Annotated in this window: 93 protein-coding genes and 3 pseudogenes (2 of these 96 only partly in view); 38 read left to right on the forward strand and 58 right to left on the reverse strand. The window is 59.7% G+C overall.

The window, feature by feature from the left end; translation table 11 throughout:
* The 3 genes from ACKZ62_RS12605 to ACKZ62_RS12615 all read right to left on the reverse strand — a co-directional run.
* Nucleotides 1–805, reverse strand: the 5' portion of a protein-coding gene (locus ACKZ62_RS12605; protein ID WP_017739127.1) for an AAA family ATPase. The gene continues 155 nt to the left of window position 1, outside the view; the window shows 805 of its 960 coding nt (coding positions 1–805); it begins with the start codon at nt 803–805; the stop codon falls past the left edge of the window.
* A gap of 186 nt (nt 806–991) precedes the next feature.
* Nucleotides 992–3,565: a S8 family peptidase gene (locus ACKZ62_RS12610; RefSeq protein WP_447096758.1), complete on the reverse strand. Its 2,574-nt coding sequence runs from the start codon at nt 3,563–3,565 to the stop codon at nt 992–994.
* 137 nt (nt 3,566–3,702) lie between these two features.
* A complete protein-coding gene (locus ACKZ62_RS12615; protein WP_032887204.1) occupies nt 3,703–4,056 on the reverse strand; it encodes a hypothetical protein in 354 nt (117 codons plus the stop codon).
* Nucleotides 4,057–4,557: 501 nt separating this feature from the next.
* On the opposite strand from ACKZ62_RS12615, the gene ACKZ62_RS12620 reads away from it, so the two are divergent.
* Entirely contained in the window at nt 4,558–9,426 is a 4,869-nt protein-coding gene (locus ACKZ62_RS12620; protein WP_032887202.1) for an NAD-glutamate dehydrogenase, read from the forward strand.
* Between the two features lie 196 nt (nt 9,427–9,622).
* Here the strand turns inward: ACKZ62_RS12620 and ACKZ62_RS12625 are convergent, their stop codons facing one another.
* The 3 genes from ACKZ62_RS12625 to ACKZ62_RS12635 form a co-directional block, all read right to left on the reverse strand.
* Nucleotides 9,623–10,309, reverse strand: coding sequence for a GntR family transcriptional regulator (locus tag ACKZ62_RS12625; protein ID WP_447096759.1), 687 nt, complete (start codon nt 10,307–10,309; stop codon nt 9,623–9,625).
* Nucleotides 10,310–10,325: 16 nt separating this feature from the next.
* Nucleotides 10,326–11,027, reverse strand: coding sequence for a FadR/GntR family transcriptional regulator (locus ACKZ62_RS12630; protein WP_095184588.1), 702 nt, complete (start codon nt 11,025–11,027; stop codon nt 10,326–10,328).
* 148 nt (nt 11,028–11,175) lie between these two features.
* Nucleotides 11,176–12,501 (reverse strand): C4-dicarboxylate transporter DctA, encoded by a 1,326-nt coding sequence (locus tag ACKZ62_RS12635; RefSeq protein ID WP_177326439.1) that lies wholly within the window; start codon nt 12,499–12,501, stop codon nt 11,176–11,178.
* A gap of 217 nt (nt 12,502–12,718) precedes the next feature.
* Between ACKZ62_RS12635 and ACKZ62_RS12640 the strand changes: the two genes are divergently transcribed.
* Nucleotides 12,719–13,348: a DNA-3-methyladenine glycosylase I gene (locus tag ACKZ62_RS12640; protein ID WP_447096760.1), complete on the forward strand. Its 630-nt coding sequence runs from the start codon at nt 12,719–12,721 to the stop codon at nt 13,346–13,348.
* Between the two features lie 151 nt (nt 13,349–13,499).
* Here ACKZ62_RS12640 and ACKZ62_RS12645 read toward each other — a convergent pair whose 3' ends face one another.
* The 6 genes from ACKZ62_RS12645 to ACKZ62_RS12670 all read right to left on the reverse strand — a co-directional run bounded on the left by ACKZ62_RS12645 (nt 13,500) and on the right by ACKZ62_RS12670 (nt 18,765).
* Nucleotides 13,500–13,901: a cupin domain-containing protein gene (locus ACKZ62_RS12645; RefSeq protein ID WP_447096761.1), complete on the reverse strand. Its 402-nt coding sequence runs from the start codon at nt 13,899–13,901 to the stop codon at nt 13,500–13,502.
* 84 nt (nt 13,902–13,985) lie between these two features.
* Nucleotides 13,986–15,419, reverse strand: coding sequence for a MocR-like pyridoxine biosynthesis transcription factor PdxR (gene pdxR / locus ACKZ62_RS12650; protein ID WP_095184591.1), 1,434 nt, complete (start codon nt 15,417–15,419; stop codon nt 13,986–13,988).
* Between the two features lie 70 nt (nt 15,420–15,489).
* Nucleotides 15,490–16,257 (reverse strand): SDR family oxidoreductase, encoded by a 768-nt coding sequence (locus tag ACKZ62_RS12655; protein ID WP_032887191.1) that lies wholly within the window; start codon nt 16,255–16,257, stop codon nt 15,490–15,492.
* A gap of 23 nt (nt 16,258–16,280) precedes the next feature.
* The gene (locus ACKZ62_RS12660; protein WP_095184592.1) at nt 16,281–17,348 is read right to left on the reverse strand and encodes a phosphotransferase family protein; all 1,068 of its coding nucleotides are present in this window, start codon (nt 17,346–17,348) and stop codon (nt 16,281–16,283) included.
* Nucleotides 17,349–17,477: 129 nt separating this feature from the next.
* Nucleotides 17,478–18,431: a 2-hydroxyacid dehydrogenase gene (locus ACKZ62_RS12665; protein ID WP_095184593.1), complete on the reverse strand. Its 954-nt coding sequence runs from the start codon at nt 18,429–18,431 to the stop codon at nt 17,478–17,480.
* Between the two features lie 139 nt (nt 18,432–18,570).
* Nucleotides 18,571–18,765 carry a hypothetical protein gene (locus tag ACKZ62_RS12670; RefSeq protein ID WP_032887188.1) on the reverse strand — a complete coding sequence of 65 codons (195 nt, stop codon included), beginning with the start codon at nt 18,763–18,765 and terminating at the stop codon, nt 18,571–18,573.
* A 237-nt stretch (nt 18,766–19,002) separates the two neighbouring features.
* Here ACKZ62_RS12670 and ACKZ62_RS12675 point away from each other — a divergent pair, with 237 nt between their 5' ends.
* The gene (locus ACKZ62_RS12675; RefSeq protein ID WP_032887187.1) at nt 19,003–20,280 is read left to right on the forward strand and encodes a serine/threonine transporter; all 1,278 of its coding nucleotides are present in this window, start codon (nt 19,003–19,005) and stop codon (nt 20,278–20,280) included.
* Between the two features lie 144 nt (nt 20,281–20,424).
* Nucleotides 20,425–22,074, forward strand: a complete 1,650-nt coding sequence (locus ACKZ62_RS12680; protein ID WP_447096762.1) for a SulP family inorganic anion transporter — start codon at nt 20,425–20,427, stop codon at nt 22,072–22,074.
* 643 nt (nt 22,075–22,717) lie between these two features.
* Here ACKZ62_RS12680 and acnB read toward each other — a convergent pair.
* Nucleotides 22,718–25,327: a bifunctional aconitate hydratase 2/2-methylisocitrate dehydratase gene (gene acnB, locus ACKZ62_RS12685; RefSeq protein ID WP_447096956.1), complete on the reverse strand. Its 2,610-nt coding sequence runs from the start codon at nt 25,325–25,327 to the stop codon at nt 22,718–22,720.
* Between the two features lie 396 nt (nt 25,328–25,723).
* On the opposite strand from acnB, the gene ACKZ62_RS12690 reads away from it, so the two are divergent.
* On the forward strand, nt 25,724–26,194 hold the full coding sequence (locus ACKZ62_RS12690) for a DUF1289 domain-containing protein (RefSeq protein WP_032887184.1): 471 nt from the start codon (nt 25,724–25,726) through the stop codon (nt 26,192–26,194).
* 72 nt (nt 26,195–26,266) lie between these two features.
* On the opposite strand, the gene ACKZ62_RS12695 is transcribed toward ACKZ62_RS12690, so the two are convergent.
* The gene (locus tag ACKZ62_RS12695) at nt 26,267–27,130 is read right to left on the reverse strand and encodes a universal stress protein UspL (RefSeq protein ID WP_032887183.1); all 864 of its coding nucleotides are present in this window, start codon (nt 27,128–27,130) and stop codon (nt 26,267–26,269) included.
* A 150-nt stretch (nt 27,131–27,280) separates the two neighbouring features.
* Between ACKZ62_RS12695 and miaE the strand changes: the two genes are divergently transcribed.
* Nucleotides 27,281–27,883, forward strand: a complete 603-nt coding sequence (miaE, locus tag ACKZ62_RS12700; protein WP_032887182.1) for a MiaE family protein — start codon at nt 27,281–27,283, stop codon at nt 27,881–27,883.
* Here the strand turns inward: miaE and ACKZ62_RS12705 are convergent.
* Nucleotides 27,839–29,038, reverse strand: coding sequence for an MFS transporter (locus ACKZ62_RS12705; RefSeq protein ID WP_447096763.1), 1,200 nt, complete (start codon nt 29,036–29,038; stop codon nt 27,839–27,841). The two genes, miaE and ACKZ62_RS12705, sit on opposite strands and share 45 nt — an antisense overlap.
* Nucleotides 29,039–29,195: 157 nt before the next feature.
* Between ACKZ62_RS12705 and ACKZ62_RS12710 the strand changes: the two genes are divergently transcribed.
* Nucleotides 29,196–29,903, forward strand: coding sequence for a winged helix-turn-helix domain-containing protein (locus ACKZ62_RS12710; RefSeq protein ID WP_095184596.1), 708 nt, complete (start codon nt 29,196–29,198; stop codon nt 29,901–29,903).
* Nucleotides 29,904–31,181 carry an ATP-binding protein gene (locus ACKZ62_RS12715; RefSeq protein ID WP_032887179.1) on the forward strand — a complete coding sequence of 426 codons (1,278 nt, stop codon included), beginning with the start codon at nt 29,904–29,906 and terminating at the stop codon, nt 31,179–31,181.
* A gap of 89 nt (nt 31,182–31,270) precedes the next feature.
* Here the strand turns inward: ACKZ62_RS12715 and ampC are convergent, their stop codons facing one another.
* Nucleotides 31,271–32,425, reverse strand: a complete 1,155-nt coding sequence (ampC, locus tag ACKZ62_RS12720) for a class C beta-lactamase (protein WP_447096764.1) — start codon at nt 32,423–32,425, stop codon at nt 31,271–31,273.
* Between the two features lie 204 nt (nt 32,426–32,629).
* Here ampC and ACKZ62_RS12725 point away from each other — a divergent pair, with 204 nt between their 5' ends.
* Nucleotides 32,630–33,814: a DUF2252 family protein gene (locus ACKZ62_RS12725; protein ID WP_447096765.1), complete on the forward strand. Its 1,185-nt coding sequence runs from the start codon at nt 32,630–32,632 to the stop codon at nt 33,812–33,814.
* Nucleotides 33,815–34,271: 457 nt separating this feature from the next.
* Here the strand turns inward: ACKZ62_RS12725 and yghX are convergent, their stop codons facing one another.
* Nucleotides 34,272–35,159, reverse strand: a complete 888-nt coding sequence (gene yghX, locus ACKZ62_RS12730) for a YghX family hydrolase (RefSeq protein WP_032887176.1) — start codon at nt 35,157–35,159, stop codon at nt 34,272–34,274.
* A 44-nt stretch (nt 35,160–35,203) separates the two neighbouring features.
* On the reverse strand, nt 35,204–35,692 hold the full coding sequence (locus ACKZ62_RS12735; protein ID WP_095184598.1) for a PaaI family thioesterase: 489 nt from the start codon (nt 35,690–35,692) through the stop codon (nt 35,204–35,206).
* A gap of 86 nt (nt 35,693–35,778) precedes the next feature.
* Here ACKZ62_RS12735 and ACKZ62_RS12740 point away from each other — a divergent pair, with 86 nt between their 5' ends.
* Complete coding sequence (locus ACKZ62_RS12740; RefSeq protein WP_099602312.1) at nt 35,779–36,336, forward strand: YceI family protein; 558 nt, start codon at nt 35,779–35,781, stop codon at nt 36,334–36,336.
* Here the strand turns inward: ACKZ62_RS12740 and ACKZ62_RS12745 are convergent.
* Nucleotides 36,333–37,223 (reverse strand): DMT family transporter, encoded by an 891-nt coding sequence (locus ACKZ62_RS12745; protein WP_447096766.1) that lies wholly within the window; start codon nt 37,221–37,223, stop codon nt 36,333–36,335. The genes ACKZ62_RS12740 and ACKZ62_RS12745 overlap by 4 nt on opposite strands.
* Nucleotides 37,224–37,313: 90 nt before the next feature.
* On the opposite strand from ACKZ62_RS12745, the gene ACKZ62_RS12750 reads away from it, so the two are divergent.
* Nucleotides 37,314–38,639, forward strand: a complete 1,326-nt coding sequence (locus ACKZ62_RS12750; protein ID WP_447096767.1) for an aminotransferase-like domain-containing protein — start codon at nt 37,314–37,316, stop codon at nt 38,637–38,639.
* A 14-nt stretch (nt 38,640–38,653) separates the two neighbouring features.
* Here ACKZ62_RS12750 and ACKZ62_RS12755 read toward each other — a convergent pair whose 3' ends face one another.
* The gene (locus ACKZ62_RS12755) at nt 38,654–39,079 is read right to left on the reverse strand and encodes a nuclear transport factor 2 family protein (protein ID WP_032887170.1); all 426 of its coding nucleotides are present in this window, start codon (nt 39,077–39,079) and stop codon (nt 38,654–38,656) included.
* A gap of 246 nt (nt 39,080–39,325) precedes the next feature.
* On the opposite strand from ACKZ62_RS12755, the gene ACKZ62_RS12760 reads away from it, so the two are divergent.
* Both ACKZ62_RS12760 and ACKZ62_RS12765 read left to right on the forward strand, forming a co-directional pair.
* Nucleotides 39,326–39,544, forward strand: coding sequence for a DUF6434 domain-containing protein (locus ACKZ62_RS12760; RefSeq protein WP_122765389.1), 219 nt, complete (start codon nt 39,326–39,328; stop codon nt 39,542–39,544).
* Entirely contained in the window at nt 39,541–39,678 is a 138-nt protein-coding gene (locus tag ACKZ62_RS12765) for a hypothetical protein (protein WP_181643302.1), read from the forward strand. Before ACKZ62_RS12760 ends, ACKZ62_RS12765 begins: the two co-directional genes overlap by 4 nt.
* Nucleotides 39,679–39,798: 120 nt before the next feature.
* On the opposite strand, the gene ACKZ62_RS12770 is transcribed toward ACKZ62_RS12765, so the two are convergent.
* Nucleotides 39,799–41,505, reverse strand: coding sequence for an amidase (locus ACKZ62_RS12770; protein WP_447096768.1), 1,707 nt, complete (start codon nt 41,503–41,505; stop codon nt 39,799–39,801).
* A gap of 57 nt (nt 41,506–41,562) precedes the next feature.
* Nucleotides 41,563–42,351, reverse strand: coding sequence for a helix-turn-helix domain-containing protein (locus tag ACKZ62_RS12775; protein ID WP_447096769.1), 789 nt, complete (start codon nt 42,349–42,351; stop codon nt 41,563–41,565).
* 83 nt (nt 42,352–42,434) lie between these two features.
* Here ACKZ62_RS12775 and ACKZ62_RS12780 point away from each other — a divergent pair, with 83 nt between their 5' ends.
* Nucleotides 42,435–42,740, forward strand: a complete 306-nt coding sequence (locus tag ACKZ62_RS12780) for a DUF2834 domain-containing protein (RefSeq protein ID WP_095184604.1) — start codon at nt 42,435–42,437, stop codon at nt 42,738–42,740.
* Nucleotides 42,733–43,155: an MAPEG family protein gene (locus ACKZ62_RS12785; RefSeq protein WP_447096770.1), complete on the forward strand. Its 423-nt coding sequence runs from the start codon at nt 42,733–42,735 to the stop codon at nt 43,153–43,155. Before ACKZ62_RS12780 ends, ACKZ62_RS12785 begins: the two co-directional genes overlap by 8 nt.
* Before the next feature lie 446 nt (nt 43,156–43,601).
* Here ACKZ62_RS12785 and ACKZ62_RS12790 read toward each other — a convergent pair whose 3' ends face one another.
* Together ACKZ62_RS12790 and ACKZ62_RS12795 are read right to left on the reverse strand one after the other, a co-directional pair.
* Nucleotides 43,602–44,768 carry a GGDEF domain-containing protein gene (locus tag ACKZ62_RS12790; protein WP_181639611.1) on the reverse strand — a complete coding sequence of 389 codons (1,167 nt, stop codon included), beginning with the start codon at nt 44,766–44,768 and terminating at the stop codon, nt 43,602–43,604.
* Between the two features lie 108 nt (nt 44,769–44,876).
* Nucleotides 44,877–46,088 (reverse strand): MFS transporter, encoded by a 1,212-nt coding sequence (locus ACKZ62_RS12795; RefSeq protein ID WP_095184607.1) that lies wholly within the window; start codon nt 46,086–46,088, stop codon nt 44,877–44,879.
* 144 nt (nt 46,089–46,232) lie between these two features.
* Between ACKZ62_RS12795 and ACKZ62_RS12800 the strand changes: the two genes are divergently transcribed.
* Entirely contained in the window at nt 46,233–47,024 is a 792-nt protein-coding gene (locus tag ACKZ62_RS12800; RefSeq protein WP_447096771.1) for an AraC family transcriptional regulator, read from the forward strand.
* On the opposite strand, the gene ACKZ62_RS12805 is transcribed toward ACKZ62_RS12800, so the two are convergent.
* The 3 genes from ACKZ62_RS12805 to ACKZ62_RS12815 all read right to left on the reverse strand — a co-directional run bounded on the left by ACKZ62_RS12805 (nt 46,999) and on the right by ACKZ62_RS12815 (nt 51,838).
* A complete protein-coding gene (locus ACKZ62_RS12805) occupies nt 46,999–49,557 on the reverse strand; it encodes a bifunctional diguanylate cyclase/phosphodiesterase (RefSeq protein WP_447096772.1) in 2,559 nt (852 codons plus the stop codon). The two genes, ACKZ62_RS12800 and ACKZ62_RS12805, sit on opposite strands and share 26 nt — an antisense overlap.
* Nucleotides 49,558–49,631: 74 nt before the next feature.
* Entirely contained in the window at nt 49,632–50,816 is a 1,185-nt protein-coding gene (locus ACKZ62_RS12810; RefSeq protein WP_447096773.1) for an MFS transporter, read from the reverse strand.
* Nucleotides 50,816–51,838, reverse strand: coding sequence for an alpha/beta hydrolase (locus tag ACKZ62_RS12815; protein WP_447096774.1), 1,023 nt, complete (start codon nt 51,836–51,838; stop codon nt 50,816–50,818). The genes ACKZ62_RS12810 and ACKZ62_RS12815 overlap by 1 nt, the downstream gene beginning before the upstream one ends.
* 165 nt (nt 51,839–52,003) lie before the next feature.
* Between ACKZ62_RS12815 and ACKZ62_RS12820 the strand changes: the two genes are divergently transcribed.
* Nucleotides 52,004–52,918: an AraC family transcriptional regulator gene (locus tag ACKZ62_RS12820; protein WP_122754316.1), complete on the forward strand. Its 915-nt coding sequence runs from the start codon at nt 52,004–52,006 to the stop codon at nt 52,916–52,918.
* Here the strand turns inward: ACKZ62_RS12820 and ACKZ62_RS12825 are convergent.
* Both ACKZ62_RS12825 and proP read right to left on the reverse strand, forming a co-directional pair.
* Nucleotides 52,893–53,399, reverse strand: coding sequence for a GAF domain-containing protein (locus tag ACKZ62_RS12825; protein WP_122754317.1), 507 nt, complete (start codon nt 53,397–53,399; stop codon nt 52,893–52,895). The genes ACKZ62_RS12820 and ACKZ62_RS12825 overlap by 26 nt on opposite strands.
* Before the next feature lie 51 nt (nt 53,400–53,450).
* Nucleotides 53,451–54,953 carry a glycine betaine/L-proline transporter ProP gene (proP, locus tag ACKZ62_RS12830; RefSeq protein ID WP_032885317.1) on the reverse strand — a complete coding sequence of 501 codons (1,503 nt, stop codon included), beginning with the start codon at nt 54,951–54,953 and terminating at the stop codon, nt 53,451–53,453.
* A 367-nt stretch (nt 54,954–55,320) separates the two neighbouring features.
* Between proP and ACKZ62_RS12835 the strand changes: the two genes are divergently transcribed.
* Both ACKZ62_RS12835 and ACKZ62_RS12840 read left to right on the forward strand, forming a co-directional pair.
* On the forward strand, nt 55,321–55,845 hold the full coding sequence (locus tag ACKZ62_RS12835; protein ID WP_447096775.1) for a GNAT family N-acetyltransferase: 525 nt from the start codon (nt 55,321–55,323) through the stop codon (nt 55,843–55,845).
* Between the two features lie 143 nt (nt 55,846–55,988).
* Nucleotides 55,989–57,392, forward strand: coding sequence for an MFS transporter (locus tag ACKZ62_RS12840; protein ID WP_032885315.1), 1,404 nt, complete (start codon nt 55,989–55,991; stop codon nt 57,390–57,392).
* Nucleotides 57,393–57,422: 30 nt separating this feature from the next.
* On the opposite strand, the gene ACKZ62_RS12845 is transcribed toward ACKZ62_RS12840, so the two are convergent.
* Entirely contained in the window at nt 57,423–58,400 is a 978-nt protein-coding gene (locus ACKZ62_RS12845) for a DMT family transporter (RefSeq protein ID WP_447096776.1), read from the reverse strand.
* Between the two features lie 92 nt (nt 58,401–58,492).
* Between ACKZ62_RS12845 and ACKZ62_RS12850 the strand changes: the two genes are divergently transcribed.
* On the forward strand, nt 58,493–59,401 hold the full coding sequence (locus ACKZ62_RS12850; RefSeq protein WP_447096777.1) for a LysR substrate-binding domain-containing protein: 909 nt from the start codon (nt 58,493–58,495) through the stop codon (nt 59,399–59,401).
* A gap of 33 nt (nt 59,402–59,434) precedes the next feature.
* Here the strand turns inward: ACKZ62_RS12850 and ACKZ62_RS12855 are convergent, their stop codons facing one another.
* Nucleotides 59,435–60,727, reverse strand: coding sequence for a PQQ-dependent sugar dehydrogenase (locus tag ACKZ62_RS12855; RefSeq protein ID WP_179178901.1), 1,293 nt, complete (start codon nt 60,725–60,727; stop codon nt 59,435–59,437).
* The gene (locus ACKZ62_RS12860; RefSeq protein ID WP_032885312.1) at nt 60,724–61,137 is read right to left on the reverse strand and encodes a DUF2231 domain-containing protein; all 414 of its coding nucleotides are present in this window, start codon (nt 61,135–61,137) and stop codon (nt 60,724–60,726) included. The genes ACKZ62_RS12855 and ACKZ62_RS12860 overlap by 4 nt, the downstream gene beginning before the upstream one ends.
* Nucleotides 61,138–61,309: 172 nt before the next feature.
* Here ACKZ62_RS12860 and ACKZ62_RS12865 point away from each other — a divergent pair, with 172 nt between their 5' ends.
* Nucleotides 61,310–62,335: a UV damage endonuclease UvsE gene (locus tag ACKZ62_RS12865; protein WP_032885311.1), complete on the forward strand. Its 1,026-nt coding sequence runs from the start codon at nt 61,310–61,312 to the stop codon at nt 62,333–62,335.
* Complete coding sequence (locus tag ACKZ62_RS12870; RefSeq protein ID WP_095184616.1) at nt 62,335–63,108, forward strand: nucleotidyltransferase domain-containing protein; 774 nt, start codon at nt 62,335–62,337, stop codon at nt 63,106–63,108. The genes ACKZ62_RS12865 and ACKZ62_RS12870 overlap by 1 nt, the downstream gene beginning before the upstream one ends.
* Nucleotides 63,109–63,827: 719 nt before the next feature.
* On the opposite strand, the gene ACKZ62_RS12875 is transcribed toward ACKZ62_RS12870, so the two are convergent.
* From ACKZ62_RS12875 to ACKZ62_RS12885, 3 genes and pseudogenes are all read right to left on the reverse strand, one after another.
* Entirely contained in the window at nt 63,828–64,595 is a 768-nt protein-coding gene (locus ACKZ62_RS12875; RefSeq protein WP_371260683.1) for a methyl-accepting chemotaxis protein, read from the reverse strand.
* Between the two features lie 135 nt (nt 64,596–64,730).
* Nucleotides 64,731–65,780, reverse strand: a pseudogene (locus ACKZ62_RS12880) (cache domain-containing protein); the annotation flags it as partial.
* A gap of 137 nt (nt 65,781–65,917) precedes the next feature.
* Complete coding sequence (locus ACKZ62_RS12885) at nt 65,918–69,907, reverse strand: bifunctional nitrate reductase/sulfite reductase flavoprotein subunit alpha (RefSeq protein WP_447096778.1); 3,990 nt, start codon at nt 69,905–69,907, stop codon at nt 65,918–65,920.
* A 613-nt stretch (nt 69,908–70,520) separates the two neighbouring features.
* Between ACKZ62_RS12885 and nirB the strand changes: the two genes are divergently transcribed.
* Nucleotides 70,521–73,064: a nitrite reductase large subunit NirB gene (nirB, locus tag ACKZ62_RS12890; protein WP_447096779.1), complete on the forward strand. Its 2,544-nt coding sequence runs from the start codon at nt 70,521–70,523 to the stop codon at nt 73,062–73,064.
* Complete coding sequence (gene nirD, locus ACKZ62_RS12895) at nt 73,064–73,426, forward strand: nitrite reductase small subunit NirD (protein WP_122765235.1); 363 nt, start codon at nt 73,064–73,066, stop codon at nt 73,424–73,426. The genes nirB and nirD overlap by 1 nt, the downstream gene beginning before the upstream one ends.
* 131 nt (nt 73,427–73,557) lie before the next feature.
* On the opposite strand, the gene ACKZ62_RS12900 is transcribed toward nirD, so the two are convergent.
* The 5 genes from ACKZ62_RS12900 to ACKZ62_RS12920 are packed head-to-tail and all read right to left on the reverse strand — an operon-like array spanning nt 73,558 to nt 78,747.
* Nucleotides 73,558–74,889, reverse strand: coding sequence for an ABC transporter substrate-binding protein (locus ACKZ62_RS12900; protein ID WP_122681101.1), 1,332 nt, complete (start codon nt 74,887–74,889; stop codon nt 73,558–73,560).
* A 39-nt stretch (nt 74,890–74,928) separates the two neighbouring features.
* A complete protein-coding gene (locus tag ACKZ62_RS12905) occupies nt 74,929–75,996 on the reverse strand; it encodes a branched-chain amino acid ABC transporter permease (RefSeq protein WP_095184622.1) in 1,068 nt (355 codons plus the stop codon).
* A gap of 23 nt (nt 75,997–76,019) precedes the next feature.
* Nucleotides 76,020–76,901 carry a branched-chain amino acid ABC transporter permease gene (locus ACKZ62_RS12910; protein ID WP_032885303.1) on the reverse strand — a complete coding sequence of 294 codons (882 nt, stop codon included), beginning with the start codon at nt 76,899–76,901 and terminating at the stop codon, nt 76,020–76,022.
* Between the two features lie 2 nt (nt 76,902–76,903).
* Nucleotides 76,904–77,680 carry an ABC transporter ATP-binding protein gene (locus tag ACKZ62_RS12915; protein ID WP_447096780.1) on the reverse strand — a complete coding sequence of 259 codons (777 nt, stop codon included), beginning with the start codon at nt 77,678–77,680 and terminating at the stop codon, nt 76,904–76,906.
* 11 nt (nt 77,681–77,691) lie between these two features.
* Complete coding sequence (locus tag ACKZ62_RS12920) at nt 77,692–78,747, reverse strand: AMP-binding protein (RefSeq protein ID WP_032885301.1); 1,056 nt, start codon at nt 78,745–78,747, stop codon at nt 77,692–77,694.
* Nucleotides 78,748–79,010: 263 nt separating this feature from the next.
* Between ACKZ62_RS12920 and ACKZ62_RS12925 the strand changes: the two genes are divergently transcribed.
* The 3 genes from ACKZ62_RS12925 (at nt 79,011) to ACKZ62_RS12935 (ending at nt 81,736) form a co-directional block, all read left to right on the forward strand.
* On the forward strand, nt 79,011–79,448 hold the full coding sequence (locus ACKZ62_RS12925; RefSeq protein WP_032885300.1) for an HIT family protein: 438 nt from the start codon (nt 79,011–79,013) through the stop codon (nt 79,446–79,448).
* Nucleotides 79,449–79,518: 70 nt separating this feature from the next.
* A complete protein-coding gene (locus ACKZ62_RS12930) occupies nt 79,519–80,247 on the forward strand; it encodes a hypothetical protein (RefSeq protein ID WP_122753487.1) in 729 nt (242 codons plus the stop codon).
* A gap of 85 nt (nt 80,248–80,332) precedes the next feature.
* The gene (locus ACKZ62_RS12935; protein ID WP_447096781.1) at nt 80,333–81,736 is read left to right on the forward strand and encodes an XAC2610-related protein; all 1,404 of its coding nucleotides are present in this window, start codon (nt 80,333–80,335) and stop codon (nt 81,734–81,736) included.
* A 146-nt stretch (nt 81,737–81,882) separates the two neighbouring features.
* Here the strand turns inward: ACKZ62_RS12935 and ACKZ62_RS12940 are convergent.
* Together ACKZ62_RS12940 and ACKZ62_RS12945 are read right to left on the reverse strand one after the other, a co-directional pair.
* A pseudogene (locus ACKZ62_RS12940) lies at nt 81,883–82,827 on the reverse strand (methyl-accepting chemotaxis protein); the annotation flags it as partial.
* Between the two features lie 351 nt (nt 82,828–83,178).
* Nucleotides 83,179–83,448 (reverse strand): annotated as a pseudogene (locus ACKZ62_RS12945) (PAS domain-containing protein); the annotation flags it as partial.
* Between the two features lie 163 nt (nt 83,449–83,611).
* Between ACKZ62_RS12945 and ACKZ62_RS12950 the strand changes: the two are divergent.
* Nucleotides 83,612–85,810, forward strand: coding sequence for an OsmC domain/YcaO domain-containing protein (locus ACKZ62_RS12950; RefSeq protein WP_032885296.1), 2,199 nt, complete (start codon nt 83,612–83,614; stop codon nt 85,808–85,810).
* A 125-nt stretch (nt 85,811–85,935) separates the two neighbouring features.
* Here ACKZ62_RS12950 and ACKZ62_RS12955 read toward each other — a convergent pair whose 3' ends face one another.
* From ACKZ62_RS12955 to ACKZ62_RS12980, 6 genes are all read right to left on the reverse strand, one after another.
* A complete protein-coding gene (locus ACKZ62_RS12955; protein ID WP_447096782.1) occupies nt 85,936–87,102 on the reverse strand; it encodes a cystathionine gamma-synthase in 1,167 nt (388 codons plus the stop codon).
* A complete protein-coding gene (locus ACKZ62_RS12960) occupies nt 87,099–88,475 on the reverse strand; it encodes a pyridoxal-phosphate dependent enzyme (protein ID WP_447096783.1) in 1,377 nt (458 codons plus the stop codon). The genes ACKZ62_RS12955 and ACKZ62_RS12960 overlap by 4 nt, the downstream gene beginning before the upstream one ends.
* Before the next feature lie 173 nt (nt 88,476–88,648).
* Nucleotides 88,649–89,128 carry a VOC family protein gene (locus tag ACKZ62_RS12965; protein ID WP_447096784.1) on the reverse strand — a complete coding sequence of 160 codons (480 nt, stop codon included), beginning with the start codon at nt 89,126–89,128 and terminating at the stop codon, nt 88,649–88,651.
* Nucleotides 89,129–89,267: 139 nt separating this feature from the next.
* On the reverse strand, nt 89,268–89,786 hold the full coding sequence (locus ACKZ62_RS12970; RefSeq protein ID WP_447096785.1) for an SUKH-4 family immunity protein: 519 nt from the start codon (nt 89,784–89,786) through the stop codon (nt 89,268–89,270).
* 142 nt (nt 89,787–89,928) lie between these two features.
* Nucleotides 89,929–90,561, reverse strand: a complete 633-nt coding sequence (locus tag ACKZ62_RS12975; RefSeq protein ID WP_447096786.1) for a hypothetical protein — start codon at nt 90,559–90,561, stop codon at nt 89,929–89,931.
* Between the two features lie 80 nt (nt 90,562–90,641).
* The gene (locus ACKZ62_RS12980; protein WP_122753481.1) at nt 90,642–91,658 is read right to left on the reverse strand and encodes a hypothetical protein; all 1,017 of its coding nucleotides are present in this window, start codon (nt 91,656–91,658) and stop codon (nt 90,642–90,644) included.
* Between the two features lie 332 nt (nt 91,659–91,990).
* Between ACKZ62_RS12980 and ACKZ62_RS12985 the strand changes: the two genes are divergently transcribed.
* Entirely contained in the window at nt 91,991–92,155 is a 165-nt protein-coding gene (locus tag ACKZ62_RS12985) for a hypothetical protein (RefSeq protein ID WP_447096787.1), read from the forward strand.
* Here ACKZ62_RS12985 and ACKZ62_RS12990 read toward each other — a convergent pair.
* The gene (locus ACKZ62_RS12990; protein WP_032885286.1) at nt 92,149–92,502 is read right to left on the reverse strand and encodes a VOC family protein; all 354 of its coding nucleotides are present in this window, start codon (nt 92,500–92,502) and stop codon (nt 92,149–92,151) included. The genes ACKZ62_RS12985 and ACKZ62_RS12990 overlap by 7 nt on opposite strands.
* Before the next feature lie 103 nt (nt 92,503–92,605).
* Here ACKZ62_RS12990 and ACKZ62_RS12995 point away from each other — a divergent pair, with 103 nt between their 5' ends.
* Entirely contained in the window at nt 92,606–93,349 is a 744-nt protein-coding gene (locus ACKZ62_RS12995) for a class I SAM-dependent DNA methyltransferase (protein ID WP_447096788.1), read from the forward strand.
* A 121-nt stretch (nt 93,350–93,470) separates the two neighbouring features.
* Here ACKZ62_RS12995 and ACKZ62_RS13000 read toward each other — a convergent pair whose 3' ends face one another.
* The 3 genes from ACKZ62_RS13000 to ACKZ62_RS13010 form a co-directional block, all read right to left on the reverse strand.
* The gene (locus ACKZ62_RS13000; RefSeq protein WP_032885283.1) at nt 93,471–94,808 is read right to left on the reverse strand and encodes an MFS transporter; all 1,338 of its coding nucleotides are present in this window, start codon (nt 94,806–94,808) and stop codon (nt 93,471–93,473) included.
* 123 nt (nt 94,809–94,931) lie between these two features.
* A complete protein-coding gene (locus ACKZ62_RS13005; RefSeq protein ID WP_339481524.1) occupies nt 94,932–95,867 on the reverse strand; it encodes an EamA family transporter in 936 nt (311 codons plus the stop codon).
* 322 nt (nt 95,868–96,189) lie between these two features.
* On the reverse strand, nt 96,190–96,702 hold the full coding sequence (locus ACKZ62_RS13010) for a hypothetical protein (protein ID WP_032885281.1): 513 nt from the start codon (nt 96,700–96,702) through the stop codon (nt 96,190–96,192).
* A 397-nt stretch (nt 96,703–97,099) separates the two neighbouring features.
* On the opposite strand from ACKZ62_RS13010, the gene ACKZ62_RS13015 reads away from it, so the two are divergent.
* The 4 genes from ACKZ62_RS13015 (at nt 97,100) to ACKZ62_RS13030 (ending at nt 99,961) form a co-directional block, all read left to right on the forward strand.
* Nucleotides 97,100–97,582: a GNAT family N-acetyltransferase gene (locus tag ACKZ62_RS13015; RefSeq protein ID WP_447096789.1), complete on the forward strand. Its 483-nt coding sequence runs from the start codon at nt 97,100–97,102 to the stop codon at nt 97,580–97,582.
* 243 nt (nt 97,583–97,825) lie between these two features.
* A complete protein-coding gene (locus tag ACKZ62_RS13020) occupies nt 97,826–98,581 on the forward strand; it encodes a bestrophin-like domain (RefSeq protein WP_447096790.1) in 756 nt (251 codons plus the stop codon).
* A gap of 318 nt (nt 98,582–98,899) precedes the next feature.
* Nucleotides 98,900–99,355, forward strand: coding sequence for a VOC family protein (locus ACKZ62_RS13025; RefSeq protein ID WP_032885278.1), 456 nt, complete (start codon nt 98,900–98,902; stop codon nt 99,353–99,355).
* A gap of 174 nt (nt 99,356–99,529) precedes the next feature.
* The gene (locus ACKZ62_RS13030; RefSeq protein WP_095184644.1) at nt 99,530–99,961 is read left to right on the forward strand and encodes a bleomycin resistance protein; all 432 of its coding nucleotides are present in this window, start codon (nt 99,530–99,532) and stop codon (nt 99,959–99,961) included.
* 173 nt (nt 99,962–100,134) lie between these two features.
* On the opposite strand, the gene ACKZ62_RS13035 is transcribed toward ACKZ62_RS13030, so the two are convergent.
* Nucleotides 100,135–100,695, reverse strand: a complete 561-nt coding sequence (locus tag ACKZ62_RS13035; RefSeq protein WP_032885276.1) for a thioesterase family protein — start codon at nt 100,693–100,695, stop codon at nt 100,135–100,137.
* A 1,277-nt stretch (nt 100,696–101,972) separates the two neighbouring features.
* Between ACKZ62_RS13035 and ACKZ62_RS13040 the strand changes: the two genes are divergently transcribed.
* Together ACKZ62_RS13040 and ACKZ62_RS13045 are read left to right on the forward strand one after the other, a co-directional pair.
* Nucleotides 101,973–102,788, forward strand: a complete 816-nt coding sequence (locus ACKZ62_RS13040; protein WP_447096791.1) for a hypothetical protein — start codon at nt 101,973–101,975, stop codon at nt 102,786–102,788.
* 625 nt (nt 102,789–103,413) lie between these two features.
* Nucleotides 103,414–105,066: a methyl-accepting chemotaxis protein gene (locus ACKZ62_RS13045; protein ID WP_164440557.1), complete on the forward strand. Its 1,653-nt coding sequence runs from the start codon at nt 103,414–103,416 to the stop codon at nt 105,064–105,066.
* 262 nt (nt 105,067–105,328) lie between these two features.
* On the opposite strand, the gene ACKZ62_RS13050 is transcribed toward ACKZ62_RS13045, so the two are convergent.
* The 3 genes from ACKZ62_RS13050 to ACKZ62_RS13060 all read right to left on the reverse strand — a co-directional run bounded on the left by ACKZ62_RS13050 (nt 105,329) and on the right by ACKZ62_RS13060 (nt 109,861).
* Nucleotides 105,329–106,822, reverse strand: coding sequence for a methyl-accepting chemotaxis protein (locus ACKZ62_RS13050; RefSeq protein WP_447096792.1), 1,494 nt, complete (start codon nt 106,820–106,822; stop codon nt 105,329–105,331).
* Between the two features lie 194 nt (nt 106,823–107,016).
* Complete coding sequence (locus tag ACKZ62_RS13055) at nt 107,017–109,182, reverse strand: TonB-dependent siderophore receptor (protein ID WP_447096793.1); 2,166 nt, start codon at nt 109,180–109,182, stop codon at nt 107,017–107,019.
* 187 nt (nt 109,183–109,369) lie between these two features.
* Nucleotides 109,370–109,861, reverse strand: a complete 492-nt coding sequence (locus ACKZ62_RS13060; RefSeq protein ID WP_032885271.1) for an Lrp/AsnC family transcriptional regulator — start codon at nt 109,859–109,861, stop codon at nt 109,370–109,372.
* A 121-nt stretch (nt 109,862–109,982) separates the two neighbouring features.
* Here ACKZ62_RS13060 and ACKZ62_RS13065 point away from each other — a divergent pair, with 121 nt between their 5' ends.
* Nucleotides 109,983–111,017: a histone deacetylase family protein gene (locus tag ACKZ62_RS13065; protein ID WP_099602617.1), complete on the forward strand. Its 1,035-nt coding sequence runs from the start codon at nt 109,983–109,985 to the stop codon at nt 111,015–111,017.
* Between the two features lie 68 nt (nt 111,018–111,085).
* Entirely contained in the window at nt 111,086–112,489 is a 1,404-nt protein-coding gene (locus tag ACKZ62_RS13070; RefSeq protein WP_122753469.1) for an amino acid permease, read from the forward strand.
* On the opposite strand, the gene ACKZ62_RS13075 is transcribed toward ACKZ62_RS13070, so the two are convergent.
* Both ACKZ62_RS13075 and ACKZ62_RS13080 read right to left on the reverse strand, forming a co-directional pair.
* Nucleotides 112,446–115,010: an autotransporter family protein gene (locus tag ACKZ62_RS13075; RefSeq protein WP_447096794.1), complete on the reverse strand. Its 2,565-nt coding sequence runs from the start codon at nt 115,008–115,010 to the stop codon at nt 112,446–112,448. The genes ACKZ62_RS13070 and ACKZ62_RS13075 overlap by 44 nt on opposite strands.
* Nucleotides 115,011–115,257: 247 nt before the next feature.
* Nucleotides 115,258–115,343 carry the 3' portion of a PIG-L deacetylase family protein gene (locus ACKZ62_RS13080; RefSeq protein ID WP_032885266.1) on the reverse strand. It continues 676 nt past the right edge of the window, so only the last 86 of its 762 coding nucleotides appear in the window; its start codon lies off the right edge, out of view — the gene reads right to left on this strand; it ends in the stop codon at nt 115,258–115,260.

A 115,343-nucleotide genomic window follows, 5' to 3' on the forward strand; every position in this document is an offset into this window, starting at 1 on the left:
GCCAAGCGTGGGCGCGGGCGCAGCGGTCGAGGGCGATGGAACCGCGGGGGCTGGCGCCGTAGGCGATCCACTCGGCCATCTCTGGGTCGAACTTGGCCGGGGTGCGTGTGGCCATGACCAATTGCACAAGGTATTCCTCCACCGCATCGGCCATGTACAGGCCGAGGATTTCTTTGCGCGCGGCAAAAATCGCCTGCTGGCTGACGCGGCGTTCGGGCTTGGTTTCACCATTGAGGGCTTCGCCACGGGCTTGTTGCAGGATGCGCCGCTCCACGGCGGCGTCCGGGAAGCCGATCTTGACGTGCATCAGGAAACGATCGAGCTGGGCTTCGGGCAGCGGGTAGGTGCCTTCCTGCTCGATGGGGTTTTGCGTGGCCATCACCAAAAACAGCGGCGACAGTTCGTAGGTGCTGCGTCCTACGCTGACTTGGCGCTCAGCCATGGCTTCGAGCAACGCCGATTGCACTTTGGCCGGCGCCCGGTTGATTTCGTCGGCCAGCACCAGATTGTGGAAGATAGGCCCTTGTTGGAACACGAAGCTGCCGGTTTCCGGGCGATAGATCTCGGTGCCGGTGATGTCGGCGGGCAGCAGGTCTGGGGTGAACTGGATACGATGGAACTGCGCTTCGATGCCTTCGGCCAGCTCTTTGATGGCCTTGGTCTTGGCCAAGCCTGGCGCGCCTTCGACCAGCATATGGCCGTCGGCGAGCAGGGCGATCAGCAGGCGATCAATGAGTTTTTCCTGGCCGAGAATCTGCGTAGAAAGAAAGGTTCGCAGCGCGAGCAGCGCTTCACGATGTTCCATCGATGACGGTTCCTGGAGAGATGAGCCTCTACGTCATGCAGCAAACGTCGGGCTGGGGCGACTACTTTAATGCATGGCGGGGGGTGGCGACTAACGGCGCGCGGGGTATTTTCAGGAAAACTTGTAGGAATTTTGTTTAGGAAGCAGGAATGGGGTGAGCGGGCTTGTCCGCTCACCCCGGATGCTTCAAGGGCATGGCACCCCGATTTTCCATTCTTTGCCCCATTGTGCGGAGTAAAGGTCTGGCGGCTTGTTCTGGCTATAGAAGTTATGTTCGTAGACCTTGTCTTTGTACAAGACTTTCTCCCAGGCGGTCTGGTAGGTCTTGGTCGGCGACCACGCCGGGGTGTTTCTGCAGTCATCGGAGTCCGATGCTGCTTTGACGGTGATCGGCCGGTCCAGCCTTAGCGTACCTCCGCGCCCGTCACTGACCGCCACGCTGATGGTCGCGCGGGTGTCGCTGCTGACCGGGCGGGCGGTCACGCTGAGGGTGCGGGTATTGAGGGCGGTGGCGGTGAGGACGGTTGGGAGCGTCCAAGCGTACGTCATGGGGTCGCCATCCGGGTCGGTGGTGTTGGCGGTGAAATTCACGGTTTTGCCCGATTCGACCGTCTCATCGCCCTGCAGGCTGCCCACCGGCGGCCGGTTGACGGGGGCGCTGGCGTTCACTTTGACAGTGTGGCTGGCACTGGCGCTGGCGCCGCGTGCGTCGGTGACGGTCAATGTGATGCTGCGCGTACCGTCCGTGTTTGGCGCGACGAGCGTAGCGGTCGGCTGCGTCGACGTTGACGGGGTGAAGCCCGATGCGGTCCATGCATAGCGCAGGTCCTGGCCGGTGGACGAAACGCCCGACACTTGCAGCTGCTTGCCGGCTTCAACCGTGGATGGCGCGGTGATCCTGGCGACAACGGGTGATTCGCCACCGCAGGTGCCCAGGCGACGCCACGGTTTGGCGGCGCCGGTTTCAACAAAATTCAGGTCCGGGCGTGCGCCCTGGGACCAGTGCGCGACCTGATAGTTGTAACCGCTGTAGGAGACTTTTTCGCTGACATTGGAGTACGCCTTGGTGGCGGCCCACGCGGCGACGCAGTCACCGACCGGTGGCGTTTCGGTGGCTTTGATCGTGAGGTTTTCGACCAGCGTGATGCTGCGTGTGCCATCGGACACCACCACTGATATCGACGTGCGCGTGTCGACGGGCATCACGGGTGCCGCCAGTGCAATGGTCGGCCCCTCACCGGTCGCGGGCGTGAAACCCGTGGCAGTCCAGCGATACGTCAGCGGTTTGTTGGTGGGTGATTCGGCGTAGACCTGCCCGGTGAATGCTGCGCCCGACTTTACCTCTTCGGGCAGGGCCAGGCGGCCGGTGGGCGGCTGGCCTGCGCCGTCGGCGAGCAGTTTCTTGATTGCTAAATCCAGGTCGGGCTGCACGCCGATCTCGGTGCGATTGCCGTTGGCCTGCGGGTAGCCGGTTTCGACGAGAATTCTGCGCAGTTCCTTGGGCGGGATGTTGCCCAGCCCGTTGGCTCGCGCCACGCCTTGTAACGACGCCATCACCCCGGCAATGATCGGGTTGGCTGACGAGGTGCCGCTGTACGTGTGGCTATAGCCGGTGGTGGGGTTGGAAGCACTCCACGTGGTCGTGGTCACGGAACCGCCCCAGCTGAACACGTCCACCCGGCTGCCGTATTGAGAGAAATACGACCTCAATCCGGTCTTCGGCTCGACGGCGCCGGCATAGACACTGCCGGAGTCGAATATGTTGCGATCGAACCAGCCGTTGAAGTAGGGGTGATCAAGATTGATGTTGCCGTTCGCCGCCGCCAATACCACGTGCAAACCTTTTTCCTCTGTCATGAAGGTGATGATGTCACGGACGGCCTTGCTGTACTCAAGGGGCATGAAGCAATCGGCGGCGCAGCCTACGCCGGGCAATGTCGCATATTTGAAGTGCACGCCTAACTGTACGACGTCGCCTGGACGGGAGCCCTCGGCCAGTTGCAGCAGTCGTGAGTCGCCATATTGGGTGTAGCCCAACTGCGTCTCGGGGACGATGCCGGTGGTTCCGAATCCATTTTCCCTGGAGGCGATGGTGCCGACGCTGGCCGTGTCATGGGCGCCAACGACGGCACCCTGGCTGATTTCCAGAAAAGGCTTAGGCAAGTCCAGATGGTTGTAGGACCAATGACTGATTTCCGAAGAAACTACTCGCATGTTTTCGCCCTTGCCGCCAGGAATTTTCCAGGCTTGCGTAGCATTTACACCGCCTATTCTGTAGGGCGCTAGCGCAGTCCTGTCATACAGATAGCCTTGGCGAGCAGTGTGGTCCGGGATGTCACTACGCAGGCTTTCCATCGCCGGCGTGCCGTTATCGTTTTCCATTCCATCGACCTGCGGCTCGAAGTCGACGTCTTCAATCGCCGGGTCCTGCTTGAGCTTCGCAGCCAGTGCCTGGGCCTGGTCAGGTGTCAGGTGCTGGGTGTCGATAATGTAATAGCGGTCCAGTCGATGCCGCTGCAAGGCCTGAAATGCCTCCAGCGTACGCGTCTTGGAAGGCGGCACCAGCGCCTTGATGTTGGGTACATGGGTCTGGAAGGTACTGGACGGGTCGTAGGTGTCCTGGAAATGCCTCGACGTCGAGCCATCGTCCTTGAGCAGCAGGACCAGATGTGAATAACCAGCGTTGGCAGGCGCTGCCGACAACGCCGAGGAAGCCGCGCCCAAAAGGACGATGGCGAGAAGCTTGCTGATGGATTTCATCGGAGCACCTGTGCAGTCACCGTGATTTCAATCAGCTAAGGCGCAAAACCGAAGGCGGGATACTGTTAGAAATAACAGTCACGACAAACGGTCAATGCCCTCGATCTTGACTGCGCAGGGGGTTGAAGGCCCCGGTTTCAGGCGCGAACGTAGGTGCCAGTGCCCTTGAGGATGTTCTGCAGGGTTGCTTCCACTTCTGCCATATCTGCCACTGCTGTGGCGTGGCTGATCTCCAATTTATCCTTGCCACCGAGGGCGTCGGCATCGCCGGCGGCCAGTTCCACGGTCAGGGTCGTGTCGCTCAGGGTGATTTTCAGGCCATCGAGGGTTGAAGGCCCGTAGTCCCAGGTGAGTTCCACTTCGTCTTCATCGGGGTAGCGGGTCAACATGAACATTTCGCCGTTCTTGCCGTGGCAGCAGAGCATGGCCATGTTGTCTTCTTCGTCGTCGCACGGTGTGGCCATCAGGGCGTCGGTTTTGATTTGCAGCATGGGGAATCCTGTCTGGGGGAGGGCATCGCGTGGGCAATTGTGCCATTGCCGCGAATTTTGTGCTTCTTCCTGTGTCAGACTCAGGGCATGACCTGGCATGGAGAATCAGTCATTTTCGACACTCACCCCCGAACAAATAGGCGGTTTTTTCACCCGAAATCACGGGTTGCCCAAGTTGCAACCGCGAGCCTGCTTACCGATGACCGAATATGTCGCAGCTTCGCAAGCAGCGCGCTTCCCTCAGTCGTTAAGCTGCGCAACGGATGCAGCTCTCGTTCCACAGCCTGCCAGGCGTCTGACCTGCCCGTCGTACCGTCACCCGGCAGGGTGCGCATCTTATGGAAGTTGTATGTGACCTCATTGTCTTGTCCAGCTTCACCCTCCTGTCATCCTGATTCGTCTATGGTGCTTTAGTTACCGGCGAACAGAGCTGACGGTCTCCCCGCAAGGGGATAACACGCGACGCTTCCATCAATAACAAGCCCAAGCGGAGTACCACAGATGGCGTTCTTCACCGCAGCCAGCAAGGCCGACTTCCAGCATCAACTGCAAGCGGCACTGGCGCAGCACATCAGCGAACAGGCACTGCCACAAGTGGCGCTGTTCGCTGAACAATTCTTCGGCATCATTTCCCTGGACGAACTGACCCAGCGTCGCCTTTCCGACCTGGCCGGTTGCACCCTGTCTGCCTGGCGCCTGCTTGAGCGCTTTGATCACACCCAGCCACAAGTGCGGGTCTACAACCCCGATTACGAACGTCATGGCTGGCAGTCGACCCATACCGCGGTCGAAGTGCTGCACCATGACCTGCCGTTTCTGGTGGACTCGGTGCGTACCGAGCTGAACCGTCGCGGCTACAGCATTCACACCCTGCAAACCACCGTGCTGAGTGTGCGTCGTGGCAGCAAAGGCGAGTTGCTGGAAATCCTGCCGAAAGGCACGCAGGGCGACGACATCCAGCAAGAATCGCTGATGTACCTGGAAATCGACCGCTGCGCCAACGCCGCCGAACTGAACGTGCTGAGCAAAGAGCTTGAGCAGGTTCTGGGTGAAGTGCGCGTGGCCGTGGCCGATTTTGAACCGATGAAAGCCAAGGTCCAGGACCTGCTGGCCGGTATCGACGCCAGCCAGTTCGGCATCGATGGCGAAGAAAAAGCCGAGATCAAGAACTTCCTGGAGTGGCTAGTGGGCAACCACTTCACCTTCCTGGGCTATGAAGAATTCGTGGTACGTGACGAGGCGGACGGTGGTCATATTCAATATGACGCCAGTTCCTTCCTCGGTCTGACCAAGCTGCTGCGTGCTGGCCTCACCGCCGATGACCTGCGCATCGAAGACTACGCTGTGTCTTACCTGCGTGAACCGACCGTGCTGTCGTTCGCCAAGGCTGCGCACCCAAGCCGTGTTCACCGCCCGGCCTACCCGGACTACGTGTCGATCCGCGAGATCGATGCCGACGGCAAGGTCATCAAGGAACATCGCTTCATGGGCTTGTACACCTCGTCGGTGTATGGCGAAAGCGTGCGAGTCATTCCGTACATTCGTCGCAAAGTGGCCGAAATCGAACGCCGTTCGGGCTTCCAGGCCAAGGCGCACTTGGGCAAGGAGCTTGCCCAGGTCGTTGAAGTACTGCCCCGTGACGACCTGTTCCAGACCCCGGTCGACGAGCTGTTCAGCACTGTGATGTCGATTGTGCAGATTCAGGAACGCAACAAGATCCGCGTGTTCCTGCGCAAAGACCCGTACGGTCGTTTCTGCTACTGCCTGGCCTATGTGCCGCGCGACATCTATTCCACCGAAGTGCGCCAGAAGATCCAGCAAGTGCTGATGGATCGCCTGAAAGCCTCGGACTGCGAGTTCTGGACCTTCTTCTCCGAGTCCGTACTGGCCCGTGTCCAGTTGATTCTGCGGGTAGACCCCAAGAACCGCCTCGACATCGACCCGCTGCAACTGGAAAAAGAAGTGGTGCAGGCCTGCCGCAGCTGGCAGGACGACTACTCCAGCCTGGTGGTGGAAAGCTTCGGCGAAGCCCAGGGCACCAATGTGCTGGCGGACTTCCCGAAAGGCTTCCCGGCCGGCTACCGCGAGCGTTTTGCCGCGCATTCAGCCGTCGTCGACATGCAGCACCTCAACAGCCTGACCGAAGCCAACCCGCTGGTGATGAGCTTCTATCAGCCACTGGGCCAGGTCTCCGGCCAACGCGAGCTGCATTGCAAGCTCTACCACGCCGACACCCCGCTGGCGCTGTCCGACGTACTGCCGATCCTGGAAAACCTCGGCCTGCGCGTGTTGGGTGAATTCCCTTACCGACTGCGCCACGCCAATGGCCGTGAGTTCTGGATCCATGATTTTGCGTTCATCGCCGCCGAAGGCGTGAACCTGGATATCCAGCAGCTCAACGACACCCTGCAAGATGCGTTCGTGCACATCGTCCACGGCGATGCCGAGAACGATGCGTTCAACCGTCTGGTGCTGACCGCCGGCCTGCCATGGCGCGACGTCGCGCTGCTGCGTGCCTACGCCCGTTACCTGAAGCAGATCCGCCTGGGCTTCGACTTGGGTTATATCGCCAGCACCCTGAACAACCACACCGACATCGCCCGCGAGTTGACCCGGTTGTTCAAAACCCGCTTCTACCTGGCGCGCAAGCTCACCGCCGATGACCTTGAAGACAAGCAGCAACGCTTGGAGCAAGCGATCCTCACGGCCCTGGACGACGTTCAGGTGCTCAACGAAGACCGCATCCTGCGTCGCTACCTGGACCTGATCAAGGCCACCCTGCGTACCAACTTCTACCAGACCGACGCCAACGGCCAGAACAAGTCGTACTTCAGCTTCAAGTTCGACCCGCGCGCCATTCCCGAGCTGCCTAAGCCGGTGCCGAAGTTTGAAATCTTCGTGTACTCGCCACGGGTCGAAGGCGTGCACCTGCGCTTTGGTAACGTCGCTCGCGGCGGCCTGCGCTGGTCTGACCGTGAAGAAGACTTCCGCACAGAAGTGCTCGGCCTGGTAAAAGCCCAGCAAGTGAAGAACTCGGTGATCGTACCGGTGGGCGCCAAGGGCGGCTTCCTGCCGCGTCGCCTGCCACTGGGCGGCACGCGGGATGAAATCGCGGCCGAGGGTATTGCCTGCTACCGCATCTTCATTTCGGGCCTGTTGGACATTACCGACAACCTCAAGGACGGCGCCCTGGTGCCGCCGGCCAACGTCGTGCGTCATGACGACGATGACCCGTACCTCGTCGTCGCAGCGGACAAGGGCACCGCGACCTTCTCCGACATCGCCAACGGCATCGCCATCGACTACGGCTTCTGGCTGGGTGATGCGTTCGCATCCGGTGGTTCCGCCGGTTACGACCACAAGAAAATGGGCATCACCGCCAAGGGCGCGTGGGTCGGTGTGCAGCGTCATTTCCGTGAGCGCGGCATCAACGTGCAGGAAGACAGCATCACCGTGGTGGGCGTCGGCGATATGGCCGGTGACGTGTTCGGTAACGGCCTGTTGATGTCCGACAAGCTGCAACTGGTCGCAGCCTTCAACCACCTGCACATCTTCATCGATCCAAACCCGAACCCGGCGACCAGCTTCGTCGAGCGTCAGCGTATGTTCGAGCTGCCGCGTTCGGCCTGGACCGACTACGACACCAGCATCATGTCCGAAGGCGGCGGTATCTTCTCGCGCAGCGCGAAGAGCATTGCCATCTCGCCGCAGATGAAAGAACGCTTCGACATCTCGGCCGACAAGCTGACCCCGACCGAACTACTGAACGCCTTGCTCAAGGCGCCGGTGGACCTGTTGTGGAACGGCGGTATCGGTACGTACGTCAAGGCCAGCACCGAAAGCCACGCCGATGTCGGCGACAAGGCCAACGACGCGCTGCGCGTCAACGGCAACGAACTGCGCTGCAAGGTGGTGGGCGAGGGCGGTAACCTCGGCATGACCCAGCTGGGTCGTGTGGAATTCGGCCTCAATGGAGGCGGTTCCAACACCGACTTCATCGACAACGCCGGTGGTGTGGACTGCTCCGACCACGAAGTGAACATCAAAATCCTGCTCAACGAAGTGGTGCAGGCCGGTGACATGACCGACAAGCAACGCAACCAGTTGCTGGCGAGCATGACCGACGAAGTCGGCAACCTGGTGTTGGGCAACAACTATAAGCAAACCCAGGCCCTGTCCCTGGCTGCCCGCAAGGCTTACGAGCGAGCAGCCGAGTACAAACGCTTGATGAGCGACCTGGAAGGCCGTGGCAAGCTGGACCGCGCCATCGAGTACCTGCCGACCGAGGAGCAGCTCGCCGAGCGCGCCGCCAACGGCAAGGGCTTGACCCGTCCGGAACTGTCGGTGCTGATCTCGTACAGCAAGATCGACCTCAAGGAAGCATTGCTCAAGTCCCTGGTGCCAGATGACGAGTACCTGACCCGTGACATGGAGACCGCGTTCCCACCGAGCCTGGTCGCCAAGTTCGGCGAGGCCATGCGTCGTCACCGCCTGAAGCGTGAGATCGTCAGCACCCAGATCGCCAACGACCTGGTTAACCACATGGGCATCACCTTCGTTCAACGACTCAAAGAGTCGACCGGCATGAGCCCGGCGAACGTGGCCGGCGCTTATGTGATCGTGCGCGACATCTTCCACCTCCCGCACTGGTTCCGCCAGATCGAAGCCCTGGACCACCAGGTCTCCGCTGACGTGCAATTGCAGTTGATGGATGAGCTGATGCGCCTGGGCCGTCGCGCTACGCGCTGGTTCCTACGCAGCCGTCGCAACGAGCAGGACGCTGGGCGTGACACCGCGCACTTCGGTCCGCATCTGGCCGCACTGGGCCTCAAGCTCGACGAACTGCTGGAAGGACCGACCCGCGAAGGCTGGCAGAAACGCTATCAGGCTTACACCGAAGCGGGCGTGCCGGAGTTGTTGGCGCGTATGGTTGCAGGCACTACTCACCTGTACACCCTGCTGCCAATCATCGAAGCCGCTGACGTAACCGGGCATGACGCCGCCGAAGTGGCCAAGGCCTACTTCGCCGTAGGCAGCGCTCTGGACTTGCCATGGTACCTGCAGCAGATCAGCGATCTGCCAGTGGCCAACAACTGGCAGGCTGCGGCTCGCGAAGCGTTCCGCGACGACGTGGACTGGCAGCAACGGGCGATTACCATTTCTGTCCTGCAAATGGCCGACGCGCCACAAGACATGGAAGCCCGCGTGGCCCTGTGGCTTGAGCAGCACAAGGACATGGCGGATCGTTGGGTGGCCATGATGGTGGAGATTCGTGCTGCGGTCGGTACGGACTACGCCATGTATGCGGTCGCCAACCGTGAGTTGCTGGACTTGGCCTTGAGTGGGCCGTCGGTGCTGCAACCGGCTTGATTTAGCGCCTGAAACAAAAGCCCCTGCATTGTGAGATGCAGGGGCTTTTTGTTGGAATGCCCTTTATCAAACACCCCAAAAACTGTGGGAGGGGGCTTGCCCCCGATAGCAGAGTGTCAGCCAGCCTCTTCATGACTGGCCCACCGCTATCGGGGGCAAGCCCCCTCCCACATTTTTATCTCGTTTTATCTGGAGATTAATGGTGTTTCAGCAACTTGGCTTCCAGGTGATCCAGGTGTTGGGTCATCAGGGTCACTGCGGTGCTTGAGTCGCGTTGCTCCACCGCATCCACAATCGCCACGTGCTCCTGCCACGCGCAATACGTGCAGGCTTTTGCTTCGAATTGGGCAATGATCAACGACGTCAACGGCACCAGGCTGTTGAGGAACTGCGCCAACGGACCATTCCCCGCCATCACCGCCAGTTGCAGGTGAAACTCCCCCGACAAGCGAATCGCCGGCCCACGCTGGTCGCGTTCAATGCACTCGCGTTCGCGAGCAATCAACTCGCGCAGTTGGCGTATCTGCGTCGCCGTGGCCTGGGCACACGCCAGTTGCACCACGGTGATTTCGGTCATGCGCCGTGCTTCGAGGATCTGCCGCGTCTGCTGTGCGTCCGGTGCCGCTACTTGAGCGCGCTGGTTGGGACGCAGGATGATCACTTGCTGATGAGACAGCTTGGCCAATACGCGGCGAATCACACTGCGGCTCACGCCAAAGGTTTCACCCAGGCTTTCTTCTGTAAAGCGGCTGGCCGGGGCGATGCGTTGTTCGAGGATCGCGTCGAACAGCCGTGGGTAGATGTCATCCATCGTTGGCTTTTTACCGGCTACCAGGCGCAGGGCGGGGAGGAAGGGCTCGCGGTGCAGGGCGTGGGCGGTCATGGTCGTCTCCAAAAAGTCAGCTGCCCAGATGGTCGTCCGGGATGTTCAAGCGAATGCCCATGCGCAGGCCTTCCTGGAGGATGTGCTTGCGCATTTCTGCGCTGGCCAGGGCGCTGTTCTTGTTGCGGATGGCGCGCACCACCGCGTCGTTTTCCTGCAGGCGCTCGGCCAAGTGTTCAGGAGAGTTGCGCAGAACCTGGGCGCTTTGCTTGAGGGCGTTGCTGGTCTGTTGCACCACGTTCTGGAAAATCGGGTTGGACGTTAGCGCAAAGAGTTCTTCGTGAAAGCCGATGTAGGCGTTCATGCCTGCTTCGGCGTCACCAGCGTCGAGCGCCTCGCGCATGTCCATTAGGGTCAAGCGCAATTGGCCGACTTCCTTGCTGCTGATGGACTGGGCCACAAGGCCGACGATGAAGGGTTCGAGGGTGTAGCGCAGTTGCAGGAGGTCTTCGAGACTGGCGTCGGCCACGGCGTCGCTGGATTGGGGTTCACTGACGCTGGTTTCGAGCACGACCACGCCTTTGCCGGGCATGGAGCGCACCAGGCCGAGGGTTTCCAGCACGATCACCGCTTCGCGCAGGCTGGGGCGGCTGATGCCCATCTGTTCGGCCAGTTCGCGCTGGCCGGGCAACATTTCGCCCCGGCGCCACTGACCTCGCGCCAGGGCGGCGCGGAGTTTTTCTACGACTGAATTGACGACCGTTGAGGTGCTGATCACGTCGATACTTCCTTAATGTTGCTAATACAGTCATGTGGGAGGGGGCTTGCCCTCGATGGCGGTGGATCAGTTACAGATCTATCAACTGACCGTCCTCATCGGGGGCAAGCCCCCTCCCACATTAGCCAGTGTTGCCCATGAGACAGCGTTAGAATTCCTGGTGGGCCGGCAGCACCGGTTTCTTGGCCTGGAAGGCATACCCTTGCTGGCCGTCCAATACCTTGTTGGCGCGCTGGATATCGATGTCTTTTTCCCAGCGTGCGATGGCCACGGTGGCGACGCAGTTGCCGATCAGGTTAGTCAGTGCGCGGCCGATGCCCATGAACCAATCCACCGCCAATACCAGCACCAGGCCCACTACCGGAATCGCCGGGATTGCTGTCAGCGTTGCCGCCAGAATCACCAGCGCAGAGCCGGGAATCCCGTGGGCGCCTTTGGAGGTGATCAACGACACGAGCAGGATGGTCAGCAAGTCAGTCATCGACAGCGGCGTGCCGGTGGCGTTGGCGATAAACACGATGGCCAGGGTCAGGTAGATCGAGAAACCGTCGAGGTTGAACGAATACCCCGTTGGAATCACCAGGCCCACGGTGGAGCTACCAATGCCCAGGTGTTCGAGTTTGCGCATGACCTGCGGCAGCACGGCATCGGAGGAGGCGGTCCCCATCACGATCAGCAGTTCTTCGCGCAGGTACTTAAGCAGCGGCAGCATGCGCAGGCCTGACAGGCGCATTACCAGGCCCAGGATCAGTCCGACGAAGGCAAAGCAGGTCAGGTAGAACAGGCCAACCAGGCTGCCCAGGTGTTGCAGGGAGTCCAGGCCGTAAGTGCTGGTGGTGAAGGCAATCGCGCCGAACACACCGATTGGCGCCAGGCGCACGATCATGCCCATGATGCGGAAGATCACGTGGCTAAGCTCATTGATCAGCCGTGTGATGCCTGAGGCCGCTTCGCCCACCAGGTTCAGCGCGCTGCCAAACAGCACCGAGAACAGCAGCACTTGCAGCACGTTGTTGTCGGCAAAGGCGCCGATCACCGAGTTGGGGATCAGGTCCATCAGGAACTGGCTGGTGCCCTTGATGTGCTGGCCCTTGTCGGCCAGTTCATTGAGGCCGGCGGAGGAGAGCTGCTCCAGGTGGATATTGGCACCTTGTCCGATACCGGTGCTGAAGGCCATGACCAGGCCGATTACCAGGGCGATGGTGGTGAGGATTTCAAAGTAGATCACCGACTTGAGGCCGATTCGTCCGACTTTCTTCAAGTCGCCGGCGCCGGAAATGCCACTGACCACGACGCAGAACACGATCAGGCCAATCAGCATTTTGATCAGCTTGATAAAGCCGTCACCCAGGGGTTTGAGTTGCGAGGAGAATTCGGGAAGGGCCAGGCCGCAGATGATGCCAAGCATCAGGCCAATTACGACTTGCAGGAAAATCGAACGCGAGCACCATCTGAGCATGGGAGGGATCTCTATTCGGTGCCCTGGTGGTTCCAGGGCTTAATTGTTGTGGTCATACCGGTAAGTCCAGTGCGGGGCCAGTCTACGCCGGGTTTTTTCGAAATCACAAGTCATTATTGGTTGATTGACAAGTTCCGGTCTGACCAGTTGGTCGCTGAGGGCGATGCTTGAGCGGTTGGCGGGCTGGAAAAATTTTCGTCTATCATCCGCCGCTCGGCTTATGAGGTGATGGATGGACACTCCAGGATTGATCACTGACGCAGCGGGCCACACCCATTGCAGCTGGCGCACCTCGGCGCCGGAATATCCGCGTTACCACGACCAGGAATGGGGTGTGCCGGTGGCGGACGATGTCCAGCTGTACGAGAAAATTTGCCTGGAAGGCTTTCAGGCGGGGATGGCGTGGATCACCATATTGCGCAAGCGCGAGCAGTTTCGTGCGGCGTTCGAGGGCTTTGATTTTCGTCGGGTGGCGCAGTACGGCGAGGCTGATATAGAGCGGCTGATGCAGGATCCGGGGATTGTGCGTAACCGGGCCAAGATCGTGTCCACCATCAACAACGCGCGCAGGGCCTGTGAGCTGGTGGATGAAACCGGATCGCTGGCGCGGTGGTTGTGGGCGTTCGAGCCGGGTGATGAAGAGCGCCCGGCGGTGGTGGACCTGGCTTACTGGACGGGCAACCCCACCTCACCGGCCTCGGTGCGACTGTCCAAGGCCCTTAAAAAACGTGGCTGGACCTTTGTAGGTCCGACCACGATGTATGCGCTGATGCAGGCGATGGGGATGGTCAATGATCACCTTGAGGGCTGTGCGTGCCGGTCAAGGATCGAAGAACTGCGCTGCCTATTCAAACGCCCCTAGTCCCTGACTCAACGCGGTCAAAACTGTGGGAGGGGGCTTGCTCCCGATAGCGCTAGTTCAGCCAAATGGGTGTCGTGACCCACTGCTATCGGGAGCAAGCCCCCTCACACATTTAGCGACCGCCCATACTTCTGATGGTTGTCTTAGCTGATCATTTTGGAAGAGGGGTCAGCACATCGGCCTTGTCATCCAACACCATCACCACCAGCAACTTCGCCGGCTGGGTCTGGCTGGCATTGCTGGATTCAAAGTGCCGCGAACCCGCGGGCTCGTAGAACGATTCGCCGACCTTGTAGGTTATCGCTTTCTCATCATTGACCCGCGAAGTGATCGCGCCCTCCAGCACATAGGCCACCGCCGTCCCCGTATGGCTATGGGGAACGGTGGCCTGGCCGGGGGCGTAATCAACGGTGAGCATGATGGTTTTCTTGCCGGGCACGTTGGTCAGGGCGTGCTCCTGCAGCACCTTGATCGACTCCTGGTTGTACACCGGTTCGTGGGCAAAGGCGCTGAGTGAAGCGAGCATCAGGGTGGTGGCGAGCAGGCGTTTCATGTTCGGGTTTCCGAGTAGTTCGAGACCTGTCCACCCTACGCCGCAGAACCTGGCCGACCAATGACCAATCCGCCGGAAAAGCCCCTAGCCAATCTGTTTGAGAATGTCGCGCACCTTGTCCAGCGCCGGGTCTATATCCAGGGTTTCGATGGCGCCGAATCCAATAATCAGCCCAGGGCGCACCGGTGCGTCGTGGAAGAACACATCAAGCGGGTATAAACCCACTTCGGCCTCACGTGCCAATGTCATCAGCAACGGAATGCTCAACGGCACCTTGCACAGCGCCGCCATATGAAACCCCGCCACGGTGGGCACGGCTTCGAACCACGGCGACAAATCCCCGGCCAGTCGTTGCAGGATGCGCTCACGACGCCCGGCATATACGGAGTGGCAGCGGCGGATGTGTTTGAGCAGGTAGCCTTCGCTGATGAACTTGGCCAGCGCCCATTGCGGCAAGGTGGAGCTGTGCTGGTCGGTCAATTGCTTGGCCTTGAGTACCGCGCCGTGGATCGCCGGCGGCAGCACCAGATAGCCCAGGCGCAGTTCGGGCAGCAGGGTTTTGGAGAACGTGCCGACGTAAGTGACTACGCCGCGGGTGTCCATGCTTTGCAGGGAATCGGTGGGGCGGCCTTCGTAGCGGAATTCACTGTCGTAGTCGTCCTCGATGATGATCGCCCCCAAGTCGAAGGCGCGGACCAGCAAGGCTTCACGGCGCGCCAGGCTCATGGGCATGCCGAGGGGGAACTGGTGAGAGGGGGTCACATAGATCAAGCGGGTGCCGTCGGGGATCTGATCCACCTGAATGCCTTGGTCATCCACTGGCACACTGGCGACGCGGGCGCCCATCGCCTGAAACAACTGGCGTGCGGGGCTGTAGCCAGGGTCTTCCATGGCGACGATGCTGCCTGGTTCCAGCACCACGCGGGCCAGCAGGTCCAGCCCCTGTTGCGCGCCATTGGTGACCACGATGTCGTCATCGCGGCATTTGACGCCTCGGGAAAAGGCGATATGCCCGGCGATGGCACTGCGCAGTGCCGGCAAGCCTTCGGGTTGGCTGTAGAAGCCGCTGTTCTGGGCAATGCGGCGCAGGGCGTCCTGGGTGCAGCGTCGCCATTCGTCTTGTGGGAACTGATTGCGGCTGGTGGCGCCGCCGAGAAATTCGTAGCGCAGGAGGTTGTCGCGTGTGGGGTGGCGCATCGGCGAGGGCAGCGCCTGCCATTTAGCCAGGTTGTTGGCGCAGGCCAGGTCGGTGGCAGTTTGCAGGCGATCCGCAGGGGGCGCCCAAGCGTTAACGAAGGTGCCACGACCGATCTTTCCCACCAGCAAGCCTTCATAGGTCAACGTGGCGTAGGTATCGGACACGGTCTTGCGCGATACGCCCAACTGCTCGGCCAGCAGGCGACTGGGCGGCAGTTGCGCGCCTGCCGCGAGACGCCCGGCCGCAATGGCTTCGCGCAATTGCTGATAAAGCTGAGCCGCCAGGTCCTTGCGGCCTTTGATGACGATGTGCAGTTCCATGTTTCACTCTGAGACAAATCGATCTACGCCAAGGTTACGCGTAAATCGATCTGTAGAAACCCGGGCGAAGTCAGGAGAGGAAACCACCGTCTACATTCAGCGACACACCGGTGGTGTAGCTGGACGCGTCACTCGCCAGAAACAGCACCGCGCCGGCCATCTCGCTTGGGTCGGCCACACGCTTGAGCGGGATCTGCGCCAGGGCCATTTTCAGGATCGCATCGTTTTTCACCAGCGCCGAGGCGAACTTGGTGTCCGTCAGGCCCGGCAGCAGGGCGTTGCAACGGATGCCGAACTCAGCGCATTCCTTGGCGAACACTTTGGTCATGTTGATCACCGCGGCCTTGGTCACCGAGTAGATGCCTTGGAAGACACCCGGCGAGATGCCGTTGATTGAGGCCACGTTGATGATGCTGCCGCCGCCGTTTTCGCGCATCAGCTTGCCGGCTTCCACCGACATGAAGAAGTAGCCGCGAATATTCACGTCAACGGTCTTCTGGAACGCGCCCAGATCGGTGTCCAGCACGTTGCAGAACTGCGGGTTGGTGGCTGCGTTGTTGACCAGAATATCCAGGCGGCCGAACTGCTCGCGAATGCCGGCGAACACCTGGCTAATCTGCTCCATTTCACCAATATGGCAGGCAACCGCAGTAGCCTTGCCGCCGTCGGCGATGATTGCGTCGGCCACATGCTGGCAGCCTTCTAGCTTGCGGCTGGAGACGATCACATGGGCGCCTTGCTGGGCCAGCAACTTGGCGATGGCCTCACCGATGCCACGGCTGGCGCCGGAGACAAACGCAATTTTGCCGTCGAGGTCGAACAGATGAGTCTTGGACATGGGGGTTCCTTGTTTTTGTGCGATCAGAGGGCTGATTTAGCGATTACCTTCAGGCTCATTTGCTCCAGCAGTGAGTTCATGTGAATGAACTGAGCAAAGCGTTTGTCCTGGGTCTGGCCATGGAAGAAACGGTAGTAGATCTGCTGCACGATGCCGGCCAGGCGGAACAGGCCGTAGGTGTAGTAGAAGTCGAAATTATCGATCTGGATGCCCGACCGTTCGGCGTAGTAGTCGACGAACTCGCGGCGGGTGAGCATCCCGGGCGCATTACTCGGCTGGCGGCGCATCAGTTGCACCGGCGCGGGGTCGGCGGCCTCTATCCAGTAGGCGAGGGTGTTGCCCAAGTCCATCAGCGGATCGCCGAGTGTGGTGAGCTCCCAGTCCAGTACGCCGATGATCTGCATCGGGTTGTGTGGGTCGAGGATCACGTTGTCGAAGCGGTAGTCGTTATGCACGATGCTTGATGTCGGGTGGTCGGCCGGCATCTTGTCGTTGAGCCAGGCCCGCACTGCCTCCCATTTGGGCGCATCGGGGGTCAGGGCCTTTTCGTAGCGGTCGCTCCAGCCGCGAATCTGGCGTGCCACATAGCCTTCGGGTTTGCCCAGGTCGGCCAGTCCGCAGGCGGTGTAGTCGACTTGGTGCAGCTCGACGAACTTGTCGATAAAGCTTTTGCACAGTGCTTCGGTCTTGGTTGCATCCAGCCCGAGCTCAGGCGGTAGGTCGGAGCGCAGGATGATGCCCTTGACGCGTTCCATCACGTAGAACTCAGCGCCGATCACCGATTCATCGGTGCAATGCACATAGGCTTTGGGGCAATACGGGAAGCCATCTTTTAGCTGATTGAGAATGCGGAATTCACGGCCCATGTCATGGGCTGACTTGGCCTTGTGACCGAAGGGCGGGCGGCGCAGGACGAATTCCTGCCCAGGGTATTCCAACAGGTAAGTCAGGTTGGACGCGCCGCCGGGGAACTGGCTGATCGCAGGCGTGCCGCTCAGGCCCGGGATATGGGCCTTGAGATAGGGATCGATCAGGCCAGCATCAAGTTCTTCGCCTGGGCGAATCTGGGTCGATTGGTCGTTCAGCGCCATGCTTATCCCTTCTGCTTATTCTAAAGGCCTTGGACTATTTCCTAATCTAATGCGCACGACCGCCCAGCGACAAGGTTGGGGCGGCTTAATAGGTTAGCGTGTTGGATGATGATCAGCGTGCCTGATTGGTCATTTTACGGGCGCGGGTAACACGACCGGCGTGAGCACTGGTCGGCCGGCGAAGTACTCCACCAGATTGTCGGCCACCCGTTGCACGGTGTCGTGAGCGGCTTCCGGTGAAAGGCCGGCCACATGGGAGGTGAGTACGGTATTGCTCAGGTGCTTGAGGGCATCGGGCACTTTGGGTTCGTCGTCGAATACATCCAGCGCAGCCCCGCCAATGCGGCGCTGTTCAAGGGCGGTGATCAGGTCGGCGGTAACCACCACGCTGCCACGGCCGATATTGACCAAGTAGCCATTCGGCCCCAGAGCATCCAGGGCGTGACGATCAATCAGGTGACGGGTGCTCGGGCCACCGGGCGTGGCCAGGATCATGAAGTCCGAAGTGCGCGCCAGCTCCACGGCGCTGGCGCAGTAGGTGTAGTCCACATCATCACGGGGCTGACGGTTGTGATAGCTCACTTCCATACCGAATCCGAGGGCGGCGCGCTTGGCGATTTCCAGGCCCACGGCGCCCAAGCCAAGAATGCCCAGTTGCTTGCCGCCCAGGGAAGGGCGCATCACCTTGGGCCATTCACCGCGCCGCACGGCGACGTCGGTCTGCGGGATGCCGCGCACCAGGGACAGCAACAGCGCCATAGCGTGGTCCGCCACCGACGGCGCATTCACTCCGGCGCCGTTGGTCACGACAATCCCACGATTGCTGGCGGCCTGCAGGTCAACATGTTCGTAACCGGCGCCGATCACACAGATGATTTCCAGCAGCGGCAGCGCGGCGATTTCGTCGGCGTAAAGGCCCAGGGGGCCGCGGGTCAACACGGCGTTGATCTGGCCGCCATGGCGCTTGATGGCTTGGGCTCGTTCGGCTGGGGTTGGCGCCAGGATCACATGAAAGTCATTGCTCTCGATGATTTGCAGGTAGTCGTTGATGGTTTCAACCAGGACCAGAACAGTGGTGGTCATCGGACGGCTCTTCCTTGTGGGGCGGGATGGAAGAGAGAGTATGCGACATTTTATAGGGCGGTGATGCAAGGTCCGCAGGGGGCGGGTAGAGGGCAGTGAATCCATAGCATGGATCCACGCCCTGGTGAGTCGCGCAGTCTTAGCCGATGCGAGGCATTGGGATCATTGTGTTGTTGGGTTTGGGCGCGGCAGCATATTCAATGCCGTTGAAAGGGAAGCTGGGAGGCTGCTGTGGCTTGGGCTTATCCTGTGCGGCGATTTGATCGGCAATATGCATCGCCACGCTGTCGACCAAGTGGCCGGCGTGGGACAGATTGAGGTTTGAAATCGTCATGGTTGAATCTCCAAGGTTCGTGATAAGGCTCCCTCTGAGTGGGCGAAATAGGCGTCACGTTCCTGACTGGAACAAATTGTCGTCAATTGGATTGATCTGCTTCGTACAACCATTCCTCAGCTAAGTCTTTGCTTATTCAAAAGAATCCCGGACAATCCGGCCCCTTCTATGGTCGGGGCGCTGCCTGTCAGGTTTTTCTGACTCGTCCCGGCCGTGTAAATGCGGAGATCCGACCGGATGAATGATCAGGCCAATAGCGTCGACGAACGCTATGCAACGACACCTGCAACCCTCACAAGCTGGAGCCGCCAGGACACCACCTGGATGCTTGGCCTGTTCGGCACCGCCATTGGCGCCGGTACCTTGTTCCTGCCAATCAACGCCGGCCTGGGCGGTTTCTGGCCGCTGGTGATCCTGGCAGTGCTGGCGTTTCCGATGACCTTCTTTGCCCACCGTGGGCTGACCCGTTTTGTGCTCTCCGGCCGTGAAGGTTCGGACATTACTGATGTGGTCGAAGAGCATTTCGGTATCAAAGCGGGTGCACTGATCACCTTGCTGTACTTCTTCGCGATTTTCCCGATCCTGCTGATCTACAGCGTGGCTCTGACCAACACGGTCAGCAGCTTTATGGAACACCAGTTGCACATCATGCCGCCGCCACGGGCGCTGCTGGCGTTTGTGCTGATCCTCGGCTTGCTGGCGGTGGTGCGTTGCGGCGAACAAGTGATCGTCAAGGCCATGAGCATGATGGTGTACCCGTTTATCGTCGCCTTGCTGTTCCTCGCGGTGTACCTGATCCCGCATTGGAACGGTGGCATCCTCAGCACCGCGAGTGTGGTCCCGGCGCCTTCGGCCTTGCTCAATACCCTGTGGCTGGCGATTCCGGTGATGGTGTTCTCGTTCAATCACTCGCCGATCATCTCAGCGTTTGCAGTTGACCAGAAGCGCCAGTACGGCGAACACGCCGATGAGCGCAGTTCGCAGATCCTGTCCCGCGCGCACCTGTTGATGGTGGTGATGGTGCTGTTCTTCGTGTTCAGCTGCGTGCTGACCCTGTCGCCGGCCCAGTTAGCTGAAGCGAAGGCGCAGAACCTGTCGATCCTGTCGTACCTGGCCAACCACTTCAACAACCCGACCATCGCGTTCGCTGCACCGTTGATCGCGTTCGTGGCGATTGCCAAGTCGTTCCTCGGTCATTACATCGGCGCGAGCGAAGGCCTCAAGGGTCTGGTGCTCAAAAGTGGTCGCCGTCCAGCTGCGAAGACGCTGGACCGTATGACTGCGGGCTTCATGCTGGTGGTGTGCTGGATCGTTGCCACGCTGAACCCCAGCATCCTCGGCATGATCGAGACCCTGGGCGGGCCAATCATTGCGTCGATCCTGTTCCTGATGCCGATGTACGCGATCCGCAAGGTGCCGGCCATGGCCAAGTACCGTGGGCACGCGTCCAACGTGTTTGTCACCGCAGTGGGCCTGGTGGCAATTACTGCATTGATTTACTCGCTGCTGTCCTGAACCCAGGGCCCACGCAAGCAAGCCGATTCGCGCATAGCGCGAATCGGCTTTTTTTTGCCCGCGCAAAAGCTGATGCGGCTCAACCGCAGCCGAGCAATGAGGGCTAAGCTTACGCACGCTTTTTGCCAGGATGGGTTGGGCCGATTGAAGACTGAAACCGATGCACCCGTTGCCGTACCGTCGAACCGCATCCAAGACCTGCTGGCTGGCTTATCCATCGCGGGTTTGCTGCTTCCGGAAGCCGTCGCCTATTCCAGTATCGCCGCGCTGCCGCCCCAGGCCGGGGTGATCGCTTTATTTGCAGGCCTGGTGTGCTACGGCCTGTTCGGCACTAGCCGCTTTGCGATTGTTTCGGCTACCTCGTCGTCGGCGGCCGTTTTGGCGGCGGCGACGGCGAGCCTGGCGGGAGATGACCCGGCACTGAGGCTTTCCCTGGCCTTCGGGCTGGTACTGCTCACCGGGGTGTTTTTCCTGTTGGCCGGCCTGTTGAAACTTGGCGGCGTCACTTCGTTTATCGCCAAGCCCGTGTTGCGTGGCTTCGCCTTCGGCCTGGCGCTGACCATCATCCTCAAGCAATTGGCCAGTGTGGTGGGCGTGCACCTGACCGATAACAACCTGATCCGTTTTCTGCCGCAGTTGCTGGAGCAGCTACCCCGCTGGAACTGGCCTGCGGCTCTGGTGGCGGGGCTGGCGTTGCTGGTGTTGTGGCTGTGCGCACGCTTCCCGCGTCTGCCGGGTGGTTTGGTGGTCGTGGTGCTCGGCATCGCTGCCGGGCAGTACTTGGACCTGCAGGCCTATGGCGTGGCGCAGATCGGCATGATCGACCTGCGCCTGGAGCTGGGGCGTTTGCCGGTGCTGCCGTTTGCCGACTGGCTGCGCCTCGGGGAATTGGCGTTTGCGCTGGTGATGATCCTGTACGCGGAGTCCTACGGCTCTATCAGTTCGTTCGCGCTCAAGCATGGCGACCGCGTGTCCTCCAACCGTGACTTGCTTGCGCTGGGAGTGGCCAACTTGGTCTCCGGTCTGTTCCACGGCATGCCGGCCGGTGCCGGGTATTCGGCGACGTCGGCCAACGAGGCGGCCGGCGCCTATTCGCGCCTGGCGGGGATTGTCGCGGCGCTGGTGATATTGCTGATCGTGCTGACGGTGCTGCCCTATGTCGCGCTCACGCCGGAGCCGGTGTTGGCGGCCGTCGTCATCTATGCCCTGGGTCGAGGCTTGAGTTTGCAGCCGCTGGGGCGTTATTTCCTGTGGCGCCGCGATCGCGTGCTGGTGATTTGTGCGGTGGCGGCGGTGCTGGTGCTGGGCGTGCTGGATGGTTTGCTGCTCGCGGTCGCAATCAGTGTGATGTTGATGCTGCGCCAGATGTCGTCAGCCGACATTCAAGTGTTGGGCCGCCTGGGTGACAGCCATGATTTTGTCGACCGCCTGCACCATGCCGATGCCCTGGCCGTCCCGGGGGTATTGATCGTGCGGCCCAGCGAAGCGCTATTTTTTGCGAACGCCGAGCGCATCCTGGGCGCGGCCTTGCGCCTGATGCGTCATTCCCCGGCGCAGGCGGTAGTGTTGAGCCTGGAAGAATCGCCGGACCTCGACGGCACCAGCATCGAAGCGCTGGCGGCTTTTTTTGCGCAAGTACACGGGGAGGGCAAGCGCCTGGTACTTGCCCGCGTGCGGCATGACGCGCGCGAGGTGTTGCAGGGGCTGCCCGAAGCATTGGCGTCCCATGTGCTGCTCAGTGGCTTGAGCGTCGATGGCGCGGTGCAGCTGGCGCTTGAGGTGAGCAAAGCGTGACGCGTGGGGATTGCTCCAAATAGCGGTGGGTCAGTGGCAGATGCATCAACTGACACTTCCCCATCGGGGGCAAGCCCCCTCCCACATTTGGATCGGTGTCTTTAGCCAGCCCACCTTGAGGATCAGACGGTGGTGCGGTTGAAGGTATAAGGTCGCCCGTTGCGGTCAAAACTGTGGGAGGGGGCAAGCCCTCTCCCATATTTGGAACGGTGTCTTCAGCCAGCTCACCTTGAGGATCAGGCGGTGGTGCGGTTGAAGGTATAAGGTCGTCCGTTGCGGTCAAAGCTGTGGGAGGGGACAAGCCCCCTCCCACATTTGGAGCGGTGTCTTCAGCCAGCCCACCTTGAGGATCAGGCGGTGGTGCGGTTGAAGGTATAAGGTCGCCCGTTGCGGTCAAAACTGTGGGAGGGGGCAAGCCCTCTCCCATATTTGGAACGGTGTCTTCAGCCAGCTCACCTTGAGGATCAGACGGTGGTGCGGTTGAAGGTATAAGGTTGCTCGTCGCGGCCAAAACTGTGGGAGGGGGCTTGCTCCCGATAGCGGTGGGTCAGTGACAGGGGGATCAATTGAATGTGTTTGTATTCCAGGCATAAAAAAACGCCGCGTATCTTGCGATACGCGGCGTTTTTGTTACATCAACACCTTAGGCTTGAATCACCGGGATGTTGGCGCTTGCTGCGATCTTGCGGAACTCAGCGATCTGGTCGAAGTTCAGGTAGCGGTAGACGTCGCTGGCCATGGTGTCCAGTTTCGCCGCGTAGCCCATGTACTCTTCGACGGTCGGCAGGCGACCCAGGGTGGAGGCTACTGCCGCCAGCTCAGCCGAGGCCAGGTAGACGTTGGCACCATCACCCAGACGGTTAGGGAAGTTACGGGTCGAGGTCGACACAACAGTCGAGTTCGGTTCTACACGTGCCTGGTTACCCATGCACAGCGAGCAGCCCGGCATTTCCATGCGCGCGCCAGCCTTGCCGTAGATGCCGTAGTAGCCTTCTTCGGTCAGTTGGTGAGCGTCCATCTTGGTCGGCGGCGAGAGCCACAGACGGGTAGGCAGCTGACCCTTGACCTGCTCCAGCAACTTACCGGCAGCGCGGAAGTGACCGATGTTGGTCATGCACGAACCGATGAACACTTCGTCGATCTTCTCGCCGGCAACACTCGACAGCAGACGAGCGTCGTCCGGGTCGTTCGGTGCGCAGAGGATCGGCTCGTTGATTTCGGCCAGGTCGATCTCGATGATTTCGGCGTATTCCGCGTCGGCATCGGCTTCCATCAGCTCTGGGTTGGCTACCCAGGCTTCCATCGCTTGAGCACGACGTTCCAGGGTACGTGCATCGCCGTAGCCTTCGCCGATCATCCAGCGCAGCAGGGTGATGTTGGAGTTAAGGTACTCGGTGACGGACTCTTTCGACAGCTTGATGGTGCAACCGGCAGCCGAACGTTCGGCCGAGGCGTCGGACAGCTCGAAAGCCTGTTCCAGCGTCAGGTCGTTCAGGCCTTCGATTTCCAAGATGCGGCCGGAGAAGGCGTTTTTCTTGCCTTTCTTCTCGACAGTCAACAAACCGGACTGGATCGCGTAGTAAGGAATGGCATGAACCAAGTCACGCAGGGTGATGCCAGGTTTCATTTTGCCTTTGAAGCGCACCAGGATCGATTCCGGCATGTCCAGTGGCATTACGCCAGTGGCTGCGGCGAACGCTACCAGACCGGAACCGGCTGGGAACGAGATGCCCATCGGGAAGCGGGTGTGGGAGTCACCACCGGTACCGACGGTATCCGGCAGCAGCATGCGGTTCAGCCAGCTGTGGATGATGCCGTCGCCTGGACGCAGCGATACACCGCCACGGGTCATGATGAAGTCAGGCAGGGTGTGGTGGGTGGTCACGTCGATCGGCTTTGGATAAGCCGCGGTGTGGCAGAAAGACTGCATTACCAGATCTGTCGAGAAGCCCAGGCACGCCAGGTCTTTCAGTTCGTCACGGGTCATAGGACCGGTGGTGTCCTGGGAACCCACGGTGGTCATCTTCGGTTCGCAGTACGTACCTGGACGAACGCCTTTGCCTTCCGGAAGACCGCAGGCCTTGCCGACCATTTTCTGGGCCAGGGTGAAACCCTTGCCAGTGTCGACCGGTGCTTCAGGCAGCTTGAACAGGTCGGTAGGGCCCAGACCCAGTTCGGCGCGAGCCTTGTCGGTCAGGCCACGGCCGATGATCAACGGGATACGGCCGCCGGCACGAACTTCGTCCAACAGGACCGGGGTCTTCATTTCGAAGGTGGTCAGGACTTCATCGGTGCCGTGTTTGCAGACTTTGCCAGCATGAGGATACAGGTCGATCACGTCGCCCATGTTCATGTTGGTCACGTCGAATTCGATTGGCAGTGCGCCAGCATCTTCCATGGTGTTGTAGAAGATCGGAGCGATCTTGCTGCCGAAGCAGAAACCGCCGGCACGCTTGTTCGGTACGTAAGGTACGTCGTCGCCGAAGAACCACAGTACCGAGTTGGTAGCGGATTTACGCGAAGAGCCGGTACCGACCACGTCACCGACGTAGGCGATCGGGAAGCCTTGGCCGCGCATTTCTTCGATCTGCTTCATCGGGCCGGTCTTGCCTTGCTCGTCCGGCACGATGCCTTCGCGAGCCATTTTCAGCATGGCCAGGGCGTGCAGCGGGATGTCAGGGCGGGACCAGGCGTCCGGAGCAGGGGACAGGTCGTCGGTGTTGGTTTCGCCGGTGACCTTGAATACGCGCAGGCTGATCTTGTCGGCCAGGGTAGGGCGGTTGCGGAACCACTCGCCGTCAGCCCAGGACTGGATAACGCCTTTGGCGTGCTCGTTGCCGTTGCGGGCTTTTTCGGCGACGTCGTGGAACGCGTCGAACATCAGCAGGGTGTGCTTGAGTTGGGCCGCGGCGACAGGCGCCAGCTCGGCGTCGTCCAGCAGCTCGACCAACGTCACGATGTTGTAGCCGCCTTGCATGGTGCCGAGCAGTTCAACAGCGCGTTTCTTGTCGATCAGGGGGGAAGTGGCTTCGCCCTTGGCCAGGGCAGACAGGAAGCCGGCCTTGACGTAGGCAGCTTCGTCAACACCAGGTGGAATGCGGTTGGTGATCAGGTCAACGAGGAATTCTTCTTCGCCGGCTGGAGGATTTTTCAGCAGCTCGACCAGGCCTGCGGTTTGTTCGGCGTTAAGCGGCTGGGGAACAATACCCAGGGCTGCACGCTCTTCGATATGTTTGCGGTAGGCTTCAAGCACAGTTATTACCCTCATCAGTGGTCCCACGGGACGCTCATCCAGAAATGAACGGCACGCATGCGCTCGGGGGCTTTTTGGGCCGCAAAGCCAGCGCTGCCGGCATTCCTCACAGAAGCTGCTTTCAAAGTTTTACGCCTGCAGAACGGAGCTGATGAGGGTTGGCGCGGTTGTTGACCTACCGGGGTCAAGTCCGCGCCAACACCGTTCTGAAGGAACGACTGTGCTCGTGACGCTTTGAAAACAGCTTCCAGCGGATTATTGGCGCCTTACAAGGCCGGATGATTCTACGGCAAAAAATTTCTAAAGGTAAGTTGCCATGGCAAGTTTGCTGGGTGATCAACCTTAGACAAAGGGCTAACATGGCGCACTGTTTCGCTGATTTGCGTGTCGTTGCCCATGTCCAACCAAACCATCAAGACCCCCTGCGTCGGCCTGTGCTCCACGGTTTACGGCGATCTGGTGTGCCGTGGCTGCAAGCGCTTCCACCACGAAGTAATCCTGTGGAATGGCTATAGCGAAGAAGAAAAACGTGCGGTATGGCTGCGCCTGGAGCAACTGCTGGTGCAGGTGATGGCCGGCAAACTGGAGATTTTCGACCCCAAGACTCTGCGCGGTCAGTTGGAGCAGCGCAAGATCCGCTTCGTGCCGCACCAATCCGAGTACTGCTGGGCATACCAGTTGATTGCGCGCGGGGCGCGGGTCATCAATAACCTGGAGGCGTACGGCATGGTGCTGTTGCCGGAGTTTCGTGATTGGGCGTTGCCGGAACTGCGCGATGCCATCGACCGTGAGTTCTTTATCCTGTCCGAGGCCCACTACCAGCGCTATATCGCCCCAGGGTTCCTCAGGGATGCGCTCTCTACCTGACGGCAAAAATCGGAATGTGGGAGGGGGTAAGCCGCCTACCACATTGGACGTCGGTTATCTGGAGGATAGGCGTCAGGGTTTGGTGACCAGCTCTTCCAGGTGATCCATCAATGTCTGCGGCTTGAGCACCAACACATCACTTTCCACAGCATCCAGCACCACCTCCGCCGTGTTGCCGATCAGCGCACCGGAAATTCCGGTGCGCGCTACGGTACCGATGATGGTCACTGCTGCCTGCCACTTGTGCGCCGCGAATGGAATCAGCACATCCGCCGGGCCTTCCTCGATATGCAGGTGCGCGTCGTCCACGTCGAACTCAGCCTGGAACGCCTGGCACTGCTCGCGGTAGCGCGCTTCGATGGTTTCCTTGAGTTGGAATGTCGGGTCCGCCGCCGACAGCATCGGCGACGGATGGGCGCTGATCACATGCAGCTGCGCCTTGGCGAGGCTGGCGATGTCGAAGCCATGATCAATGATCGAATTGTGCAGCGAACGGTGCTCGCTGTCGGTATTGCCCACATCAATTGCTGCCAGGATCACCCCGCCAGCCCATGGCGTGGACGTCTTGACCAGCAACACCGGTGTCGGGCAAAAGCGCAGCAGCTTCCAGTCCGCCGGTGTCAGCAGCGCCTTCTTCAGCGGGCTGTCGGGAAAATGTTGCTTGATCACCAAACCGCAGCCCTCAGCCTGCTGCACATCAATGATGGTTTCATGCAGGCTGGCATTCCACGCCTGTTCGGTGGTCACGCTGTAGCCATCCTCCTGCAAACCCGCCTTGAGCAGGCTCAACAGCGCCGAATGCTCATGGTTTTTATCGCAGACCAGCAAGTGCAGGTGCGCGCCGGTAACCTCGGCGATCAGCTTGGCGCGCTTGAGGGCCAGGCTTTCCGAATGCTCGGGCTCGATGACCACCAGGATACTGCGGATGGCTTGCATGGTCGGGATCTCCAAAAGAGTGGGCGTGGAATAACTATAGTTGCTGCCCGGCAGCCGTCATGTTGATGCACATCAAGGCCGGTGGCTGGTGGTCTGCGGCGTGGTCGGTATAATCGCCGGCCTTTTGTGATCCTTTTCCCCGTGAGCCCGATGAACCTGCCAGAAATCCACGAATTCCTCGGTTGCCGCACCCCCGACGCCTGGGTCCAGGCCGCGTTGGCCGATCAGGAAACGCTGCTGATCGACCACAAGAACTGCGAATTCAAGGCCGCGAGCACCGCCTTGAGCCTGATCGCCAAGTATCACGGCCATGTCGACCTGATCAACATGATGTCGCGCCTGGCCCGCGAAGAACTGGTGCACCACGAACAGGTCATGCGCCTGATGAAAAAGCGCAAGATTGAACTGCGCCAGTTGCATGCCAGCCGGTATGCCTCGGGCTTGCGCAAAGTCGTGCGCAACCATGAACCGGTGAAATTGGTGGATACGTTGGTAGTCGGGGCGTTTATCGAGGCGCGCAGTTGCGAGCGTTTCGAAGCGTTGGTGCCGCATTTGGACGAAGAACTCAGCAAGTTCTACTTCGGCCTGCTGAAAAGCGAGGCGCGGCATTTCCAGGGTTACCTGAAGCTGGCCTACCAGTATGGCGATGCAAAGGATATCGCTCAGGTAATCGAGCGGGTGAGGGCGGCCGAGCAGGAATTGATTGAGTCACCTGACGTCGAGTTTCGCTTTCACAGTGGTGTGCCGGCCTGAGGCGACGGCCATGCCGATCAGCGCGGTGATCCCGGTCAGCAGCATGATCACCGTTTGCGTGCCCAAGGGTGCTGCCAGCACGGCAATCACCAGGCCGGCCAAGGGCTGTGGCAGGTTATTGAGTAAGGTGATCATGCCGACGGTCTTGCCAAAGTCCTCTACCGGGATGACCTGCTGGCGCACGCTGCGCATATAGACGCTGTACATCTTGTCGAAGCCTATAACCAGCAGGAAGCCAAGGCTGTAAGCCCACAGGTTGGGGCTGACCGCCATGATCAGCGCGCCCACAGTGATCAGTCCGTAAGACACACCGCCGAGGCGTTTTAACGGCAAGGTCGTGCGCGACAGGTAGAACAGAATCACGATAGTCACCAGCGCACCTGCCGCTTGCAGCAGCGCGTAGGCATCCTTGTCGGCGTTGAAATCGCCAGTGACCATGGCGGCGGAAGTGGCCAGGGTGGCGCCAATGAGCAGGTTCACGCCCACCGTCAGCGCAATCAGGCGTTTCAACCCCGGCAGGTTGCGGATATGCGCGATGGCGATGCGCAGCGGTTGCAGCCAGATATCACGGTGCTGCTGATGGGGTTGCGGGTTGACTGAGGTGTTACGTTGCCACGCGCGCATCGCCAGGTCTGCCAACACGAACAGCCCTGCAACCCCCAGCACTACCCAATGCCAGGCCCACACCTCCAGCATCAGCGCGGCCAACAACGGCCCCAGTACCAGGCCGGATTGGTCGGCGATCTGGGAGTAGGACAACGTCTTGGCATAGCTGTATTGCGCAAAGATATGCGGCATCAGCACCTCCCGGGCCATGATGCCTTGGGTGGTCAGCACCCCGCATAGCGCGGACAGCAGCACCAGCCAGTAGATACCGTCGAACATCCCGTAAAGCGCCACAGCCACCACACAGGCCAGCGCCCGGTAGACCTGGCTGATATGCAGGATACGCACGGGCGAATACTTGTCGCACACGGCGCCGCACACCGGGAAGGCCAGGAAGCGTGGCAGCGACTCGATAAAAAAGGCCAGGCCTGCCCACGACGCACTTTGGGTGGTTTGAAATACGATCAGCGGCACGATAAACAACAGGATTTGATCCGCCAGACGCGACAGGAACAGCGAAACAAAGAACGCCAGGTAATCCTTACGCATACAACTCCCTGTGATTGGCGTTAAAGAATGCAGGCTATTTGTAAAAAACTCTTAAAAACATGAAGCTTCAGGGACGCCCGTTGGCTATCTGCTTCAGTTGCCCAGCTTGCCACCTATAATGCCGCCTCTTCAATCCGCGTGCGCGCACTGAGAACGTATGGAAAACCTGGGTCAGGGTAAGGTTCTGCTTGTTGAGGACGACGAGAAGCTGGCGGGGCTGATCGCGCATTTTTTATCACAACACGGCTTCGAGCCTCGCGTGGTACACCGAGGTGATGAAGCCTTGGCGGCGTTCCTGGCGTTCAAACCGAAAATGGTCGTACTCGACCTGATGCTGCCGGGCCAGAGCGGCCTACAGGTGTGCCGCGAGATTCGCAGTGTGTCCGACACTCCCATCGTGATCCTCACCGCCAAGGAGGATGACCTGGACCATATCCTCGGACTGGAATCCGGCGCCGACGACTACGTGATCAAACCGATCAAACCGCCGGTGCTGCTGGCGCGCCTGCGTGCGCTGCAACGCCGCCAATTGCCGGAGCCTACCGTACGCGGGGCGCTGGCGTTCGGTCGGTTGGCCATCGACCGCAGTTGCCGGGTCGTCAGCCTGGGGGACGACAAGATCGACCTCACCACCATGGAGTTCGAATTGCTGTGGTTGCTGGCCAGCAACGCCGGCACCATTCTTTCCCGCGATGACATTCTCAACCGCATGCGCGGTATCGCGTTCGACGGCCTTAACCGCAGCGTCGACGTCTACATCAGCAAACTGCGCGGCAAACTCAATGACAACCCACGTGAGCCGGTGTGTATCAAGACGATCTGGGGCAAGGGGTATCTGTTCAATCCGTTTGCTTGGGAGGTCTAGATGCTGCGCTTATACATGCGCCTGTACATCATCCTCGCGCTGGGGTTGGCGGGGGCGATTTGGCTGGTCAACTACACCTTTGATGAACTGCTGCCCGAAGCCAACGAAACCTATAATCGCGAAGCCATGCGTGGCCCGGCGTACGGTCTGGTGGAGCAGTTGCGCCCGTTGCCGGCCGATGCGCGTCCGGCGCGGCTGGCCCAATTGCAGCCACATTATGGTTTGCTGCTGAAACTGGTCCAGCGTGATGAATTGGCCCTGACCCCCCGTGAACAACAATTGTTGGCGGCCGGCCACTTGGTAGTGCGTGGCGATTTCATGGAGTTCATCGCCTCGGTCGACAGCGGTCCACAACTGCTCGAAATCAAACTGCCGGCAGAGCCGAAATGGCTATACCTGTGGGCCTACAGCCTGCTGGGTCTGTGCCTGGCGGTAGTGCTGTATTTCTGGGTGCGTCCGCATTGGCGTGACTTGGAGCACATCCGTCTGGCCGCACAACGTTTTGGCGACAACGACCTCGGCTCGCGCATCCTGCTGCCGCGCCGCTCCACCGTGCGCGAACTGGCCGGGCACTTCAATCAGATGGCCGAGCGTATCGAGAGCCTGATCGCCAACCAGCGCGAACTCACCAATGCGGTGTCCCATGAGCTGCGTACGCCAATTGCACGATTGTCGTTTGAACTCGACCAACTCAAGCAGCAGGCCGACCCGCGTCAGCGCAGCGAATTGATCGCCGATATGTACGCCGACCTGGGCGAGCTGGAGGAAATGGTTTCCGAACTGCTGACCTACGCCAGCCTGGAACGCGGCGCGACCCAGGTCACTCGCGAGCGCATCGAAGCCCATAGCTGGCTCGACAGCGTGATCGGTAGCGTGGCCCTGGAGGCGGAGGCGGCGGGCATACACTTGTCGTTGCGCACCTGCGAAGTGGACGTGATCCAGATCGAGCCGCGTTTCATGGCGCGAGCGGTGATCAACCTGCTGCGCAATGCCATCCGTTACGCCGAGCACCGTGTGGACATTTCACTGATCAAATTCGGCAACGGTTATGAAGTGCGGGTATGTGACGACGGCCCGGGTGTACCCGAGGAGAGCCGGGCGAAGATCTTCCAACCGTTTATGCGCCTGGATGCCAGCCGTGATCGCCGTACCGGCGGCTTCGGCCTGGGCCTGGCGCTGGTGCAGCGAGTGTCCCAATGGCATGGCGGGCAGGTGCATGTGCAGGATTCGGAGCGGGGTGGGGCGTCGTTTCGGATGACGTGGGCGAATGCTGAATAACGTTTATGAACACGATGAAGGTCAAATGTGGTGGAGGGCTTGCTGTGGCTGAGCAAGCCCTTCATCACAGGGTGGGCTCGTGTCCGGCTTTAATGGTCCAGCGCACTCAACACTGCATGGGCGACTTTCACCCGCTCTGCATTCGGGTAGTTCTTGTTGGCCAGAATCACCACCCCTAATCCCTTGCTCGGCACGTAGGCCACATAGGCGCCAAAACCATTGGTGGAACCGGTCTTGTTCACCAGCGTGTTGGCGTGGGGCGCCTGGGCAGGGGTTAGCCAGTTCACCTTGTGCGGCTCCATGGCCATTGGTGTGGAGTTGCCGTCAGTCAACGCATCGAGCGTGATGGGATAAGGGTACATTTCCCAGCCCAGCCCTTGGGTCATGCCGTCGACGGTGTAGTAGCCGGTATGAGTGATGCTGACCGCGCGTTGCACGGCGCTTTCCAGCTTCGCCGGGTTCATGTTGGCTTGCACATAATGCAGCAAGTCCGAGGCGCTGGTCTTGATGCCGTAAGCCTCACTGTCCATGGCGCCGGGGCCGACGCGCACCGGTTTGCCATCCTTGCCGTAGCCTTGTGCGTAGAGGCTCATCTGACTCGGCGGCACCTTGACGAAGGTGTGCTTGAGCCCAAGTTTGGGCAGCAGGGTTTTTTCCATCGCCTGATCGAACGGTTGCTTGAGGCTCTGCGCCGTCAGGTAGCCGAACAGGCCCAGGCTAGGGTTGGAATACAAACGCTGGGTGCCTGGGGCGAAGTCGGGTTTCCACTGCTGGAAGTAGCTGATCATGTGCTGATTGTTGTCAGCCTCCGGTGGAAATTGCAGAGGCAGGCCGCCGGCGGTGTAGGTGCCGAGGTTAAGAATGCTGATGTGATCAAACTTGCCGCCACCCAAGGCTGGCAGGTAGTCGCTGGCCGGGGCCGAAAGCTTGAGTTTGCCGGTGGCCGCCGCATAACCGGCGAGGGTGGCGGTGAAGGTTTTGCTCACCGACCCGACTTCGAACAGGGTGTTCTCGCTGACGGGCTGCCCCGTCTCCTGGGACGCGACGCCGTAGTTGAAATAGTGCGCTTTGCCGTCCTGAACCACGCCGACCACAAGACCGGCAATGGCCTGTTGCTGCATCAGCGGCTTGACACTCGCGTCCACCACCGCCTGCAGATCGGTCGCGGCCAGGCAGTGGCCGGTAGCGACAAGGGCGGCTACCGCCGTGAGATTGCGCATGCCTGAGAACATAGATAGGGGCATGAGAGTGTTTCCATGAAAGTGATCGATTAAAAAAAGACCCTCGCGGGGGAGGCAAATATAGGCAGTTCGCCTGCTCTGGGCAAACGATGAAGTCTCTTGCCTGCATATAACGGGAGAAGGCCAACGTGATAAATTTTTTAGAAACATAATGAAACATTCTCCGAGGCGCATCGCTCTACCGCTACACCTGTACTGAGTTATTCCATGAAAACACCGCGCCCCTCCGCTCGTATGCCCCACCTGACCCAACTGCGAAACCTCAAGATGGCGCGCTCGGCCCACGCTTATGTGCGCGGCAGTACCGTTCAATTCTACGAGTGGCTGCACAGCTTGCCTGGACGCCGTTTGCCCCGCGGGCCAGCGATCTGGATCTGCGGCGACTGCCACGCTGGCAACCTTGGCCCCACCGGCGACACCAAGGGGCGCATCGATATGCATATCCGCGACCTGGACCAGGCAGTGATTGGCAACCCGGCCCACGATCTGGTGCGCCTGGCCTTGTCCCTGGCGACCGCCGCGCGAGGCTCGGACCTGCCGGGGGTGACCACCGCACGCATGCTTGAAGAAATGATGGTGGGCTACGAGCAAGCCTTCAAAGACAAACCCGATGAAACGCCGCCACGCCCGTCCCAGGTCAAGGCGGGGATGCGCAACGCCGTGGCGCGCACCTGGAAGCACTTGGCCCGTGAGCGCATCGAAAGCGCCCGGCCGACCATCCCGTTAGGCAAGCATTTCTGGCCGTTGTCGCGGGCCGAAAAAAGTGCGCTGAAAGTCGTCTGCGCGTCGGACGAGATCCACCAGTTGGTCACTTCGCTCAAAGGCCGGCCCAAGGACGCCAAGGTCGAACTTTTGGATTGCGCTTATTGGGTCAAGGGCTGCAGCTCCCTTGGCTTGTTGCGCTATGCGGCCTTGCTCGGTGTTGGTGATAAGGATGATCAGGCGTATTGCCTGATCGATATCAAGGAGGCGGTCGGCGCCGCTGCACCCCGGGCCGCACGGGCGAAGATGCCGAGGGACAACGCCCGCCGGGTTGTGGAAGCTGCGCGTCAGTTGTCGCCGGGCCTTGGAGAGCGGATGGTGGCGACGCGGTTTCTGGATCACGGGTTTTTTATTCGCGAACTGCTGCCTCAGGACATGAAGTTGGAGTTGGATGAGTTGAGCGAGACTGACGCGATGCACGCTGCGGGTTATTTGGCTCGGGTGGTTGGCGTTGCTCATGCCCGGCAGATGGATCGGGCGACTCGTAAGGATTGGATGGCGGTTTTGCAGGAAAACCGGTCAAGGGAGTTGGATGCGCCTTCGTGGTTGTGGACCAGCGTGGTGCAGCTGGTGGGGAGTCATGAGCAGGGGTATTTGGATCATTGCCGGTGGTATGCTTTGGAGCATTGATGTCAAGGGGGTGATGGGTTTTGCGTAGGAGAGCTGGTACATGTCTGTTTCTGCGTCAACGGCGGCCAGGGTTACGCCATTTGACTGATGGTCCCCTATCCAAATGTGGGAGGGGGCTTGCTCCCGATGGCGGCCTGACAGTCGACTCATATGTTGGTTGGGGTACATAGCCATCTCTGCGGTAACGGCGGCTTAGGGTTCCGCGCTTACAGCGGGTCACTTTTGGAAAGGCCGGAATGCCGGCCCAGCCAGAAGTAACCAAAAGGCCTTCGCCCCAACACTCGGTGCTTCGTCTGGAATCGGCATGCCCTCACTCCGGCTGGATCTATGGCCCAGTGCGGCTAACCCGGCGTCCTGCCGGGTTGCCCACGGATTCAAGCCTGCGTTCGGCCAGCGCGTCTGACGGGGCGCTTTGGATCAAGATCAAAAGCAGGAGCAACAGCCAGAGCAGCGCCAGTCATGCCAGGTATTTGTTGAACCACCCCAGTGTTCTTTCCCATGCCAGGTTGGCGGCTGCTTCGTCATAACGTGGCGTCGAGTCATTGTGGAAGCCGTGATTGGCGCCCTTGTAGATGAACGCTTCATAGGTTGTGCCGGCCGCTTTCAAGGCTGCCTCGTAGGGCGGCCAGCCTTCGTTGATACGTGTATCCAGCTCGCCGAAGTGCAGCATGATCGGCGCCTTGATCCGCGGTACGTCCTTGGCTTCCGGTTGGCGGCCGTAGAACGAGACGGCTGCGCCCAGTTCGGGGTAGGCCACCGCTGCTGCGTTGGTCACGCCACCGCCGTAGCAGAAGCCGGTGATGCCGACTTTTCCGGTGCTGCTGTCGTGGTGCATCAGCCATTCGATGGCGGCGAAGAAGTCGTTCATCAGTTTGGTCGGGTCGACGGTCTGTTGCAGCGCCACGCCTTTTTCGTCATTGCCGGGGTAGCCGCCGACCGAGGTCAGACCGTCCGGGGCCAGGGCGATGAAGCCGGCTTTGGCCAGGCGTCGGGCGACGTCTTCGATATACGGGTTCAGGCCGCGGTTTTCGTGGACCACCACCACCGCCGGCAACTTGCCCGCAGCCTTGGCCGGGCGTACCAGGTAGCCGCGTACCGTGCCGTTACCCTTGGGTGAGGGGTAGGTGACGTAGTCGGCGACGATGTCCGGGTCGGTGAATTTCACTTGCTCGGCCAGGGCGTAGTTAGGGCTCAGGGAGGCGAGCAGAGCGGAAGCGGTCAGGCCGCCAAACGTGAACAGCGCAGCGCGGTCGAGAAACTCACGGCGGTTGATCTTGCCGTGGGCGTAGCCGTCGTAGAGTTCCAGCAGTTCGGGGGCAAAGTCTTTCGCGGTGAGACGAGTCATCGGTGCAATCCTCGATTAGCGGTGACAGTCAATGTAGACCAGCTTCAGTCCTCGCGGCCATGGGCGGCAGCGGCCAGTTGCCCGGTGTCGACGCGCACGAACACCGAGTCGCCGATTGCCGTGAGCACGTCGCCGGCGTATACCTCGCAGACCACGCGGGTTTTGCGCTCCACGTTGCCTTCGACCCTGGCGCGCAAGGTGAGGGTGACACCCATGGGCGTGGGCTTGATGAATTTGATGCCGAGGTTGCCGGTCACGCAGTCGATGCGTGGCAGGCTGCCGGGTTCGCGTTGCTCGGTGCGGTAGTGGTAGGCCATGGCGGTCCAGTTGGAATGGCAGTCCACCAGCATGGCGATCAGGCCGCCGTAGACCAGGTCCGGCCAGCCAGTGAAGTGAGCTTCTGGCGCGTGTTGGGCGATCAAATGGATGCCGTCTGCGTCCCAGCGGCTCTTGATGTGCAGCCCGTGAGGGTTGCTGCCCCCGCAGCCGTAGCAGATGCCTTCCGGTGCGGTGATGTCTTGTAGCGCTTGCATGCAACGTCCTTATTGTTGTGGGCGACTATTCTGTTTAGCAGGACAAACGCGTGATGGGAATACATCCAGACTTTGCGGAGTGGTGCATGAAACGTGGATTTTTGCCGGTTGCGCTTGTCCTGGGCTTTATCGCCAGCGCCCAGGCGGTGGAGTACAAGGACGTCAATCACACTGCCAGCCAGATCAGTTTCACCTACGAACAACTGGGGCAGCGGATGTATGGGAGGTTCAAGGAATTCGAGGGCACCTTGGCCTTTGATACGCAGGCGCCGGAGGCGGGACACGCGCTGCTCAAGATCCAGCTCACCAGCATCAGCGCCGGCAGTGACGATGCCAATGACACCCTGCAACGCGCGTCCTGGTTTGACACTGCGACCTATCCGGTCGGGGTGTATGAATCCACTGGGGTCAAGGCGCTGGGGGATAACCGCTTCAGGATCAGCGGCAACCTGACCATCAAGGGCACCACACGCCCGGTTGATGTAAAGGTGGTGCTCAAGGAGCTGGATGGCATTGGCGTGTTCGACGGCGAATTCATCCTCAATCGCGGCGATTTCAAGATCGGTGAGGGTGAATGGGCCGGCAACAGCGTGGTTTCCAACGACATCCATATCAAATTCAAGATGGTCGCACCGCAGCGCTAGCGGGCGAACTTCTTCGCACCGGCCACGCAGGCGATCACCGCCACCGTCACCAGCACCATGCCGAGACTGACCTGTTCATGCAGCAGGCCCGCCGCCAGCGCCAGGCCGAAGAACGGTTGCAGCAACTGCAACTGGCCGACGGCCGCGATGCCACCTTGAGCCAGCCCGCGATACCAGAACACAAAGCCGATCAACATGCTGAACAGCGCCACATAGCCCAGGCTCAGCCAGGCTGTCAGGCTGATGCCGGCAAAGCGTGGCGGAGCAAGGAGCATGCCTAACGGCAGCACCACTGGCAGCGACACCACCAGCGCCCAGCAGATCACCTGCCAGCCGCCCAGGCTGCGCGACAGTTTCGCGCCCTCGGCATAGCCCAAGCCGCACACCAACACCGCCAGGAGCATCAGCAAATCGCCGGCCGGTGCGGCGCTCACGCCCTGGGCGAAGGCATAACCCATCACCAGGGCACTGCCCAGAATCGAAAACACCCAGAACACCGGTCGCGGCCGCTCGCCGCCCCGCAGTACGCCAAACACCGCCGTGGCCAGGGGGAGCAGGCCGATAAACACGATGGAATGGGCGGAGGTTACGTGTTGCAGGGCCAGCGCGGTGAGCAGGGGGAAGCCGATCACCACGCCGAGGGAGACGATCAGCAGGGGCACCCATTGAGTGCGCGCGGGGCGTTTTTCCTTGAACAGCCACAGCAGAAGCAGCCCCAATGCGGCAGCGATGGCGGCGCGAATCATCGTCAGAAACACCGGATCGAATTCCATGACCGCCAAGCGCGTAGCGGGCAGTGAGCCGCTGAAAATCACCACGCCGATAAAGCCATTGATCCAACCCTGAGTGCTGTTGTCCAGGGCGTTGAGGGGAGACGTACGTTCCATGGGGGCTGTCCCGAAAAAGAGGAGTTGCGTGGTGCCCATCCTAGGAACGAGAATCAAGACAATCAAAAAGTTGTCATGGATACATCGCCAATGCCCCGCGCCCGTTACAAGTCACTGGTCGACACCTTTGCCGAAGACATTCGCAGCGGGAAACTGCCCCCCGGTATGCGAATGCCTACCCATCGCCAATTGGCCGCGGATCATGGCTTGGCGCTGGTCACCGCCAGTCGGGTGTATGCCGAGCTGGAGGCCATGGGTCTGGTCAGCGGAGAAACCGGGCGCGGCACCTTCGTGCGCGAGATTGCGTTGCCGCCAGGGCAGGGCAGTGGGCAGATGACCATCGCGGCGGGCATGCTCGACCTCAACTTCAATTACCCTTCGTTGCCGGGTCAGGCGGACTTGCTGCGCACTGCGTTGCGCCAATTGGCGCTGTCCGGTGACCTCGAAGCGCTGCTGCGTTATCAGCCCCACGCCGGCCGCCTGCATGAGCGCGCCACCATTGCCCGCCACCTGCTGAGCCGAGGGCTGACGGTGCAGGCCGAGCAGGTGTTGGTGGTCAGCGGCGCCCAACATGGGTTGGCGGTGGCGATGATGGCGTTGCTCAAGCCGGGGGATGTGATCGCGGTGGACGCGTTGACCTATTCGGGGTTCAAGGTGTTGGCAGAGACCCTGCATCTGGAAGTCGTCGCGATTCCCGTCACCGCCAGCGGCCCGGACCTGGAATATCTGCATAGCGTGTGTCGCAAGCGTCCGGTTCGCGCGGTGTACAGCATGCCGACCCTGCACAATCCGCTGGGCTGGGTGATGGGCATGGCGCAGCGCGAGCAGCTGGTCGCCATCGCCCGCCAGCACAACCTGATGATCATTGAAGATGCGGCCTACGCGTTTTTAGTTGAGGACGCGCCACCGCCCGTGGCGAGCCTGGCACCGGAACGTACGGTGTATGTGGGTGGGTTGTCGAAGAGTGTCGCCACAGGGCTGCGCGTGGGATTTGTCGCGGCGCCTGTCGCGTGGATGAAGGCGTTGGAGCGCACCATCATGGCGACCACCTGGAACGTGCCCGGGGTGATGAGCGCGATTGCCGTGGCCTGGATCGAGGACGGCATCGTTGCCCACTTGGAAGCACAAAAGCGCCAGGATGCCCGGGCTCGGCAAGCCTTGGCTGCGCAGGTGTTGAAGGGGGTGGCCCACACCAGCCACCCGTCATCGTATTTTTTGTGGCTCCCGCTGGCGGAAGATGCCCGCGCCGATCAAGTCGCCATGGCCTTGCAGCGCGAGGGCGTTTCCGTGTCCACCGCTGAGCCCTTTGCCGTTTCGGGCCAGGTGCCCCATGCGCTACGCCTGGCGTTGGGTTCGGTGGACATGCCGTCGCTGCGCGAGGCGTTGCTCAAGGTGCGCAACGTGGTGGCGTGGTGAGCCACCGCTAGCCATCAGAATTTAAAGGCCTGGCGACCGATCAGCAGCCAGTGGCCTTTCTGCTTTTGCCAGACCTGGAAGTTTTCGATGTCGGTAGGCACTTCGACGCCACTGTTCACCGCCTGTGCGTGAAAGTGGTTGCGCACCAGTGCCGTGTCGCCTTGCAGAGTGATGGTTTGTTTTTGCATTTCCAGAGTCTTGAAGCCGCTGCGACCGGTCTCGATATCGGCGATGAATTCCTGTTTGTTCTGAATTTTGCCGCTGGAGTGGCCGTAGGTGAGTTGCTCGGCGGTGAGGGCCTGGAGCTGCTTGATGTCTTTGTGCAGCATGGCTTGGGTCAGGTGATCGACCGCTTGGGCTACGTCGTTGTCGGCGGGGGCTGCGGCCACGTAGCCGCTGAACAGGCACAGAAAACCGATCAGCACTTTGACGTTTTGCATGGGTGTTTCCTTATTGTTGTTGGGGTGTGTACGACAGCTATAGTCGTCGTACAACCATGCAATATTTGCCGGGTCTAAGGAAAGTAAAATTTTGAAATACCCTGACAAGTTTGGTGTTTGTAGGTTTTAGCGCCTTATACGATGTCCCAACACGCGGGGTACTCGTACACGGCAGGTTTTGGCACTTCCTGGGTAGCTGGCACATCGCTATGCTAACGCCGACCCAACACTTGCCCGAGTGACAAAATGGATTTTGACTGGCACAGCGACCCCATCACCCGCGCCACCCCGGTGACCGCACACTACAAAAACACCCAGAACGTGCGGCGCTTCATGCGTGAGCACTGCGGGCCGACCTTCACGTTCGATCGTCCCTTCATGGCCTGGATTCGCAACGATATCCCCAAGACCCTGGGCGACGTGGTGGATGAATGGCAGCGCTTGAACCATGACACCCGCCCATGATCACCCAGGGACTGGTGGTACTGATCAACTACGGCATTCACCTGGCGTCCGGCCTGTGGTTCGCCTTCACCCCCAAATCGCTGCCAGGTGCCGCTGTGTGCTGCCGGCATTTGTCGTTAAAACAAAGCCGGTAACTGACACGATGAGGATCAAAATGTGGGAGGGGGCTTGCTCCCGATGGCGGTGGTTCAGTTTGAACAGCTTTGCCTGATACACCGCCATCGGGAGCAAGCCCCCTCCCACAGGGTGAATCGTTAGTTTGTGATCAGTGGCGGGGTGCGCGGGGGAATCAATCGCTTGCTGCCGGTCGCTTCATACGCCGCCGCCAACCGCAGCAATGCCGAGTCATCATAAGCGCGCCCGGCAAATGTCAGCCCTACCGGCATGCCGATGTCCACCATCACGCCCATCGGCACGGTGACGGTTGGCACGCCCAGGTGGCGGATGGCGAGGTTGCCGTTGGCCACCCAGATACCATTGCTCCAGGCGATATCGGCGCTGGCTTCGTTTACATCGGCATCCGCCGGCCCTACATCGGCGACGGTGGGGAACAGCACAGCGTCGAGGCCGAGTGTTTCCATCCAGTCCTCCAGGTCGATTCGCCGGGTTTGCTCGAGGCCGCGCAGGCCGTCGGGCACGGTGCTGATTTCATTCCAGGGCGTGATGCCGCGCTGGGCCATGCGCACGTATTCGTCCATGCCGGCGGCGAGGTCGTCTTCACGGTTGGGCAGGGTGCCGGGGTCGTGGGGGAAGATTTTCGGGCCGTCCACATCCGCCAGGCGGTTGAGGGCTGGGTCGTTGTTGGCGCGCAGGAAATCATCGAAAGCCCAGGCGGACAGTTCCCATAACTCGTCGTGCAGGAATTCCTTGGACACCAAACCTCGGGTGAACACCGTCGGCGCGCCGGGGCGATCGCCTTCGCAGTTGGACACCAGGGGGAAATCCACTTCGATGACTTCGGCGCCAGCCGCTTCCAGCGCCTTGCGGGCGTCTTTCCACAGGTCGATCACGCTGGCGCGGGTGTTGATCTGTTGCCCGGTCGGGCCGCCGATGCCGGGTTTTTCGCTGGTGCCGGCGTCGGGGTCGGCATTGATGTACATGCGCGGTACACCCAGGCGTTTGCCCGCGAGGGATTCAGCCGTCGCAGCCAGTTCAGCGTAAGACGCCGGGCGCACCGAGGCGACGCTGGGGATCGGCACCCAGGGTTGCAGGCGCCACAGGTCGCCACGGGTGTCGGGGTCTTCAGCGACCACCACATCGAGGACTTCCAGCAGGTCGGCCATGGTGCGGGCGTATGGCACCACCACGTCCATGGTTGGCGTCAGCGGCCAGTTGCCACGCACCGAAATCACCCCACGGGAGGGGGTGTAGGCGCACAGGCCATTGTTGGACGCCGGACCGCGTCCGCTGGACCAGGTTTCTTCTGCAAGGCCGAATGCCGCGAAACTGGCGGCGGTTGCAGTACCCGCGCCGTTGGACGAGCCGGAGGCGAACGGTGCGGTGAGGTAGTCAGCGTTATAGGGGCTTTCGGCGCGGCCATATACACCACGCTGCATGCCGCCATTGGCCATCGGCGGCATATTGGTCTTGCCCAGGCAAATGGCGCCACCGGCGCGCAGGCGTTCGATGGTGAACGCGTCGCGCTGGGCGGTCAGTTTGGCAAATGCCGGGCTGCCGGAGGCCGCAGTCAGGCCTTTGACCAGGTAACTGTCCTTGGCGGTGTAGGGAATGCCATCCAATGGCCCAAGCGTTTCGCCCTTGGCCCGGCGTGCATCGGACGCCTCGGCCTCTTTGAGCGCGTGTGGGTTGCGCACCACCACAGCGTTAAGCGCGGTGGCGGTCTGCGGGCCGTCGTACGCATCGATCCGTGCGAGATAAGCCTGGACCAATTCAACGGCAGTGGTCTGGCCGGATTCAAGCGCCGCGCGCAATTGGGCAATGGAGACTTCGGTAACTTGCATGACGTTTTCTTCGCCGCCTTCAGATGGAGGTATGGCCGCAGTCTACGTACAGATATTTCACAAAACCAGCGCCGAATAGTCCGCGAAGGCAGCGCGCATCACCTGCCAGGTCGCCTCGTCAGCCGGAATCAGATGCTCGATGCGCAGCGAGGTGAGGGTGATGTCCTGGGGCATGCCGAACGTGGTGAAGGTCGACAAAAAGTTCAGCTCGCCTTCGAGTGAGCGGATGCGCGTGAGCACCAGCGGCGGCATTTCGGTGGGTAATTGGGTGTGAGTCGGCGCTGGCAAACTCGCCAGCAGGGCAGCCAATGCCGGATTGCCCAGCGCCTCGCGGGTTGCCCGTTGCCAGGCCAGGGTGCGGATCTCTTCGGCGTTGATGAGGTGGTCGCCCAGTCCACCGGTTTGCAGCAGGGTGGTCAGCAGGTTCAAGCCATCGGCTGCATCTGCTTTGATGCCCACCCGTTCAAACAGCAGCCCGGTACTGACATTCGCCGCCAGCACTTGCCACTCGCTGCCCAGCAGAATCGCAGGCGCGGGGTTGTTGGCGTGCAGCACATGGTTGACCGCATCGCGAACCGCGGCCATGGCCGGTGAGGCAAGCGGGGTCGCGGTGTAGCGCGGGGCGTAACCGGCGGCGAGGAACACGCGGTTGGATTGCTCCAGCGGTGTCTCCAGTGCCGTCAACAGGTTGTGCAGTGTCCCCGGACTAGGTGTGGCGCGACCGGTTTCGAGGCAACTGAGATGACGCTGAGAAATCCCGGTGATCAGGGCGAGGTCCAGTTGGCTCAACTTGGCCTGTCGGCGCAGTTGGCGCAGGTGTTCACCGGCGCTAGCAGGGTTTTCCATGACGTGTTCATGACCTCCGAGGTCATTGCGAGGGGCCAAACCTTATCACTAAGGTGGGCCTCCATCACCCCAAGGACGACACCATGCACAGACCTTATATTGCCCTGGCCGGCTTGCTCGGTTTTTCGCTATACACCCTGGTTACGATGCTGACTGCCGAGCAATCGCTGCTGGCCTTTGGGCGCGAGCTGATGTCTCGACCGGACACCGCGCAAGTGGTGATCGACCTTTACCTGATGGCGGTATTGGCGTGTGTATGGATGTATCGGGATGCGCGCGGGCGAGGGCGGTCAGTGCGTTCGGTGGTGCCGTACTTTTTATTGACGGCGGTGTTTGTGTCAGTGGGGCCGCTGCTCTATATCGTGGTGCAGGGAGTCAGGGATGAATGACCTCCTGAGAGTCTATGCCCTGTGTGTACTGGTGCTATGCCTGAAGATGTTTGCGGTTTCCTGCTACCAAGGGTATTTCCGCATTCGAGGCCTGGCATTCACCAACGCTGAAGATGCGGCTTTCTTTAAGCGCGCCAGGCATTCGATAGAGCTGCCACCGGTTGGCCGAGCGAGCAGAGCGTGGGCCAATGATCTGGAAAACATCCCCATGTTTTTTGTGATGGGAGGGCTGTGTGTTGCGCTGGAGGCGCCCGCTGTGGCGAGTGCGTGGTTGTTTGGCGGTTTTACCCTGGCCCGTCTGGCGCATACGGTGACGTATCTGGCGGGTTGGCAACCTTGGCGAACGCTGGCGTATGGGGTCGGGGTGATCTGTTTGCTCGGGCTTGGCGCGATGACCTGTTTAAGGCTTGTATAAAGTTCAGCGGCATCCCGCTTACTTCTGTAGTGAGCGAGCTTGCCTCGCGCGGGGCAAGCCCGCTCAACACAAAAGCGCCTCACGGACTCAAACCCATCGCCTGCCTTTGGTTGTCTTGATACGCCGTCACCTGTAACAGGCCTTGAAGTCGTATGGGGTCGGGGTGATCTGTTTGCTCGGGCTTGGCGCGATGACTTGTTGCAGGCTTGTCTGAAATTCAGCGGCATCCCGCTTACTTCTGTAGTGAGCGAGCTTGCCTCGCGCGGGGCAAGCCCGCTCACCACAAAAGCGCCTTACTGACTCAAACCCATCGCCTGCCTTTGGTTGTCTTGATACGCCGTGACCTGTAACTGGCCTTGAAGTCTGCGGTGCCACCGGCGTACTGCTCACACCGAAGCGTTGGAGTCGGTCAGGACGGGGCGGAGTGCGGGGGTTAGTTACGACTTCTAACCGTAGGGCGTGGCGCCCCTGCGATCCACCAACCGGATACTGTCCCGCCCACCCCGCTTGGACTCATACAGCGTGGTATCCCCTTGCTCAATCAACGCCGCCAGGCTCTCCGGCGGCTGATCGAACAGGTTGGCGCCAATGCTCAGGGTCACCGGTTGCGGGGTGCTGAAGCTCTGCGAGGCCAGTTGCTGAAACTGGTCGCGCAGGCTGCTGCCCAGTTCGACGATCTGCTCAGCCGACGCAGGATTGAGCAGGATCACAAACTCATCACCGCCCAGCCGTGCTGCCAGTGCGCCTCGGGGCACGACGGCGCGGATCATTTCGCTCAATGCGATCAACAGGCGGTCGCCGGCGGTGTGGCCGTGGAGGTCGTTGACGCCTTTGAAGTTGTCGATGTCGATCAGCAGTAGGGCGCCGGGTTGGGTCGAAGATACCTGGGCCAGCAGGCGAGGGGCGCGCAGGTCGAGGGCGCGACGGTTGTAGAGGGCGGTGAGTGGATCGCGGGCGGCGAGGCGGGCGATCTGTTGTTCGCGGCGGTAGCGTTCGGAACCCGTCATGGACAAGGCAATCAGCATGATTGCCATGGCGCCTTCCACCAGGGAGATCTGGATGATCTCGCCCTTGAAGGCGGCGAGGTCGATCAGGGTGCCGGGAATGACCACCGACAGCGTTTTGGCCACGTAAAAGGTCCCATGGAGCAGCAGCACAAAACGCAACTGCACCGCGCCGACGCTCAGGGACCGGCCATGGGGCCGCAGCAGGAAACTGGCGCGCAGGGTGGGCAGGGCGACCAACAGCGATTGCACCGCCAGCATGGCTTTGGACCATGATTGGTCCGTTGGCAGCGCGAGCATGGCGAACCAGATCACGGGCATCAGGGCCCAGGCGCGTGATACGCGTACTTGGGTAAACCGCGCCACGCCGAGCAGAAACAGGAAGTGTGCGGTCACCAGCAAACCGTTGGCGAACCAGATGCCGATGACTAAAAAGCCATTAATGCGCAGCAGGGCCAGGAGAGAACCGATGGTGATGGTGGCGAAACCGCTGCTCCACAACAGCAGCGAGGGTTCGCGCACGCTGCGCCATTCGACCAGCAGGTAAAGGGCGGCAGCGGCTGCCAGGGCAACGGTGAGTGCCAAAATCGTGGGAGGGTCGAGCGTCATTTCTTGCTGGGTCTGCCTGGTGTGCGTTTAAACCGGGATTGTAAGCGCACACGCAGGTTTTTCAGAGCATTCTGTGTAGTGGCACACAGCCAGCCGATGATCGGCGGGTCAAACGCCTTTGGTCGACGGCAGCAGAATCGTCAGGATGCCCACCAGCGGCAGGAACGAGCACAGTTTGTAGACGTACTCGATGCCGTGGTTATCCGCGAGCAAACCGAGCAACGCCGCGCCAATCCCGCTGAAACCGAACATCAGGCCAAAGAACACACCTGCGATCATCCCGACATTGCCCGGCACCAGTTCTTGGGCAAACACCACAATGGCCGAGAACGCCGAAGCCAGGATAAAGCCAATCACCACACTGAGCACGGCGGTCCAGAACAGATCGACGTAGGGCAGGGCCAGGGTGAAGGGCGCGGCGCCGAGGATGGAGAACCAGATGACTTTCTTGCGGCCGATTTTGTCGCCGATCGGGCCGCCCGCGAAGGTGCCCACGGCCACCGCACCGAGGAACAGGAACAGGTACATCTGGGAACTCGATACCGACAGGTGGAATTTTTCAATCAGGTAAAACGTGAAGTAGCTGGTCAGGCTGGTCATGTAGAAGTACTTGGAGAACACCAGCACTGCCAGCACCACCAGGGCAAACGTCACGCGGCCTTTGGACAAGCCGTGGGTGGCTTTGCCGCCTTGCTTGAGCTTGAACAGCGCGAGGTGGTTGCGGTACCAGCGGCTCAAGCCATACAGCACCAGGATCGCGAACACCGCGAACAGACCGAACCAGGCGATATTGCCCTGGCCGTAGGGAATGATGATCGCCGCTGCCAGCAACGGGCCGAAGGCGCTGCCGGTGTTGCCACCGACCTGGAAGGTCGATTGCGCAAGGCCGTAGCGTCCGCCGGAAGCCAGGCGCGCCACGCGGGAGGTTTCCGGGTGGAAGGTCGACGAGCCTACGCCCACCAGACCCGCCGCCAGCAGGATCGCCGGGAAGCTGCCGACAAACGCCAGCATCAGGATGCCGATCAATGTGCACACCATGCCGGCCGGCAGCAGCCAGGGCTTGGGATGACGATCAGTGTGGTAGCCGATCCACGGTTGCAGCAGCGAGGCGGTCAGTTGGAAGGTCAGGGTGATCAGCCCCACCTGGGCAAACGTCAGTCCGTAATTGGCCTTGAGCATGGGGTAGATCGACGGCAGCACGGCCTGGATCAGGTCATTGATCAGGTGCGCCAAAGCGCAGGCACCGAGGATACGCATAACTAATGGGCTTGCTTGGGGCGCACTGGTAGCAGTGGCGGGTGACGCGGTGAGTGTCGACATGCAGGCATTCCATACAAGGCAGCGAACAGGGGCCGCCAGTACGTGGCTGGCGGCCCATTTCAAATTGTGTCGGGCTTTATGCTAGATTCAGTAAAAATGTCTGTCTCACGAAATTCGGGCAGTAACTGTCGCAAAAAGGGCTAAATGATCAAGTCACTGGATAAATTCCTGCAGGAGATCGACGAAGGCGAGTGGGCCGTGATCAGTTCGGCCTCCGACTATCCTGAAAACTGGGTGATCCCCGACCACAGCCACGAGAAGCATCAACTGCTCTACGCGACCGAAGGGGTCATGGTAGTGCATTCGGCGCAGAACCAGTGGACAGTGCCGCCCAATCGCGGCTTCTGGATGCCCTGCGGGCACGTGCATTCCCTGCGCTGCGTAGGGCCGCTGAAAATGCGCAGCGTGTTTGTGCGCCCCGACAGCTTCCCCAATCTGCCCACCGAAACCAAGGCTGTGAGCATCTCGCCGCTGCTGAGCGAGCTGATCAAGGCCTCGGTCAGCCTCAAGCCACCTTATGCCGAAGACTCGCGGGATGCGCGGATCATGCACCTGATCCTCGACGAACTGGCCATCCTGCCCGCGTTGCCGTTATCCCTGCCACAGCCTGTCGACCCGCGTATCCAGCGGATCTGCCTGGCGCTGCAACAGAATCCGGGCGATGCCTCGACAGTGGCGCACTGGAGCGAGCGCCTGGGCCTGGATCAGAAAACCATCCAGCGCCTGTTTCGCAAGGAAACCGCCATGACCTTCGGCCAATGGCGCCAACAGGCGCGGTTGCTACTGGCCCTGGAGCGCATGGCGATGGGGGAAAAGATCATCGACGTAGCGTTGGAGCTGGGCTACGAAAGCCCCAGCGCTTTCACCAGCATGTTCAAGAAACAGTTCGGCAAGACGCCGAGCCTGTTTTTCAAACCGGGCCCAGCAGCCGGTTGAACGCGTCGATATCCAGCGGGCGGCTGAGGAAGTAGCCCTGGCCTTCATCACAGGCCACGGCCTTGAGCATCGCCAGGTGCTCGGCGGTTTCGATGCCTTCGGCGGTCACCGTGAGTGCCAGGGCACGTCCCAGGCCGACGATGGCATGGATGATGGCTTGGTCGTCCTCGCTGTCTTCCAGTCGGGTCAGAAAGCTGCGGTCTATTTTCAAGCCATCGAACGGGAACGCGCGCAGGTAGCTCAGTGACGAATACCCGGTGCCAAAGTCGTCCATGGCGATGCGGATGCCCAGTTGTTTGAGGGCGCGCATCACGTCCAGCGCACCGACGGCGTCTTCGAGCATGACGCTTTCGGTGATTTCCAGTTCCACCCGCGCCGGTTCGATACCCGATGCCTGCAACGCGTGACGCACGCGCTCCATCAGGTTGCCGCGCTTGAACTCGGTCGGCGACAGGTTGACCGACACAAACAACGCATCCGGCCAATGGGCGGCACAGGCACAGGCGGTTTCCAGCACCCAGTCACTCAGCGACAGGATCAGGCCGGACTCTTCGGCAATCGGGATAAAGGTGTCCGGCGCGATCAGGCCGCGCTCCGGGTGTTGCCAGCGCACCAGCGCTTCGGCGCCGACCATCTGCCCGTCGGCTATGCGGTAACGCGGCTGAAAGTGCAGGCGCAATTCCCCATGTTTGATCCCATAGCGCAGGTCGCTTTCCAGGCGTCGACGCTCGATGATTCGTGCATTCATCTCGCCGGAGTAGAAGCGCCAGGTATTGCGCCCGGCGGACTTGGCCTCATACAGCGCAATGTCCGCGTAGCGCAGCATTTCGGTGACGTTGCCGGCGTCATTGGGCGCCAGCGCGATACCGATGCTGGCGCTGATAAACACTTCCTGCTCATCGATCCGGATCGCGCGCTCAAGGGAGACGATCAAGCGTTTGCAAAAGTTTTCGACGTCGTCCTGGGTGCCGGCATCGCTGAGCATCAGCACAAATTCATCGCCGCCAACCCGCGCCACCAGATCACCGTGGCGCACGCAGTCGGTCAGGCGGCTCGACACTTCATTGAGCACCCGGTCGCCGGCGGCATGCCCGAGCAAGTCATTGACCGGTTTGAATCGGTCCAGGTCCAGGCTGAGCATGACCAAGGGTTGCTCAAGGAGGGGCAGCGTCTTGAGCTTGGCGTCCAGGAAGGCTTGTAGACGCGTGCGATTGGGCAACCCGGTCAGGGCGTCATGCTGGGACAAAAATTCAATGCGTCTGCGCGCCTCGACTTCTTCAGTCACGTCGGTGGCGGTGCCGCGAAACCCGCCGCACGGCATTTTCCGCGCCGATAGCCGGGTGGTGCGCTCCTGCCCTTGGGCATCCACATACAGGCATTGCACGCTGAGGTCTGGGCGTCGGCCGGGCGTGCACAACCACTGTGACAACAACCCGTCTTCGGTGCCCAGCAGGTCATTCATGGCCGCGCCGATCCAGGCGTCGCGGGTCAACCCGGTTACGCTTTCGAAACGCTCCGAGAGGTAGGTAAAGCGCCAATCGCCGTTGATCTCCCAGACCCAGTCGGAACTGGCTTCTACCACATCGCGAAAGCGCGCTTCGCTGGTGGCCAAGGCGTTCTGGCTGGTTTGCAGCGAGCTATGACTGGCATCCAGCGCCAGGGCGGCGGCTGTGCTGCGGCGCAAGATCATCCACGTCATCAGGCACACCAGCAGCGCGGCCAGGCCCAGCAAGGGCAGGCCGACGCCAATGAGGCGTCGGCCGGGCTGTTCCGGCTGCCAGTACAGGCTACCGGCGCTGCCGTTGTCGCCGAGGGGTAAAAACACGCCCTTGGCGATGTCTTCAGGGGTGGCGATGTGCAGGTTGCCCACGCCGAAGTCATCGCCGATCCGGCCCAATTTGGCGCTGTCGAGGATGTCGACAAAGACCAGCACCGAGGCTGGCCTACCGTCTGCAACCACCGTGGGGTCGGTGCCCGGCGTAATGGCTGCGGCAGCCACCAGGGCGGGGCTGCCGCGTACGTTGATGAACGTGCTCACCGGGGTTTCGTTGTCTACGCCGGCGCGAGCCTGTTCGAGCAGTTGGGTGAGGGGCTGATCGAGCCATTCGCTGAGCTCAAAGGTTTGCAGTTCGCCTTCGACCACGGTGTACACCGTGCGATTGGCATCGTTGACCACAAACAGGCCCTGAAAACCGAAGTCTTGGAACAGTGTGGGCCCGATATTGCCGCGCTCGAAGGCCCAATCCTTGTCCACCTGTACATGCAGGTGCTTGTAGGCATCGCTCCAGAACGCGTAGTCCTTGACCGTCACCCGCATGGCTTTTTCCATGGACTGTATGGCTTTGCGGGTATGGAACGCGCTTTCGGCCTGCTCGGTGCGGTCCAGGTCATGGGCGATGTAAAGCAGTGAGTAAGCCGCTGCCGCAAAGACAACGGCCAGCAAGGCCATGAAATTCAACAGTGACGTGCGTGCCAGTGACAGGCTGGTGCGGGTGGACAGCGAGCGGACGATTGGAGCGAGAGAGTTGGGCATTATTTAGCGCAGGGCCTCGCTGCAAGTCAGGGGTATGACAAGTTATCGGCGGCCCTTGGAAAAGATTGAGTGCGTCAGGCTGTGCTCAAGTGTTGTGCGCGAACACTGACGCAGCGTGTTGCCCACGCAAGCAACGCCGCCCCGCACAGCAGCGCCGCACTCAACTCAAACGTCGCCCGATAGCCACTGAAGTCAAACACCACACCGCCCACCGTGGCGCCTGAAGCAATCGCCAACTGGATGATCGCGACCATCAGGCCGCCCCCTGCTTCGGCATCCTTGGGCAGGGTGTTGGCCAGCCACGTCCACCAACCCACGGGGGCGGCGGTCGCGACCAGGCCCCAGAGCCCCAGCAACAGGGTTGTCATCGCCGTCGAGCTGCCGAAGGCGACCAAGGCCAGGGCGATCAACGCCATCAGCAGTGGGATGGCAATCAGCGTGGGATACAGGCTGCGCTTCAAAAAACGCTCGATCAGGAACGTGCCCGCCAGACCGGCCATGCCCAGTACCAGCAGCATCAGCGACAACAGGGACACGCTGACCTGGGTGACGGTTTCCAGGAACGGTCGCAGGTAGGTGAACAGCATGAATTGACCCATGAAAAACACACTGACCGCCAGCATGCCCATGATCACAGGCGGCTGTTTCATCAGGCGCAGCACGTTGGTGGTCTTTGCCTCGCCCTGCGACTTGATCGACGGCAGGCTGATCAGCAGCCACACCACGGCGATCACCGCCACCGGCACCACGCAGAAAAACGCGCCACGCCAGCCGATCATTCCGCCCAGAAAGCTGCCCAGTGGTGCAGCAATCACCGTGGCCAGGGCGTTGCCACCGTTGACCATGGCCAGGGCACGCGGCACTTGGTCGTCCGGTACCAGGCGCATGACGGTGGCGGCCGACAGTGACCAGAACCCGCCGATGGCAACGCCGATCAACGCTCGCCCCAACATGAAGACCATGTAGTTCGGCGCAAAGGCCACGACCGTTCCGGACACGATCATCAGCAGTGTCAGCGCCACCAGCAGGCGCTTGCGATCCACCCGCGCTGCCACGGCGGCAATCACCAGGCTGGTGAGCAAGGCAAACAGCCCTGACACCGAAATGCCCTGGCCGGCCTGGCCTTGAGTGATGTTGAGGTCGGCCGCCAGTGGCGTCAGCAGGCTGACCGGCATGAACTCCGAGGCGACTAATGTAAAGGCCGCCAGGGACATAGCGAACACCGCGCCCCAGCGCGGTGCATTCGTGTTTTTGGTCATCACTTGAGGTTGTTCTTGAAGAAGGTGGAGAGGTGGGCAAACGGAATCAGATTGACCCGGTCGTACAGGTCCACATGCCCCGCGTTCGGGATGATGAGCAATTCCTTCGGTTCGCCCGCGCGCTGGTAGGCGTCTTCGCTGAACTCGCGGGAGTGTGCGTTGGCCCCGCTGATCAGCAGCAGCGGACGCGGAGAGATCGTCTCGATGTCGTTGAACGGGTAGAAGTTCATGAACTTCACGTTGCTGGTCAGCGTCGGCATGGTGGTGGTCTGCGGCGACGCACCGGCAGGCGTGACCTGGCCGCGTGGCGTGCGGTAGAAGTCAAAGAACTCGTCCCCCACCGGGTTGCCCGTCAGCTTGAGCGGCGTGCCGCTGGTGTAGAGGGTCTCGCCGCCCTGGAATTCCACATAGCGCTGGTTGGCCGCTTGCAGCAGGATATGCCGGCGTTGTTCCAGGGTGACGCCGTGCTTGAGGCCGTTGCGGTTGGCCGCGCCCATGTCGTACATGCTGACGGTGGCGATGGCCTTGAGGCGGGGGTCGATCTTCGCCGCCGCGATGACGAAGCTGCCGCTGCCACAGATACCGATCACGCCAATGCGTTCACGGTCGACCATCTGCCGGGTGCCGAGGAAGTCCACGGCGGCGCTGAAGTCCTCGGTGTAGAGGTCGGGCAGCACCGCGTTGCGCGGTGTACCGGCGCTGTCGCCCCAGAACGACAGGTCCAGAGAGAGTGTGACGAAGCCCTGTTCGGCCATTTTGGTGGCGTACAGGTTCGCGCTCTGTTCTTTGACGGCACCCATCGGGTGACCGACGATAATCGCGGGGCTTTTAGCACCCGAGCTCAGGTTTTTCGGCACGAACAGGTTGCCGGCAACCTGCAGGCCGTATTGGTTGTTGAAGGTGACCTTTTCGACCGTCACCTTGTCGCTTGTGTAGAAGTTGTCAGCACTGTTGGACATATCGGCTCCCAGAGCAGTTAAAGACGTCACCAGCAAACCAAGGGCAAGCAAGAGGCGTTTCATGGGCGGATCCTTGAAAGGGTTGGTCCGCACATTTTCCCGGTGTGGCGGCGGCGTCTGTAGTGCGTTCCGCTGGATTACTTGCCTGATGCTCTGAGTCTGGTGGTTTACGGGGGACGCCATGGACTGCGCGGGGTAGAGTTCGCGGATCAACAAAAAGGGCAGGTTATGAAGAACAATCTGGACGCGCTGGTCCACGCCATTGCATCGCGCATCGCTGCGCCTGGGGACTGCGCCATGCCGATCCCGGGCCTGGGGTTCTATCGGCGTGAGCAGCCGTGCACGCCGGTGGTGTGCATGGTCGAACCGAGCATTGTGCTGGTGGCCCAGGGGCAGAAGCAGCTGTGGGTGGGCGGCGAGGGGTATCCGTATGACACGTCACGCTTCCTGGTGACATCGCTGGACATTCCTGCCAATTCCGAAGTGCTGCAGGCGAGCCCCACGCGGCCGTGCCTGGGGCTGACCTTTAAGCTGGACCTGCGCATATTGGCCGAGCTGATCGCCCAGAGTGAGCTGCCGCCCAAGCGCGAGCGTTCAGTGCTCAAAGGGGTCGGCATCGGGGTTGTCACCGACGGCATGCTGGCGTCGTTTGCGCGGCTGGTGGCGTTGCTCGATGAGCCCGAGGCGATCCCGGTACTCGCACCACTGATCCAGCGCGAGATCCACTACCGCTTATTGCAAAGCGACCAGGCTGGACGACTGCGGCAGATTTGTTCAGTGGACGGGCAGGGCTACCGTATCGCCAAGGCGATTGACTGGCTCAAACTCAATTACGACGCAGTGCTGCGCGTGGAAGACTTGGCGGCGCGGGTGCAGATGAGCGCGGCCACGTTCCATCATCACTTTCGCCAACTCACGGCGATGAGTCCGTTGCAGTATCAGAAGTGGCTGCGTTTGAACGAGGCGCGCCGGTTGATGCTTAACGAGCATCAGGATGTCTCCAGCGCGGCGTTCAAAGTGGGCTATGAAAGCCCGTCGCAGTTCAGCCGCGAATACAGCCGGCTGTTTGGCGTGCCGCCCAAGCGCGACATCGCCGGGTTACGCGGCAAGCCGAAATTTAACGATCACTCTGTGTCAAGTTAGCGAAAAAGATGCAGCCAATCAGTCGGGCAAACAGGCTCAGGGTTTCCGGCAGGTTGGGGTCGTCAAACAGCATCGCTTGTGAATCCAAGGCACACAGCGCGCCGAACAGGCGGCCATCAGGCAGGAAAATCGGCGCGCCGGCGTAGCTTTCGATAGCGAACTGCTTGACTACCGGGCGTGAAGCGAAGCGGCCGCTTGCGCTGACCTGCGGGATGAACAAGGTCTGTGGATTAATGCAGAACTCGCTGCACAGTGTGGTTTCCAGGGTAAGCACGTCATCCACATTGATCCCCATTTCCATAGGGTCGTGGACCGAGCAGACCACCCATTCCAGGTCGGTGAACTTGGCGATGCCGGCAAAGCGCATCCCGGTCAGGCGGGTGACCAACTGCAGAATGCTGGTGGTGGCTTCTATTTCGGCGATGGCGGCGCGTTCGTCTGCGCTCAGTAGCGAATGTGCTGCGGTGAAGCTGGGAAGCATGCTGAGCTCTCCAAAGGCGTGGTGGCCGGGGCCACCACGCACGGTCAAGTCTTAATTAATTCGCGGGTGCTGTTGCACCAGATTCTGGCGCTTAGCTTCCAATTCCGCAATTTCGGCGTCGATGTCTTCGATCTTCTGCTCGATATTGTCGTGGTGTTCCTGCAGCAACTCCTTGGCTTCTTCCATGTCCGAAGCTGCCGGCGCCGCGCCACGCAGAGGCTTGTTGGCAGTTTCCTTCATCGTCAGGCCGGTGATCAAACCGACCACCGCAAACACCATCAGGTAGTAGGCGGGCATGAACAGGTCATTGGTGCTTTCCACCAGCCACGCCACGGCCGTCGGTGTTACACCGGCGATCAGCACCGAGACGTTGAACGCACTGGCCAGCGCGCTATAGCGCAGGTGAGTGGGGAACATCGCTGGCAAGGTCGAAGCCATCACGCCGATGAAGAAGTTCAGGATCACAGCGAGGATCAAGAGGCCGGCGAAGATCAGGCCGATCTTGCCGCTGGTGATCAGCATAAATGCCGGGATCGACAGAAACAGCAAGCCAACACTGCCCGCGATGATGAAAGGCTTACGGCCGATCTTGTCACTGATAAAGCCGATGAACGGTTGCACGAACAGCATGCCGACCATGATCGCGATGATGATCAGCACGCCGCTGTTTTCTTTGTAATGCAGGTTGTGGGACAGGTAGCTCGGCATGTAGGTGAGCAGCATGTAGTACGTCACGTTGGTGGCCGCGACGATACCGATGCAGGTCAGCAGGCTGCGCCAATGCTTGGTGGCGACTTCCTTGAAGGAGACCTTGGGACCGTGGGTCAGGCCTTCGCGGTCGCCTTGTTCGAGCTTGTCCATGTGTTGCTGGAACGCGGGGGTTTCTTCCAGCGCATGGCGCAGATACAGGCCGATGATGCCCAGAGGCAGAGCCAGGAAGAACGGCAGGCGCCAGCCCCACGATTCGAATTCAGCTTCGCCAAGCACGCTGGAGATCAATACCACTACGCCGGCACCGAGCACAAAACCGGCAATCGAGCCGAAGTCCAGCCAGCTACCGAGGAAGCCGCGCTTGCGGTCCGGGGCGTATTCGGCGACGAAGATCGACGCGCCGGTGTATTCACCACCCACCGAGAAACCCTGGGCCATCTTGCACAGCAGCAGCAGGATCGGCGCCCAGATGCCAATGGACGCATAGCCGGGAATCAGGCCGATGGCAAAGGTGCTCAGGGACATGATCACAATGGTCGCGGCGAGGACTTTCTGCCGTCCGTATTTATCGCCCAGCGCGCCGAAGAACAGGCCACCCAGCGGACGAATCAGGAAAGGCACGGAGAACGTACCCAGCGCGGCGATCATTTGTACGCTGGGGGAGGCGTCCGGGAAGAACACTTTACCGAGCACATAGGCGACAAACCCGTAGACACCGAAGTCGAACCATTCCATGGCATTGCCAAGGGCGGCGGCGGTAATTGCTTTGCGCACCTTGGCATCGTCGACGATGGTGATGTCCTTCAACCCGATGGGTTTGACGCTTTTTCTACGTAATTTCATGCGAACCACTCTAAAACAGAACAGGGGTGGTGCTATCACTGCGATAGCACCGCTCTGTCACTTCAGATACAAGCGGACACGAAAAAATTCACCCGTTGCTGTACTTTTTCTCGACTGGCAGCAGATCTACCTGTGAAAAGCGCTATTTCACGACCCCGCTACCCCCTGTAGTGAGCGGGCTTGTCGAATCGTCGCACCGCCCGCGCTGGGCTGCGCAGCAGCCCCATCAACGCCAACCCGGTTTTCCAGACAAACCGGGTTGTGTGGTTTTGGGGCTGCTTCGCAGCCCAGCGCGGGGCAAGCCCGCTCACCACAAAAGCCCGCTCACCACAAAAAAGAGCGACACCCTCGAGAGAGAACCCCCCCAATGCCCACCTCACGCCTGATCTACCGCCCACCAACCCCCGACGATCTGCCTCGATTATTCTCGATCTTCGGCGACCCACAGACCAACCGGTTCAATCCTTCCGGTCCCTTGGCAAGCCTTGCCGATGCGCGGCGGTTGCTCGACCACTGGCTCGCACAATGGGCGCGCGACGGTTATGGCTGGTGGGCGATTGCCCGGCGTGAATCCCCAGAGCACCTTATCGGCTTTGGCGGTATCGCACCGCTCAACTACCTCACTGAGCGGCGCATCAACCTCGGCTACCGTTTTGCCGTGGAGGCCTGGGGGCAGGGTTATGCCACCGAGCTTGCCCGCGATGCGCTGGTGCTGGCGTTTGAAACCCTGAACCTGCCCGAAGTGTTCGGGCTGGTTCGGCCCGATCACGCCGCCTCGATCCGCGTGCTGGAAAAGGTGGGCCTGCAGCACATTGGCGTCCTCGACGATGTGCCCGGTCAGGCGCCGAGTCTGGTGTTACGCATTTGTCATCCTACAACTACCTCTCTCTGAAACTTCTCGTAACCACGTAGTCCCTAGACAGGCGGCAATCTTTCAGATTGACACCGCTCATGGGTCTCGATATAAAAGTCGCAGTTGTACGACGACATATGACGTTACATATGTCCTACCTAACAAAAATAAAAAGTGATGCCATGAATCTGAACGAGCCCATCAGCGCCCAGCGCGTTGGCCAGGCGGTAGGCAACTATCGCTGGACCATCTGTGCGATGTTGTTTTTCGCCACCACCGTCAACTACCTCGACCGCCAGGTGCTCAGCCTGTTGGCACCGCAGTTGTCCACGCAATTTGGCTGGAGCAATACCGATTACGCCAACATCGCGGCGGTGTTCCAGTTCGTGTATGCGATTTCCATGCTGTTCGCTGGGCGCTTTGTCGACAAGATCGGCACCAAGGCCGCTTACGTGGTCGCCATCGCCATTTGGTCCACCGGCGCCGTCATGCATGCGTTCTCGGTGCAGATGGGCGAGGGCATTGCCGCTGTCAGCAGTGCGATTGGGCTGGCGGTGATTCCGGTATCGATTGCCGGGTTCATGCTCTCCCGAGCGGTGCTGGCGATTGGCGAGGCGGGTAATTTCCCGATTGCGATCAAAGCCACTGCCGAATACTTCCCCAAGAAAGAGCGCTCCTTCGCGACCGGCATCTTCAACTCCGGCGCCAACGTCGGCGCGATCCTGGCGCCGATCTGCGTGCCGCTGATTGCTGGCATGTGGGGCTGGGAAGCCGCGTTCATGGTGATCGGCATGCTCGGTTTCCTGTGGGTGGCGGTGTGGGCAGCGGTGTATGAAAAACCCGAGCAGCAAAAACGCCTGTCGGCCGAAGAACTGGCCTATATCCGCAGTGACCAGACCGTACAGCCGTTCACCAAAGCCCCGTCTGGCGCGCCCGAAAAGAAAGTCTCCTGGTTCAAGTTGCTGACCTACCGCCAGACCTGGGCCTTTGCCTTTGGCAAGTTCATGACCGACGGCGTGTGGTGGTTCTTCCTGTTCTGGCTGCCGACTTACCTGTCCGCGCAATACGGCATGAAAGGCGCCGATATCGTGATGCCGCTGGCGGTGCTGTACAGCATGACCATGGTCGGCAGCATCGGCGGCGGCTGGTTCCCCAGCTACTTTATGGCGCGCGGCGATGCCCCGTACGACGGCCGTATGAAAGCCATGCTGGTGATCGCGCTGTTCCCGTTAGTGGTGTTGTTGGCGCAGCCCCTGGGCTACATCAGCTTCTGGGTGCCGGTATTGCTGATCGGCGTGGGCGCGTCTGCGCACCAGGCGTGGTCGTGCAACATCTTCACTACCGTGTCCGACATGTTCCCGCAGAAAACCGTGGCCTCGGTGGTCGGTATCGGTGGCATGGCCGGTGGGATCGGCGGCGTGGTGATGACCAAGATCGGCGGATGGGTGTTTGACTATTACAAGTCAATCAACGACATCCACACCGGCTACATGATCATGTTTGCTATCTGCGCCCTGGCCTACCTGGTGGCGTGGAGCGTGATGAAGACCTTGGTACCGCGTCACAAGGAAATCACCGACCTGTGAAAACCACAGGTCGCGAGGTGCACTTGCGCCTCACACCCGTTCAGCACCCCCGCAGGTGCTGGCGGGGTCTGCCCTGGTCAGGATGATCCGCACCGCCATCACCACACCGGTTAGCACAGCGGCCAAGCCTGCGGTTTCCATCGGCGTTGGCCAGCGCCCGTGAAACCCCAGGCCGAGCAGGGTGGCGAAGAGTGATTCAAGGGCGATCAATTGGCCGCTCAGTACCATAGGCAAGCGCTGTGTTGCGGCGTTCCAGGCCCAGGCGCCGACCACGGTCGACATCAGCGCGATGATCAGGCTCCAGGCATACAGCGGCCCAGCGCGGGAGAGCCCAAGGCCCAACGTCGGAAGCTTGAGCAGGCCGAAGCTCTGTATCAGCGGCAGCAACCCCAGTGTGGCGGTGCCTGCACCGAGCAGCATCAACGCGCTCCAGAGTCCAATGCTCGACGCGGGAAGGTGCATCAATTGCTTTTGATTGATCACGCTGAAGCCTATCCACAAGCCAACCGCGCTCAACGAAAACAGCAGCCCCAACCACCAGGAAGCAAGGCTCAATGAAGGCTGGTGCAGGCTGCTCAGATTGGCCAACAACAGCCCCACGGTCAGGCACGTCAACGGCATCGCCAGCCTGCGCCACTGCACGGTTTTGTCCCTGGCGTTGCCGAGCAGAGCCAGCAACACGGGGACCATCCCCACCAGCGTCGGCGTCAGCACCGGGCCGCCGAACATGACTCCCGCAGCGATGCACGCGCCGTATCCCAGGCAGCCCAAGGCGCCGAGGGCTGCGGCGAGGCAGAGCTGGCCAGGCAGCAAAAAACGCAGGTGCGCCCGGCACAGAATCACGCCCAATACACCCAGTGCGCCCGCGATCAAAAAACGCACCACCATCAGGTCGTAGAGGGTGTATTCGCCACTGACGTAAGGCGTGATGAAGTTCAGCGCCCAGCCTAGGGTCGAGATGACCGCCAGGGTTACGCCAACAAATATCGAGCTCTTCGGTAAGGTCATCAGGGTTATCCATCAGGCGAGAGATCCATGGTGCCTAGCCGCGAGGCTGTGCTACAAACGAGTTCTCCGCCCTGAATGCATAACTTCAGATTATGAATACGCTCGGTAAAACCTTGCCGCCTCTTGCCAGCTTGTTGCCCTTTGAAGCAGCAGCGCGCCTGTGCAGTTTCTCCAGGGCGGCGGATGAATTGCACATCACACAGGCGGCTGTTAGCCGACAGATTCGTGGGCTTGAAGACAACCTCGGGGTGAAGCTGTTTTACCGGCGCAACCGCGCGGTGTCCCTTACGCCAGAAGGGCGTGACCTGGCGCGGGTGGTTAGCGACGCATTGCACAGCATCGGTGACAGCGCAGCCCTCTTGCGCGCCGCGCAACGCAGCGACCGGGTGGTGCTGCTCTGCCAACTGTGCGAGGCGTTTTATTGGTTGATGCCGCGTCTGTCGAGTTTCCACCAGCAATACCCGCATCTCGATATCCAGGTCGTGACCTCAACCCGGCCGCTGACGGAGTTCAGTGCGCACTTCGACGTCGCTCTGCAAAGTTCGCGGCGACCCAGTGGCGCACATCCCTTGATGTTCACCGCTGCTGACGAAGTGTTCCCGGTGTGCAGCCCGGCCTACTTCGATGCGCGACAACCGCTGTCGCTCACCGAATTACAGTCGGCCACTTTTTTGCACCACAGCTCCCAGCCTCCGCACTTGATGGAGTGGGACAGTTGGTTGCAGGTATTCGGGCAGACAGTGGCCGTCAATGCGCGCAGTGCCACATTCGACAGTTATCCATTGATGTTGCAGGCAGCGGTGGAAGGGCATGGAGTTGCCATGGGCTGGCGCCGTACGGCAAGCAGGCTGATCGAGAGTGGGGCGCTGGTCAGGCCCTGTGTGGAGAGCGTGCATTTACCCGAGGCGATTTCGATTTATCGTCATCAAGGCGCGGGCGACCGCCCAGAGATCGCGGCGTTGTTGGGCTGGTTGCAGGAGCAATTAAAGGGCGACAGCTGACGGCTGATCAGCTGTCGCACACTCAATGCGCTGTTATTGGTTACGCGTCACGCGCCACACCGTGTTGGCCAAGTCATCCGCAATGATCAGCGCACCTTTGGGGTCCACCGTCACGCCCACCGGGCGGCCACGGGTCTTGCCGTCGTCGCCACGGAAGCCGGTGGCGAAGTCAATCGGCTCACCCGCCGGTTTGCCATTGCTGAACGGCACAAAGATCACCTTATAGCCCACCGGATTCTCACGGTTCCAACTGCCGTGCTCGCCGACGAACACGCCGTCGGCGAATTTTTCGCCCATGGCCGGGATGGAAAAGTCCACACCGAGTGCCGCCACGTGAGAGCCCAAGCTGTAATCCGGCTTGATCGCAGCAGCGACTTTGGCCGGGTTCTGTGGTTGTGCGCGCGGGTCGACGTTCTGGCCCCAGTAGCTGTAGGGCCAACCGTAGAAGGCACCTTCACGCACCGAGGTCAGGTAGTCCGGCACGAGGTCGGGGCCGAGTTCATCGCGTTCATTGACCACTGTCCACAGTTGCCCGGAGTCGGGTTGGATGGTCAGCGCCGTGGGATTGCGCAGCCCGGTCGCGTAGGGCTTGTGCGCGCCGGTGGCGGCGTCGATCTGCCAGACCATGGCGCGATCGATCTCCACTTCCATGCCGCGTTCGGTGACGTTGCTGTTGGAGCCGATGCCCACATACAGCTGGCGCCCGTCAGCACTCACGGCCAGTGACTTGGTCCAGTGGTGGTTGATCTGTGCCGGCAGGTCGGTGACTTTGACCGGCGCACCGCTGGCCTTGGTCTGGCCGTCGGTGTAGTCGAAACGCACCAGCGCATCTTGATTGGCGACGTAGAGCTTGCCGTCCGCAAATGCCAGGCCATAGGGCGCGTTGAGGTTATCGGCGAACACGGTTTTCAGCTCGTAGGTGCCGTCACCGTCGGCATCGCGCAGCAGGGTCAGGCGGTTGCCGCTCTTGACCTTGGTGTTGCCCTCGGCCTTGATCAGGCTGGCGATCACATCCTTGGGCTTGAGCTTGGCCGCACTGCCGCCACGGCCTTCGGCGACGAGGATGTCACCGTTGGGCAGCACCAGGGTCTGGCGGGGGATGGCCAGGTCGGTGGCGATGGCCGTGACGCTGTAGCCTTCGGGCACTTTGGGTTTCTGATCGCCCCATGGCGCGGGCTCGGCGATCTTCATGCTCGGCAGCAGGCTGCTTTGTTGTTCCGGCAATTTGGGATCAGGGCCGCGGGCCTGGGTTTTATCGCCTTCGCCACCGCAGGCGCTTAACAGCAGGGCGGCACTCAACAGGGTCAATGTGCTGGAGGTTTTCATTTCACACCTCCCGAACGCAGGCCGGTCCAGGTCGCTGCGAGCGTCAGCAGCATCACGATCGCCGACAACACCAGGCCGGTCGGCATGGAGGCGTAAGCGTCCTTGGCGTGTTGGAACGCGTTGACCAGACCGAGTATCCAAGTGGCCAACAACAGCAGGACATACCGAGTAGGTTGCCCGGCCTTACGCTCGGCGCGCAGCAGGTTGACCAGTGCAAACAGCAGCGCAAAACCACCGAATACCAACGCACCGGCGATCAGCCAGGAGGCGAAGTTCGCCCACTGGATCTGGTAGGTCTGGGTGTAGGCGATGTCACTGAGCAACGCGCCAAGAAACAGCGGCACGGTGCCGGCGAGCAAGGTCGCATGCAGCGGACCTGGCGTGGGGCGATAGGTGGAGAGGGTAGTCATGGGGGGGCGGCTCCTTTTTATCCAACGCCCCTGGGCGGGGCAGCGCATAGGAAATGAGCGCGGCGCTTGTCGGAAAGTTCAGGGTGATTGGTGTCTAAATATTATGAGCCCGCTGCCAGAGCCCATGCATAAGGCCGTATCATCGTGTACTTTCCTTTCGCCAGGCGCCTCTATGACACACCCTCGCATTGGCTTCGCATGCCAGTACAAGCACCCCGAACGCCTATTGTCGCCCAGCGCCCTCAAGCTGATCGAAGGCCCGTTCAACCCCCGCACGACCACCTTGCGCTGGATGGACGGGGTTACGCCGCAGGTCGCCCGCGAAAAATTGGTCGAAGTGGTCACCCATAATCTGGCAGCGCAATTGCGCCTGTTGGCCTATGTCGCCCAACTGCCGCCAACCTTGCGCATGCTGCGCTTGAGCAGCGACCTGCTGCCGTTCTACAGCCATCCGAAAGTCGCCGACGTCTATAAAGATCCCGCCATCGAGCGCCAATTGATTGAAGGTTTCGCCGCCATCGGCGAGCTGGCGCGTGCCTCGGATATTCGGCTGTCGTTCCACCCTGGCCAATACTGCGTGCTCGGTTCGGAAAACCCCGGCGTGGTTGAAAACAGCCTCGCCGAATTCGAATACCACGCCGACATGATCCGCATGATGGGCTACGGGCGGCAGTTCCAGGACCTCAAGTGCAACGTGCACATCGCCGGACGCCTGGGCGTTGAGGGCACTCGCGCGGTGTGGTCGCGCTTGTCTGAGGTGGCGCGCAACTGCATCACCTTCGAGAACGATGAAAAGACCTACGGGCTCGACCACTGCCTGCAAGTCGCCGATCTGGCGCCGGTTGTGCTCGATATTCACCACTGCTGGATCAACGAAAACGAGTACATCGACCCCAGCAGCGAACGCGTCACTCGCGTGATCGACAGCTGGCGCGGCGTGCGGCCGACCATGCACTACTCCCAGCCCCAGGAAGTCCTCCAGGAACTGGGCTTCGACGCCGAGCACAAGTTGGAAATGGACGCGCTGTTGCAGGTGGTCTCCAAGCGTGACCTGTACGCCCACAGCGCGCAGATGTGGAACCGCTGGACCAACAACTACGCGCTGCAGTTTCTGGAGCGCTTCGACATCATGTTGGAATCCAAGGATAAAAACGTGGCAGCGCTGGCGTTTTATGAGCACTGGAAGAGACAGTCGTGATGACGTCGAACAGCTCGGGTATTGACCCGGACGGCTATATCCTAAGCGTCCCCCACAACCCAATGCAGCCTGAGTTCCAGGCATTGCTTGAGGATGTCTGCGCTTCGCTGTCGCCGGATGATTTGGGGCTGGACAGTCTCTATCTGTACGGCAGTGTCGCAAGGGGAGACGCCACGCCCGGTGTCTCTGACCTGGACCTCACGCTGGTGCTGCGCGAACCGCCCACCGCGCCGCTGCTGGCGCGTCTGGAAGCGATTCGCCGGGCGTTGGAGCAACGGCACCCGCAAGTCATTAAGGTCGATTTTGACATCGGCAGTCGTGGGCAAGTGTTAGCGGCTGACAACAGCAACAGTTGGGGCTTCTGGCTCAAGCACCATTGCCGCTGCCTGTGGGGCAATGATCTTTCCCTGCATTTCGAGCGGTTTCGGCCGTCCCGCGACATTGCCGTGGCGTTGAATGCCGACTTTGAACACGTGCTGGCCGGCTACCTCACGCGTATTGCGCAAGCCGCTACCCAGCAGGACCGATTGCGCTTGCAGCGTGAGGCGTCGCGCAAGGTTGTGCGTGCCACGCATGTGTTGCGCTCGGAAGATGCGACAACGTGGCCACAGACACTCGAAGAGCATGTTGCACTGTTCGTCAGACGTTATCCGACGATGATCACGCAGGTGGCGTTCTTTCTGTTTGAAGCGCGAAATCCTGAAGCCGAAGTCGACAACTTCACGACCCGGCTGCAGACATTTCTGGGTTGGATGGCCTCGCAACAGCAATAAAGGTGTTGGCCGTGAGGCCGCCACTGCAGCATGGCCATCTCCACACTTCCTAAAGACCAACACACAACCCTGTGGTGAGCGGGCTTGCCCCGCGCTGGGCTGCGAAGCAGCCCCAAAGCCTGCCAACGCGGTTTTACTAAGAAATCGCGGCGGTCTTAGTGGGGCCGCTCCGCAGCCCAGCGCGGGGCAAGCCCGCTCACCACAAGAGCGTCGTTTTCTCAGGGTATGTATTCACCAAAGATGTTTAGCTACCCACGACCATTGCAGCATGAGCATCTACACACTTCCTAAAGGCTGACACATAACACTTTGTGGTGAGCGGGCTTGCCCCGCGCTGGGCTGCGAAGCAGCCCCAAAACCTGCCAACGCGGTTTTACTGGGCCAACGCGGTGGTCTTATTGGGGCCGCTCCGCAGCCCAGCGCGGGGCAAGCCCGCTCACCACAAGAGCGTCGTTTTCTCAGGTTATGTATTCACTACAGATGTGTAGATGCCCACGGCCATTGCAGCATGGCCATCTCCATACTTCCTAAGACCAACACATAACCCTGTGGTGAGCGGGCTTGCCCCGCGCTGGGCTGCGAAGCAGCCCCAAAGCCTGCCAACGCGGGTTTACTAAGAAATCACGGCGGTCTTATTGGGGCCGCTCTGCAGCCCGGCGCGGGCGGTGCGACGATTCGATAAGCCCGCTCCCAGCGTTGATCAATGTGCTTGCCAACCCTCAGGACTTGAAGCGTCCCACCAACCCATTGAGCTCATCCGACAAATTCGACAAGCGCCCCGAGTCGTCCTGCGCTGAGTTGGCCAGGCTTTCCACCAGGCGCGCTTCGTCGTAGATCTGCTGGATATGCCGGTTGATTTCTTCGGCCACGCTGTGTTGTTCCTCGGCGGCGGCGGAGATTTGCAGGTTCTGGTCGCGGATCTCGTTGACCGACAACTGGATGCCTTCAAAGCTGTCCCGCGCGCTTTCAATGGACGACACACTGGCCCGTGACAGGTCCAGGCAACTGCCCATTTTTTGCGTGACTTCCTGGGTCTTGTTTTCCAGGGTGCCCAGCAGATTTTCGATTTCGCCGGTGGAGTCGGAAGTGCGCTTGGCCAGCGCCCGTACTTCATCGGCCACTACCGCAAAACCACGACCCTGATCACCGGCGCGGGCTGCTTCGATGGCGGCGTTGAGCGCCAGCAGGTTGGTCTGTTCGGCAATCGCGCGGATGGTGCCGATGATCTGGTTGATGCTGCGGCTGCCGGCTTCGAGTTCGACCATGGCGTCGGACGACTCGGTCAGACGGCGGCCCAGGCGGTTGACGTTATCGGTGGTGACTTCGATCTGTTGCTTGCCCTCGGCCACACGGCGATGGCCGTTCTCCGCCGACTCTGCCGCGCTGCTGCAGGAGCGCGCGACTTCGTTAGCGGTGGCGACCATTTCGTTGAATGCAGTGGACACCAGTTCCACGGCCTCGCGCTGGCGCCCGGCGGCTTCGTTCATGTTGTGCGCCACTTCGCTGTTGACCTTGGAGGCGTTGTGCAAATTGGCCGAGGCCGCGCCGATGTGCTGGATCAATTGGCGGATGGCGGCGAGGAACTTGTTGAACCAGCCAGCGAGTTCAGCGGTTTCATCCTTGCCCTGCACGTGCAGTTCGTGGCGCAGGTCGCCTTCACCCTCGGCAATCGACTGCAAACCGGTACTGACCTGGCCGATGGGCTTGACGATCACTTTGGAAAACGCCGCCGCGAGCACGCCGAAGATCAGCACCAGCACGCCGACGATGACGGCGGTGAGGTAGGTCATGCGCGTGGCTTCGGCCATGACTTCGCGGTGTTCGATCAGGCCGATATAGCGCCAGCCCAGGCCGGGAGAGGTCCACACGTTGGCCATGTAGCGCACGCCGTTGATTTCCACTTCGGTAGAACCCTGGGGTGTCTCGGCCAAATGCGCATAGGCGGCACCCAGCTCCTTGAGCGGCTTGAAGCTGTGGGCGGCGTCGCGCGGGTCGACCAGCACCACACCGTCCTCGATCAGCATTACGTAGCCGCTTTCGCCGAGCTTGATGCTCTTGACCAACTCGGTGAGGTTCTTCAGCGACACGCTGACCACGAACACCCCCTTGGCCTTGCCGGCGTTATCCAGCAATGCCCGCGCGGTGCCCACCAGGGCCACGTCGTCTTTGTCGTAATAGTACGCCGGGGTGCGCACGGTCTTGCCGGGGCTGGCCATCGCGGCCTTGTACCAGGGGCGTGTGCGTGGATCGTATTTAGCCAGTTGTGGATCATCGGGCCATTTGACGTAGGTGCCGTCTTCCAGGCCGATGGACAGGATGGCCGCCGCCGGATGGGTGGCGCCAAACCGGGCGAATCGGTCGATCACCTCTTGCGCGGCCGCAGGCATCGGTTGGCTGGCAGCGTCGGCGGGTTGGTAATTCTTGAGGGTGTTGACGGAGGTGTATACAGGATCCGTGGCCATTTGATCGACGTTCTGCAGCGTGCCGTCGAAGAACTGACGGATATTGCCATCGATCTGGCGGATTTCGCGGGTGCTGCCGTCGATGAACTGATCGACCGCCTGGGTCCGCGTGTTCATGACAGAGATCACCGCCACCAGGCTGACCGGGATAAACGCGACAGAGACAAACGCCAGTACAAGCTTATTTTTTATTTTCATCGAGACGACCATCAGCACGGAGGGTGGTGAAACCGTCGCATTCTGCACCCGCAGCGCGGCGATTTGCTATCACCGCTGTTTCGGCTAGATGCCGGCAAATCTTTAGGGTTTTTTGTACACAATACAATCGGCGATTGTTCTGTATCCAATCAGTAGACATCACGCAGATAACGCTTCTGCTCACTCAGTTGGCGCCAGTACTCCACGGCGTCGTCTACGCCCAGTCCGCCGTGGGTATTTGCGACCTGGCGCAGTGCCTGGTCAACGTCCTTGGCCATATGGCTGGCATCCCCGCAGATGTACAGCTTGGCGCCGTCCTGCAACCAGCGCCACAGCTCGGCGCCGTGTTCGCGGATGCGGTCCTGCACGTAGATCTTCTGCGCCTGGTCGCGGGAAAACGCCAGGCTCAGATGGGTGAGCAGGCCGTCGCGCTGCATGCCTTGCAGTTCGTCCTGGTAATAAAAATCGCTGGCGGCGTACTGCTCGCCAAAAAACAGCCAGTTACGCCCCTGATGCCCCAGGGCCCGACGCTCCTGCAAGAACGCACGGAACGGCGCCACACCGGTGCCGGGACCGATCATGATCATCGGCACGTCGCCGTCGTTGGGCGTGCGGAAGTGCTTGGACGGCTGCACAAACACCGGCACTTCGCCGTCGCCGACGCGGTCGGCGAGGAAGGTGGAGGACACGCCTTTGCGCTTGCCATAACGCACGGCGGCCACCGTCAGGTGCACTTCGTGGGGATGGGCCTTGGCACTGGAGGCAATCGAATACAGACGCGGTTGCAGACGTTTGAGGGTGCCCAGTAGCTCGTCCGCCGAGCAGTCGATGGGATATTGCTGCAGCACATCCGTGAGCTGTCGGCCCCATAGCCAGTCTTTGAGTTCAGCCTTGCGCTCGGGCCGCAGCAGTTGTTCCAGGCCCGGATTGGCACTGCGCTCGGCAATAAAGGCCAGGGTCTCGCTGCCAGGACGGGCGATCTCGAAGTGCTGGGTCAGCGCCTGTTGCAGCGATACCTCACCAAAGGTGTCGATGTTTACCGAGGCGCTGGCGCTCAGGTGGGTCAGCTCCAGCAGTTCGCTCACCAGTTCCGGGCAGTTGCGCGGCCGCACGCCGAGGGCGTCTCCGGCTTCGTAGGTCAGGCCGGAGTCCGCCAGGTCCAGGGCGAATTGGCGAGTTTCCTTGTGGGCGTTCTGGGGGTTCAGGTGCCGGTTGAGCAGCAGGCGTGATTGATGCAGTTTGGTTTTGCCGGCGGGTGTGGCGGCCAGTGTGACGGGCTTTGCCGGGTTGAGGGTTTGCTGCAACTTCGTCAGCCAGGCATCGGCGCGTTCTTCGAATTCGGTATCGCAGTCGACGCGTTCCAGCAGGCGCGTCGCCCCCAGTTCCACTAGGCGCTGATCAAGCCTTTTGCCGTGCCTGCAAAACTGGTCGTAATTCGGATCACCCAGGGCCAGTACGGCAAAGCGCAGGGACTCCAGGCGCGTGTCGACGGTGCTGAGGCTGTGCCAGAAACCTTCGCCATTGTCCGGTGGGTCGCCGTCGCCAAAGGTGCTGCTGATCAGCGCCAGGTTCTGGGTACTCGCCAGTTTGCTCGTCGGGAAGTCCGCCATGGCGCTCAGTTCCACGCTGATGCCCGCTTCGCGCAGGCGTTTGGCGAAGCGCTCGGCCAGGGCTTCGGCGTTGCCGGTCTGCGAGGCCCACAACAGGGTGACGTCCGGGGAGGGGAGTGGTGCAGCGCCTGCGCGACTGAACAAACCACCGAGCAACCCGTCCAGCCACAAGCGGGCGTCCTGGGCCAATGGCGCGCTTGCCGGCATCACCGGGACGCCAGCGTCCTGCCGCGTGGCGCTGGAGTGCAGGCCACTGAGGAAGCCGGCGAGGTAGGTGCGTTCACTGTCGCTTAGTGACGGCGCCGGCCTGTTACGGATACCGGTGAGATCAGCGAAGGCGTCAAGGCGCGACATGGTGAGGTCCTCCGGAAGGTCATGGGAAGTGGGCGCCGGTTGGTCGAGGAATTGATGGTCGATCAGCTCGACTCGGGCCAGCGCGACCGCGCAGCACTTGAACTCGGGCTGCAGGGAAGTCGGGTCGACGGCATCGTTGGTCACCGCATTGATCGCCAGGTGCTCGCCAAACACATCGTTCCAGTGGAAGGGCGCAAAGCAGTTGCCGGGCCGCACGCGGTCAGTGATCACCGCAGGCAGCACGGCACGCCCGCGCAAGGAGCGCACCTCCACCGGATCCTTGGCCGTGATGCCGAGGCGCGCGGCATCGTCGGGATGGATCTCCACGAACGGGCCGGGGTTGAGTTTGTTCAGGGTGGCGACTTTGCCGGTCTTGGTCAGGGTGTGCCACTGGTGCTGCAAGCGGCCGGTGTTGAGCACGAAAGGGAAGCGGTCGTCGGGCATTTCCGCAGGCGGCATATGGGGGCGCGGAAAGAATTGGCCTTTGCCGCTGTCGGTGGCGAATCTGAGCGTGCCGGTATTCAGGTAGCGGATCGGGTTTCGGTCTGCGCCGTCGGCTGAAGGGCAAGGCCATTGCAACGGTTGTTCACGCAGGCGCGCATGGCTGGCGCCGCGCATGTCATAGCCGGTCTTGGGGTTCCAGGCGCGTTTGATTTCTTCGAACACGTCGGCGGCGCTGGCATACGTGAACGCGTCGGCAAAGCCCATTTCACAGGCGACACGGGCGATGATCTGCCAGTCCGGCAAGGTTTCACCGGGTGCATCGACGGCCTTTTGCATCAGGGTCAGGTTGCGCTCGGAATTAATCATCACCCCTTCGGCCTCGGCCCACAGCGCGCCGGGCAGCAGGATGTCGGCGTAGCGGTTGGTCTCGGTGTCGAGGTAGGCGTCCTGGGTGATCACCAGTTCTGCTGTGCGCAAACCGTCGATAGCGGTCTGGCGATTGGGCACGCTGGCCACCGGGTTGGTGCAGATGATCCAGCAGGCTTTGATCTGCCCGGCGGCCATCTGTTCGAACATCGCCACGGTGCCGTTGCCGGCTTGGCGCGGCAGGCGGTCAGGCGGGATTTGCCAGAGGTCTTCGATAAATGTGCGGTCGGCGTCGACCATGACCGAGCGCTGTCCTGGCAGGCCCGGGCCCATGTAGCCCATTTCGCGGCCGCCCATGGCATTGGGTTGGCCGGTGAGGGAAAACGGCCCGCTGCCGGGGCGGCAAATCGCGCCGGTGGCCAGGTGCAGGTTGCACAGGGCGTTGGTGTTCCAGGTGCCGTGGGTGCTTTGGTTGAGGCCCATGGTCCAGCAGCTCATCCACTCGGCGGCCTGGCCGATCCAGTCGGCGGCTTGGCGGATATCCGCTTCGGCCAAACCCGTGATGGCAGCGACGCTGTGGGGCGGGTAGTCCTCAAGAAAACCGGGCATAACCTCCCAACCTTCGGTGAACGTGGCGATAAAGCCGGGGTCGGTGTGGCCGTTTTTCACCAGCAGGTGCAGCAGGCCATTGAGCAGCGCGAGGTCGGTGCCGGGTTTGATCGGCAGGTACAGATCAGCTTTGTCGGCGGTGGCGCTGCGCCGGGGGTCGACCACGATCAGCTTCGCCCCGGCCTTGACCCGGTCCATCATGCGCAGGAACAAAATCGGATGACAGTCAGCCATATTGGCGCCGATCACGAAGAACAGGTCGGCGCGGTCAAAGTCTTCATAGGAACCCGGTGGCCCGTCGGAACCGAGGGACAGCTTGTAGCCGCTGCCGGCACTGGCCATGCACAACCGCGAGTTGGATTCGATATTGCGGGTGCGCACAAACCCCTTGGCCAATTTGTTGATCAGGTACTGCGCCTCCAGGGACATTTGTCCGGACACGTAGAACGACAACGCATCGGGGCCGTCACGGTCGAGGATATGGCGCAAACGGCCGGCGGTTTCGCTGATGGCGGTGTCCATGGCGACCCGCACCGGGTTGTGATCGCGCTGCTCACGCAGGTAAGCGTTTTCCATGCGCCCGGACTCGGCGATGGCTTGGCCGCACGTCGTGCCTTTGGTGCACAGGCGGCCAACGTTGGTAGGGTGGGCCTTGTCGCCGATCACCTTGACCACTTTATTGTTTTCCACTTGCATCACGATGCCGCAGCCAACGCCACAATAAGGACACACGCTACGTACGCTTTGGTTTGCCATCCGTCACCCTCTAAACTTTTTTACCCGCCAACAAAAAAGCGCCCTGCAACCCTCCGTTTGGGAACGGGGGTTGCACGGCGCCTTTGTCGTGAATGGGCAATCAGCGTTGACTGCTTTATGCAGGTGTTCCTAGCAAGTCACGCGCCAGGTTTTTTCAAACGCTGCAATGGGTGCTTTTTTGTGAAGAACCGGGTTGTTCTGGTGAGCTGGCTGTTGGGGTGTGCGGGCTAGTCGAATCGTCGCACCGCCCGCGCTGGGCTGCGAAGCAGCCCCAACACTCATCAGCCTGGAAATTGATGATGCAAGTGCGCCTTTTTGATGCAACACGCACCAGTTGGATGCGCAATCCACGCTGTTCAGGCAACGCGAGGGGACTGCAGCGGCGCCACGTACGGCTCCGCGGCCGATTGGCACAGAGCCTGCAAGCTCCCCGTCAACCCCACTCGGTCAACGACGATCGACAGGCCATTGAGGTCATGGGCATAAAGCGATGGATCCGGCGAAGTCGTCCGAACAGATCCCGCATAAGAACAGGCAAAGACGCCTGGAACCGCAAGGTTTCAGGCGTTTTTTTTTGCTTTTTAAACCGTGATGAATGTTGTCAGGTGCTGATATGAACAAACCGATGAAAACCCTGATCGTCGTTGGCAATGGCATGGTCGGTCACCATTGTGTGGCGCAACTGATCGAGCGCGGCGCGCTGCAACACTACCACCTGCATGTGTTCAGCGAAGAGCCGATGCGCGCCTATGACCGTGTGCACCTGTCCGAGTATTTCACCGGACGCGATGCCGAGTCGTTGGCACTCTCCGAGGCGTCGCTGTACCAGACGCCGGGAGTGACGTTGCACCTGGGCGTGCCGGTGCTGGAGATCGACCGCGCTGGCCGTGAGGTGATCACGGCTCAGGGCTGCGTGGCCTACGACACATTAGTCCTGGCCACCGGTTCCTATCCGTTCGTGCCGCCGATCGAAGGCGCCGAAGGGGATTCGCGGTTGGTGTATCGCACCTTGCACGACCTTGATGCCATCCGTGCAGCGGCAGCCAATGCCCGACGTGGTGTGGTGGTGGGCGGTGGCCTGCTGGGCCTGGAAGCCGCCAACGCCCTGAAAAGCTTGGGCCTGGAAGCCCATGTGGTGGAGTTCGCACCGCGCTTGATGCCAGTGCAGTTGGATGATTTCGGCGGTCTGGCGCTCAAGGCCCAGATCGAACGGCTGGGCGTCGGCGTGCACCTGTCCCGTGCCACGCAGTCGATCAGCGCGGGCGAGCAGTACCGCTATCGCATGAACTTTGCCAACGACGAGTTCCTCGAAACCGACCTTATCGTGTTCTCCGCCGGCATCCGCGCACAGGACGCCCTGGCGCGCCAGGCTGGCCTGGAGATTGGTCCGCGTGGCGGGGTGGTGATCAACGATGAATGCTTGAGTTGCGACCCGCACATCTACGCGATTGGCGAGTGCGCGTCGTGGAACGGCAGCCTGTTCGGCCTGGTCGCACCGGGGTACCAGATGGCCCGCGGGGTAGCCGCGCTGTTATGCGGGCAGGTCGCCGAGCCCTTTGTCGGTGCCGACATGTCCACCAAGCTCAAACTGCTCGGCGTGGACGTGGGTTCCATCGGCGACGCCCATGCCCACACGCCGGGTGCGCGCAGCTATCAGTTCATCGACGAGGCCAGCGCCAGTTACCGCCGCCTAGTGGTGGACGCATCGGGCAAGCATGTGATCGGCGCAGTGCTGGTTGGCGACAACAGCTACTACGACACGTTGCTGCAATACATGCAGAACGCGATTGCACTGCCTGCGGAACCGGCCAGCCTGATCCTGCCTTCGTCCGCCGGTGCACCGACTCTCGGCCCAGGCGCGTTGCCGGAATCGGCCACGGTGTGTTCCTGCCACAACGTGACCAAAGGCGCGATTTGCTCGGCCATCGACGGCGGTTGCAGCGACCTCGGCCTGCTCAAATCCCAGACCAAGGCTTGCACCGGTTGCGGCGGTTGCGCGGGCTTGCTCAAGCAAGTGTTCGAACACGAGTTGATTGCCCGTGGCGTCAGCGTCGACAAGAGCCTGTGCGAACACTTCGCCTACACCCGTCAGGAGCTGTATGCCCTGGTGCGTGTGGAAGGGGTGACCACCTTCGAAGAACTGCTGGCCAAACACGGCCGTGGCCACACTGGTTGCGACGTGTGCAAACCGGCGGTGGGTTCGATCCTGGCGTCGTGCTGGAACCAGCCAATCATGGACGCCTCGTTGGTGCCGCTGCAGGACACCAACGACACGTTCATGGCCAACATGCAGAAGAACGGCACCTACTCGGTGGTGCCACGGATTCCCGGTGGTGAAATCACGGCCGACAAGCTGATCGTGATCGGTGAAGTGGCGAAGAAATACGACCTCTACACCAAGATCACCGGCGGCCAGCGCATCGACTTGTTTGGCGCGCAGTTGCATGAGCTGCCGGATATCTGGGCCGAGCTGATCGCCGCTGGCTTTGAGACCGGGCACGCGTATGGCAAATCCACGCGTACGGTGAAGTCCTGCGTGGGCAGCACTTGGTGCCGCTACGGCGTGCAGGACAGCGTGAAAATGGCGCTGCTGATCGAGGATCGCTACAAGGGCCTGCGTTCGCCGCACAAACTCAAGTTCGCGGTGTCCGGCTGCACCCGTGAATGCGCCGAAGCCCAGAGCAAGGACGTGGGCGTGATCGCCACCGAGAAGGGCTGGAACCTTTACATCGCGGGCAACGGCGGCATGCGTCCGCGCCATGCCGAACTGTTCGCTACTGACCTCGACGACGCCACGTTGATCCAGTACATCGACCGCTTCCTGATGTTCTACATCCGCACCGCCGACAAACTGCAACGCACCTCTGTGTGGCGCGAAAGCCTGGAAGGTGGCCTGGATTTCCTCAAAGACGTGATCCTGCACGACAGCCTCGGCCTGGGCGCGGAGCTGGAGGCGCAGATGCAGCTGGTCGTCGACCGCTACGAATGCGAGTGGGCCAACGCCCTCAAAGATCCGGAAAAACTCAAGCGCTTCCGCACCTTCGTCAACGACAAACGCCCCGACCCGGATATCCACTTTGTCCAGGAACGCGGCCAGCGCCGGCCGATCATGGCCACCGAACTCAACCTGATTCCCGTCATCGAGGAGATTGCCTGATGAGCCAGCCTGACACTCAGCACCACCTGTCCACCTGGAAAGGGGTGTGCAGTGAGCAAGACCTGGTGAGCAACTCCGGCGTAGTGGTGTGGCTGGACGGCGCTCAAGTGGCGCTGTTCTACCTGCCGGGTGCGCAGGAGCAGACGCTGTTCGCCATCGACAACCATGACCCGGAGTCGGGGGCGAATGTAATTGGCCGTGGATTGGTCGGCAGTATCAAGGGCGATTTGGTGGTGGCTGCGCCGATCTATAAGCAGCATTACCGCTTGCAGGACGGCCAGTGCCTGGAGTCGCCGCACCAGCGATTGCAGGTGTGGCCGGTGCGATTGAATAAGGGCGTGGTGGAACTCGCAGTGAGCTGATTCACCTCGGTCAAAATGTGGGAGGGGGCTTGCTCCCGATGGCGGTGTGTCAGTCAACATTTATATGGCTGAACCACTGCAATCGGGAGCAAGCCCCCTCCCACATAAAACCGCATTGCCGCTGAGAAATCCTACTGCTCTTTGCTGCAATCACGCGGCGTAATGCCTTTCTCCTTCGCGTACTGCGCCGCCGAGGCTTCGATGATCGGCCGCAGCAGCGCGCGATCGGCTTGTACCCAATCGCTGATCAGGTTCCAGCGCTGGCCATCCCACTGCTGGAAGCGTACCGCGCCGCCGCCTTCATGGTCGGCGCAGGACAGTTTCAGCGGTTGCACCAGGCCTTTTGCGCCCAGGGCCTGAAGACGCGCATCGTCCAAGTTCAGGTGTTCGAAACCCCAGCGCACTTGTTCGCCAGTGAGGGGCTGGTGGCCGTATTTTTCCTGGGCCAGGCGCACGGCTTCGACGTTGAGAATGCCGTTCACCACACCGAGGTTGTAGTACACCGTGCCGAAGCGCTTCGGATCGGCCAGGTTGCCTTTGCCCGCGTCCACCACGCTTTGCTTGATGCCTTGCAGCACTGGGAAATCGGTGCCGGACGGGTGGGTGGTGATGGAGATAAAACCCTTGGCTGCGTTGCCGGCCGGCAACACGTCTTCTTCCGAGTTGCTCCAGATATTGCCGATGATGTGATCAGCCGGGTAACCGACTTTTTGCGCAGATTTGAGCGCCACCGGGTTCATAACGCCCCAGCCGCGCAGGATCACCCAGTCCGGCTTGAGACGGCGAATGTTCAGCCACTGCGATTGTTGCTCGTTGCCAGGGTGTGGCACTTCCAGCAGGGTCAATTCGAAGCCGGCATTTTTGGCCAGGGTTTCCAGTACACCGTTCGTTTCCTTGCCGTAGGGCGAGCCGTGGTAGAGCACGGCGATTTTCTTGCCCTTGAGTTTGTCGGCGCCGCCTTCGCGCTGGCCGATGTAGTTGATGATCGCCGAGACTTCCGAATACGGGTTGAGCTGCAACGGGAACACGTAGGGGAAGACGCTGCCGTCGGTGGAGTCGGTGCGTCCGTGGTTGATGGTGATCAGCGGTAGTTTGTCGGCGGTCGAGCGGTCCAGCGTGGCGTAGGCGATGCCCACCGACAGCGGGTTGGTGGCCGCTGCGGGCGCACCGTTGAGACCGCCCTTGAGGCGCTCGTAGCATTCGACGCCTTTTTCCACCACGTACTCGGTCTCGCATTCGCTCCAGGTCAACTTGACGCCGTTCACGCCGCCGTTGGCGTTGATGTATTGCAGGTAGTCGATAAACCCACCGAAGAAGCCGGTGCCACCGGCGGCATAGGGCCCGACCCGATAGCTCTGCAACGGAAAGTATTGTTCGTTGGCGGCCTGGACGGTGCCCGTGAGCGTGGCGGTGATCAAGGCCAGGCCCAAGGCCAGGCGGCGCAGCGGTGCGGGGTGTCTCATGGAGGCAGTTCCTCGGGGTTCAGCTCGGGGGTTAGTAAGTTAGTAACGCAGCGGCCATACCCTGGCCCGTTGACGAAAGCGCTGCCACAGTCGGGCCAGCCCCTCCGGCTCCTTGATCAGGAAGGTGATGATCAGTGCACCGAACAGCATCTTCTGAAGGTTTTCCAGCTGGCCGGCGTCCATCAATCCGGCCGGCAGCAACGCGAAGAGGTTGCCCAGCAGGATCGGGAACAACACGATGAAGGCCGCGCCGAGGACGTTGCCGAGCACACTGCCCAGACCGCCGATAATGATGATGAAGAGCACCTGAAATGAGCGGCTCAGGTCGAAGCCGTGTGGCTCCACCGTGCCCAGGTAGGCGAAGGCCCAAAGCGACCCCGCGACACCCAGGTAGAAGCCGCTGATGGCAAACGCCAGCAGCTTGGCCTTGAGCAGCCGAATGCCGATCACGGCGGCGGCGGTGTCCATGTCGCGCACGGCCATCCAGTTGCGGCCCAGCTCACTGCGCACCAGGTTTTTACCGAGCCAGAACAGCGCCACGACCACGCTGAGGGTCAGCAGGTAGCGGCCACACGGCGAGCTGAAATCAACCCCAGCGATCAGCAATGGCGGTGAGGTGATTACGCCGGACGCGTTGTCGTTGGTAAACCAGCTGAAGCGGGTCAGTACCCACTCCACCACGAACTGGGCGGCCAGGGTCGCTACCAACAGGTAAAAGCCCTTGATGCGCAGGCTCGGCAGACCGAAGAACACCGCCACCAGCGCAGCGATCACGCCGCCCAGGCCAAAGCTCACCAGCAGCGGCAAACCGGGTACGCGCAATTGCAGGTTGTAGGCGGCAAATGCGCCCACCGCCATGAACGCCGCCGATCCCAGAGAGAGTTGCCCGGCGTAGCCAGTCAGCAGGTTCAGGCCGAGGCCGGCCAGGGACAGCACCAGCAGCGGCACGAGGATCGCGCTGAACCAGTAGTCGTTGCCCAGCCACGGCATCACCACAAAGGCAAAGCCCAGCAGTAGCCACAGTGCGATGCGGTCCTGGCGCAGGCGAAAGGTGCGGCGCTCGGCCGCGTAGGAGGTACTGATTTGACCGACTTCTTGATACAGCATGCAGGCATTTCCTCAAAAAACGATCAGACCCGCTCGATGGCGCGCTCGCCGAACAACCCGGCAGGGCGCACCAGCAAGAACAGCAAGGCAAGGACGTAAGGCACCCAGTTTTCAATGCCGCTGCCGATGATCGGGCCGAGGTAGATCTCGGCGATTTTTTCGCTCGCGCCGATGATCAAGCCGCCGACAATCGCGCCGCCGATGGACGAAAATCCGCCGATGATCAGCACCGGCAATGCCTTGAGTACCACCAGCGATAACGAGAATTGCACCCCCAATCGCGCGCCCCAAAGCAACCCGGCCACCAGCCCGACAAACCCCGCCACGGCCCACACCAGGGCCCAGATGCGCGGCAGGCGAATGCCCACCGCCATGGACGCCAGCGGGTCGTCTGCGACTGCACGCAGCGACAGGCCGATACGGGTTTTGTTGAACAGCAATGACAGGGCGAGCACCAACGCGGCGGCGGTGCCGGCAGCGAACAGGTCGAACTGCGAGAGCAGCATGCCGCGGATTTCCAGCGGCTCGTCGGCAATGCCCAAATCCAGGCCATGCACCTGCGCACCCCAGAGGAATTGCGCGAAGCCTTCGATCATGTAGGACAGCCCAAGGGTGGCCATGAACAGGATGATCGGCGGGCGATTGACCAGGGGCCGCAGCACCACTTTCTCGATCAGCAGCGCAAGCACCACCATGCTCACCAGGGTCAGCAAAAACGCGAAGACAAACGGAAAGCCGCGCTCCAGCAGGCTGACAAAGGTCAGCGCGGCGAACAGCACCATGGCGCCCTGGGCGAAGTTGAAGACGCCCGAGGCTTTGTAGATCAGCACAAAACCGATCGCCACCAGGGAATACATCACGCCCGCCAACAGGCCGCCGATCAGCACCTCAAAGAAAAATTCCATGCTCAAGTTCCCAGATAGGCGTCGATGACATCGGGGTTGGCGCGCACTTGCTCGGGTGTGCCGTCGCCGATCTTGCGGCCGTAGTCGAGCACCACTACGTGGTCGCACAAGCCCATGACCACACCGATATCGTGCTCGATCAGCACCACGGTGGTGCCGAACTCGCGGTTGATGTCGCGGATGAATTGGCTCATCTGGGCTTTCTCCTGAGCGTTCATACCGGCCATGGGCTCATCCAGCAGCAACAGGGTCGGCTCGGACGCCAGGGCGCGGGCCAGTTCGACACGCTTTTGCAGGCCATAGGGCAGGGTGCCCACCAGCACGTGTCGCCAGGGATGGATCTGCAAAAACGCGATGACTTTTTCGGCGTGCAGGCGGTGCGCGTCCTCCTCGCGCGGGGCTCGGCCCAGGCGCAGCATCTGCTCGATCCAGCTGCTGCGGCGCTTGAGGTTGCGCCCGGTGAGCACGTTGTCGAGCACGCTCATGCCCTTGAACAGCGCGATGTTCTGGAAGGTTCGCGCAATCCCGCCTTCGGCCGCCTGATGCGCGCGCATGCGCCGTCGGGTGTGGCCGGCGTACTGGATGCTGCCGCTTTGGGGGTGGTAAACGCCGTTGATCACATTGAGCAGCGAACTCTTGCCGGCGCCGTTGGGGCCGATCAGCCCGCAGATGTCCCCGGCCTTGACGTCGAAACTGATGGAGGTGATGGCCTTGATGCCCTTGAACGACAGGGTAATGTCATCGAGCCGCAGTAAGACCGCTTGAGTGGTTGCATGCATGGTTGGGCTCGTCAGACAGCGTGAGGCAGTCGTTGGTCGGCGGGTTGGTGTTGGGGCGCTGGCTCTTGCCAACGGCCGGGATCGATGCCCAGGGCGGTAAAGAACGCCGCACTGTCCGGGCTCAACGCTGGCCCTACCAGCAAGGGCACGCGCAAGCGGCTCATGCCCAGCACATCGAGCAATGGTCGACGCACCAGCCAGTGGCCCAGCCAGCGGCGAATGATTGATGGGGTTGGCTGCATCGCCCAGCGGTACAGGCGATGACTGAATGTGCCCGGCAGCGGCAGGCGCTCACGTGCCCACTGTTCCAGACGGCCGTAGGATTCACGTGTGCCCAGCACCAAGGTTGGGCCCAGCTCGCGGCGGTCGGTGTCACGGGTGGCCAGGGCTTCGGGGAAGTTCAGGCGAAAACCAGCGTGCAGCCAGGGCGCCAGCAAGTAGCGCGCCTGCCCGCTGGCGGCGAAAACACGCGCGGCCAGGGCTTCCTCATTGGCGTCGAGGTGTTCGCGGGCCACCAAAGTGCGCGCGTCCATGAGCAACTGCCCGTGGGTCAACTGCACGCGGGTATCGGCGTGGAACACAAAGGCGAGGGCGGTTGACTGAGTGGCGCACGCCGGGGCAGGGAGGTCCGTGCGCAAGTCCGCATAAGCGACCAAGTGGGGGCCTTTGTGTTGATCCAGACCGCGCCCATCGAGGTACACCACCACACCGGGCCCACTGATTGACGGAATCGCCTCGGCGTTTTCGGCGAGAACAAATGTCGGCCGCAGTTGCACCAGCAGCGCACGATTGTCGCGCTCGGGATCGAGCAGCGTGACGCTCCCCCCCAACCACTGCGCGGCCAGTGCCAGCAGCAAGGCTTCGGGGCGCGCCTGACTTATGATCAGCAGATCATCGTCAGGCCCGAAGTCGCGCTGGTGAAGGGCTGCGGCGAGTTGGCGTATGTCGTCTGCCAGTTCGCTCCAACGTCGCTCTTGCCAGATGCCCAAGCGCTTGTAACGCAAGGCAATCGCCGACCCTCGGGTGTGGGCTTGATGCAGCAGCGCCTGGGGCAGTGTCTGGGGCATGGGTGTGTCCTTTGGGTCGATGCAAAGGTGATTGCACGCGCCATGCCAGGGGGATAAATGCTTTTATTTCAAAGGGATACGTTTAATTTTAAAAGGGAGAGCCTGTTTGGATTCAGCACAAGCTGTGCAACTGCTGTTGGTGGGGCAACAGGCGTTTCCTCAGGTGGCCTGTCAGGTAACTCCCTTGGACTGTTCCCGTTGCTGAAAAGCAGGGGGCAAGCGTTAAAATGCCGCCCGCATCTTGCCCCCATCAAGGACCCTACATGCCACTGATCACGGAACGCGTAGCCCTGGCCCGCATCGGCGCCAATGAGAAGGTTATCTGCCGCATGGCCTCGGGCTGGGCGGTGATGGGGGATGTGCAGTTTCTGCCGGGCTACTGCCTGCTGCTGCCCGATCCGGTGGTCGCGAGTTTGAACGACCTGGATACCGAAGCCCGCGCGACTTACCTGCTGGACATGGCGCGCCTCGGTGATGCGGTGTTGCACGCCACCGACGCCCAGCGCATGAATTACGAAATCCTGGGCAACTCCGAGCCTGAGTTGCACTGCCATATATTCCCGCGCTACGCCTCGGAACCCGACGACAAGCGCCGGATGCCGGCATGGTTTTATGACTGGAAGAATGCTGTTCCTTATGCCGAAGAGGTGCATGGGGATTTGCGCAAGGCCATCGAGCGGTTGCTGCGTCAACCCAGTTGAGAGGCGAGAGCGTGCAGCCGCATTGGCGTCAACTTTTATTAACTTTCGCGTGAAGAGTGCAGTTAGAAATATGAATCTACTCGATCCGTTGACTGGAACAGAAGCGTTGACTCAATCGGGGAGACCCATAGAGCCTGGGTTTCTAACGGCTTTCTGGGGCTGGGGCTTTTCAGCATTGGATAACCCCCTGCTACGAGGTTATCTGGCAGAGTTTTTGGTGTACCGGGCGCTGTTCAACATGCCTAGCCCCGATTTCCAGGTACCCACATCGCATTTTTCAACCAAGATGGAAGGCGATGTTCATGACCTCGTGTTTTTCATGAATGATGAAAAATTCACTATTCAAGTTAAATCGAAAGACTCCTATAGCAAATCTCAGGTGTTCGATACCTCCTTCGCTGAAGGATTCGATTGTGTCTCCAATAGTCCGCTGCCCGCTGAGCATTGGTCAGACTTTTACATCTTCGCTTATCTGGCATTGGATAATAAAAAGTGTCAGGAGAACGAGCGTCTTCATGATAAGTGGAACCCCAATCCATCTCGTGCACTGCCGAGGGAGAAAGCGCGGTTCAAGCTCAATAAGCAGGCGTTGGTGAAATCGGTGTTGGAACTCGATAACTGGAGCTTCTACATTCTTGACCGAGAGCAATTACGTGGGCAGAAAAGCATCAACTTGAACAAGCTGCGCAGTAAGGTCAATAAGGGGGAAGCTGTGTGGGTACAGCATGGCGGTATTGCAGATGCGTTGGTGGATTTCGCCCTCGAACGGCACGCTAAACGCTGCGATGAAATGCTTTAGGTTCCCTTCGCTCGTGGGGTACGTCACATAGCCGCCAGCGAAACCGCTACACTGCCGCCCCCGAATTTCAGCAAGGATGCTTTGAATGCGTTCGCTCGTCAGCGCTGTGCTCCTCTCCATGACCCTGGCGGCCCCGGCCATGGCCGAGCCTCGTTCGTTCTCGGTCAATGACCCGAGCGGCAAATACCTGGTCGAAGTGTTGTTCCCGCAGGTGCCGCAGGACTTGCAGTACCTGGCGCGAGCCCTGATCACGATACGCGACGTAACTACCCTCGAAATCCTCCAGCAATTGCAGACTCCGGACGCCCAGGTGCCGCTGGACCAGAATGGTAAAACCGTCGACTGGCGTTTGATGGGCGAGAACGGCGTGGTCTACTTTGCCGACATCAATCAGGATGGCCGCCAGGACTTGGCGATCCGCAATGGCACCGGCGCGGATAAAGACTTCCAGTCCAGTTACGATGTGTACCTGCAAGACCCGCACAAGACGCAGTGGGTGCTCAACGGCCCCCTGACCGATCTTGCGAACGAAACCTCCGGCGGTATGTTCTCAGTCAATCCCAAGGACGGCGTTATCCATTCGCAGACCGACCAGGGTTGCTGCTGGACCCGCGCCAGCCGCTATCAGATGCGCGACGGTGAGTTGGTGAGACTCAGCGCGTACACCCAGGCCCAAGTGCCTGCGACGGACGATGACGCCAACAACAGCATGCCCAGCGGCTACATGCTGCGCACCACCGGTGAGTGGAAGGACGGCCAGTGGCTGGAAACCCCAAGGCTCGAAGGGCCGGTCAATGAGGATCCTGAGTTCCTGGCCGGCACCCTCAACGGCAAGATCCCGGTGCAACTCTGGTACCAGCAACAGGGCGCGGTGTTGATTGGTGAATTGCGCTACACCAAAAGCGGCAGCGGCAAGCCGATCAAGCTGGTAGGCGAGTTGGGTGAATACGGCGACCAGTCGTTTGTCTACCTGCACGAATATGCCGACGATGGTCATCAAACCGGCATCTGGCGCATCACTCGGGAAACCGTCGAGCCCTATGCTTACTCCGGCACGTGGGTCAGTGGCGCCCAGGGTGACAAGCCGGAGTTGCAAATCCAACTGCATCGCGAGGACCGTGAGCCTGAGTACAAGAAACTCGGTGACGTTGCCCGCGATCAGCGTGACGGTCACTACCAGATGCGCAACGACTTCCTCGACCGTGACGGCGACCTGGACCTGAAGATCCTCCCCGACCGCGATGCCCAGGGCCGCGAAGTGGCGGAGTTCACCGTAACGCTCAAGGAAACCGGTACCGACAAGGTCATCGTCAGCGCGCACCACAGCGTGCCGATGGAAACCGAAAACCTGATTATCGTGCGCGAGCCGTTGGCGACCCGGCGCGCCGGCCCGTATCACATTCAACTGGTGAAGGGTTTTGCGGTGATCAACCACAACTCGGCGCCGGACTTTCCGGATTACTTCACGGGGATGTATCGCAAGCAATAGCCTGGACAAACCCAGTGACTGCCCCAATCAGACCGGCCCCTTAGAAATGCGCCGGGCGTTACAGCCTGCTCGCGGGCTGAGCGCCACGATATTCATCCCGGTGCAAGCAAGGCCGCCCAGCTGGCGGGCGGCCTCGCGTTGCGGGGTCAGCGGTTAAAGCGTTCTACCAACGCATATTGAGTGGCCGCCGTATTGGTCAGCTGCTTGCTAAGGTCGGTGGATTGATGGGCTTGTATCGACGTCTGGTCAGCCAGCTCCGCGATAGTGGTGATGTTGCGGCTGATCTCCTCGGCGACCGCGCTTTGTTCCTCAGTGGCGGCGGCGATCTGGGTGGTCATTTCGGTGATATGAGACACCGCTTCGCTGATGCCGACCAACGCCTGGTCTGCTTCCAGCACCCAGGCTACGCCTTCCTGCGCCTGGCGTTGGCCGTTTTCCATGCTTTGCACGGCATTGTTGGACGATGCCTGCAACTGAGTGATCAGCGCATGGATTTGAGTGGTGGATTGGGAGGTACGCTGCGCGAGTTGGCGCACTTCATCGGCCACCACGGCAAACCCGCGGCCTTGCTCACCGGCGCGGGCCGCTTCGATGGCGGCGTTGAGGGCGAGCAGGTTGGTTTGATCGGCGATGCCTTTGATCACGTCCACCACGCTGCCGATTTCGTCACTGTCCTTGGCCAACTGCGCCACGGTGGTGCCGGTTTCGCCCACGACGGCGGACAAGCGCTCAATGGCCAGGCGGGTATCACGCGCGACTTCACGGCCACGTCCGGTCAGCACGTTGGCCTGCTGGGTGGCGTCGGCGGTGCGCTGCACATGGCTGGCGACTTCCTGGGTGGTCGCAGCCATCTGGTTGACGGCCGCCGAGACCTGCTCGGTTTCAACGCGTTGGCGATCTAGGCCTTTGGAGCTGGCAGTGGCCAACTGATCCGATTGCCCGGCCAGGGCGCTGAGTTGTTCGGCACTGTCCTGCAAGCGTGTGAGGCAGGTTTTCAGGCGCGAGTTTTGGCTGAGGAATGCGGTTTCCAGGCGTGCCTGGGGGCCGCTGGCGTCGCTGTACATCTGGGCAATCAAGGCATCCGACGTCGAGGGCTCGACACCCGCCAGCAGGCGCAAGGTGCTGCCTTGGCGTACGCGTGAGCACAGCATACCCACCGGCACGGCAACGGCCACGGCCACCGCAATGGCGATCGGTGCACTGAGGAAAAGCCCGGCAATGCTGCCGGCGATGCCGGTGGCCACGTACGGAACGGCACTCAACGCCGCGGGCAGCCAAGTGTCCTTGATTAGCGCGCTGGATTTGCCTTGGCTGAGGCGGCGATACAGCACCTGCGCCCGGCGGATTTCATCGGCGCTGGGCTTGACCCTCACCGATTCAAAACCAACGACTTCGCGGCCGTGGAAGATCGGTGTGACGTAGGCGTTAACCCAGTAATGGTCGCCGTTTTTCGAGCGGTTCTTGACGATGCCCATCCACGGCAGGCCTTGCTTGAGCGCACGCCACATATGGGCAAACACGGCCGGTGGGACATCGGGGTGACGCACGATGTTCTGCGGCGCGCCGATCAGATCGGCCCGTTCAAAACCGCTGATTTCGACAAAGGCGTCGTTGCAGTAAGTGATGCCCCCGTGAATATCGGTGGCGGAGATAAGTTTTTGCGAAGGCGCGAGTGAAATCTCACGTTGTGTTACTGGCTGGTTGTTGCGCATTCCGGCTACTCCCTGGTTGCACACAGTGCATCGGCGCCAACGTGCAGAAGATTAATTCACATCGGCTATTTCGCCAGCCATTGGTCAAAAGCCTGAAACTTATCGATGAAAAACCTCATAATGGCGGCCATTTTTGTTTAGCCCGTAATTCTGGTGTGCCCCCATGGAAATCAAGGTCAACTTTCTCGACAACCTCCGGCTTGAAGCCAAGTTCGATGACTTCACGGTGATTGCCGACCAACCTATTCGCTATAAGGGCGATGGTTCGGCACCGGGGCCCTTCGACTACTTCCTGGCATCGTCGGCGCTGTGCGCGGCGTACTTTGTGAAGCTGTACTGCCAGACCCGCAACATCCCCACCGACAATATCCGCCTGTCCCAGAACAACATCGTCGACCCGGAAAACCGCTATAACCAGATCTTCAAGATCCAGGTCGAGTTGCCCGCGGATATCTCCGATAAGGACCGCCAGGGCATCCTGCGCTCCATCGACCGTTGCACGGTGAAAAAAGTGGTGCAGGCCGGTCCCGAATTTGTGATCGAAGAGGTGGAAAATCTCGACGCCGACGCCCAGGCCTTGTTGATGCCCAGCAGCCTGTCGGAGCAGGGCACCTACATCGCGGGCAAGGACCTGCCGCTGGAACAGACCATCGCCAACATGTCCGGGATCCTTGCCGGCCTGGGCATGAAGATCGAGATCGCCTCGTGGCGCAATATCGTGCCCAACGTGTGGTCGCTGCATATCCGCGATGCGCACTCGCCAATGTGTTTCACCAACGGCAAGGGCGCGACCAAAGAGGGCGCGCTGGCGTCGGCATTGGGCGAATTCATCGAGCGGCTCAACTGCAACTTCTTCTACAACGACCAATTCTGGGGTGAAGAACTGGCCAACGCGCCGTTCGTGCATTACCCGGACGAGCGTTGGTTCCAGCCAGGCCCCAACGACGAGCTGCCGACTGAAATCCTCGACGCTTATTGCCGCAAGGTTTACGACCGCGAAGGCGAGCTGCGCGGTTCGCATCTGTTCGACACCAACTCCGGCAACGAAGCGCGCGGCATTGTTTCGCTGCCGTTCGTGCGCCAGTCCGATGGCGAGGTGGTGTACTTCCCGTCCAACCTGATTGAAAACCTCTACCTCAGCAACGGCATGAGCGCGGGCAACACCCTGGCTGAAGCCCAGGTGCAGTGCCTTTCGGAGATTTTCGAGCGCGCGGTCAAGCGTGAAATCATCGAAGGTGAATTTGCCCTGCCGGACGTGCCGGCTGAGGTGCTCGCCAAATACCCAAGCATTGTGGCGGGCATCGAAGGCCTGGAAGCCCAAGGCTTCCCGGTGCTGGTCAAGGATGCATCCCTGGGCGGCGAATTCCCGGTGATGTGTGTGACCTTGATGAACCCGCGCACCGGCGGGGTATTCGCCTCCTTCGGTGCCCACCCGAGCCTGGAAGTGGCGCTGGAGCGCAGCCTCACCGAATTACTGCAAGGCCGCAGTTTCGAGGGTTTGAACGACTTGCCGCAGCCGACCTTCGAAGGCCAGGCGGTGACGGAGCCGAACAACTTCGTCGAGCACTTCATCGACTCCAGCGGTGTGGTGTCGTGGCGCTTCTTCAGCGCGCAATCGGACTACGAGTTTGTCGAGTGGGACTTCTCCGGTGAAGGCGAAGACTCCAACGTCCAAGAGGCTGCGACCTTGTTCGGCATCCTGGAAGGCATGGGCAAAGAAGCCTATATGGCGGTGTACGAGCACCTCGGCGCCACCGCTTGCCGCATCCTGGTGCCGGATTACTCGGAAATCTACCCGGTGGACGACCTGATCTGGGACAACACCAACAAAGCGCTGTTCTTCCGCGAGGACATTCTCAACCTGCATCGCCTGGACACGGAAGAATTGCAGGCATTGGTCGAGCGCCTGATCGAAAGCGAGCTGGACGATTACACCGACATCACCACCTTGATCGGCATCGAGTTCGACGACAACACGGTATGGGGCCAACTGACCATCCTGGAGTTGAAGCTGCTGATTTTCCTGGCCTTGCAGCAATATGAAGAGGCCAAGGAGTGCGTGGAGATGTTCCTGCAGTACAACGACAACACCGCCGAGCGCGGCCTGTTCTACCAGGCGTTGAACGGTGTGCTGGAGATGGAACTGGACGACGACTTGGACTTGGCGGATTACGAAGCCAACTTCCGCCGCATGTTTGGTAATGAGCGAATGGATGCGGTGATCGGCTCGGTCGATGGCAGTGTGCGGTTCTATGGGTTGACGCCGACGAGCATCAAGCTGGAAGGCTTGGACCGGCATTTGCGTTTGATTGACAGCTACAAGAAGCTGCATTCGGCGCGTGCCAACATCGTCCAGGTGTAACGCATACCGAATGTGGGAGGTGGGCTTGCTCCCGATGGCGGTGGTTCAGACAAATATTCAGTGCCTGACACGCCGCTATCGGGAGCAAGCCCCCTCCCACATTTGATCGTTGTTTTCTGGGGGGGTTATATACGGGCCAAGGCTTGCGCCAGGTCCGCTCGTAGATCGTCCACATCCTCAACCCCCACCGACAACCGCACCAACCCGTCGCCAATCCCCAGCTGCGCCCGCGTCGCCGCCGGGATGCTGGCATGGGTCATGATCGCCGGATGTTCGATCAGGCTTTCCACACCTCCCAGGCTTTCGGCCAGGGCGAAGATGTTCACGTGTTCCAGAAAGCGGGTGGCGCCCGCCAGGTCGCTGTTCAAATCCACTGAAATCATCCCACCAAACCCGCGCATTTGCCGGCGTGCCAGTTCGTGCTGCGGATGGGATGCCAGGCCTGGGTAATAGACCCGCGCCACTTGCGGTTGTTGCTCCAGCCAGGTGGCCAGGTCCAGCGCGTTGCTGCAATGACGCTCCATGCGCAGGGCCAACGTTTTCACGCCGCGCAGGGTCAGGAACGCGTCGAAAGGCCCGGCGATGGCGCCCACTGAGTTCTGCAGGAAACCCAGGCGATCAGCCAATTCGGGGTTGTCACCGACAATGGCAATACCGCCGATCACATCGGAATGGCCGTTGAGGTATTTAGTGGTGGAGTGCACCACCACATCCACGCCCAGCTCCAGCGGGCGCTGGATCCAGGGGCTGGCGAAGGTGTTGTCAGCCACGCAGATGATCCCGCGATTGCGGCAGATACCTGCGATGGCGGCCAAGTCGGTGAGGCTGAGCAGCGGGTTGCTCGGGGTTTCGACCCAGACCATGCGCGTATCGTCCTGCAAGGATGCTTCAAACGCCGTTACATCACTCAAATCGACAAAGCTGAAACGATGCCCGGCGCTGCGTTGGCGCACCTTGTCGAACAGCCGAAAGGTGCCGCCATAGAGGTCGTTACCGGAAACGATATGGGCGCCCGCATCCAGCAGCTCCAGCACCGTAGAAATCGCCGCGAGCCCGGATGCAAAGGCAAACGCCTGGCTGCCGCCTTCAAGGTCTGCCACGCAACGCTCCAGAGCAAACCGCGTGGGGTTGTGGGAGCGGCCGTAGTCGAAGCCCTTGTGCACGCCGGGGCTGTCTTGCAGGTAGGTGGAGTTGGCGTAGATCGGCGGCATCAGCGCGCCAGTGGTTGGGTCTGGGAACTGCCCGGCGTGGATCACACGGGTGGCAAACGCACTTTTATCAGGCTGGCTCATGCAAGGGATCTCCGCAGGTGGTTGAGCAGGTCGACGCGGGTGATCAGGCCATAAAAGCCTCCTGCATCGGCAATGATGGCGACCAAGCCGCGATCCAGTTCAGTTTGCAATTCGGCCAGGCTGGCGCTGGGGGACAGGGTTTGCAGGTTGTCGGTCATGGCGCTGGCGACGATCATCGTGAAGTGCGCGGCATCGTGGTGCAGGCCCAGCAGGATGTCGGATTCGTCGATCACGCCCACCAGTTCGCGGCCGTTGACCAACACCGGTAGTTGCGACACGTCGGCCAGACGCATGCGCTGGAAGGCGGTGAGCAGGGTGTCGTCGGGGCTCACGCTGATCACGCGGCCGTCTTCGAAGCGGCGGGCGATCAGGTCGCGCAGGTCGCCGTAGTGTTTGTAATGCAGCAACCCCGCGTCGGTCATCCACTGGTCGTTGTAGACCTTCGACAGATAGCGCGTGCCGGTGTCGCACACAAAGCTAACCACGCGCTTGGGCGTGGTTTGTTCGCGGCAATAGCGCAAGGCAGCGGCGAGCAGGGTGCCGGTGGAGGACCCGCCGAGAATGCCCTCGGCCTTGAGCAGTTGGCGCGCGTGGTCGAAGCTCTCTTCATCGCTGATGGAATAGGCGTGGCGCACGCTGGACAGGTCGGCAATCGACGGAATGAAGTCCTCGCCAATGCCTTCCACGGCCCACGAGCCGGGTGTTATCAACTGGCCGCTGCGGCTGTATTCAGCCATTACCGAACCCACCGGATCGGCCAGTACCATTTCCAGCTCCGGTTGCACGCGCTTGAAGAATCGGGTCAGGCCGGTGAGGGTACCTGCCGAACCGACGCCGACCACAATGGCATCCAGGTCATGCTGGGTTTGCGCCCAGATCTCCGGCGCGGTGCTGGTCTCGTGAGCCTGGGGATTGGCCGGGTTGTTGAACTGGTCGGCGAAGAATGAGCCGGGAATCTCCTGGGCCAGACGCGCAGCCATGTCCTGGTAATACTCGGGGTGGCCCTTGCCCACATCGGAGCGGGTGATATGCACCTCGGCGCCCATGGCCTTAAGGTGCAGCACTTTCTCCGTGGACATTTTGTCGGGTACTACCAGCACCACCCGATAACCCTTGGCCCTGCCCACCAGCGCCAGGCCCAAGCCGGTGTTGCCGGCGGTTGCCTCAATGATGGTGCCGCCGGGACGCAGGCGGCCGTCACGCTCGGCGGCGTCGATCATGGCCAGGCCGATGCGGTCCTTGATGGAACCGCCGGGGTTTTGGGATTCCAGCTTGAGGAACAGCGTGCAGAGGCCGGTATCGAAGCGGCTGACCCGTACCAACGGCGTGTTGCCGATCAGTTCGAGTACGGCGGGGCGTGAGAGTGTAGGCATGGCGTCACCTGGGTGAGCAGAGGAGACATGAAACACTAGGTCGGTATTGGGTGAGTCGCAACCGGACCGTCGGCTCGCTGTCTTTTTTTGGCGCATGGGCCGACGCGACAATTGCGCCTGACGCTGCCAGGCGGAGCGCATTGAAGCCCTGGATAGCCTCGCCAGTTGCCGCCTCAGCCCTTTATCGCTGCCTCAATCGCCGCAATGTCGATTTTGGTCATGGTCATCATCGTCTCGAACGCGCGCTTGGCGATGGCTGGATCAGGGTTAGTCACCGCCTCCGTCAACACGCGCGGAGAGATCTGCCACGACAGGCCCCACTTGTCCTTGCACCAGCCGCAGGCGCTCGGCTGGCCGCCGTTGTCGATGATTGCGTTCCAGTACCGGTCGGTTTCGGCTTGGTCATCGGTGGCCACTTGGAAGGAAAACGCCTCGGTGTGGGGAAAGATCGGGCCGCCGTTCAGGCCGATGCAGGGGATGCCGAGTACCGTGAATTCGACGGTCAAGACGTCGCCCCGTTTGCCGGACGGGTAATCCGCTGGTGCACGATGCACGGCGTTCACCGCACTGTCGGGAAAGGTGTTGGCGTAGAACTTGGCAGCCTCTTCGGCGCTCCCGTTGTACCAGAGGCAGAGGGTGTTTTTGTGGGTCATGAGCAGTCTCCACGCAGTCGAGGGTCTGTGGAGTTTAGCTGCGTTTCAATGGCGGCCTTATCAAGTCGAGACGGTTAAGGTCGGCGTTATAGGCTCGATAGAGGTCGGCCAATTCGTGGTGGGTCATCAGCGTTCACTTCTACCCGTTGAGTTCTGCGCTGACCTCATCCGCCCACATCGTGCCCGGCACGGCGGCGGCAGGATCGATGCATTGGATCTCGGGTAAACAGCGCGCCATCGTGTTGTCTCGCAGATGTGCCTGGAACACGCACAAGCTGCGGGCGAACTGGGGCAGTGAGGTATTGATGAGTACGCGTGCGTGATGGGCGTCGTGGTTGAAATAGACAATCGTCCCACTGTGTCGATCAAGCGCGATGACGTCCCCGGAGCCGGTGTGCCCCAAAGGAAAATAGTGGTTGGCGATGCCGAATATTGCCAACCTGCGTTGTGCTTCGGCTTGGCTGTAGGCCTCGAAACTCAGAAAGGGCGCGGCGTCGCGCGGCAGGCCGTGCTTGAGGAGGAATTCAGCGTCTGGCGCGGGGAGGGTGGCCAGGTCAGTGGGGTTGAAGGTGATGAATTCGTCAAAGCCGAGGTCCAGGCCGGGCGGGTCGGGTGGCAGTACCGAGATGAAATGTGTTTTGAAGTCGAAGTCGGTCATAGTCGTTTGCCGCGTTATGTGAAGGGGGGCGGGATGCTGACATAGAAACACTGCAGGGCCTGGGGTAGAACCCGTTCACAGCCTCAAGGTGAATCCAGCTAATGCCGCAGCAATGGTTGCCGCAGCATGAGTGCGAGGAGTTTTAGTTACTCGACTCATCTGGCTGTGGCACCGTATGAATTTCGTCATACATAGCGGTTGCCACTGAAGCAGCATAAACAATGTATTTCAGATCGCTCGCGTCACTCTTGACTTCATAAATTTCACACAGAAGACTTCTTTTGTCCTTGGGCAACTCCACAGGCGACCAAGATGAAGGGCTCTTGAAGTTATACTCAGGGCCTTTGTATGTTAGAGACCTGATGCCAACAACCATGCGCTTATAGTGTTGCCTATCAGGTCTTTTAGAGTTTTCATAGCTGCCTTTAAATGTTCCTAGAGAGCCTGAGACAACATCTACGCACGCTTTGTCTAGCTCGGTCTCATAATCAGCAGCCGCATAGGTACCAACGGTCCCATGATTGGAATAGAATTTTGCACGTGGCGACAACTTTTCTTCTGGGTATTTGGCGCTGTATTCATCACCCTCGAAGTAATATTCGATATACCCTCGCGAAATATCTACCCTGCTATATTTCTTTCTCTTTTCTATGATGTCATTGAAAGAGTACCAGCGCTGCTCGATTAGTTTGTGCGCGACTTCCAGCCCGCCCGCAAATACCTTCAAGGAAAGCGCGGAGCCAAATAAGATAGATGCAATCAAAAGATTTTTCATGTGTTGGTCTGAAATATGACTTTTTGAATTGAATAGGTGCGCAAAGAGTTTTAAGGCTCTTTGCGAGAAAAGATTACTTATTAGCGGATCGTGATGTTTCGACCGAAGTATTCCTCGGCGTCATACTTCCCAATTACTTGCTCCAAGGTTTCGTTGTTATTGTCCATGACCAACTTGTGTGAGATTGCGCTGAGTGCAATCAAAATATCTTTACATTCAATGCGTGCTTGCATTACTGAGCTTGATGCGGTTACGAGGACTTGAGAAAGTAACTCATGATTCTTCTTCATCAGGGATGCAATGAAATTAAATATTACTTCAGAGCATAAAGCCCGGTCTTCGATTTCATCAGGTATAACAACCTTTTTCAGAAAATCTTCTTCTTTACCATCAGGGACGAATCCTTGAACCCAGTAGAAATAGGATTCATCGAAGATGATGGATTGGATGGCGTTTGCTATTTTTTCGTTAGCCGCTATTTTCTCGAATAGAGTGTTTGAAAATTCATTGGATACGTTGGTCAATTCATCACCGTATTCATCATTGAGCAAGGTGATCGTTGTGTGAAGTTCTTTTAGCAACCATACATTGCGCGACCCCATTGCATTGTATGCGTCGCCAACCTCATCAATGTTGCGTTTGAATACGCCAATATATTTGTCACCCTCTTTAATGGCATCCAGTAGAGGGATCAAGCTGTAGCGTCTAACCTGAATGAGTTCATAAAATTGGCCTAATTCTTCACGAATATCTTGTAGGCGGTCCACTGATGCTACTAAAAAATCACTGTCGTCTATTATCTTCTTGTTTAGGCGAGTGAAGTCTGGTGCGCCATCAGACCAGCGAACACGCAGATCAATACTTTTTTCAAAGGCTTGTGTCTTGCTAACCAGTATTGAGTACTTGTCTTCTATTTCAAAAAGCACATCTTGAACTTTTTGAAGACCTGTTGATCTTGCGTTTTGATTGATTCCGCGAATCTTTTCAGCTTCGGCTTGTTTCTTCTGGCGAATAGTCCAAGTGATCGCTGCACCTACAATTGTCAAGCTTGTTGCCATATCAAAGCCAAGCTGGATATTACTGAACCATGTGCTCATTTGACTTCCTTAAGTTTTATTTGATTTCCTTAAACATCACGTTTTTGTAGCCGTTTACGCCGTAATAACTGACTCCAACTCAAATTTCACGCCGCATAAGCGGCGTTGTCGTGCTTTTTTAATCGTGCTCTCGCTCTGAGCCGGCACGCCGCCGGTAATTTGCTGCGTGAGCATAAAGGCGATGCAGGGTCGGAACAACCGTTCGTCGCGACCTACACCGCCAACGCCCGGTATCTGAACCTTTCCGCTGGCGTTGTGCAGCACCACTACGAGACCAAACCCGCAGCGCACTGGTCTGGCGCCATGAGTTGCGCGAGGAATAGCTGCGTTCGGTGGTCAACTACGTGGCGGATGTTGCTGGCAAAACCAGCTTCGGCAGTAACGGCCCATCGGCGATCAAGGACACCGGCGTGCTCGGTCTGGGCGTGACGTGGGGGTGCGATGCGGGCCACTTAAACTGCGTGGCCTGCACTCGTGGTGCAGCGATCACTCACTGATCCGACCAAACCGCCAGTTCATAACCATCCGGATCGATGAAGTGGAACCTGCGCCCACCGGGGAACGCAAACGTCTCGCGGCTTATCACAGCGCCTGCAGCCGTGATTCGTTGGTGCGCCCCTTCGAGGTCATTCGCAAACAAAATCACCAACGGCCCCCCTGGCCGAACGGGTTCTCCCGTGGTGAACCCGCCCGTCAGCCGCCCATCGCTGAACTCGGTGTAGGTGGGCCCGTAGTCCACGAATGTCCAGCCGAAAACGGCGCCGTAGAAGGCTTTGCTACGGTGGATGTCGCCCACGTTGAATTCTATGTTGTCGATCTGACGGTCTTGACCACGAACGCTCATGGTTGCCTCCTTGGCGGATGATTGAGGCGCGAGTGTAACGGTTCTGACGACGGACTGAGTTACCATGCCGCCGCGAAATTCCCGCCGACCGCTCTGGCTACCTATGTCCTCCAACGCGCTGTACACCGATCTTTCCATCTACTACGACCTGATGTGCGCCGACATCGACTATCGCGCACAGAGTCACAGCGTTCGCCGGTTGCACCAACTGTTCGGCAATAACGGGCGTCGGCACTTGGACTTGGCCTGCGGCACCGGGCCCCATGTGCGTCATTTCCTCGACTTTGGCTACCACAGCGCCGGCCTGGACATCAGCCAACCGATGCTGGACCTCGCCCAACTGCGCTGCCCGGAGGCGCGGTTCAGCCGCCAGGACATGGCGGGTTTCCAGGTGGACGACGCGCAAGATCTGATCACTTGCTTTCTCTACTCGACCCATTACAACGCCAGCCTGGCCAAACTGCGCATGTGCCTGACCAGCGTGCACGGGGCGCTCGCCGAAAATGGCGTGTTCTGTTTCAACGCGGTGGACAAGCAGCACATCGACAACCGTTTGCTGGTACGCCATAGCGTTGAGTTTGAAGGCAGCCACTTCACCTTCGGTTCCGGCTGGCACTACAGCGAGGAGGGCGAGCAGCAGGCGCTGCGCCTGAGTATCGAGAAGACCACCGCGGGTGTGACTGAGGCTTGGCAGGACGAACACCCGATGGTCGCCTTCAGTTTCACCGAGTTGCAGCAGTTGTTGACGCCACAGTTCGAGGTGCACATCTTCGAGCATGACTACGAATGCATCACGCCCTGGGAGGGCACGAGCGGGAATGCTTTGTTTGTCTGCGTGAAGCGCTGATACCTGCTTTACCCAGTTTCCTGTGGGAGATGTCGAGCTTTAGCGAGGCTTCGAAGGCGGCGGTACAGGCGAAGTATTCTTACCTGACCCACCGCATTCGTGGGCATTACGTCATGTAGCACTAACGCGAGAGCACCGCCGCTGAGCCTTTTTCCTCAGCGCCCACGTCATGCAGGGAGATCCTCGATGTCTCCGGCAACGCCAACCCGCCTGCCAGCGCCAGCAACGCTACGGCTATCAGATAAAACGCGGGTGACAGGTTGCTGCCGGTGGTGCTGATCAACCATGTCGCCATCAGCGGCGCGGTACCCCCGAAGATCGTATAGGCCATGTTGTAAGTGATTGCCGAGGCGGTATACCGCGTCCGAGTCGGGAAGGTCTCCGACAGCAACGCCGCCGTGACCACCCCACATAACACCGCACCTACCGCGAGCAGCATCACCCCCACGATCGAGGCCGCGAACGAACCTGAACTGGCCATCAGGAACGACGGATACACCACCACCATCAGCAACACGCAGGCGGTCATTACCGTGACCCGACGACCCACCCTATCCGAATACAGCCCCGCCAGCGGGCAGATTGCCGCGGCGAAAATCAGCGCGATCAACGACACCAGCAACGCCGCCGCCCGACTCAGCCCACCTGCCACCTGCAGGTATGTCGCGAAGTAGGTGGTGAACATATAAAACGAGAGCGCCGTCAGCGATACAAACGCGCCCAGGCAGCAAATCGCCGCACCATGGTTGCGCAAGGTTTCCTTGAGCGGAGAGTGGGCGACCGCGTGTTCCTGCTTCACGGCCTGGAAGGCGGGTGTCTCATCCAGTTTCCAGCGCAGATACAGCCCGACCAGACCCAGCGGTGCGGCGATCAGGAACGGCAGGCGCCAGCCCCAACTGCCCATCGCCTCGGCGGACAGCGACGCCTCTAGGGCGTAGGCCACCACTGCGGCAGCGGCGAACGCGGAGAACGTCGACACCGGCACGAAGCTGCCGTACCAGGCGCGTTTGTTGCTCGGCGCGTGCTCCATCAGATAGGCGCAGGCACCGGCATATTCGCCCCCGGCGGAGAAGCCTTGGGCGCAGCGAATCAGCGACAACAGAATCGGCGCTGTCACGCCGATGGCGGCGTAAGTGGGCAGCAGGCCGATCAAGGTGGTCGCACCGGCCATCAGCAAAATCGTCATGGCCAGGGTACGCTTGCGGCCGATGCGGTCGCCGAGCATGCCAAAGAAAATCCCGCCCAACGGCCGAAAGGCGAAGGCCACGGCAAACACGGCAAAGGTCTTGAGCAGTGCTGCGCTGGCATCGCCACTGGGGAAGAATTGTTGCGCGATGGTGGTGGCAAGAAAGCCATAGACGGCGAAGTCGAACCACTCGACGAAGTTACCGATGCCGGCGGCGATGATGACCTTTCGCAGGGTTTGGGGGCTGACCTGTTCGGTGGATGAGCTCGTCATAAGGGAAGGCCTCGGAATGCGCAGGGGGATGCCTGATTATCCGAGGCGGCGGCCAGACGGCGGGGTTCAAAAGAGTCCTCCGCGTAGTCAGCAGCGACTTTCTGCAAGGGCTAGAGGCACGCTTCAGGCCTTGGCGGAACGCTGAGCGGACGTGCGATACGTCAGCAGCACAATTCCTGTCACCACGATGACGCCGCCAGTCACCTGACCGGCGCTGAGCATTTGATCGAGCACGAGCCAGCCCATCAGCAACGTCGCCAGCGGCTCAATGTTCATCACCGGCGCATTTCGCGACATATCCAGGCGCGGCACCGACATGAACAGCACGATAAAACCGGTGCCGTAGAGCACGACCAATGTGGCCAGCGCCAGCCAACCAGTCAGGCTGGCCGGTGGGTTCAGGCCGTCGGCAAGGGCGCCACTCCAGCCCGCAAGGTTAACGCTGCTGAACACAATGAAAATTGTCAGCAGACTGCGCACCGAACCCCGTACCTGGGACAACTTGTGATCGGTGATCCACAGCGCGCAAGCGAATACAAAGGCGGCGCAGAAGGCGAGGGTGACGCCGAGCAGCCATTGCGGGCCGATGTCGGCGTCGGCTGAAAGGCGAGTGGGCACGTCCAGCACGAACACCAGACCCACCAGAATCAAACCCATCAGCAAGGCGGTGCGCGCCGTCGGACGTGGGCCGCCTAGTGCCCAGGTCAGCAGCGCCAGCAAAATCGGGAAAACGTTGGCCACCAGCAACGCCAGCGCTACCGGTACGCGGGCTACGGCGGAATAGAGGCACAGGCTTTGCGCGGTGATGAGCAGGCCCAGCAGTAACTGCCAGCGCCATGCACCCGAAGGCAGGCGCAGGCTTTGCCGTTGCCAGAGTACCAACGCGCCCAGCACCAACAACGTACCGCCGGAGCGCAGCAGAATAGCGAGGAGAACACCGGCGCCGTCGTCGAAGGCCACGCGAGCGGCGATGTGGTTGCCGGCGAAGGCGCAGCCCATGCAGAGCAGGATCAACACGGCGATGTGGCGGGGGAAAAGATTGGGGGCAGGGGGCGTCATGGTAAGGGCTCGGGCAGTGGCTTCCATCGTCGAGGATGGCAAATTATTTTTAGGTTGTCGTACAACGCTGTGGCGGATTTGTAGCGTGTTTGGGGCGAATGGGCAAGGGAGGTTTTTTGTGGGATGACCGCGGGCTTTGTTTCTTATGGACTTAACAAGATTGTTTAGGTGATTGCGTTGAGGTAGAGATAGACAGGGCTGAGCAGGAGAGGTCGTATGACTATTGAGGGCCTATTGAGTAATTCGCCATGCGCGACCATGAGGCCCGTTTAATATCGTTCGGGTGCTGGCAAGCGGTCGCGCAGTGCAGAGGTGCAATGTCTCACTGGAGCGTCGGTAATCGGTCCAACGCACAATTTCGGTCCATTTTCGGCTCATCGGCCATGGGAACGCGCGCGCCCGAATCGACATTGAATATGTCAATGTGACAACCGCTCAGCGCGCCCGGGCTGTCGACAATTCCTCCTTTGATCACGTAACGCGCGCCCGGCGCAAATTGGCTGACAAACGCTATGCTGCACGAGCGATTGGCATTGGCCGCACCGCGCATCACCAAGTGCAGCGGCTTGCCGGCTTCAATCGGAAAGAAGCCCTCCGGCGTCGATACGTTCTTATAAACGGAAACCAACTGCCCTCCCTGCGCAATCGCCACGGTTCTGCCGTATTTGCAGGCCATTGGAGGCGCCTCGACCAGGGACACGCTGTTTCGATAATTCTCCATCGACACCAACTCGCTACGGATAAGCGCCTGAGGCGCCCCCGCGGGCACGAGGTATTTCGGTGCTGGGGCGCAGCCTGCAAGCAGCAGAAGTGAACACAGGTAGAGAGGCTTCATAATTTCCTTATCAAGGTCGGTAAAGGGCGGCCTCAACTAGCCTGATGAATCAGAATGGGTCAAGCAGTAAGTGAGAAGGATAGATACCTGACCCGGTTTGAAATAAAGGTGAATCGCCCTTGGTTTATTGAATAGGCGCAACGGTTGCTCTTGGCCGAGGCTGTGTAAAAACGGTTTTCTACGCAATAGGCACTCAAAACTGGACTGAAAATCGCGCTTCTGTGCGAAATTCACATCTGCTGATGTGCCGATAAATTTCGGATTTAACGTAGATGCGCACACTTCAATTTTGGCTAAGCGGTTTTATACACTCTGGTCCAGAAGTGGACTCTCAAATTTTTCTACGGTATCTGGGCCGCTTCAATGGCTCCCCAGGATAAAAGTTGGAGCACAAAATATGCCCGTCGCACCCAATCAGAATTCCCCAATCATTTTGGTCCTGGCTCAACAGAGCGACTTGGATAATCTTGTAGCCATTCGAATTGAGGCCATGCGCGAAAGTCTGGAGCGTGTTGGTCGATTTGATCCAGTCCGCGCGCGCGAGCGGTTTCTTAGCGGCTTTGAGGCTCGCAACACACGCTACATCGAGGTGTCTGGAGAGAGGGTTGGTTTCGTCGTGATCAAGCATCAACACAATGAACTCTTGCTCGACCACTTGTATGTGAGACCGAGCGCGCAAGGGTCAGGGGTAGGGTCTGCTGTTCTCACTCAGATTTTCAAAGAGGCGGATGCGGCTGCGCTCCCTATTAAAGTGGGTGCTCTCAAAGAAAGCGCTTCGAATCGCTTTTATATCCGCCATGGCTTCCAATTCATCGGAAGCAGTGAGTTCGACAATGACTATATTCGACAGAGTGTTCCGGCGATCGGCCCAGATTGCTAGCTGGATGCGATGCACCTCGACGTGCGCTTTGACACACTCTGGACCATAAGCAGACGCTCGTGATTTGCTGCCTTTCATGATGGGCAGAGCTAGACCAATACCGACTGATAATCACCGCCGGTGTTCAAACCAATACTGAAGTCATTTCTGGACGGTAAACGCAGTAACTGCCGAGCAGAGTTCTGAAAACACCCAATGGTCTATCCTTCAAGACTTGACGCAAATTGATCAGGGCCCTGATGTATGAACGCTCTCTGGATCGCATTGGCCATTTTTGGGTGCCTGGTTGCTTCCTCGCTTCTCATGATGTTTTGGTACCCAAGACTGGCATCCCACCACAGGGATGACGACACCAACACCGTAATTCGTCTAGTCGCCAATATTTTTGTGGTTATGACATCGTTGGTCTTTGGCTTGATGATTAATTCTGCCAAAAACACCTTCGAGTCCATTGATGCAAACTTCCATGGGTACGCAACCAGCATGATCATTTTTGATCGGACGCTGCGGGGCTATGGCGATGCGGCACAAGACACGCGCAATCGTCTGATCACCTATCTTGAGCACGCTATCGAGACCCCGTATCGGGGAGACGAAGCGCTGCAGCATCGAAACAGCGAGGCGGCTAAATACCTGGATGACATAGGCAAGTCATTGGCTGTTATCAAGCCCCCGGACCGCTACCATGAAACGATGCTTCAGGATATTCGTCAGCAATATCATTCGCTCATCGAGCAACGCTGGAGGATCGTCGAGCAGTCGGAGGGAGCGATTCCTGGCCCCCTTATTGGGATGCTTGTTGCTTGGTTGACGCTCATTTTCGCTAGTTTTGGATACCGCGCACCCCGTAATTCGATGGTGATAGGAATGTTCATCGTCTCGTCATTGCTCATTGCGGCTTCCGTATACCTTGTGTTGGACATGGACGTGCCATTTCACGGTCCTATCCAAATATCCGACGAACCCCTGCGCAGGGCGCTCGCCGTAATGCAGCTATAGGGGAGCATGACGGGCAGCGTTTTGAGTAGTGGTCTCGGAGCGGGTCATATTGATGTCTGCTTTTGGCCGTTCGTTGCATTTCGCGAGCGGCAGCTTTGGGTCGGAAGCCGCGCCTTATGAACGACGGATTTCGGCCATACGCGGGCAGTCACTTTTGTTCGCCATCAAGCGATGTACAGCTCCTCGCTTACCTCAGTTTGAACGCGGGTTTATCGCCGAATTGGCGCATTGCTACACCGACAATATGGACTCATGAAGTCCATGGAGTTTTGAGGGTCTCCGGCTCAACATTGACGCCGGTTCAACAGGGAGGCTGCAATGGATCTGAAGTTCAGTCACGTAGATGTACTGGTCAATAATCTCGAAGAAGCCTGTGCTTACTACGCACAGATACTTAATGCCCGGATATCCAAAACGCTCGTTTGGGAACGAGGTGGCCTGCATGTGCGCTACGCGATAGCGCTGATCGGTCAAGAGCGTTTCATGTTGGTACAGCCATTGGCGGGGAACCTGAGGGAGCTATTAGACTCCGCGGGAGAAGGGATGATTTATCGCCACTGCTATTCGACGCCGGACATCGAGAAGGCCTACGACGAACTGATGGTCGCCGGTGTTCAGCCACAAGACGAAAACGGAAAGCCATTGGCCCGCGCGAACCTGCAATCCCCATCGGGGACACGCATTATCTGGTTGCCCAAGCGCTTTGGGCACTTCTCCATCGAAATCTTGGAAGACAAGGCGTTAGAGGCATTTGTAGAGGATGCATTTTCCTGAGTTATGCGGCGATGAAGGTCTGCTTGCGGCCAGAAGCTGCCACTCAAAGCGACTCGATAACTCCCACCCAAGCGTGCATCATCATGCGCACCACGATCCCGCCCTGGCAGCGAAGCCGTAGGTGCAGAACCTGCCCGCTCACAAAAACAAGCATTTTGAAATGGAAGTCATCTCATGTTCGAACGTAACAAACTGGTTCCGGAGTTAATGGTCACCAACCTGGATAGCAGCCTGGCTTTTTGGGTTTCTCTTCTGGGGTTCAAAGTAGCTTATCAACGTTCGGATGACGGATTTGCGTACCTTGATTTGAATGGTGCTCAAGTAATGCTTGAGCAGATTGATCCGGACGCGGGTCAATGGCTGACTGCGCTATTGACCAAACCGTTTGGAAGAGGCATCAACCTACAGATTGATGTTGAGGCTGTCGCACCCATCATCCAAAAACTTGTTCAGGCTGGATTTCCACTCTATCGAGAATGCAAAGACACCTGGTATCGGGCTGACAAAATAGAAGTAGGTCAGCGCGAATTCATCGTCCAGGATCCCGATGGTTATCTCGTAAGGTTGGTAGAGCGGTTGGGTGAGAGACCGGCTTGCTCAATCTGAACCTAAGCCAAGCCGACCGTCAGCTTTGGGTCGATAGCTGCCGGTGGCGACTGGCAGTCATCGGCCAGAAGCGGCCACTCAATGGTGTCTATAGCGGAATTCATCTCCTGAATGACCTCGGTTTAGGAGATAGAAGCGTATACCAATGAGTGGGGGCTCTTAACATCAGCAGGTTAGCTGGACTGCTGATCGCTGATGCTTTCTTCTTCTCTGAGTTGGCCACTCATCGCATCGCAGCTAGCCGACCACGATGTCAGCCATTGCGGCATCGCTGGCGACTTTTCGGGTAGTCCCAACTCCCGAACAAATTCGCCTGGTGGAATAATCCCTTTAGATGCGCGAAATAGACCCCGCATTACTACAACTCCGATCACCCGTCCTTTGCTCAGAAACCGATGTTCCATAAAGCTCCATTTGTCGTCCCAGCCCAGCATTCTGGTGTGGACTTCAAACGTTTCAAACAGCTTAAGCTCACGACGAAATTTACCCCAGGTGTCCCCTACGATTGGTAGCGCTTTCGTTCTAATAGCCACTCGATACGCACCACTGCGCAGAACGAAATCCATACGTCCGACATCGGCGAGTGTGAAGTATCGGCCATTGGTGACGTGTCGATTGAAGTCAAGATCTAGAGGCCATACGCGCATTCGGATGACGGTTGACCCCAGAGCTTTTACGGGGTTGCGCCACGGTCGGCGGAGTAGCATGAACAGAAGCCGAAACCATAGATTCATAAAAAACACCGATAGTTGAATGATCGGTGCACTTTAAAGAGTGAGGAGTGGGCTAGGTAGGTCTGAAAATGACTTAATTTGCCTTAAAAGTGCATTTGAATCACTGCTGCCAGAGGATTAGTGGTTTTATGGTGAAATCTGGCTCCAAGGCTGTAACCGTCCGGGCAACACACCTTCCTAACAACGTCACTTGATCCTCAATTGGGTTTCATTACGTCGCCTTAGTCCTAGCTGAAGGCGGTTGAAACTCAATTGAGCGAATGGCCGCGACTGGCCGATTTCTGCCTTTCGCCGCCGTCAGCTTTGGGTCCAGACCGCTGGCCTACCCGACGGGCCTCTTCTCACTATCACACATTGGAAAGTGTTTTAGGCACGTCAGCGCTGGTGGGAGACCGAAGACATAGAAATCGTTAGCTGAATCGTCCCAGCAACCTCTGCGCGTAGACAGGCGGTCATCTTTCTACCGAAACGAGCCGAGAATAGTGTGCCGACGGGCAATGGCGAAAATTAGTAACTCAAACTATGTACTATGACTATGGTGATAACCGGTAGCGGCAACCAGGGCCACTGCGCAAGCTATTGAAATTGAAGGGGTACAGGCTGGATATGTTTTAGTTCCTGCAGGTTGTGAAATCTTTACTCATCCGATGTGTTAAAAACAGCAACCCTTGGCTTAAAGAATCCTGGTTACCTGCCGCTATAAAGGTTGAGTCTTGCTGTTTTTTCTATACAAGACGACGCGGAAGGACAATAGTTATAGTGACTATCAAAATTAAAGGGATATTTATGAGATTCGCTAAACTGTTCGGGGCAGCAACTTTATTCGCCTCTATGATTGCATGTGCCCAAGCAGGCACAATCGTCACCGTGAAGTTGAAGGACTCTACGACTGGTCCAGCCGCGTACACTTTCGAGTACTTTTTCGGGAGTGTAGCCCCCACTCCAAGTACGATTCTGCCTTCTGCAACGACGACATTTGCCCTGACCAGTGTCGCTGATACGGTTTCAGGAATGCGATTCGTCTATACTTCAGGCAATAAGAATGTCGTTTTGCAGCAAGGCACCAGGTCAATCCAACGACTAAAACCTCTAGCTTGACTAAAATGGGCACTAGCACTGGTTCAGATAACGCTACTTGCAACGCCAATGTCACAGCAATTCAATCGGCGCCTCCCTATAACGACACTGTCGAATTTGAAATAAAATAATCCGACATTTGTATAGGCACCCTAGCTGAAGATAGCTCTCGTGCTATTTTCAGCGCATGGAGTATTACCATGGATATTTCGATCAAATCGTATCAAGCAAGTACACAGGCAAAGCCTTCTACACAAGAGAAGCTTCCTTCGTCCAACGCTGTAAATTTACCTTCAGGGGATGCCGCCCCCAAGACGACCGAGACCGTCACAATCTCCGATTCTGCACGGGCACTGTACGCATTAAGTAACGCTGATTACAAACAAGCCTCTATGTCCAATAGGGATTTAAAAGGACAATATGCAAAAGTTCAGAGCGATATGTACAATTTCGGGCAGCGGATTGCTGGCGGGAATCTTAATAATGAGGATCTACTTCCCAAAACAGACGACCCCACCCGTTTGGCGTTAGGTCTGCAGTCACTAGATTACGCAATTGGGCTTTCTAAACTCCCCCCCGAAAAACTTCCAAACCCATTTGAAGGTATGGCCCGAAACGGGCTAAGCAATATTGTTTATGATGATTCAGGAACCTATACAGATGCAGAACGATATGCCGCTTATGGGGAGCTTAGTAAGCAGGATGAAACATATTTTTCCAAGTTGTACGCCAATATAACGAACGGCGGTGACAACAGTGAAATCTTCAAAGGCATCATGGACTATTTCGATGATCTTCCAGGGGTCGAGAAAGCGGCATACCCTGATGGCTTTAGGGACAGTATAAAAAGTCTTTACCAAGAGCAGTTAGGACAATCGGGGCCGCTCGCCCTGCTCAGGCAATCGACTGAAAACGACTCTGATAAATTGTCCCCGAGCTTCTTCAACAAGGAACAATCACCGGAGCAGATGTTACAAGCCGTCTTAGAAAAAGCGACTGCTCTTTCGACGATCTGACCAGTCCAAAGCAACCAATGTGTCGCTGCACGGATCAATGACGAAGCGTTTTTACACACTCTGGGTCGAAAGCCGTCTTTCGTGAATGTCGGCTAATTGGCCGAAAGCAGTCTTTCATGAACCACTGCAAGCCCCCAGGCGTGCTCCTCTATTCGCAAGCACAAGCTATGGCCAACGTTAAGCATTGCCACTGTCTGCAAAAGGGTGCGGTGTTTCGACCGATTGCTTCGACCGTAAATCTGACGCGCATTTCGAACAGTTAGGAGGCCGAGACCTTGGTTTTCAGCAGACGCTAAAAAGCCCGCCAGGGCAGCCTTCTCTGTAGGAGGCTATTGGGCCTATGGCTCGTTATGGGGCTCGATAAAATGTAATTGAGTTAAATATAAAGCGGTTCCTGTTTTAACTATAGAGTTTGAAGTAAATATCAACCCTAGAATAAAAATCCATTCATATAGGTGCGTTTAGATGGTGCGGGTAGTTCGATTGGATTGTTTGAGGTTCAATTTAGTTCTTTAGTACCGTAACCCTATTTAATTCTTGAATTACTGCCGTCCGGCGCCGCATAGTGTCAATGCGCCATATCCCTGTCTGCGCCGTGAGAATACTAAAAAGTCGGAGAGTCAGCATGTTAAATTCCTTGTCGGTGCGGAAGAGGTTGTTGTTAAGTTTTGGCTTGATGGTAGTGATTATTTTTATGATCTCTGCATTTTCTGTCACTAGCTTAAATGGATCAAATCTACGCTTCTCAAGTTATGTTGATGGTTTGAATAAGCGCATGGGCCTGATGAATGATCTATTGCTCGCTGCGCAGCAACGTGCGATCTCAGCACGAAACCTCGTGCTGGTTACCTCGGCAGCTGACAGACAGGCCGAGGCCGATACCGTAAATATCGAACATCAGAAAGTTAAAAGTATTTTGTCAGCGTTAGTGGCTGGAGTCGCTGCATTGCCTCCATCCGCTGATGGTAATAACGCTCGGAGCTTAGTTGCTAACATTGAGGAGATTGAGAAAGCGTATGGTCCGATTGCTTTGGAAATCACGCGGTTAGCCGTTGCTGGCGATGAAAAAGCGGCTATTGATATGATGAACAACCAATGCTTGCCACTCCTAAAGAAACTGGTGGCTAGCGTTACAACTTACAAGAGTTTTAACTCAGGTCTAGCGCTGGCTAGCATTAGTGAAGCGCAGAACGATTATAAAGACACCCGTAATCTTCTGATGTTTTTCTGCGCAGTAGCAATTGTCATCGGGGTAGTACTGACTACTCTAATAGTTCGTGGCTTATCACGTGCTCTTGGTGCAGAGCCAACTGTCTTGTCCACGATCGCTCAGCGCGTTGCCAGTGGTGACTTGCGCCCGATTCTTGAAGCGAAAATGTCAGCGGCCGGCAGTGTGCTGTCCTCCTTGGGTGAAATGCAGTCACGCCTGAGCCTGCTTATTAGTCAGGTTAATACGTCATCGGGCGTAATTTCTGATGCAGCCGTTGACCTTTCCGCAGCGACAGAGCAGACCCGCATCGGGGTTGGTAATCAGAGAACTGAAATCGACCAAGTCGCCACTGCGATTCACGAAATGGTAGCAACCACCCTCGAAGTTGCACGCAACTCTGAGGAAGCAGCCCATGCGGCGCTCACCGCTAACCTCCAAGCGCAGACCGGCGGAACCATGGCAAAAGAAGCAATAACCCAAATAAAACGTCTCGCATCTGAAGTATCAAAATCTGCCGCAGCCATGGCACAACTCAGGATAGAGAGCCTGAATATAGGCGGGGTATTGCAGGTCATAACGTCTGTCGCCGATCAAACCAACTTGTTGGCGTTAAATGCCGCTATTGAGGCTGCTAGGGCGGGCGATGCTGGTCGAGGATTTGCGGTGGTGGCCGATGAGGTGAGAACGCTCGCCAAACGAACTCAGGGCGCAACCCTGGAAATTGGAGCGCTGACTGCCAATCTGCAAAAAATAGCCGAAGAAGCTGCTGGGATGATGGAAGTGTGCCGCGGTTTGACGGATGAAACTGTAATACAGGTTTCAAACACTGGGGGCTCGGTTGAAACCATCGTGGAGATGATTGACAACATCCAGCAGATGGTCAGACAAATCGCTACTGCAGGTGAGGAACAAAGTTGCGTCGCGGAAGAAATTAACCGGAGTGTTACGTCGGTTCGCAATATCGCGGATGATTCAGCTTTATCGTGCGAGCGAACTGCCCGTTCAAGTACTAACTTGGCTGAGCTCGGAGCCGTGCTACAGCAGCAAATAGGTAACTTTAAGGTTTGACGAGTTTATTGAGATTGCGTCTATGAATTGAGGGCCACTTGAGTTGAGCCACACTCAGCATTACGGTCAACAATCAGCGCAAGCACTTCCATCAGAACGACCTGTATAGCTTCTCGACCTCGTATTCTCTCTTTAGAACTGGGTACGCAAGCGGCGGAACTCGAACCGCTGCTATTGGCCTGAAGTTATCTCTCACGACGTATTTCAAATAGGCCCAAGCGCGCGATCAACACCACGCCGAGGCCTTTCGAAGATCACCACCTCACGGATGAAACCGGCGCCCCAACGCGTCTAACCGCACCGCAATCGGCGGCAGTTGTTCGCTGCTCCTGGCCAGCATCTCTACATCCTGTGCTGTGCTCTGCGCGATGCCCTGCACCGACTGCAAGCGCCCGACGATCTCCAGGTTTGCTGAGGTCTGTTCCCGCGTAGTGCTGACGATCCGCCCGTTCAGCGCATCGATTCGAGTGATGTCATTGCTTACTGCCTTTAGCATTTGCACCGCAACCTGGCTGTCTTCCACGCAACGTTCTACGCCTTGGCGGCTGTCCTGCATGGCTTCGACGGCTTCGCGGCTGCCTTGCTGCAAGCCTTCGATGATGGTTTTGATTTCCTGGGTGGAAACCGCTGTGCGTTGCGCCAGGTTGCGCACTTCGTCGGCGACGACGGCGAAGCCGCGGCCTTGTTCACCGGCGCGGGCGGCTTCGATGGCGGCGTTGAGGGCGAGGAGGTTGGTTTGGTTGGCGATGCTGCTGATGACGTCGAGCACCGAGCCGATCTGTTCGGCTTGCACGGCCAAGCCTTGAACGGTCTGGTGGGTGTCGGTGAGGCGTGTGGCCAGTTGGGTGATTTCGTGTTGGGCGCGGCCGACGCTTTCCTGGCCGCGCAGGATTTGTTGGCTGGCGACGTCGGCGTGCGCGACCGCTTCCTCGACGTGCACCGTAATGTTGCCCATGGCGTGTTCCATGCGCTGCATGGAGTCAGTCATTTGTGCGATTTCGGCCAGTTGGTGGCGTGCGCCTTTTTCCAGGGTGCCGCTGGCGTGGGCCAGTTCTTGTCCGAGTTGGCCGAGGCCGTGGGAGTCGCGGGAGACGCCGTCAATGAGCCCGGTGATCTGTTGCAGGAAGTGGTCGAAGCGCTTGGCCAGGGACATATGCGCCTTGCCTTCACCTTGTGCGGTTTCCACGGTGAGCTGGGTGGTGACAGCGAGCATTTTTTCGAGCATTTCCTGGCTCTCGACGGCTTCGGCCTGGCTGTGCACGGCGAGGTAGAGCAGGGCGACGGTTTCCATCACCACGTAGAAAGCATGCACAAACACCATGGTCCAGCCGCCGTGGTGTTCCATCACGAAGACCGGGAAGCCTTGATGCTGCAAGGCATGGAAGACCACGTGGTGCACGGCGATGGTGAGTGCGGCCACGAGGATCGGCAGCCAGTCGCGGTAAAACGTCAGCACCGCCAGCAGGGCGAAAATTCCGAAGTGGGCTTCGATAACGCCTTGTGCCTGGTTGATATGCAGCGCGGCCATGACCATCAGGCCAGCGCCCAGTGCGCAGCGCATCACGCGTGTGCCGCCGATGGCGCGGTAGAGCGCGGTGAGCAGCAGGCTTGTGCCGCCACCGACTACGATTGCTTGGATCAAGGTGTCGTGCCAGAACGCCAGGCCTACGGAGAACAGCGTCATCAGCCAGATCAACGCCAGCATGATGCGGTCGGCTTTGCGGTAGTGCTCTAGAAAACGCGTGCGGACGGGCATTCACTCTTACTCCCTGTGGTGTGGCCAGGAACAAAGCATGCGGCGTGCCACGATGGCGCGCTGCTACAGAGCAAAGCAGGTATCAGGATTTTTGCAGGTACGGGGGAAGCAAAAGCTTATCGGCAGTTGGGGGGAGAGCTTTAAGCGCCACTGCCAGGAGGAAAGGCTGCCCGAGCGGGCAGCCTTGATGACGATCAGAAGGTGTATTTGGCCGTCAGCATCATGTTGCGTGGGGTGCCGTAGCTGTCGCCGCCGTAGTCCACGGAGTTGGCGATGGTTGAGTAGTAGCTGCGGTCGAAGATGTTGTTGGCGTTGAGCTGCAGGTCCAGGTTGTCGTTGACCCTGTAGCCGGCCATCAAGTCGGTGACGGCGTAGGCGCCTTGTTGCAGGCGGTAGGTGCTGCCGCCAGCCAGCTTGACGTCGTTGTACATGCGGCTCTGCCAGGAGATGTTGCCGCCCACCCGGAATTTCTCCAGCGCGCCCTGGAGGTTGTAGCGGGTGGTCAGTTTGAACAAGTGCTCCGGGGTGTCGGTGTCGTACTGCTTGTTGACAAGCTGCGGGTTGGCTTCGTCCTTGATGGTGTGGGTGCGCGCGTAGGTGTAGCCACCGCCGACCTGCCAGTTCTCGGTGAGGGCGCCTTGCAGTTCGAAGTCGATACCCTGGCTGCGAATCTCGCCGGAGGCTTCATAGCACTCGGTCTGCGGGCAGTTTTGCACGGTCACTTTGGTGGCACGATTTTCCTGATCGACGCGGAACAGTGCGACGCTGGCATTCAGCGCGCCGCCCAGGTATTCGCCTTTAACGCCGACCTCGTAGTTTTTGCCGACAATCGGCTTGACCGGGGTCGCCGAATTATCTTTGGCGGTTTGCGGCGTGAAAATGTCGCTGTAGCTGACGTAGACCGAGTGATGGTCATCCAACTCGTAGATCAAACCCGCGTAGCGCGTCAGGTTGCGGGTGACTTTGTAGTCGCCGCTGTTGCTGCCATGGGCATCGTAGTCATACCAGTCCAGGCGCCCGCCGAGGATCAGCTTGAGCGGGTCGGCCAGGCTCAGGCGCGTGGTCAGGTAGAAGCCGTCCTGGGTGGTGATTTCACGGGTGTCGGTGGTGTGGACGAAGTCCGGTTTGCCTGCGGTAATCGGCCAATTGGTGTCGTACGGGCTGTAGTCGTGGCTGGTCATGTCGTAAATGCGGCGGCTGGCACCGACCACCAGCTCATGGGTGCGCCCGAACGCCTGGAACGGGCCGCTGACGAAGGCGTCGACGCCAGCCTGATTTTCGTCATAGGCGGCCTGGTAGACGGTTCGCGCCAGTGATTTGTCAGCAGCCCAGCGCGATTGATACGAGCCCGAGAACAAGGCTTTCTGCTCGGCGTAGTTGGCGTTGACCTGCAGCTTCCAGTCGTTGGCCAGTTGCTGGCGCAGTTCGGCGAAGACCGTGTTGATCTCCTGGTCCTTGTTCTCCCAGTCGGTGCCGGGGTTGTAGGAGCGGGGCAGGTCGAGGTGATGGCCATCCTGACCGATCATTGAGGAACCCCAGAAGTAATTGGTCTTGTCCTTCTGGTTTGAGTAGCCGAGGGTCAGGGTGGTGTCTTCACCCAAGTCAGCTTCGGTGACGGCATAGAACAGGCCGTGATACTCCTCGGCGTTGTCGATGAAGCTGTTGGCGTCGCGGTAGGAGGTGACCACCCGGCCGCGCCAGGTGCCGCTGTCATTGAGCGGGCTGGAGGCGTCGAGTTCGCCACGGTAGTCGTCCCAGCTGCCAGCGGCGCCGGTCAGGGTGACTTTCTGCTCGTCCAGGGGCCGCTTGCGGATCAGGTTGATGGCGGCCGACGGGTTGCCCGCGCCGGTCACCAGGCCGGTCGCGCCGCGCACCACTTCAACGCGGTCGAACATCGCCAGGTTGGGCTGCGCGCCGACTGAAACGCCGTTATAGCCGCTCGGAATACCGTCATACATCAGGTTGTCGATGTCGAAACCGCGCGAGGTATAGGACTGCCGGCCCGGTCCGTTGGAGTAATTCAGGAACAACCCGGGCGTTGCGTTGACCACGTCGTTGATGCTGGTCATTGCCTGGTCATCCATGCGCTGGCGCGTAATCACGGTGACGGCTTGTGGCGTTTCACGCAGGGTGAGTGGCAACTTGGTCGCGGTCTTCATCGCGCCGGTGGTGTAGGACTGCGTGCCCTCAGTGGTTTCGCCCAACTGCTGCTCGCCGGAGATTTGGGTGGCGCCCAGTTCCAGGGTGGTGACCGGTGCTTCGGCGTCGGCGGCGAAGGCCGCGTGCGAGGTGGCGAGACAGACCGCCAACGCGATCAAACTGGGTGTAAAACCTTTACCGCCGGGCTGGTGCACAGGCATCGAACGAGCTCTCCCCTAAGTGCCTTTCCCTGGCGAATAATAAAAGTGTTGATAATTATTCGCATCAGTGTGACAGATTGATTCTGTAGGAAAAAGCCATAGGGATGAATTAGTTAACGATTTTTTCACATCTGCATGGCAGGCCTTTCGCCAGCACCTGCCGTTTTCGAGCGTTCATGGACGGTGTTCAATCGCGCTTCGGAATCGCCACCCGGCTTGTCGCTTTCACTTCGCGCAGCGCCAGGCTCGACTGGATCGACGCGATCCCCAATTGTCGCCGCAGGACGCTCTCTACAAACTCGCTGTAGCTGTCGAGATCTTCCGCCAGCACCTGCAACAGGTAATCCGCATCCCCGGTGATCTTGTGGCACGACAGCACCTGAGGCAGTTCCTTGACCACCGCTTCGAAGGCGTCCGGCGCGTGGTCGGTGTGGATGGCAAAGCGCACATGCACAAACGCCATGATGTCCAGGCCGAGCAGCTTGCGATCCAGATTGGCCTGGTAGTCCTTGATCACGCCTTCTTCTTCCAGACGCTTGCGGCGGCGCCAGCACGGCGTGAGGCTCAGGGCCAGACGCTCGCTGAGTTGGGCGTTGGAAATACTCGCGTCTTCCTGCAGCAAGGCGAGGATGGCGAGATCGGTGTCGTCAAGAACGACCTGCTTGGTTTTATTTTTCATATTCGCCTGTAATAGGGGTAAAAAATCCCGATAAAACTAACAGCGCAAGAACTAAAAGCAAAGAATGCCCCGCACCGCCAGAACAAAATAGACCCTGTCTTTTACTGGCGGATGTATACACATGCTGACTGTTTTTAGCGATGCCCACCGTTTGCACCATGGCACCGAATTGAAGGATGGCGTACTCAAGCCATCGTTCGAGCAACCGAGCCGCGCCGACACCGTGCGTGACCGCGTCCAGCACGTCGGGCTCGGCGATATCATCGTGCCGCGCGCCTTTGACCGCGCCTGTTACGTCAATGCCCACAGCGAGCGCTACGTCTCCTTCCTTGAAACCGCATGGGCCGAATGGACCGCCATCGGCCGCAGCCATGACGCGCTGCCGCTGGTGTGGCCGGTGCGCGATCTGGCCAATGAACAGGTGCCGGATTTCATCGACGGCAAGTTGGGGTTCTATGCCATGGACGCCGGTTCGCCGATTACCGCGACCACGTGGCAGGCGGTGAAGACCAGCGCGGACATTGCACTCACTGGCCTCGCGCTCATCGATGAGGGCCACAACAGCGCCTTCGCCCTGTGCCGCCCACCCGGCCACCATGCCGCCCGCGAATACATGGGCGGTTATTGCTACCTCAACAACGCCGCGATTGCCGCACAACAGGCCATCACCCAAGGCGCCAAACGCGTTGCGGTACTGGACGTGGATTTCCACCATGGCAACGGCACACAGAACATTTTCTACGACCGCCCGGATGTGCTGTTCATCTCCCTGCATGGCGAGCCCGCCGTGTCCTACCCGTACTTTTCCGGCGCCAACAGCGAGCGTGGCAAGGGTGCAGGGGAGGGCTTCAACCTGAATTATCCGTTGCCGAAAAACACCACCTGGGATCACTACAAAATTGCCCTCGCCGACGCGTGCCAGCGGCTCAAACACTTCGCCCCTGAAGTGCTGGTGATTTCCCTCGGCGTCGACACGTTCAAGGACGACCCCATCAGCCACTTCCTCCTCGACAGCGAAGACTTCCTCGGCATGGGCGAGATCATCGCCAGCGTGGGCGTGCCGACGTTGTTCGTAATGGAAGGGGGCTACATGGTCGATGAGATCGGCATCAATGCCGTCAACGTGTTGCACGGTTTCGAAAGCAAGACCGCCTGACCCCCTAATAACAACGACCGCCCAATTTTTTTCTGCCAAAACTCAAAAACATAACAAGAGGTTTTGTGATGAAAACAACTACGTCCGGGCTTTGTGAAAAGCCTGCGTTGCAACGCACCCTGAGCAACCGTCATATCCAGCTGATGGCCATGGGCGGTGCGATCGGCACCGGCCTGTTCATGGGCTCCGGCAAGATCATTGCGCTGTCCGGCACCTCGATCATCCTGATCTACATGATCATCGGGCTGTTTGTGTATTTCGTGATGCGCGCCATGGGCGAGCTGCTGCTGTCCAACCTCAACTTCAAGAGCTTTGCTGACTTTGCCGGCGCCTACCTGGGGCCGCGCGCCGCGTTTTTTCTTGGCTGGTCGTATTGGCTGAGCTGGAGCGTGGCGGTGGTGGGGGATGCGGTGGTGGTCGGCGGGTTTTTCCAGTACTGGTTCCCGGACCTGCCGGCGTGGATGCCGGCGGTGGGCATGCTGTTAACGTTGTTCGCGTTGAATGCGCTGACTGTCAGGTTGTTCGGCGAAGTGGAGTTCTGGTTCGCAATCATCAAGATCATCGCCGTGGTGACCCTGATCGGGGTGAGCGTGGTGCTGATCGCTGGCTCGTTTGTCTCACCCACCGGCGTCACTGCATCGCTGTCGCATTTGCTGGACAAACAGGCGGCGTTTCCCAACGGCCTGTTCGGCTTTTTCGCCGGGTTCCAGATGGCGATTTTCTCCTTTGCCGGCACCGAGCTGATCGGCACCGCCGCGGCCGAAACCCGTGCGCCGGAGAAGACGTTGCCCAAGGCAATCAATTCGATTCCGTTGCGCATCATTCTGTTCTACGTGCTGGCCCTGGCGTGCATCATCGCCGTGACCTCGTGGCAGCAGGTGTCGCCGAGCAAAAGCCCGTTTGTAGAGCTGTTCCTGGTGGCGGGTTTTCCTGCGGCTGCGGGCATCGTCAATTTCGTGGTACTCACCTCGGCGGCGTCCTCGGCCAACAGCGGGGTGTTTTCCGCCAGCCGCATGTTGTTCGGGTTGGCCGATCTGGGGGATGCGCCAGGTGTTTTCCGACGCTTGTCCAACAGCAGCGTTCCGTTGTTCAGCCTGGCCTTTACCACGGTATTGATGCTGCTCGGCCTGGTGTTGCTGTTTGTGGTGCCGGAGGTGATGACCGCCTTCACCATTGTGTCGACGGTCTCGGCGATCCTGGTGATTTTTACGTGGTCGACGATTCTCGCGTCGTACATCGCTTACCGTAAAAAACGCCCGGACCTGCACGCCAAGTCCACTTACAAGATGCCCGGCGGTGTGCCGATGGCTTGGTTTTCCCTGGGTTTCCTTGCGTTCGTGCTCTGCCTGCTGGCGTTGCGGCCAGACACACGCCTGGCCCTGTATGTGATGCCGGTCTGGTTTATCTGGCTGGCGATTGCCTACCAGATCAGAACGCCATTCTCAGGCCAACCGTCCCTTGGCGGCCGTTGAAGGTGTTGCTGTCCAAGTTGCGGTTGTAGCCCACCTCGCTGTAAACGCTGATGTCTTGGGTGACCTTCAACGTTGCACCGACGCTGAGGTCCAGGGTGGTGGACTTCTGCTCGGTGTCGATGTCGGTGACATCGGCAAAGGTCACGGTGTTCTGTCCGGCGCGGGTGTGCCAGACATTCGCCCGTACATAAGGCACCAGTGGCATGCCACGCACTTGGTAGTCGCCGCGCAGGCGGATTCCCAGGCGTGTGGTCAGGTGGGTATCGGCGTCATAAGACACGTCGGAAACCCCGTCGTTCTGGCTGTTCAACGTGGTCTTGCTGACGATCAGTTGTGCCTGGGGTTCCGCGACCCAGTTGGTCGTCACCGGGATCGGCCAGCCGACTTCGGCGGAGGCTGTGACGTTGTGCCCGCGGGTTTTCATCTTCACACCACGGTCCGACTCGTTGTTGCCATTGAAACGTGTGCCCATCAACACCAGGTCAAGGTAGGCCTGGTTGGCGCCGATCAACGTCCAGTACACGCCCAGGCTGTCACCGCGCAAGGTGGTTTTGCCGGCGTTCTTGTCCTCCCGGCCGCCGTTGAAGCCTTTGACTGTGCCCCGCAAACGGCTATGGCCGACGAAAAACCCCAGGCGTTGCTGGCCATCGCCCATGGCGCTGGCATAGAGATCGCTGCCCACCTGGAAGCCCGTTACCGAACTGTCCAGCGTCGGGCTCACCGTGCCGGCGAAACTCTGGCGACTGCTGTTGCCGTAGACCCGACCCCACCCGGCCGATAAAGCGCCGGTCTGCTGTTGCTGGCTCTGGTCACCCATGCGCTGGTGAAAGGTGCCGAGCATGCCTTGCACGATTTGCTGGGCGGCGGGAAACAGCGCGGCGTAGAGCGGCACTTCCGGGCGGTAGATGGGAATCGGCTCTGTCCCAGGGTTGGGCGGCAGTGGTGGTTCATCGGGAATGGGGACAGGCAACGGCACGATAATGACCGGGTTCGGCGGCACCACCGGGATGGTCGAACGCAGGTAGTAGTTTTCTGCGGTGCCGGCGGTGACGCCGCCCTTGAACAGGTAATAGTCGAACGCGCCGGCAGACACCGGCGCGCCAAGGGTAAAGGCGGTGCCGCTGCCGGTGGCGCCGTTGAGCGCCTGCACCACCTGGATACCATCTTGCAGCGTAGCGGCGCCTGCGCCGCCGAGGTTAGTGACGCGAATGCTCGTACTCCCCTGGATGGTCCCCTGGCTGATTACCAGTTTGTCGCTGGGCGAACCGTCGCCACCCAATACACTTTGCAGCGCGAGTTGGCCGCCGCTGGCGTTGTAGTTGCCATTGACCGTCAGGGTATCGCCGGTGCCGGAGCTGCCGGTGGTCATGTCGATCAGGCCGCTGTTGTTCAGGGTCGTCAGTTGGCCGGCGGTAAACGGGTTGATGATCCCTGTACTGACCCGCAATGCCGAGCTGCCATTTACGTTCATGGTGCCGGTCCCGGTAGCGGCATCCCCCAGTGTGAAGGTGCCGCCGAGGGACAGGCTCGAATTGTTGTCCAGGTTGACGATTTCCCAGTTCTGATAACGTTGCGGTGTGCTGACCTGGCTGTTGTCGAACGTCAGGGTATCGTTCTCCGTTCCGCCGTCCACAACGGGAGTAGGGGCGACAATGGCTTCGGTCAGGTTTTTCAGCAGCGCCGTGTCGTTATCGCCGGCCAGCAGTACTGCCGAGTCGAGTTGGCCCGCGCCGTTCCACTCGAACTGGTCATTCCCCGCGCTCATGCGAATTTCCCCGGCAATCCTGCCACCCTTGATGACGATGATGTCGGCCCCGCCGCTGACGCTGAGGTTACCGCCAATGAAACTGGTGCCCGATACCAGGATCGTGTCGTCGCCAAAGCCGGTGACGAAGTTGCCGACAACGGTGCCGCCGCGCATATCAAACAGGTTGTTGTCGAGTTTCATGTCGACGCGTCCGATGCTGCCGCCGGTCATCAATCCGTGGTCGCCATCTTCAAAGGCGCCTGTGATGGTACCGCCGCTCATGGCGAAGTCGTCGATGCCATCCCCTTGGGCAAGGGATGTGATCGTGCCGCCGCTCATGGAGAATTTGTCCAATCCGGCGCCCTGGAAAATTCCACCGGCCGTACCGCCGCTGATTTGCATCACATCGGCACCGGAGCCCTGCAAGATCACACTGTTGACCGCCCCCTGGAACAGGCGAAAGATATTCGCGCCATCGCCCATGTTGACCCCACTGGTGCCGATGACCGCATCCGCGGTGTTCATCTCGATGAGGTCATTGCCCGCGCCATAACCGACGCCCAACACGCTGCCGTTGCCGGAGGGAAATATCAGACTGTTGTTACCTTGCGCATCAATGAGGTTGCCCCCCGCGCCGCTGGTGCAGGTCACCACATCGTCACCTGGCGTGATGGTGAAGGTGCATGCCTGAGCAGTGCTTGAACAGCTCAACAGCCATGCTGCTGACGCCATAATCAGGCTGGCGCCGGTCCGTTGGGGAAGTCGTTTGCTCATGATCCGTCCTCGCTCAATGCGACCTGACTCCACGGTGCCTGATGACAGGCACGGTTAAGGACCATGGCAACAACGAACGCGATACGGATCAGGGAATACGAGTTTCCTGCTTCGAAAACACCGGCCAATGCAAAGGGTTGGCATGGCTTTCTCGACTGCACCTCACCTGTGCAGCACGTTTTGAACCTTAGACGCACATCCCTCGCGTCGCTACTGTGAGAAATAACAGGTACGGACGAGTCGGCGGCTACGCGAAGACGATCTCGTAAGGCTCGCGCATGCGATCCAACAACACCTGCGCCAGCATCGGCGCCAGGCCGATCTGCGGGTCAC

The sequence above is a fragment of the Pseudomonas sivasensis genome (assembly GCF_052938085.1).

Excerpts from the sequence above, each read along its gene's own strand:
- ACKZ62_RS12645 (WP_447096761.1), bottom strand. The coding sequence starts at position 13,901 with ATGAAACGCCTGCTCGCCACCACCCTGATGCTCGCTTCACTCAGCGCC.
- ACKZ62_RS12625 (WP_447096759.1), bottom strand. The coding sequence starts at position 10,309 with ATGACCGCCCACGCCCTGCACCGCGAGCCCTTCCTCCCCGCCCTGCGC.
- ACKZ62_RS12835 (WP_447096775.1), top strand. The coding sequence starts at position 55,321 with ATGCCCACCTCACGCCTGATCTACCGCCCACCAACCCCCGACGATCTG.
- ACKZ62_RS13030 (WP_095184644.1), top strand. The coding sequence starts at position 99,530 with ATGTTCGAACGTAACAAACTGGTTCCGGAGTTAATGGTCACCAACCTG.
- ACKZ62_RS12795 (WP_095184607.1), bottom strand. The coding sequence starts at position 46,088 with ATGTCGACACTCACCGCGTCACCCGCCACTGCTACCAGTGCGCCCCAA.
- ACKZ62_RS12995 (WP_447096788.1), top strand. The coding sequence starts at position 92,606 with ATGTCCTCCAACGCGCTGTACACCGATCTTTCCATCTACTACGACCTG.
- nirD (WP_122765235.1), top strand. The coding sequence starts at position 73,064 with ATGAGCCAGCCTGACACTCAGCACCACCTGTCCACCTGGAAAGGGGTG.
- ACKZ62_RS12910 (WP_032885303.1), bottom strand. The coding sequence starts at position 76,901 with ATGGAATTTTTCTTTGAGGTGCTGATCGGCGGCCTGTTGGCGGGCGTG.
- ACKZ62_RS13045 (WP_164440557.1), top strand. The coding sequence starts at position 103,414 with ATGTTAAATTCCTTGTCGGTGCGGAAGAGGTTGTTGTTAAGTTTTGGC.
- ACKZ62_RS12705 (WP_447096763.1), bottom strand. The coding sequence starts at position 29,038 with ATGCGTAAGGATTACCTGGCGTTCTTTGTTTCGCTGTTCCTGTCGCGT.
- ACKZ62_RS12935 (WP_447096781.1), top strand. The coding sequence starts at position 80,333 with ATGCGTTCGCTCGTCAGCGCTGTGCTCCTCTCCATGACCCTGGCGGCC.
- ACKZ62_RS12615 (WP_032887204.1), bottom strand. The coding sequence starts at position 4,056 with ATGCTGCAAATCAAAACCGACGCCCTGATGGCCACACCGTGCGACGAC.
- ACKZ62_RS12775 (WP_447096769.1), bottom strand. The coding sequence starts at position 42,351 with ATGGAAAACCCTGCTAGCGCCGGTGAACACCTGCGCCAACTGCGCCGA.
- ACKZ62_RS12800 (WP_447096771.1), top strand. The coding sequence starts at position 46,233 with ATGATCAAGTCACTGGATAAATTCCTGCAGGAGATCGACGAAGGCGAG.
- ACKZ62_RS13000 (WP_032885283.1), bottom strand. The coding sequence starts at position 94,808 with ATGACGAGCTCATCCACCGAACAGGTCAGCCCCCAAACCCTGCGAAAG.
- ACKZ62_RS12975 (WP_447096786.1), bottom strand. The coding sequence starts at position 90,561 with ATGAAAAATCTTTTGATTGCATCTATCTTATTTGGCTCCGCGCTTTCC.
- ACKZ62_RS12950 (WP_032885296.1), top strand. The coding sequence starts at position 83,612 with ATGGAAATCAAGGTCAACTTTCTCGACAACCTCCGGCTTGAAGCCAAG.
- ACKZ62_RS13070 (WP_122753469.1), top strand. The coding sequence starts at position 111,086 with ATGAAAACAACTACGTCCGGGCTTTGTGAAAAGCCTGCGTTGCAACGC.
- ACKZ62_RS12855 (WP_179178901.1), bottom strand. The coding sequence starts at position 60,727 with ATGAAAACCTCCAGCACATTGACCCTGTTGAGTGCCGCCCTGCTGTTA.
- ACKZ62_RS13050 (WP_447096792.1), bottom strand. The coding sequence starts at position 106,822 with ATGCCCGTCCGCACGCGTTTTCTAGAGCACTACCGCAAAGCCGACCGC.
- ACKZ62_RS12850 (WP_447096777.1), top strand. The coding sequence starts at position 58,493 with ATGAATACGCTCGGTAAAACCTTGCCGCCTCTTGCCAGCTTGTTGCCC.
- ACKZ62_RS12670 (WP_032887188.1), bottom strand. The coding sequence starts at position 18,765 with ATGACGATTTCAAACCTCAATCTGTCCCACGCCGGCCACTTGGTCGAC.
- ACKZ62_RS12870 (WP_095184616.1), top strand. The coding sequence starts at position 62,335 with ATGACGTCGAACAGCTCGGGTATTGACCCGGACGGCTATATCCTAAGC.
- ACKZ62_RS12955 (WP_447096782.1), bottom strand. The coding sequence starts at position 87,102 with ATGAGCCAGCCTGATAAAAGTGCGTTTGCCACCCGTGTGATCCACGCC.
- ACKZ62_RS12865 (WP_032885311.1), top strand. The coding sequence starts at position 61,310 with ATGACACACCCTCGCATTGGCTTCGCATGCCAGTACAAGCACCCCGAA.
- ACKZ62_RS13065 (WP_099602617.1), top strand. The coding sequence starts at position 109,983 with ATGCTGACTGTTTTTAGCGATGCCCACCGTTTGCACCATGGCACCGAA.
- ACKZ62_RS12825 (WP_122754317.1), bottom strand. The coding sequence starts at position 53,399 with ATGCTTCCCAGCTTCACCGCAGCACATTCGCTACTGAGCGCAGACGAA.
- ACKZ62_RS12675 (WP_032887187.1), top strand. The coding sequence starts at position 19,003 with ATGAATGATCAGGCCAATAGCGTCGACGAACGCTATGCAACGACACCT.
- ACKZ62_RS13010 (WP_032885281.1), bottom strand. The coding sequence starts at position 96,702 with ATGAAGCCTCTCTACCTGTGTTCACTTCTGCTGCTTGCAGGCTGCGCC.
- ACKZ62_RS13075 (WP_447096794.1), bottom strand. The coding sequence starts at position 115,010 with ATGAGCAAACGACTTCCCCAACGGACCGGCGCCAGCCTGATTATGGCG.
- ACKZ62_RS12900 (WP_122681101.1), bottom strand. The coding sequence starts at position 74,889 with ATGAGACACCCCGCACCGCTGCGCCGCCTGGCCTTGGGCCTGGCCTTG.
- ACKZ62_RS12805 (WP_447096772.1), bottom strand. The coding sequence starts at position 49,557 with ATGCCCAACTCTCTCGCTCCAATCGTCCGCTCGCTGTCCACCCGCACC.
- ACKZ62_RS13035 (WP_032885276.1), bottom strand. The coding sequence starts at position 100,695 with ATGAATCTATGGTTTCGGCTTCTGTTCATGCTACTCCGCCGACCGTGG.
- ACKZ62_RS12640 (WP_447096760.1), top strand. The coding sequence starts at position 12,719 with ATGGACACTCCAGGATTGATCACTGACGCAGCGGGCCACACCCATTGC.
- ACKZ62_RS12740 (WP_099602312.1), top strand. The coding sequence starts at position 35,779 with ATGAAACGTGGATTTTTGCCGGTTGCGCTTGTCCTGGGCTTTATCGCC.
- ACKZ62_RS12660 (WP_095184592.1), bottom strand. The coding sequence starts at position 17,348 with ATGGCGCTGAACGACCAATCGACCCAGATTCGCCCAGGCGAAGAACTT.
- ACKZ62_RS12755 (WP_032887170.1), bottom strand. The coding sequence starts at position 39,079 with ATGCAAAACGTCAAAGTGCTGATCGGTTTTCTGTGCCTGTTCAGCGGC.
- ACKZ62_RS12690 (WP_032887184.1), top strand. The coding sequence starts at position 25,724 with ATGTCCAACCAAACCATCAAGACCCCCTGCGTCGGCCTGTGCTCCACG.
- ACKZ62_RS13020 (WP_447096790.1), top strand. The coding sequence starts at position 97,826 with ATGAACGCTCTCTGGATCGCATTGGCCATTTTTGGGTGCCTGGTTGCT.
- ACKZ62_RS12745 (WP_447096766.1), bottom strand. The coding sequence starts at position 37,223 with ATGGAACGTACGTCTCCCCTCAACGCCCTGGACAACAGCACTCAGGGT.
- ACKZ62_RS12760 (WP_122765389.1), top strand. The coding sequence starts at position 39,326 with ATGGATTTTGACTGGCACAGCGACCCCATCACCCGCGCCACCCCGGTG.
- miaE (WP_032887182.1), top strand. The coding sequence starts at position 27,281 with ATGAACCTGCCAGAAATCCACGAATTCCTCGGTTGCCGCACCCCCGAC.
- ACKZ62_RS12715 (WP_032887179.1), top strand. The coding sequence starts at position 29,904 with ATGCTGCGCTTATACATGCGCCTGTACATCATCCTCGCGCTGGGGTTG.
- ACKZ62_RS12980 (WP_122753481.1), bottom strand. The coding sequence starts at position 91,658 with ATGAGCACATGGTTCAGTAATATCCAGCTTGGCTTTGATATGGCAACA.
- ACKZ62_RS13040 (WP_447096791.1), top strand. The coding sequence starts at position 101,973 with ATGGATATTTCGATCAAATCGTATCAAGCAAGTACACAGGCAAAGCCT.
- ACKZ62_RS12920 (WP_032885301.1), bottom strand. The coding sequence starts at position 78,747 with ATGCCCCAGACACTGCCCCAGGCGCTGCTGCATCAAGCCCACACCCGA.
- ACKZ62_RS12885 (WP_447096778.1), bottom strand. The coding sequence starts at position 69,907 with ATGGCAAACCAAAGCGTACGTAGCGTGTGTCCTTATTGTGGCGTTGGC.
- ACKZ62_RS13015 (WP_447096789.1), top strand. The coding sequence starts at position 97,100 with ATGCCCGTCGCACCCAATCAGAATTCCCCAATCATTTTGGTCCTGGCT.
- ACKZ62_RS12915 (WP_447096780.1), bottom strand. The coding sequence starts at position 77,680 with ATGCATGCAACCACTCAAGCGGTCTTACTGCGGCTCGATGACATTACC.
- ACKZ62_RS12785 (WP_447096770.1), top strand. The coding sequence starts at position 42,733 with ATGAATGACCTCCTGAGAGTCTATGCCCTGTGTGTACTGGTGCTATGC.
- ACKZ62_RS13005 (WP_339481524.1), bottom strand. The coding sequence starts at position 95,867 with ATGACGCCCCCTGCCCCCAATCTTTTCCCCCGCCACATCGCCGTGTTG.
- proP (WP_032885317.1), bottom strand. The coding sequence starts at position 54,953 with ATGAAATTACGTAGAAAAAGCGTCAAACCCATCGGGTTGAAGGACATC.
- ACKZ62_RS12695 (WP_032887183.1), bottom strand. The coding sequence starts at position 27,130 with ATGCAAGCCATCCGCAGTATCCTGGTGGTCATCGAGCCCGAGCATTCG.
- yghX (WP_032887176.1), bottom strand. The coding sequence starts at position 35,159 with ATGACTCGTCTCACCGCGAAAGACTTTGCCCCCGAACTGCTGGAACTC.
- ACKZ62_RS12790 (WP_181639611.1), bottom strand. The coding sequence starts at position 44,768 with ATGACGCTCGACCCTCCCACGATTTTGGCACTCACCGTTGCCCTGGCA.
- ACKZ62_RS12710 (WP_095184596.1), top strand. The coding sequence starts at position 29,196 with ATGGAAAACCTGGGTCAGGGTAAGGTTCTGCTTGTTGAGGACGACGAG.
- ampC (WP_447096764.1), bottom strand. The coding sequence starts at position 32,425 with ATGCCCCTATCTATGTTCTCAGGCATGCGCAATCTCACGGCGGTAGCC.
- ACKZ62_RS12925 (WP_032885300.1), top strand. The coding sequence starts at position 79,011 with ATGCCACTGATCACGGAACGCGTAGCCCTGGCCCGCATCGGCGCCAAT.
- ACKZ62_RS12965 (WP_447096784.1), bottom strand. The coding sequence starts at position 89,128 with ATGACCCACAAAAACACCCTCTGCCTCTGGTACAACGGGAGCGCCGAA.
- ACKZ62_RS12620 (WP_032887202.1), top strand. The coding sequence starts at position 4,558 with ATGGCGTTCTTCACCGCAGCCAGCAAGGCCGACTTCCAGCATCAACTG.
- ACKZ62_RS13055 (WP_447096793.1), bottom strand. The coding sequence starts at position 109,182 with ATGCCTGTGCACCAGCCCGGCGGTAAAGGTTTTACACCCAGTTTGATC.
- ACKZ62_RS12725 (WP_447096765.1), top strand. The coding sequence starts at position 32,630 with ATGAAAACACCGCGCCCCTCCGCTCGTATGCCCCACCTGACCCAACTG.
- pdxR (WP_095184591.1), bottom strand. The coding sequence starts at position 15,419 with ATGGAACTGCACATCGTCATCAAAGGCCGCAAGGACCTGGCGGCTCAG.
- ACKZ62_RS12960 (WP_447096783.1), bottom strand. The coding sequence starts at position 88,475 with ATGCCTACACTCTCACGCCCCGCCGTACTCGAACTGATCGGCAACACG.
- ACKZ62_RS12810 (WP_447096773.1), bottom strand. The coding sequence starts at position 50,816 with ATGACCAAAAACACGAATGCACCGCGCTGGGGCGCGGTGTTCGCTATG.
- ACKZ62_RS12970 (WP_447096785.1), bottom strand. The coding sequence starts at position 89,786 with ATGACCGACTTCGACTTCAAAACACATTTCATCTCGGTACTGCCACCC.
- nirB (WP_447096779.1), top strand. The coding sequence starts at position 70,521 with ATGAACAAACCGATGAAAACCCTGATCGTCGTTGGCAATGGCATGGTC.
- ACKZ62_RS12665 (WP_095184593.1), bottom strand. The coding sequence starts at position 18,431 with ATGACCACCACTGTTCTGGTCCTGGTTGAAACCATCAACGACTACCTG.
- ACKZ62_RS12655 (WP_032887191.1), bottom strand. The coding sequence starts at position 16,257 with ATGTCCAAGACTCATCTGTTCGACCTCGACGGCAAAATTGCGTTTGTC.
- ACKZ62_RS12905 (WP_095184622.1), bottom strand. The coding sequence starts at position 75,996 with ATGCTGTATCAAGAAGTCGGTCAAATCAGTACCTCCTACGCGGCCGAG.
- ACKZ62_RS13060 (WP_032885271.1), bottom strand. The coding sequence starts at position 109,861 with ATGAAAAATAAAACCAAGCAGGTCGTTCTTGACGACACCGATCTCGCC.
- ACKZ62_RS12770 (WP_447096768.1), bottom strand. The coding sequence starts at position 41,505 with ATGCAAGTTACCGAAGTCTCCATTGCCCAATTGCGCGCGGCGCTTGAA.
- ACKZ62_RS12820 (WP_122754316.1), top strand. The coding sequence starts at position 52,004 with ATGAAGAACAATCTGGACGCGCTGGTCCACGCCATTGCATCGCGCATC.
- ACKZ62_RS12840 (WP_032885315.1), top strand. The coding sequence starts at position 55,989 with ATGAATCTGAACGAGCCCATCAGCGCCCAGCGCGTTGGCCAGGCGGTA.
- ACKZ62_RS13025 (WP_032885278.1), top strand. The coding sequence starts at position 98,900 with ATGGATCTGAAGTTCAGTCACGTAGATGTACTGGTCAATAATCTCGAA.
- ACKZ62_RS12765 (WP_181643302.1), top strand. The coding sequence starts at position 39,541 with ATGATCACCCAGGGACTGGTGGTACTGATCAACTACGGCATTCACCTG.
- ACKZ62_RS12780 (WP_095184604.1), top strand. The coding sequence starts at position 42,435 with ATGCACAGACCTTATATTGCCCTGGCCGGCTTGCTCGGTTTTTCGCTA.
- ACKZ62_RS12845 (WP_447096776.1), bottom strand. The coding sequence starts at position 58,400 with ATGACCTTACCGAAGAGCTCGATATTTGTTGGCGTAACCCTGGCGGTC.
- ACKZ62_RS12750 (WP_447096767.1), top strand. The coding sequence starts at position 37,314 with ATGCCCCGCGCCCGTTACAAGTCACTGGTCGACACCTTTGCCGAAGAC.
- ACKZ62_RS12735 (WP_095184598.1), bottom strand. The coding sequence starts at position 35,692 with ATGCAAGCGCTACAAGACATCACCGCACCGGAAGGCATCTGCTACGGC.
- ACKZ62_RS12860 (WP_032885312.1), bottom strand. The coding sequence starts at position 61,137 with ATGACTACCCTCTCCACCTATCGCCCCACGCCAGGTCCGCTGCATGCG.
- ACKZ62_RS12930 (WP_122753487.1), top strand. The coding sequence starts at position 79,519 with ATGAATCTACTCGATCCGTTGACTGGAACAGAAGCGTTGACTCAATCG.
- ACKZ62_RS12610 (WP_447096758.1), bottom strand. The coding sequence starts at position 3,565 with ATGAAATCCATCAGCAAGCTTCTCGCCATCGTCCTTTTGGGCGCGGCT.
- ACKZ62_RS12990 (WP_032885286.1), bottom strand. The coding sequence starts at position 92,502 with ATGAGCGTTCGTGGTCAAGACCGTCAGATCGACAACATAGAATTCAAC.
- ACKZ62_RS12875 (WP_371260683.1), bottom strand. The coding sequence starts at position 64,595 with ATGAACGAAGCCGCCGGGCGCCAGCGCGAGGCCGTGGAACTGGTGTCC.
- ACKZ62_RS12815 (WP_447096774.1), bottom strand. The coding sequence starts at position 51,838 with ATGAAACGCCTCTTGCTTGCCCTTGGTTTGCTGGTGACGTCTTTAACT.